The sequence below is a fragment of the Bacillus pumilus genome, from assembly GCF_009937765.1.
GTDB lineage: Bacteria > Bacillota > Bacilli > Bacillales > Bacillaceae > Bacillus > Bacillus pumilus_O.
On record NZ_CP047089.1, the window covers coordinates 691,215 to 806,557 of the forward strand.

The 115,343-nt window shown below is 41.5% G+C and carries 122 protein-coding genes, 1 other RNA gene and 2 riboswitches (2 of these 125 cut by a window edge); of the genes, 30 read left to right on the forward strand and 93 right to left on the reverse strand.

Features of this window, described 5'->3' with window-relative positions:
* From sufU to GPS65_RS03525, 18 genes are all read right to left on the reverse strand, one after another.
* Positions 1–134, reverse strand: the 5' portion of a protein-coding gene (gene sufU, locus GPS65_RS03445) for a Fe-S cluster assembly sulfur transfer protein SufU (protein ID WP_012011181.1). Its footprint begins 313 nt before the window's first position; the window shows 134 of its 447 coding nt (coding positions 1–134); its start codon is at positions 132–134; its stop codon lies off the left edge, out of view.
* Positions 124–1,344, reverse strand: coding sequence for a cysteine desulfurase (locus tag GPS65_RS03450; protein ID WP_119125330.1), 1,221 nt, complete (start codon positions 1,342–1,344; stop codon positions 124–126). The genes sufU and GPS65_RS03450 overlap by 11 nt, the downstream gene beginning before the upstream one ends.
* Entirely contained in the window at positions 1,344–2,657 is a 1,314-nt protein-coding gene (sufD, locus tag GPS65_RS03455; RefSeq protein ID WP_058013731.1) for a Fe-S cluster assembly protein SufD, read from the reverse strand. The genes GPS65_RS03450 and sufD overlap by 1 nt, the downstream gene beginning before the upstream one ends.
* Positions 2,658–2,675: 18 nt before the next feature.
* Positions 2,676–3,461, reverse strand: a complete 786-nt coding sequence (gene sufC, locus GPS65_RS03460) for a Fe-S cluster assembly ATPase SufC (protein ID WP_003213654.1) — start codon at positions 3,459–3,461, stop codon at positions 2,676–2,678.
* A gap of 211 nt (positions 3,462–3,672) precedes the next feature.
* Entirely contained in the window at positions 3,673–3,810 is a 138-nt protein-coding gene (locus tag GPS65_RS19250; RefSeq protein ID WP_162835676.1) for a YuzK family famiily protein, read from the reverse strand.
* A 215-nt stretch (positions 3,811–4,025) separates the two neighbouring features.
* Positions 4,026–4,394, reverse strand: coding sequence for a carboxymuconolactone decarboxylase family protein (locus tag GPS65_RS03465; protein ID WP_003212803.1), 369 nt, complete (start codon positions 4,392–4,394; stop codon positions 4,026–4,028).
* Positions 4,395–4,498: 104 nt separating this feature from the next.
* Positions 4,499–5,320, reverse strand: coding sequence for a methionine ABC transporter substrate-binding lipoprotein MetQ (gene metQ / locus GPS65_RS03470; RefSeq protein ID WP_012011185.1), 822 nt, complete (start codon positions 5,318–5,320; stop codon positions 4,499–4,501).
* Positions 5,321–5,334: 14 nt separating this feature from the next.
* Positions 5,335–6,003 carry a methionine ABC transporter permease gene (locus tag GPS65_RS03475; protein ID WP_012011186.1) on the reverse strand — a complete coding sequence of 223 codons (669 nt, stop codon included), beginning with the start codon at positions 6,001–6,003 and terminating at the stop codon, positions 5,335–5,337.
* Positions 5,996–7,021: a methionine ABC transporter ATP-binding protein gene (locus GPS65_RS03480; RefSeq protein WP_012011187.1), complete on the reverse strand. Its 1,026-nt coding sequence runs from the start codon at positions 7,019–7,021 to the stop codon at positions 5,996–5,998. Before GPS65_RS03480 ends, GPS65_RS03475 begins: the two co-directional genes overlap by 8 nt.
* A 154-nt stretch (positions 7,022–7,175) precedes the next feature.
* Positions 7,176–7,284: riboswitch (SAM riboswitch) on the reverse strand.
* A gap of 102 nt (positions 7,285–7,386) precedes the next feature.
* Positions 7,387–7,728, reverse strand: coding sequence for an SCP2 sterol-binding domain-containing protein (locus GPS65_RS03485; RefSeq protein ID WP_012011189.1), 342 nt, complete (start codon positions 7,726–7,728; stop codon positions 7,387–7,389).
* A gap of 120 nt (positions 7,729–7,848) precedes the next feature.
* Positions 7,849–8,151, reverse strand: coding sequence for a thioredoxin family protein (locus GPS65_RS03490; RefSeq protein ID WP_012011190.1), 303 nt, complete (start codon positions 8,149–8,151; stop codon positions 7,849–7,851).
* Between the two features lie 12 nt (positions 8,152–8,163).
* Entirely contained in the window at positions 8,164–8,508 is a 345-nt protein-coding gene (locus GPS65_RS03495) for a toprim domain-containing protein (protein WP_034660691.1), read from the reverse strand.
* Between the two features lie 128 nt (positions 8,509–8,636).
* Positions 8,637–8,873 carry a YusG family protein gene (locus GPS65_RS03500; protein ID WP_034659913.1) on the reverse strand — a complete coding sequence of 79 codons (237 nt, stop codon included), beginning with the start codon at positions 8,871–8,873 and terminating at the stop codon, positions 8,637–8,639.
* 44 nt (positions 8,874–8,917) lie between these two features.
* On the reverse strand, positions 8,918–9,301 hold the full coding sequence (gcvH, locus tag GPS65_RS03505) for a glycine cleavage system protein GcvH (RefSeq protein ID WP_012011193.1): 384 nt from the start codon (positions 9,299–9,301) through the stop codon (positions 8,918–8,920).
* Positions 9,302–9,367: 66 nt separating this feature from the next.
* Positions 9,368–9,724: an arsenate reductase family protein gene (locus GPS65_RS03510; protein ID WP_144457141.1), complete on the reverse strand. Its 357-nt coding sequence runs from the start codon at positions 9,722–9,724 to the stop codon at positions 9,368–9,370.
* A gap of 171 nt (positions 9,725–9,895) precedes the next feature.
* Complete coding sequence (locus tag GPS65_RS03515) at positions 9,896–11,677, reverse strand: acyl-CoA dehydrogenase FadE (protein ID WP_144473889.1); 1,782 nt, start codon at positions 11,675–11,677, stop codon at positions 9,896–9,898.
* 14 nt (positions 11,678–11,691) lie between these two features.
* Entirely contained in the window at positions 11,692–12,867 is a 1,176-nt protein-coding gene (locus GPS65_RS03520; protein WP_012011196.1) for an acetyl-CoA C-acetyltransferase, read from the reverse strand.
* Positions 12,868–12,879: 12 nt separating this feature from the next.
* Positions 12,880–15,267, reverse strand: a complete 2,388-nt coding sequence (locus GPS65_RS03525) for a 3-hydroxyacyl-CoA dehydrogenase/enoyl-CoA hydratase family protein (protein WP_144473891.1) — start codon at positions 15,265–15,267, stop codon at positions 12,880–12,882.
* Between the two features lie 199 nt (positions 15,268–15,466).
* On the opposite strand from GPS65_RS03525, the gene GPS65_RS03530 reads away from it, so the two are divergent.
* The 4 genes from GPS65_RS03530 (at position 15,467) to GPS65_RS03545 (ending at position 17,309) form a co-directional block, all read left to right on the forward strand.
* Complete coding sequence (locus GPS65_RS03530; protein ID WP_003212904.1) at positions 15,467–15,604, forward strand: YuzL family protein; 138 nt, start codon at positions 15,467–15,469, stop codon at positions 15,602–15,604.
* Positions 15,605–15,648: 44 nt separating this feature from the next.
* Complete coding sequence (locus GPS65_RS03535) at positions 15,649–15,882, forward strand: hypothetical protein (protein ID WP_223250686.1); 234 nt, start codon at positions 15,649–15,651, stop codon at positions 15,880–15,882.
* Positions 15,883–15,894: 12 nt separating this feature from the next.
* Entirely contained in the window at positions 15,895–16,242 is a 348-nt protein-coding gene (locus tag GPS65_RS03540; protein ID WP_012011198.1) for a spore coat protein, read from the forward strand.
* 203 nt (positions 16,243–16,445) lie between these two features.
* Positions 16,446–17,309 carry a DUF6973 domain-containing protein gene (locus tag GPS65_RS03545; protein ID WP_012011199.1) on the forward strand — a complete coding sequence of 288 codons (864 nt, stop codon included), beginning with the start codon at positions 16,446–16,448 and terminating at the stop codon, positions 17,307–17,309.
* Between the two features lie 326 nt (positions 17,310–17,635).
* Here GPS65_RS03545 and GPS65_RS03550 read toward each other — a convergent pair whose 3' ends face one another.
* From GPS65_RS03550 to GPS65_RS03560, 3 genes are all read right to left on the reverse strand, one after another.
* Positions 17,636–17,890 carry a YusU family protein gene (locus GPS65_RS03550; protein ID WP_144473893.1) on the reverse strand — a complete coding sequence of 85 codons (255 nt, stop codon included), beginning with the start codon at positions 17,888–17,890 and terminating at the stop codon, positions 17,636–17,638.
* A 72-nt stretch (positions 17,891–17,962) separates the two neighbouring features.
* A complete protein-coding gene (locus tag GPS65_RS03555) occupies positions 17,963–18,793 on the reverse strand; it encodes an ABC transporter ATP-binding protein (RefSeq protein ID WP_003213584.1) in 831 nt (276 codons plus the stop codon).
* A gap of 148 nt (positions 18,794–18,941) precedes the next feature.
* Positions 18,942–19,388: a YusW family protein gene (locus GPS65_RS03560; RefSeq protein WP_012011202.1), complete on the reverse strand. Its 447-nt coding sequence runs from the start codon at positions 19,386–19,388 to the stop codon at positions 18,942–18,944.
* A gap of 111 nt (positions 19,389–19,499) precedes the next feature.
* On the opposite strand from GPS65_RS03560, the gene GPS65_RS03565 reads away from it, so the two are divergent.
* Entirely contained in the window at positions 19,500–20,345 is an 846-nt protein-coding gene (locus tag GPS65_RS03565) for an oxidoreductase (RefSeq protein WP_041815914.1), read from the forward strand.
* Positions 20,346–20,391: 46 nt separating this feature from the next.
* Here GPS65_RS03565 and GPS65_RS03570 read toward each other — a convergent pair whose 3' ends face one another.
* Positions 20,392–21,762 (reverse strand): S1C family serine protease, encoded by a 1,371-nt coding sequence (locus GPS65_RS03570; RefSeq protein WP_012011204.1) that lies wholly within the window; start codon positions 21,760–21,762, stop codon positions 20,392–20,394.
* A gap of 336 nt (positions 21,763–22,098) precedes the next feature.
* Here GPS65_RS03570 and GPS65_RS03575 point away from each other — a divergent pair, with 336 nt between their 5' ends.
* Both GPS65_RS03575 and GPS65_RS03580 read left to right on the forward strand, forming a co-directional pair.
* A complete protein-coding gene (locus GPS65_RS03575; protein WP_012011205.1) occupies positions 22,099–22,776 on the forward strand; it encodes a response regulator transcription factor in 678 nt (225 codons plus the stop codon).
* Entirely contained in the window at positions 22,773–24,104 is a 1,332-nt protein-coding gene (locus tag GPS65_RS03580; RefSeq protein WP_012011206.1) for a sensor histidine kinase, read from the forward strand. Before GPS65_RS03575 ends, GPS65_RS03580 begins: the two co-directional genes overlap by 4 nt.
* A gap of 20 nt (positions 24,105–24,124) precedes the next feature.
* Here GPS65_RS03580 and spxO read toward each other — a convergent pair whose 3' ends face one another.
* Positions 24,125–24,289, reverse strand: coding sequence for an anti-adapter protein SpxO (gene spxO / locus GPS65_RS19255; protein WP_012011207.1), 165 nt, complete (start codon positions 24,287–24,289; stop codon positions 24,125–24,127).
* A 192-nt stretch (positions 24,290–24,481) separates the two neighbouring features.
* On the opposite strand from spxO, the gene GPS65_RS03585 reads away from it, so the two are divergent.
* Complete coding sequence (locus tag GPS65_RS03585; protein WP_144459548.1) at positions 24,482–25,360, forward strand: TetR/AcrR family transcriptional regulator; 879 nt, start codon at positions 24,482–24,484, stop codon at positions 25,358–25,360.
* 79 nt (positions 25,361–25,439) lie between these two features.
* On the opposite strand, the gene fumC is transcribed toward GPS65_RS03585, so the two are convergent.
* Both fumC and GPS65_RS03595 read right to left on the reverse strand, forming a co-directional pair.
* Positions 25,440–26,834 (reverse strand): class II fumarate hydratase, encoded by a 1,395-nt coding sequence (fumC, locus tag GPS65_RS03590; protein ID WP_012011209.1) that lies wholly within the window; start codon positions 26,832–26,834, stop codon positions 25,440–25,442.
* 89 nt (positions 26,835–26,923) lie between these two features.
* Positions 26,924–27,091, reverse strand: a complete 168-nt coding sequence (locus GPS65_RS03595) for a YvzF family protein (RefSeq protein WP_003213147.1) — start codon at positions 27,089–27,091, stop codon at positions 26,924–26,926.
* A 114-nt stretch (positions 27,092–27,205) separates the two neighbouring features.
* Between GPS65_RS03595 and GPS65_RS03600 the strand changes: the two genes are divergently transcribed.
* The 4 genes from GPS65_RS03600 to GPS65_RS03615 are packed head-to-tail and all read left to right on the forward strand — an operon-like array spanning position 27,206 to position 31,235.
* Positions 27,206–28,630, forward strand: coding sequence for a spore germination protein (locus GPS65_RS03600; protein ID WP_144481881.1), 1,425 nt, complete (start codon positions 27,206–27,208; stop codon positions 28,628–28,630).
* Complete coding sequence (locus GPS65_RS03605; RefSeq protein ID WP_144468398.1) at positions 28,617–29,711, forward strand: GerAB/ArcD/ProY family transporter; 1,095 nt, start codon at positions 28,617–28,619, stop codon at positions 29,709–29,711. The genes GPS65_RS03600 and GPS65_RS03605 overlap by 14 nt, the downstream gene beginning before the upstream one ends.
* Positions 29,708–30,829 (forward strand): Ger(x)C family spore germination protein, encoded by a 1,122-nt coding sequence (locus GPS65_RS03610; protein WP_144468399.1) that lies wholly within the window; start codon positions 29,708–29,710, stop codon positions 30,827–30,829. Before GPS65_RS03605 ends, GPS65_RS03610 begins: the two co-directional genes overlap by 4 nt.
* A 37-nt stretch (positions 30,830–30,866) precedes the next feature.
* Positions 30,867–31,235, forward strand: coding sequence for a hypothetical protein (locus tag GPS65_RS03615; protein WP_012011213.1), 369 nt, complete (start codon positions 30,867–30,869; stop codon positions 31,233–31,235).
* Between the two features lie 47 nt (positions 31,236–31,282).
* Here the strand turns inward: GPS65_RS03615 and liaR are convergent, their stop codons facing one another.
* The 7 genes from liaR to GPS65_RS03650 all read right to left on the reverse strand — a co-directional run bounded on the left by liaR (position 31,283) and on the right by GPS65_RS03650 (position 36,729).
* Positions 31,283–31,918, reverse strand: coding sequence for a two-component system response regulator LiaR (gene liaR, locus GPS65_RS03620; protein ID WP_003213157.1), 636 nt, complete (start codon positions 31,916–31,918; stop codon positions 31,283–31,285).
* On the reverse strand, positions 31,915–32,979 hold the full coding sequence (liaS, locus tag GPS65_RS03625; RefSeq protein WP_012011214.1) for a two-component system sensor histidine kinase LiaS: 1,065 nt from the start codon (positions 32,977–32,979) through the stop codon (positions 31,915–31,917). Before liaS ends, liaR begins: the two co-directional genes overlap by 4 nt.
* Positions 32,976–33,740, reverse strand: a complete 765-nt coding sequence (gene liaF, locus GPS65_RS03630) for a cell wall-active antibiotics response protein LiaF (RefSeq protein WP_041815917.1) — start codon at positions 33,738–33,740, stop codon at positions 32,976–32,978. The genes liaS and liaF overlap by 4 nt, the downstream gene beginning before the upstream one ends.
* A gap of 30 nt (positions 33,741–33,770) precedes the next feature.
* A complete protein-coding gene (gene liaG, locus GPS65_RS03635) occupies positions 33,771–34,640 on the reverse strand; it encodes a LiaG family protein (protein WP_012011216.1) in 870 nt (289 codons plus the stop codon).
* 111 nt (positions 34,641–34,751) lie between these two features.
* Positions 34,752–35,417, reverse strand: a complete 666-nt coding sequence (liaH, locus tag GPS65_RS03640; protein WP_144459552.1) for a stress responsive protein LiaH — start codon at positions 35,415–35,417, stop codon at positions 34,752–34,754.
* Between the two features lie 15 nt (positions 35,418–35,432).
* Positions 35,433–35,825, reverse strand: coding sequence for a hypothetical protein (locus GPS65_RS03645; protein ID WP_088001319.1), 393 nt, complete (start codon positions 35,823–35,825; stop codon positions 35,433–35,435).
* Between the two features lie 334 nt (positions 35,826–36,159).
* Positions 36,160–36,729 (reverse strand): cob(I)yrinic acid a,c-diamide adenosyltransferase, encoded by a 570-nt coding sequence (locus GPS65_RS03650; protein ID WP_144459554.1) that lies wholly within the window; start codon positions 36,727–36,729, stop codon positions 36,160–36,162.
* Between the two features lie 188 nt (positions 36,730–36,917).
* Here GPS65_RS03650 and GPS65_RS03655 point away from each other — a divergent pair, with 188 nt between their 5' ends.
* Positions 36,918–37,664 carry an SDR family NAD(P)-dependent oxidoreductase gene (locus GPS65_RS03655; RefSeq protein WP_088001308.1) on the forward strand — a complete coding sequence of 249 codons (747 nt, stop codon included), beginning with the start codon at positions 36,918–36,920 and terminating at the stop codon, positions 37,662–37,664.
* A 17-nt stretch (positions 37,665–37,681) separates the two neighbouring features.
* On the opposite strand, the gene pdxA is transcribed toward GPS65_RS03655, so the two are convergent.
* The 20 genes from pdxA to GPS65_RS03755 form a co-directional block, all read right to left on the reverse strand.
* Complete coding sequence (pdxA, locus tag GPS65_RS03660) at positions 37,682–38,707, reverse strand: 4-hydroxythreonine-4-phosphate dehydrogenase PdxA (protein WP_144457111.1); 1,026 nt, start codon at positions 38,705–38,707, stop codon at positions 37,682–37,684.
* A complete protein-coding gene (locus GPS65_RS03665; protein ID WP_144457109.1) occupies positions 38,683–40,026 on the reverse strand; it encodes a four-carbon acid sugar kinase family protein in 1,344 nt (447 codons plus the stop codon). Before GPS65_RS03665 ends, pdxA begins: the two co-directional genes overlap by 25 nt.
* Positions 40,027–40,051: 25 nt before the next feature.
* On the reverse strand, positions 40,052–41,833 hold the full coding sequence (locus GPS65_RS03670) for a sigma-54-dependent Fis family transcriptional regulator (RefSeq protein WP_186312747.1): 1,782 nt from the start codon (positions 41,831–41,833) through the stop codon (positions 40,052–40,054).
* Between the two features lie 146 nt (positions 41,834–41,979).
* Positions 41,980–43,155, reverse strand: coding sequence for a sialidase family protein (locus GPS65_RS03675; RefSeq protein ID WP_012011225.1), 1,176 nt, complete (start codon positions 43,153–43,155; stop codon positions 41,980–41,982).
* Positions 43,152–44,558, reverse strand: coding sequence for a sodium:solute symporter family protein (locus GPS65_RS03680; protein ID WP_088001285.1), 1,407 nt, complete (start codon positions 44,556–44,558; stop codon positions 43,152–43,154). Before GPS65_RS03680 ends, GPS65_RS03675 begins: the two co-directional genes overlap by 4 nt.
* A gap of 73 nt (positions 44,559–44,631) precedes the next feature.
* Positions 44,632–45,804, reverse strand: coding sequence for an iron-containing alcohol dehydrogenase (locus GPS65_RS03685; protein ID WP_012011227.1), 1,173 nt, complete (start codon positions 45,802–45,804; stop codon positions 44,632–44,634).
* Between the two features lie 7 nt (positions 45,805–45,811).
* Positions 45,812–46,711, reverse strand: coding sequence for a 4-hydroxy-tetrahydrodipicolinate synthase (gene dapA / locus GPS65_RS03690; RefSeq protein WP_144482105.1), 900 nt, complete (start codon positions 46,709–46,711; stop codon positions 45,812–45,814).
* Between the two features lie 181 nt (positions 46,712–46,892).
* Positions 46,893–48,176, reverse strand: coding sequence for a heme ABC transporter ATP-binding protein (locus GPS65_RS03695; protein ID WP_088001281.1), 1,284 nt, complete (start codon positions 48,174–48,176; stop codon positions 46,893–46,895).
* Positions 48,173–49,231, reverse strand: coding sequence for a FecCD family ABC transporter permease (locus GPS65_RS03700; protein ID WP_012011230.1), 1,059 nt, complete (start codon positions 49,229–49,231; stop codon positions 48,173–48,175). The genes GPS65_RS03695 and GPS65_RS03700 overlap by 4 nt, the downstream gene beginning before the upstream one ends.
* Complete coding sequence (locus GPS65_RS03705; protein WP_144468771.1) at positions 49,197–50,147, reverse strand: ABC transporter substrate-binding protein; 951 nt, start codon at positions 50,145–50,147, stop codon at positions 49,197–49,199. The genes GPS65_RS03700 and GPS65_RS03705 overlap by 35 nt, the downstream gene beginning before the upstream one ends.
* 174 nt (positions 50,148–50,321) lie before the next feature.
* Positions 50,322–51,713 (reverse strand): glycoside hydrolase family 28 protein, encoded by a 1,392-nt coding sequence (locus GPS65_RS03710; RefSeq protein WP_144468772.1) that lies wholly within the window; start codon positions 51,711–51,713, stop codon positions 50,322–50,324.
* A gap of 20 nt (positions 51,714–51,733) precedes the next feature.
* Complete coding sequence (locus tag GPS65_RS03715; protein WP_144468773.1) at positions 51,734–53,227, reverse strand: UxaA family hydrolase; 1,494 nt, start codon at positions 53,225–53,227, stop codon at positions 51,734–51,736.
* On the reverse strand, positions 53,224–54,681 hold the full coding sequence (locus GPS65_RS03720) for a tagaturonate reductase (protein ID WP_012011235.1): 1,458 nt from the start codon (positions 54,679–54,681) through the stop codon (positions 53,224–53,226). Before GPS65_RS03720 ends, GPS65_RS03715 begins: the two co-directional genes overlap by 4 nt.
* A gap of 59 nt (positions 54,682–54,740) precedes the next feature.
* A complete protein-coding gene (locus GPS65_RS03725) occupies positions 54,741–55,751 on the reverse strand; it encodes a LacI family DNA-binding transcriptional regulator (protein ID WP_012011236.1) in 1,011 nt (336 codons plus the stop codon).
* A gap of 68 nt (positions 55,752–55,819) precedes the next feature.
* A complete protein-coding gene (uxaC, locus tag GPS65_RS03730) occupies positions 55,820–57,256 on the reverse strand; it encodes a glucuronate isomerase (protein WP_161985342.1) in 1,437 nt (478 codons plus the stop codon).
* A gap of 136 nt (positions 57,257–57,392) precedes the next feature.
* Positions 57,393–59,147 carry a HAMP domain-containing sensor histidine kinase gene (locus GPS65_RS03735; RefSeq protein WP_012011238.1) on the reverse strand — a complete coding sequence of 585 codons (1,755 nt, stop codon included), beginning with the start codon at positions 59,145–59,147 and terminating at the stop codon, positions 57,393–57,395.
* A gap of 3 nt (positions 59,148–59,150) precedes the next feature.
* Positions 59,151–59,873, reverse strand: a complete 723-nt coding sequence (locus GPS65_RS03740) for a response regulator transcription factor (RefSeq protein WP_012011239.1) — start codon at positions 59,871–59,873, stop codon at positions 59,151–59,153.
* Between the two features lie 176 nt (positions 59,874–60,049).
* Positions 60,050–60,865: an ABC transporter ATP-binding protein gene (locus GPS65_RS03745; RefSeq protein WP_012011240.1), complete on the reverse strand. Its 816-nt coding sequence runs from the start codon at positions 60,863–60,865 to the stop codon at positions 60,050–60,052.
* A gap of 19 nt (positions 60,866–60,884) precedes the next feature.
* Positions 60,885–61,907, reverse strand: a complete 1,023-nt coding sequence (locus GPS65_RS03750; RefSeq protein ID WP_012011241.1) for a FecCD family ABC transporter permease — start codon at positions 61,905–61,907, stop codon at positions 60,885–60,887.
* Entirely contained in the window at positions 61,908–62,960 is a 1,053-nt protein-coding gene (locus GPS65_RS03755; RefSeq protein WP_012011242.1) for a FecCD family ABC transporter permease, read from the reverse strand.
* Positions 62,961–63,219: 259 nt separating this feature from the next.
* Between GPS65_RS03755 and GPS65_RS03760 the strand changes: the two genes are divergently transcribed.
* Positions 63,220–64,158: an iron-hydroxamate ABC transporter substrate-binding protein gene (locus tag GPS65_RS03760; RefSeq protein WP_012011244.1), complete on the forward strand. Its 939-nt coding sequence runs from the start codon at positions 63,220–63,222 to the stop codon at positions 64,156–64,158.
* A gap of 35 nt (positions 64,159–64,193) precedes the next feature.
* On the opposite strand, the gene GPS65_RS03765 is transcribed toward GPS65_RS03760, so the two are convergent.
* The 3 genes from GPS65_RS03765 to GPS65_RS03775 all read right to left on the reverse strand — a co-directional run bounded on the left by GPS65_RS03765 (position 64,194) and on the right by GPS65_RS03775 (position 66,744).
* The gene (locus GPS65_RS03765) at positions 64,194–65,600 is read right to left on the reverse strand and encodes an amino acid permease (RefSeq protein ID WP_012011245.1); all 1,407 of its coding nucleotides are present in this window, start codon (positions 65,598–65,600) and stop codon (positions 64,194–64,196) included.
* A gap of 189 nt (positions 65,601–65,789) precedes the next feature.
* Positions 65,790–65,968, reverse strand: a riboswitch (Lysine riboswitch).
* A 121-nt stretch (positions 65,969–66,089) separates the two neighbouring features.
* Positions 66,090–66,233 carry a small acid-soluble spore protein SspJ gene (gene sspJ / locus GPS65_RS03770; protein ID WP_003213383.1) on the reverse strand — a complete coding sequence of 48 codons (144 nt, stop codon included), beginning with the start codon at positions 66,231–66,233 and terminating at the stop codon, positions 66,090–66,092.
* Between the two features lie 82 nt (positions 66,234–66,315).
* Entirely contained in the window at positions 66,316–66,744 is a 429-nt protein-coding gene (locus GPS65_RS03775; protein WP_012011247.1) for a MarR family winged helix-turn-helix transcriptional regulator, read from the reverse strand.
* Between the two features lie 172 nt (positions 66,745–66,916).
* Here GPS65_RS03775 and GPS65_RS03780 point away from each other — a divergent pair, with 172 nt between their 5' ends.
* The 4 genes from GPS65_RS03780 (at position 66,917) to modB (ending at position 70,973) form a co-directional block, all read left to right on the forward strand.
* On the forward strand, positions 66,917–67,408 hold the full coding sequence (locus GPS65_RS03780) for a metal-dependent hydrolase (protein WP_050944121.1): 492 nt from the start codon (positions 66,917–66,919) through the stop codon (positions 67,406–67,408).
* 124 nt (positions 67,409–67,532) lie between these two features.
* Positions 67,533–69,383, forward strand: coding sequence for an LTA synthase family protein (locus GPS65_RS03785; RefSeq protein ID WP_012011250.1), 1,851 nt, complete (start codon positions 67,533–67,535; stop codon positions 69,381–69,383).
* 151 nt (positions 69,384–69,534) lie between these two features.
* Positions 69,535–70,311 carry a molybdate ABC transporter substrate-binding protein gene (gene modA, locus GPS65_RS03790; RefSeq protein ID WP_144473914.1) on the forward strand — a complete coding sequence of 259 codons (777 nt, stop codon included), beginning with the start codon at positions 69,535–69,537 and terminating at the stop codon, positions 70,309–70,311.
* Positions 70,311–70,973: a molybdate ABC transporter permease subunit gene (gene modB, locus GPS65_RS03795; RefSeq protein WP_012011252.1), complete on the forward strand. Its 663-nt coding sequence runs from the start codon at positions 70,311–70,313 to the stop codon at positions 70,971–70,973. Before modA ends, modB begins: the two co-directional genes overlap by 1 nt.
* A gap of 40 nt (positions 70,974–71,013) precedes the next feature.
* On the opposite strand, the gene GPS65_RS03800 is transcribed toward modB, so the two are convergent.
* The 7 genes from GPS65_RS03800 to GPS65_RS03830 all read right to left on the reverse strand — a co-directional run bounded on the left by GPS65_RS03800 (position 71,014) and on the right by GPS65_RS03830 (position 79,294).
* Positions 71,014–71,859, reverse strand: coding sequence for an aldo/keto reductase (locus GPS65_RS03800; protein ID WP_012011253.1), 846 nt, complete (start codon positions 71,857–71,859; stop codon positions 71,014–71,016).
* Positions 71,860–71,928: 69 nt separating this feature from the next.
* Positions 71,929–72,798 carry an ROK family protein gene (locus GPS65_RS03805; RefSeq protein ID WP_144473916.1) on the reverse strand — a complete coding sequence of 290 codons (870 nt, stop codon included), beginning with the start codon at positions 72,796–72,798 and terminating at the stop codon, positions 71,929–71,931.
* Between the two features lie 63 nt (positions 72,799–72,861).
* Positions 72,862–74,877, reverse strand: a complete 2,016-nt coding sequence (locus GPS65_RS03810) for a Na+/H+ antiporter (RefSeq protein WP_144459570.1) — start codon at positions 74,875–74,877, stop codon at positions 72,862–72,864.
* A gap of 318 nt (positions 74,878–75,195) precedes the next feature.
* Positions 75,196–75,807: a trimeric intracellular cation channel family protein gene (locus tag GPS65_RS03815; RefSeq protein ID WP_012011256.1), complete on the reverse strand. Its 612-nt coding sequence runs from the start codon at positions 75,805–75,807 to the stop codon at positions 75,196–75,198.
* 146 nt (positions 75,808–75,953) lie between these two features.
* Positions 75,954–76,367 (reverse strand): disulfide oxidoreductase, encoded by a 414-nt coding sequence (locus GPS65_RS03820; RefSeq protein WP_012011257.1) that lies wholly within the window; start codon positions 76,365–76,367, stop codon positions 75,954–75,956.
* A complete protein-coding gene (locus GPS65_RS03825; protein ID WP_012011258.1) occupies positions 76,364–77,050 on the reverse strand; it encodes a DsbA family protein in 687 nt (228 codons plus the stop codon). Before GPS65_RS03825 ends, GPS65_RS03820 begins: the two co-directional genes overlap by 4 nt.
* A gap of 144 nt (positions 77,051–77,194) precedes the next feature.
* Complete coding sequence (locus tag GPS65_RS03830; RefSeq protein WP_144457098.1) at positions 77,195–79,294, reverse strand: heavy metal translocating P-type ATPase; 2,100 nt, start codon at positions 79,292–79,294, stop codon at positions 77,195–77,197.
* Between the two features lie 425 nt (positions 79,295–79,719).
* On the opposite strand from GPS65_RS03830, the gene GPS65_RS03835 reads away from it, so the two are divergent.
* Genes GPS65_RS03835 through GPS65_RS03845 form a run of 3 tightly spaced genes read left to right on the forward strand, consistent with a single transcriptional unit; the run spans position 79,720 to position 82,287 of the window.
* Positions 79,720–80,463, forward strand: a complete 744-nt coding sequence (locus GPS65_RS03835; RefSeq protein WP_012011260.1) for a metal ABC transporter ATP-binding protein — start codon at positions 79,720–79,722, stop codon at positions 80,461–80,463.
* On the forward strand, positions 80,463–81,335 hold the full coding sequence (locus GPS65_RS03840) for a metal ABC transporter permease (RefSeq protein ID WP_012011261.1): 873 nt from the start codon (positions 80,463–80,465) through the stop codon (positions 81,333–81,335). Before GPS65_RS03835 ends, GPS65_RS03840 begins: the two co-directional genes overlap by 1 nt.
* A 13-nt stretch (positions 81,336–81,348) precedes the next feature.
* The gene (locus GPS65_RS03845; RefSeq protein WP_012011262.1) at positions 81,349–82,287 is read left to right on the forward strand and encodes a metal ABC transporter substrate-binding protein; all 939 of its coding nucleotides are present in this window, start codon (positions 81,349–81,351) and stop codon (positions 82,285–82,287) included.
* 34 nt (positions 82,288–82,321) lie between these two features.
* On the opposite strand, the gene GPS65_RS03850 is transcribed toward GPS65_RS03845, so the two are convergent.
* On the reverse strand, positions 82,322–82,870 hold the full coding sequence (locus GPS65_RS03850) for a hypothetical protein (protein ID WP_012011263.1): 549 nt from the start codon (positions 82,868–82,870) through the stop codon (positions 82,322–82,324).
* Between the two features lie 89 nt (positions 82,871–82,959).
* Between GPS65_RS03850 and GPS65_RS03855 the strand changes: the two genes are divergently transcribed.
* A complete protein-coding gene (locus tag GPS65_RS03855; RefSeq protein WP_012011264.1) occupies positions 82,960–83,568 on the forward strand; it encodes a TetR/AcrR family transcriptional regulator in 609 nt (202 codons plus the stop codon).
* A gap of 15 nt (positions 83,569–83,583) precedes the next feature.
* Here the strand turns inward: GPS65_RS03855 and GPS65_RS03860 are convergent, their stop codons facing one another.
* The 10 genes from GPS65_RS03860 to GPS65_RS03900 form a co-directional block, all read right to left on the reverse strand.
* Positions 83,584–84,516: a response regulator gene (locus GPS65_RS03860; RefSeq protein ID WP_012011265.1), complete on the reverse strand. Its 933-nt coding sequence runs from the start codon at positions 84,514–84,516 to the stop codon at positions 83,584–83,586.
* Complete coding sequence (locus tag GPS65_RS03865) at positions 84,513–85,829, reverse strand: sensor histidine kinase (protein WP_161985343.1); 1,317 nt, start codon at positions 85,827–85,829, stop codon at positions 84,513–84,515. The genes GPS65_RS03860 and GPS65_RS03865 overlap by 4 nt, the downstream gene beginning before the upstream one ends.
* Positions 85,830–85,945: 116 nt before the next feature.
* Positions 85,946–87,391: an aspartate ammonia-lyase gene (aspA, locus tag GPS65_RS03870; RefSeq protein WP_088001228.1), complete on the reverse strand. Its 1,446-nt coding sequence runs from the start codon at positions 87,389–87,391 to the stop codon at positions 85,946–85,948.
* Positions 87,392–87,407: 16 nt separating this feature from the next.
* On the reverse strand, positions 87,408–88,685 hold the full coding sequence (locus tag GPS65_RS03875) for a cation:dicarboxylate symporter family transporter (protein ID WP_012011268.1): 1,278 nt from the start codon (positions 88,683–88,685) through the stop codon (positions 87,408–87,410).
* A 176-nt stretch (positions 88,686–88,861) separates the two neighbouring features.
* Positions 88,862–88,996, reverse strand: a complete 135-nt coding sequence (locus GPS65_RS19610; protein WP_012011269.1) for a hypothetical protein — start codon at positions 88,994–88,996, stop codon at positions 88,862–88,864.
* Positions 88,993–91,428, reverse strand: coding sequence for a heavy metal translocating P-type ATPase (locus tag GPS65_RS03880; RefSeq protein WP_012011270.1), 2,436 nt, complete (start codon positions 91,426–91,428; stop codon positions 88,993–88,995). The genes GPS65_RS19610 and GPS65_RS03880 overlap by 4 nt, the downstream gene beginning before the upstream one ends.
* 80 nt (positions 91,429–91,508) lie before the next feature.
* Positions 91,509–91,715: a copper chaperone CopZ gene (gene copZ / locus GPS65_RS03885; RefSeq protein WP_119125370.1), complete on the reverse strand. Its 207-nt coding sequence runs from the start codon at positions 91,713–91,715 to the stop codon at positions 91,509–91,511.
* Positions 91,716–91,787: 72 nt separating this feature from the next.
* Positions 91,788–92,093: a metal-sensing transcriptional repressor gene (locus tag GPS65_RS03890; RefSeq protein WP_012011272.1), complete on the reverse strand. Its 306-nt coding sequence runs from the start codon at positions 92,091–92,093 to the stop codon at positions 91,788–91,790.
* A 101-nt stretch (positions 92,094–92,194) separates the two neighbouring features.
* On the reverse strand, positions 92,195–92,650 hold the full coding sequence (locus GPS65_RS03895; protein ID WP_012011273.1) for a DUF6376 family protein: 456 nt from the start codon (positions 92,648–92,650) through the stop codon (positions 92,195–92,197).
* Positions 92,651–92,928: 278 nt separating this feature from the next.
* Entirely contained in the window at positions 92,929–94,518 is a 1,590-nt protein-coding gene (locus tag GPS65_RS03900) for a histidine kinase N-terminal 7TM domain-containing diguanylate cyclase (protein WP_012011275.1), read from the reverse strand.
* Between the two features lie 177 nt (positions 94,519–94,695).
* On the opposite strand from GPS65_RS03900, the gene GPS65_RS19615 reads away from it, so the two are divergent.
* A complete protein-coding gene (locus GPS65_RS19615; RefSeq protein ID WP_260857576.1) occupies positions 94,696–94,824 on the forward strand; it encodes a hypothetical protein in 129 nt (42 codons plus the stop codon).
* A gap of 316 nt (positions 94,825–95,140) precedes the next feature.
* Here the strand turns inward: GPS65_RS19615 and GPS65_RS03905 are convergent, their stop codons facing one another.
* Entirely contained in the window at positions 95,141–95,692 is a 552-nt protein-coding gene (locus tag GPS65_RS03905; protein ID WP_119125374.1) for a hypothetical protein, read from the reverse strand.
* Between the two features lie 709 nt (positions 95,693–96,401).
* On the opposite strand from GPS65_RS03905, the gene GPS65_RS03910 reads away from it, so the two are divergent.
* Entirely contained in the window at positions 96,402–97,232 is an 831-nt protein-coding gene (locus GPS65_RS03910) for a hypothetical protein (RefSeq protein ID WP_012011278.1), read from the forward strand.
* A gap of 86 nt (positions 97,233–97,318) precedes the next feature.
* Here the strand turns inward: GPS65_RS03910 and ssrA are convergent.
* The 7 genes from ssrA to GPS65_RS03945 form a co-directional block, all read right to left on the reverse strand.
* Positions 97,319–97,681: a transfer-messenger RNA gene (gene ssrA / locus GPS65_RS03915) on the reverse strand.
* Positions 97,682–97,855: 174 nt separating this feature from the next.
* Positions 97,856–98,326, reverse strand: coding sequence for an SsrA-binding protein SmpB (gene smpB, locus GPS65_RS03920; protein ID WP_012011279.1), 471 nt, complete (start codon positions 98,324–98,326; stop codon positions 97,856–97,858).
* A gap of 139 nt (positions 98,327–98,465) precedes the next feature.
* Positions 98,466–100,808, reverse strand: a complete 2,343-nt coding sequence (gene rnr / locus GPS65_RS03925) for a ribonuclease R (protein ID WP_119125375.1) — start codon at positions 100,806–100,808, stop codon at positions 98,466–98,468.
* A 19-nt stretch (positions 100,809–100,827) separates the two neighbouring features.
* Positions 100,828–101,574, reverse strand: a complete 747-nt coding sequence (locus tag GPS65_RS03930; protein ID WP_012011281.1) for an alpha/beta hydrolase — start codon at positions 101,572–101,574, stop codon at positions 100,828–100,830.
* 124 nt (positions 101,575–101,698) lie between these two features.
* On the reverse strand, positions 101,699–101,932 hold the full coding sequence (secG, locus tag GPS65_RS03935) for a preprotein translocase subunit SecG (RefSeq protein WP_003212746.1): 234 nt from the start codon (positions 101,930–101,932) through the stop codon (positions 101,699–101,701).
* A gap of 186 nt (positions 101,933–102,118) precedes the next feature.
* Positions 102,119–102,409: an AbrB/MazE/SpoVT family DNA-binding domain-containing protein gene (locus GPS65_RS03940; protein ID WP_119125376.1), complete on the reverse strand. Its 291-nt coding sequence runs from the start codon at positions 102,407–102,409 to the stop codon at positions 102,119–102,121.
* A gap of 26 nt (positions 102,410–102,435) precedes the next feature.
* A complete protein-coding gene (locus GPS65_RS03945; RefSeq protein ID WP_012011284.1) occupies positions 102,436–102,669 on the reverse strand; it encodes a helix-turn-helix domain-containing protein in 234 nt (77 codons plus the stop codon).
* A gap of 153 nt (positions 102,670–102,822) precedes the next feature.
* On the opposite strand from GPS65_RS03945, the gene GPS65_RS03950 reads away from it, so the two are divergent.
* From GPS65_RS03950 to GPS65_RS03960, 3 genes are all read left to right on the forward strand, one after another.
* A complete protein-coding gene (locus tag GPS65_RS03950; protein WP_012011285.1) occupies positions 102,823–103,227 on the forward strand; it encodes a helix-turn-helix domain-containing protein in 405 nt (134 codons plus the stop codon).
* A 130-nt stretch (positions 103,228–103,357) separates the two neighbouring features.
* Positions 103,358–103,756: a helix-turn-helix domain-containing protein gene (locus tag GPS65_RS03955; RefSeq protein ID WP_012011286.1), complete on the forward strand. Its 399-nt coding sequence runs from the start codon at positions 103,358–103,360 to the stop codon at positions 103,754–103,756.
* Positions 103,757–103,838: 82 nt separating this feature from the next.
* Entirely contained in the window at positions 103,839–104,159 is a 321-nt protein-coding gene (locus GPS65_RS03960; protein WP_058013669.1) for a catDE operon transcriptional regulator CatR, read from the forward strand.
* Between the two features lie 81 nt (positions 104,160–104,240).
* Here the strand turns inward: GPS65_RS03960 and GPS65_RS03965 are convergent, their stop codons facing one another.
* From GPS65_RS03965 to GPS65_RS03980, 4 genes are read right to left on the reverse strand one after another with little or no spacing between them, the layout of a single operon-like run.
* Positions 104,241–104,930 (reverse strand): ABC transporter permease, encoded by a 690-nt coding sequence (locus tag GPS65_RS03965; protein WP_012011288.1) that lies wholly within the window; start codon positions 104,928–104,930, stop codon positions 104,241–104,243.
* Positions 104,931–104,951: 21 nt separating this feature from the next.
* Positions 104,952–105,869: an osmoprotectant ABC transporter substrate-binding protein gene (locus tag GPS65_RS03970; RefSeq protein WP_119125377.1), complete on the reverse strand. Its 918-nt coding sequence runs from the start codon at positions 105,867–105,869 to the stop codon at positions 104,952–104,954.
* Positions 105,870–105,882: 13 nt separating this feature from the next.
* Entirely contained in the window at positions 105,883–106,536 is a 654-nt protein-coding gene (locus GPS65_RS03975) for an ABC transporter permease (protein WP_003213477.1), read from the reverse strand.
* Between the two features lie 13 nt (positions 106,537–106,549).
* Positions 106,550–107,698 (reverse strand): betaine/proline/choline family ABC transporter ATP-binding protein, encoded by a 1,149-nt coding sequence (locus GPS65_RS03980; RefSeq protein ID WP_119125378.1) that lies wholly within the window; start codon positions 107,696–107,698, stop codon positions 106,550–106,552.
* 269 nt (positions 107,699–107,967) lie between these two features.
* On the opposite strand from GPS65_RS03980, the gene GPS65_RS03985 reads away from it, so the two are divergent.
* On the forward strand, positions 107,968–108,504 hold the full coding sequence (locus tag GPS65_RS03985; RefSeq protein ID WP_012011291.1) for a GbsR/MarR family transcriptional regulator: 537 nt from the start codon (positions 107,968–107,970) through the stop codon (positions 108,502–108,504).
* Between the two features lie 55 nt (positions 108,505–108,559).
* Here GPS65_RS03985 and GPS65_RS03990 read toward each other — a convergent pair whose 3' ends face one another.
* The gene (locus GPS65_RS03990; RefSeq protein WP_119125379.1) at positions 108,560–109,192 is read right to left on the reverse strand and encodes a MarC family protein; all 633 of its coding nucleotides are present in this window, start codon (positions 109,190–109,192) and stop codon (positions 108,560–108,562) included.
* Between the two features lie 117 nt (positions 109,193–109,309).
* Here GPS65_RS03990 and GPS65_RS03995 point away from each other — a divergent pair, with 117 nt between their 5' ends.
* Both GPS65_RS03995 and GPS65_RS04000 read left to right on the forward strand, forming a co-directional pair.
* Positions 109,310–109,774 (forward strand): hypothetical protein, encoded by a 465-nt coding sequence (locus GPS65_RS03995; protein WP_119125380.1) that lies wholly within the window; start codon positions 109,310–109,312, stop codon positions 109,772–109,774.
* Positions 109,775–109,789: 15 nt separating this feature from the next.
* A complete protein-coding gene (locus GPS65_RS04000) occupies positions 109,790–110,254 on the forward strand; it encodes a GNAT family N-acetyltransferase (protein ID WP_119125381.1) in 465 nt (154 codons plus the stop codon).
* A 20-nt stretch (positions 110,255–110,274) separates the two neighbouring features.
* Here the strand turns inward: GPS65_RS04000 and GPS65_RS04005 are convergent, their stop codons facing one another.
* The 7 genes from GPS65_RS04005 to gpmI form a co-directional block, all read right to left on the reverse strand.
* The gene (locus GPS65_RS04005) at positions 110,275–110,556 is read right to left on the reverse strand and encodes a hypothetical protein (protein WP_119125382.1); all 282 of its coding nucleotides are present in this window, start codon (positions 110,554–110,556) and stop codon (positions 110,275–110,277) included.
* Entirely contained in the window at positions 110,553–110,921 is a 369-nt protein-coding gene (locus tag GPS65_RS04010; RefSeq protein WP_119125383.1) for a hypothetical protein, read from the reverse strand. Before GPS65_RS04010 ends, GPS65_RS04005 begins: the two co-directional genes overlap by 4 nt.
* On the reverse strand, positions 110,918–112,315 hold the full coding sequence (locus tag GPS65_RS04015; RefSeq protein WP_119125384.1) for a hypothetical protein: 1,398 nt from the start codon (positions 112,313–112,315) through the stop codon (positions 110,918–110,920). The genes GPS65_RS04010 and GPS65_RS04015 overlap by 4 nt, the downstream gene beginning before the upstream one ends.
* The gene (locus GPS65_RS04020; protein ID WP_119125385.1) at positions 112,287–113,054 is read right to left on the reverse strand and encodes an ATP-binding cassette domain-containing protein; all 768 of its coding nucleotides are present in this window, start codon (positions 113,052–113,054) and stop codon (positions 112,287–112,289) included. The genes GPS65_RS04015 and GPS65_RS04020 overlap by 29 nt, the downstream gene beginning before the upstream one ends.
* A 58-nt stretch (positions 113,055–113,112) precedes the next feature.
* Positions 113,113–113,382, reverse strand: coding sequence for a hypothetical protein (locus tag GPS65_RS04025; protein ID WP_012011299.1), 270 nt, complete (start codon positions 113,380–113,382; stop codon positions 113,113–113,115).
* A 258-nt stretch (positions 113,383–113,640) separates the two neighbouring features.
* Positions 113,641–114,933 (reverse strand): phosphopyruvate hydratase, encoded by a 1,293-nt coding sequence (eno, locus tag GPS65_RS04030; RefSeq protein ID WP_012011300.1) that lies wholly within the window; start codon positions 114,931–114,933, stop codon positions 113,641–113,643.
* Between the two features lie 29 nt (positions 114,934–114,962).
* On the reverse strand, positions 114,963–115,343 hold the 3' end of the coding sequence (gpmI, locus tag GPS65_RS04035; protein ID WP_012011301.1) for a 2,3-bisphosphoglycerate-independent phosphoglycerate mutase. The gene runs 1,155 nt beyond the window's last position; 381 of the gene's 1,536 nt are visible here — the last part of the coding sequence; the start codon falls outside the window, past its right edge — the gene reads right to left on this strand; the stop codon is at positions 114,963–114,965.

The following is a 115,343-nucleotide window of genomic DNA, read 5'->3' on the forward strand; positions in this document are numbered from 1 at the left end:
ATGCGGTCACCACACGTAGGGTTGTTCATATCGACGACAATGCTGTCGTTTAACACACCTTTGTTTCTCGGATTTTTATAATGATCCATAATCACTTGTCTGTACAGTGTGTCTAAGTTTACATTAAAAGACATTCGTAAAATACTCCTTTGTCTTACGGAGCGCTGCAATGAGTTGGTCAATCTCTTCTTCTGTATTATACAGATAGAAGCTTGCTCTTGCAGTCGCTGATACACCAAGCCATTTCATGAGCGGCTGTGCACAATGGTGTCCAGCACGAATGGCGACACCTTCCGTATCCAGAACAGTAGACGCATCATGCGGATGGACGTCATCTAAATTAAACGTCACAAGCCCAGCTCGGTGCTGCGGTCCATAAACAGTCGCACCATCAAGCTCCTTAAAGCGTTCAAGCGCATAAGTGGCAAGCTGATGCTCGTAACGGCTGACTTCCTCCATACCAATGTCATTTAAGAAATCAATCGCTTTTCCGAGTCCAACTGCTCCGGCAATAATCGGTGTTCCCGCTTCAAATTTCCACGGAAGCTCTTTCCAAGTAGAATCATACAGATCCACAAAGTCGATCATTTCACCGCCAAACTCAGCAGGCTCCATATTATTCAAAAGGTCCTTCTTCCCGTAAAGTACACCGATGCCAGTCGGTCCACACATTTTATGCCCAGAGAATGCGAAAAAGTCACAATCTAGATCCTGAACATCAATTTGCATGTGCGGGGTGCTCTGCGCACCATCGACAACGATAATAGCACCGTGATCGTGGGCAATTTTTGCGATGTCTTTAATCGGGTTGATGGTTCCTAATACGTTTGAAACATGTGTGACAGCGACGATTTTCGTTTGATGTGTGATCGTTTGCTTCACATCTTCAAGCGATAGCGTGCCGTCTTCCTGTAACGGAATGTATTTCAATGTGGCGCCAGTTGCTTTTGCTGCTTGCTGCCAAGGGATGATATTCGCATGGTGCTCCATGTGCGTAATGACAATCTCATCGCCTTCTTTGAGGTTTGCTCTAGCATAGCTGATCGCCACTGTGTTTAGTGCAGTTGTTGTACCTCTAGTAAAAATAATCTCCTGGACAGATGAAGCACGGATGAATGCACGAACTTTCTCTCTCGCACCCTCGTATGCGTCCGTTGCTCTTGTGCCAAGGGTATGAACACCCCTGTGGACGTTCGAGTTGTAAGACCGGTAATACTCATTCATTGCATCAATGACCACTCTTGGTTTTTGAGAAGTCGCTGCACTGTCCAAATACACCAAATCATGACCGTTCACTTGCTGATGAAGGATTGGAAATTGCTCACGAACGTCTTTGATATTCATTATTTTACTTTCCTTTCAATCACAGAAACGAGCTGTTTTTTAACTCCTTCAATCGGCAGTTCTTTGACGACTGGATTTAAGAAGCCATAAATCACAAGTCTTTCTGCATCTTCTTTGGAAATCCCGCGGCTCATGAGGTAATACAGTTGAATTGGATCGACACGTCCAACAGAAGCAGCATGCCCTGCTGTTACGTCATCTTCATCAATTAATAGAATTGGGTTTGCGTCACCGCGTGCTTTCTCACTCAGCATGAGAACACGTGATTCCTGTTCAGCATTTGACTTCGTTGCGCCATGCTCGATTTTACCGATTCCGTTAAAGATAGAGGATGCTTGATCCTTCATGACACCATGCTTCAAGATATACCCTTCAGAGTTTTTACCGAAGTGGATGATGCTTGTTGTAAAGTTTTCCGTTTGATTCCCGCGGCCGACAACAACTGATTTTGTATCACCGAATGTCCCGTCGCCCATAAGCTTTGTGATGTTTTCAGACACGACGTCTCCATCATTCATTAAGCCAAGCGCCCATTCGATTTTACTGTCACGGCCACTTGCCATACCGCGTCTATTCACATAGACTGTGACACCTTCTGAAAGGTTATCTACTGCACCGTAAGTGACGCGAGCATTAGCACCCGTGAACACTTCGGACACAATATTGAAGATGGCTTCTTCAGGTTTTGCTGTACTGATGTAGTTTTCTACATAAGTCACTGCACTATGATCGTCAGCTACAACGATGACATGGTTGAACAAAGTCGTGTCGTCGTTTTCATGTAGGTAGACGGCTTGAATTGGCGCTTCAAGTTCTACATTTTTCGGTACATAGAGGAAAGCTCCACCATTCACTAAAGCAGCATGTAAAGCTGTTAGTTTATGCTCATCTACTTTCACTGCATCCGTCATGAAGTATTTCTTCACTAGATCGCCATGTTCACGAAGCGCTGTATGAAGATCAGTGAAGATCACGCCTTTGTCTTTCGCTTCTGTTGAAAGAGACAAATATGCTGGCGTTTGATCACGCTGAATGTAAACTGTCTTATCGGTGTCCTCTAAATCAATGAGAGATTTCACTTCTTCAGGAAGCTCTTCTAATGATCCAAATGGTGCACTTTCGACTGTATGCTGTTTGAAATTGGTTAAATTCCATTTAGAAATATTCGTTTTGTCAGGCTTTGGCATTGGAAGGTCTTCTGCTTTTTCAAGAGCCTGTAAGCGAAGGGAACTCATCCATGCCGGTTCCTGATGCTTCTCGGAGAAGCTTTTGACATAATCTTGATCTACTGATAATTTCGTTTCTAATGTCATCAATAATCCTCCTAACGCTTACGCTTCTTGACCAACAGTTTCGTCTTCAATTCCTAACTCTTTTTTAATCCAATCATAGCCTTCTGCTTCTAGACGTTGTGCAAGCTCTGGTCCGCCAGATTTCACGATACGTCCTTGCATCATGACATGAACATGATCTGGTGTGATGTAGTTCAATAGACGCTGATAGTGAGTGATCATTAAGCAGCCGAAGCTTTCGCCGCGCATTCTGTTAATTCCTTTAGAAACCACTTTCAACGCATCGATATCAAGACCAGAATCGATTTCGTCAAGGATCGCAATTTTTGGTTCAATCATCATTAATTGAAGAATTTCATTGCGTTTTTTCTCCCCGCCTGAGAAACCTTCGTTTAGGTAGCGTTGCGCCATGTCTGGGTCCATTTCAAGGAACTCCATGTTTTCGTCCATTTTGCGAATGAATTTCATGAGAGAAATTTCATCGCCTTCTTCTCTGCGAGCGTTAATAGCAGAACGAAGGAAGTCCGCATTTGTCACACCACTAATTTCAGATGGGTATTGCATTGCAAGGAAAAGACCTGCTTGAGCGCGCTCATCTACTTCCATTTCAAGTACATCTTCGCCATCAAGCAAAATGCTGCCTTTTGTTACTTCATATTTAGGGTGACCCATAATGGCAGCAGATAAAGTTGATTTACCTGTACCATTTGGCCCCATTACTGCGTGGAATTCTCCACCTTTTATCTCGAGGTTTACACCCTTTAAGATTTCTTTCCCTTCAATCTCAACGTGCAAGTCCTTAATTGTTAATGTCGAAGCAGTCATATATCGATACCTCCAAAATAATCATTATTCTCAATTTATTCTCATTCTAATTTTATAACAAATTAAAAGTGAATACAACACATTCACGATAAGCGTGAGAGGATGCTCTCAAAATTCTAACAAAAAAAGCCGGTAGATAAAAGGATTTATGTCGAAAAGACTGTTTTCATAAAGAAAGGACGGGAAACTGTTCTCCCCGTCCCTTAGCTATTTAATAGCCTTGTATATTCATTTTTGCGAGCTGCCTTTTCTCATCTCGATAGGACTGCTCTCGTTTATATTCCACTTTCATCCGTAAGTCATGGTCTCTTTCGTACTCTGCATAGCTCATGCCATGAGCCTTATGCATGGCCTTTTCCATCTCGGCGGTATAATCCAATCCCAGTGTACTATGGTCCGAACAAATAATAAACCATTCCCTTCTTTAAGTGTAGCTTCATTGTATCAAAGGCTTGCGGCTTCACTCAAAAGGGATATAGTGCGCTATGCTGGCATATTTTCTCACACAATCGGCTGAGAAGAACTCAACTCCCTGATATGGAAAAATACCGCCCTTTCCTTCCCTTAATGCGTCTGTCCTCCAAATTCATCAATACATTGCTGAACGACAGTAATCCCTTGGCTCAATGCTGCCCCGCCGCCAAATGCTGCTGCTACGCTGACAACCTCTAGCAAATTTTCTTCTGTTGCGCCTTGGTCGAGCGCTCCCTTTGTATGATAAATCATGCAGTATTCATCCTGTGCATGAATACTGATGCCAAGGGCAATCATTTGTTTTTCCTTTTGCGTCAATGAATCGCTCTGAAAACATTGCTCCGTGAATTCATTGAATTTCTTCCCAAACACCGGCATTTTCTTCTGAAATTCACCCATTGCCGTTTTATAATCAGTCAGTGACTGCTGCATGGATCCGCTCATATGCTGTTCATTCATTTTCTATTCCATCCCTTCAGGTCATTTGTACATTTTTATTATGAGCGAGATTTGAAAAAATACACAAAAAACCTCGCTTTGACGAAAGCGAGGTTAACACATCGTTATTCAGATACCGGTAGTACAGCACCGTCATATTTTTTATCGATGAATTCTTTGATTTTATCAGAGTGAAGAACTTCCATTAAAGTCTTGATCTTATCTGATTTTTCTTCACCTTTGCGAACCGCCACAATGTTTGCATATGGGTTGTTCTTTGTTTGCTCAAGTTCGATTGAATCGTTTTTCGGATTCAATTTATTTTGGATCGCATAGTTAACGTTGATAAACACAGCATCGCCTTCACTGTTTTCATAAGCTTTCGCTGTTAGTTCAGGAGCGATTTTTTTGAACTTTAGGTTCTTTGGATTTTCTTTGATGTTCTTTACAGTAGCGTTGATTGTATCAACCTTTGGATCGAGTTTGATGACACCAGCATGTTGAAGCAGGGCAAGCATACGTCCTTGCTCAGCTACGTTGTTTGTCATGATGATCGTGCCACCGTTTGGAATATCTTTTACTGATTTGTATTTCTTAGAGTAGATACCGAATGGCTCAAGGTGAACCGCACCTGCACTCACTAGGTCGTAATCTTTGTTTGATTTATTTTCTTCATTTAAGTAAGGGATATGTTGGAAAAAGTTTGCATCCACTTCTTTTTCAGCTAACGCTTTGTTGTACATTTTATAATCACTAAGTACTTTCACTTTGAGATCGTAGCCTTTTTCTTTTAGAAGTGGTTTTGCTTCTTCAAGAATTTCGGCATGTGGTGTTTTTGAAGCGGCAACCGTAATGGTTTTGCTATCACTTGCGTTATTAGATGAACCGCATGCAGCCAAAATGCCTGCAAATGCTAGAAATAGTGCACTTAAAATCAATTTCTTCATAAATAAATCCTCCCTTATCGTTTATCAATTTTATTTGTAATCAAATCACCGATTATTTGAATAATAAAGACGATGATGAGAATAAACACAGTGGCAAAAAGTGTGACATCTGTATTACCAGATTGGTATCCTTCCACATAGGCAAGGTCACCAAGTCCACCTGCTCCAATTGCACCTGCAATCGCAGTTGAGCCAATTAAAGCAATCGCTGTTACGGTAATACCTGAAATGAGGGCTGGCAATGATTCTGGCAGCAATACTTTGAATATGATGGTCGACGTTTTCGCTCCCATTGAGCGTGCTGCTTCAATGACTCCTTTGTCTACCTCACGCAGCGCAATTTCGACAAGACGTGCATAGAATGGAGCTGACCCAATGACAAGGGCAGGCAGTGCTGCATTTGGACCTAGAATTGTATGCATTAAGAATTTCGTGAACCCTAATAAAAGAATAATTAAAATGATAAAAGGAATCGATCTGAAAATGTTGACGACTGCACCGATGACAGCATTGATCGGTTTATTTTCCCAAAGACCACCTTTTCCAGTAAGGAAAAGCAGGAGTCCAAGAATAATTCCGATCACAAAGGCAAACGCCAATGAAATGAGTGTCATATAAACCGTTTCACCCGTTGCATTCCAAATGACTTCTAAATCAACGTTCGGAAACCATTTCTCAAACATGTGTCATCACCTCAATTTCAACCTGTTTGCTTTGGATATAGGCGATGGCTTTTTCTACCTCAGTCTCTTCTCCATTAATATGGATAAAGAGTGTTCCAAACGCGCCTTCCTGCGTTTGAGAAATCTTCCCTTGAAGGATATTTACATCGACCTTGAAGGATCGAATGATTTCAGTGATGAGCGGCTGCTCGGCAGAATCACCAATAAAGGACAACCGTACGACCTGACCTTCTTTTACGCGCTCTAAGACGTGTTCGATTGTTTCTTTCGCTTCCTCTGGTTCAGCAAGCTGCTGGACGAATCGCTTCGTCATTTCTTCCTTCGGCTGTCTGAAAACGCGTAATACTTCGCCTTCTTCGACAATGCGTCCATTCTCCATCACCGCCACGCGATGACAAATTTTGCGAATGACATGCATTTCGTGTGTAATCAGCACAATCGTCAGCCCAAGTCGTTTATTGATATCTGCTAAAAGATCAAGGATAGAATCCGTTGTTTGCGGATCAAGCGCTGACGTTGCTTCGTCACAAAGAAGAACCTTTGGATCATTTGCTAATGCTCTCGCAATCCCCACACGCTGTTTTTGTCCGCCGCTAAGCTGAGACGGATACGCATTTTCTTTTCCTTCTAAACCGACTAATTTAATCAGTTCATTCGCACGCTCTCTCCGTTTCGATGTCGGTACACCTGCGATCTCAAGTGGGAACATAATATTTTGTCTCACTGTTCTTGACCAAAGTAGGTTAAAGTGCTGGAAAATCATGCTGATTTCTTGTCTTGCTTTCCGAAGTTTCGCATTCGATACTTCATTGATCCGGTTGCCTGCCACTTCAACAATTCCTTCTGTTGGCAGCTCCAGACCGTTTAATAGGCGAATCAGCGAGCTTTTTCCGGCACCGCTATACCCAATAATTCCGAATATTTCACCTTTACCAATATCCAAGTTGACGTCTTTCACGGCATCAACATTTCCGCTTTTTGAATGATACGTTTTTGATACATTCTGTAAATGGATCACAGTCTGTTCACCTGCTTTCTTGCTGAATCTATAGGTTGCCATCACAAACATTATTTATTCTTCCTGATGCCATGCTCCGCGCCTGGCTTGAGGTCAGTAAAAAAGACCTAACTGCAATGCAAGCAGAAAGGCCTTTTATGTTCAATACGCCTTTCTCTCATCTTTCAAAGCATTGCGGCTTTGAGTGAATTGGCACCAATTTCAGCTATGCTGACGGTTGCCGGGTTTCATAGGGCACGTCCCTCCACCTCTCTTAATAAGAGAAAATATGTTGTTTTATGTGATGTTCATGTTTTTACTAACGTAGAATATCATGCTACCCGAGATATGTCAACGCTGTAAATCGCTAATTTCCTAGTAAACGACTACGTTATCATTTTTCGAAAAAAACCGTTCGTCAGCCAGAGCACCGCCTCTAGTCTTAGGAGCGCGCGGAATGACCCTTTTACTTTCACTTGTCCCCTGCTAATTAACTGCTGTAAGGACATATCTCCATCTAATAATTGTAGTATTTCTTTTCTCTCACCATAAAAGATAAGATCCGATAACTCAATTGCAGGTAGTTTCTTCACTTCACCACGCTCATCCACAATCAATGTACAAGAGTCAGTTTCCGCCTCAAATGTAATCTTCAAGGATGATGATGAGAGCAGCGGTTTTAGCAATAAGCGCTGCCCTTTGTTACCATGGGTTTTCACTTTTTCCACATGTATAACCTCCCTGTCATTTGGTTATACATAACATTTCTCTACAAACATTCCCTTGTCCTTTATAAATAACTCGACAAATTTTCAGATGAATTGCTTGAAATATGACAAAAAACCGCTTTATTTAGCGGTTTCAATCATTTCATGAAGATATGGAACAGAGTGAAAGGCATAGCCTTTTTGCACCAGTTCGCCTTTTTTAAACAGTAGAAAGCAAGGAACGCTTTCGATCTCAAAAGCCTTCGCAAAGCCTGGTGAGTAGTTTAAGTTATTTTCGTAAAAAGGTACATCCGGCTGCATGGTGTCTACGACAGCGAGCATTTTCTTTGCCAGCTGGCATGTCCCGCAAAACGGTGTATATAAGTATAAAAGAAATAAATCGTCCTTTATTTCCTTGAAATCATGTTCTTCAATCTCTTTCATATACGTCCACCCTCATAAATATTTCGAATGAACATCAATGTTTGCAGCTAATAGGATAGATGCAATGTGGGCTGACGGTGAAGCGGCCACTTCACGGTACGTTCTGTCGACAAAAAGATGAAGCGCTTCAGGGAATTCTTTTCGAAATTGCTTCCGCAGTTTGTCGCCTGCATCGTCACTGTCTGCTAATATGTAAACGTCTTTCCCCAATAATTCGTCTACGAGCTGATCCAGCTTCGATGTACTGATCGTGCCATTGGTGCAAATGATGGTAACAGGTTCACTTATGACTTCTTTTAGCTTTTGTTTGTCTGTTTTACCTTCTACTATGATGACCTTTTCTACCTCTACATTCATCACGATCACCCGGCCCTTTTGACGTTGTTCAGTTCTCCCTTAGATTACAATCTTTCATCAAGGTTGTAAAGATTGGGCACTTGCACTAAAAAGACTGCAGCTTATGCTCACTGCAGCCTCATCTGTGATTAGCACCAGCCATTTTCATCATCACAGTCTACATATTTTTCTGTCCCGTGGGTCAGTGTATCCGTCAGACGATAAAAACGATTTTGATCATAGGAATAACCTGATTTTAACTCATATTGGTTTTCACTAATCATCGTGCCAATCTCTTCATTTTGATGATACAGCACCATGCCGCTTTCTTTGAATCGTCCAGTGACATGATCTGTTATATCCACCTGTTCTTTTTGAAAAGACAAATTGGACACCCCCCATAAAGGTAGAGTGTCCAATTTCACGTGAATTAGTCTTCTTTTGTCATTTCTTCATATTGCTCAGCAGTCATCAAGTTCTCAATTTCAGATGTATCAGCTGGCTCTACCACGATCATCCATGCTTTTTCGTATGGAGAGTCGTTGACGAATTCAGGGCTGTCATCCAGCTCATCGTTCACTTCAACAATTGTACCGTTGATCGGTGCGTAAAGCTCAGAAACTGTTTTCACTGATTCTACACTTCCGAAAGGCTCGTCCGCTGTAATTTTGTCTCCTACTTCAGGAAGCTCAACGAACACGATATCGCCTAGCTCAGATTGAGCAAAATGCGTAATACCGATACGCACCTTTTCCCCTTCTACTTTGACCCATTCATGTTCTTCTGAATAACGTAAATCTTTTGGTGTGCTCATTCAATACCCCTCCAGTCTTTTCTTTCAATCTATATTGAAGATACCACAATCTGAATGAAAGTTACATCATTTCCAGACGCTTTTAAATGTATCTTCATTAAATCCAATCGTGACTCGTTTACCGTCTGTTGTAATCGGACGCTTGATCAGCATTCCATTAGATGCGAGTAATTCTAGCTGCTCGTCCTCTGACATTGCAGGAAGTTGATCTTTCAGCTGTAGCTCTCGGTATTTCTGTCCACTTGTATTAAAGAACTTCTTCAACTCTAAGCCGCTTTTTTCGTAAAGGGCTTTTAATGTTTCTTTATTAGGCGTCTCTTCGACGATATGTATGCTGTTGATGTCTTTATTGTGTTCTTCCAGCCATTTTTTTGCTTTTCGACATGTACCGCAAGATGGGTATTCATAAAAATCTAAAGCCACCATTTTCACCTCCTGCAAATAGTGACAACATTTTATCACAAAATATTTTAAAAACCTAAATGTATGCTTACAAAAAGGTGCGGAAAGAAGACAAAGGGCTAAAATAAAGATCATTTTAGCCCTTTGTCAACAATCTGAGGTGCGGAATGATATCCGCAAATTTCAGCCGTCTTATACGATATATTTCTCTGCTTCAAAGATTCGTTTCGCCACTTCGCGCTTTTTGGCGATGACATTGATCGGGGTGAATCTTGTCAGTTTGCGAAGAGCTGACAGACTCATGCGGAGTGCATCTCCTTCTTCCATCGCGATCAAGGATTCTTTTGCATGGGCTTCAATTTTTAAGAAGGCCTCCTGCGTGAATATTTGTGTGTAAGCAAGCTTTTGAGTATTCTTATCTAGCCCTGATGCAGCGATTGCCTTTTCAGTACGCAGAATCGCCGATTCAGCAGCAAAAATTTCATTGACGATATCCGCTATGTTCACAAGAATCTCTTGCTCTTTGTCTAATGCTTTTCCATACTTCATCGCCGCCATTCCAGATACCATTAAGGCGATCTTTTTCGCATGGGCAAGCAAATATTTTTCTTGATCGAGCGGCTGATCACCCGGCTCTACCGGCATCATCATCATGAGCTCTTCCTGTAAGGTTTGCGCCTTTTGAAGAAGAGGAAGCTCTCCCTTCATCGCTTTCTTCAGAAATGTGCCTGGGACTAGCAGACGGTTGATTTCGTTTGTTCCTTCAAAAATACGGTTAATCCGGGAGTCACGATAGGCTCTTTCGACCTCGTATTCTTGCATAAATCCATATCCACCGTGAATCTGCACACCCTCATCCGCAATATAGTCTAAAGTTTCAGAGCCAAGCACTTTACAAAGAGAGCATTCAATGGCATATTCTGCAATGGACTGGGCAATTTGTTTGCCATCCTTTTGGTCTTCTTCACTTAATAGACCCATACGCTGTTCAAATAATCCGACTGTGCGGTAAACAGCACTTTCCATCGCATAGAGCTTTGCCGACATGTTGGCTACCTTTTCACCAATTAAGCTAAATCGAGAAATGGGCGTTTGGAATTGCTTACGCTGGTTTGCGTATTCTGCCGATAATTGAATGACACGTTTTGACGCGCCAACTGTCCCGACAGCCAGCTTGTAGCGTCCGATATTTAAAATGTTAAAGGCAATGACATGACCTCTGCCAGCCTCACCTAGTAAATTCTCTTTTGGCACTTGAGCATCCTCAAGGATTAACGTTCTCGTTGAGGACCCTTTAATGCCCATCTTTTTCTCTTCAGGTCCCGTTTTGACACCAGGGAAATCCTTTTCTACGATAAAAGCAGAGAAGTGTTCACCATCAATTTTCGCATATACGACAAAGACGTCGGCAAATGCGGAGTTTGTGATCCACTGTTTTTCCCCATTCAACACATAATGGGTTCCGGCTTCATTTAACACCGCAGTTGTCTTTGCTCCAAGAGCGTCAGAGCCTGATCCTGGTTCAGTTAGGGCATACGCCGCAATCGCTTCTCCAGAAGCGAGTCCTGGCAGATACGTTTCCTTTTGCGCTTGATTTCCGAACAGTACGATTGGCAGAGATCCAATGCCGACATGGGCGCCATAGGAAAGCGAGAAGCTCCCTGCTCTGGAAAATTTCTCAGTAATAATGGCTGAGCTGATTTTATCTAATCCGAGCCCTCCGAATTCTTCAGGCACGTCGGCTCCTAGCAGCCCAAGCTCTCCAGCCTTTTTAAGAAGCCTGACGGAATGCTCAAATTCATGCTTTTCAATTTGGTCTATATATGGAACAACGTCTTGTAAAATATAATCCTCTGTTGTCTTTCCAATCATTTGATGCTCATCAGAGAAATCCTCTGGTGTAAAGATATGCTCATAATTCGTCTCATCAATTAAGAAGCTTCCACCCTTTTTTACCTCTTCCATTGCTTTCATTCTGTTTTCCCCCTTTAGATCAATTCAAAAATTCCTGCTGCTCCCATGCCCCCGCCGATACACATTGTGACGATGCCAAATTGCTCGTTTCGCCGTTTCATTTCATGAATGAGTGACAGTGTCAATTTCGTTCCTGTACAGCCGAGCGGATGTCCTAGTGCGATTGCCCCGCCATTGACATTCACTTTCTCTTCATCAATTCCTAAATGACGAATGACTTGAATGGCCTGAGAGGCAAACGCTTCGTTTAATTCAAACAGTCCGATATCCTTCAGCTCAAGTCCAGCGATTTTCAGCGCACGTGGAATGGCTTCAATTGGACCGATCCCCATCACTTCAGGCGGTACACCACCAACAGCAAACGCTCTGAACTTGGCGAGCGGCTGAAGGGAAAGTGAGGATGCTTTCTCACGATCCATCATCATCACACACGCAGCTCCGTCACTTGTTTGTGAAGAGTTCCCTGCGGTCACCGTGCCTTTTGTTGAAAAAGCCGGACGCAAAGTGGAAAGAATCTCTTCCGTTGTCCCCGCTCTTACGCCTTCATCCTGTGAGAACGTGAATTGATGTTCTTCTAATTGAAATTGCTCCCCTACCCGTCGCTCTGTTACATCAACGGATACAATTTCATCTGTAAATTTCCCTTCCTGTAATGCCTTGGCTGCCTTTTGATGACTTCTTACCGCAAAGGCGTCTTGATCTTGACGAGTGACCTGATACTTTTGCGCCACCTGCTCTGCCGTGTGGCCCATGCTCATATAGTATTCAGGTGCTTGCTCTGCCAAATGAGCATTCGGACGAATGGAATGACCCATCATTGGTACTTGTGACATTGATTCGACTCCACCGGCTAAGATTGTTTCTGCCTGACCGAGCATGATTCGTTCACCCGCATAAGCGATGGACTGAAGACCAGATGAACAGTAGCGGTTAATGGTGATGGCAGGGACTGTATACGGAAGTCCTGCTAACGCTCCAATATTCCGAGCCACATTTAACCCCTGCTCCGCTTCTGGTGTCGCACATCCGATGATCAAATCATCTATCTGTCCGTCGTAATCACCAGCACGCTTTAATGTTTCTTTTACACACAATGCGCCCATATCATCGGGTCGAACATGTTTTAACGATCCTTTTTTCGCCTTCCCTACTGGTGTTCTCGCGCCAGCGACAATGACTGCTTCTCTCATTTTGACTCCCCCTTAGTTACGTAAAGGTTTTCCTTTGACGAGCATGTGCTGCATGCGTGCTTGTGATTTTACTTCTCCTACAAGACTTAAAAATGCTTCTCTTTCAAGCTCTAATAAGTATTGCTCCTCTACCTCTGTTCCAAATGGCAGTTTTCCGCCGGAAATAACATGAGCTAATTTTTTAACAATGGTCATGTCATGCTCTGAAATGTATCCAGACAATCTCATATTTTCAGCCGCCAATATCATTGCTGCATAGCCTGTTTCTCCCATGACGGGCACCTTTTGCTTGAGCGGCGCACGATAACCTGCTTCATCAAGAGAGAGCACAAGTTGTTTCGCATCATAGATCAGGTGATCACCGTTCATACTGATTCGGTCACTCGCGCGCAGCATGTTCATATCCCGCGCTTCCTCTGCCGAAGTGGATACTTTAGCCATTGCAATGGTTTCAAATGTTTTCAGCGTGGCATCTTGTATAGCGGTCTCTGACGGCTTAGCTGCCCCTTGCAGATGGCGAAGATATAATTCTTTGTTTCCACCGCCGCCTGGAATCAGCCCTACTCCCGCTTCGACAAGACCCATGTATGCTTCACTGGACGCCTGAATAGCTGCGGCCGGCAGACAAACCTCTGTTCCGCCTCCGAGTGTCATACCGAACGGTGCAGCAACGACTGGACGGTCGCTATATTTCACCTTCATCATTGCCTGTTGGAAGCGGCGGATCACAAAGTCAATTTCAAAGAAATTATCGTCCTGAGCTTCCATTAAAATCAACGCAAGGTTGGCACCAACACAGAAGTTCTTGCCTTGGTTTCCGATGACAAGCCCTCTATAATTCTGTTCCACCTCATCGACAGCGCGATTGATCATGTCAATGACATCTAGTCCAATGGCATTGCTTTTGGAGTGAAATTCGAGCAAGGCGACATCGTCACCGATATCAATCAAGCTCGCACCAGCATTTTTAAAAATCACGCCGTGTTTCTTTTTCAATCTCGCTAAGGAAATATTCTTTTCGTTTCCTTTTTCCTGTTCATAAGCCCCGTTGTGATAAAACGAGCGCTCTCCATCTGCATTCTCTTGATAGAATGTGTCGTGTCCTTCTGACAGCATGTCTTGCACCCACTGCGGGATGCTGTGACCTTCTGCTTCCATGCGATCGACTGCTTTTTTCACACCAATTGCATCCCAGAGCTCAAATGGACCGTGCTGCCAGCCAAATCCCCATTTCATTGCGTTATCGATGGACTGGATATCATCCGCAATTTCGCCTGTTAACTGAGCTGAATAAAGGAGCACAGGTGCCGTCATGTTCCAGAGCAATTGGCCTGCACGCCCATCTTGATAAATAAGCGCTTTCAATTTCGCTTTCGTTCCCTTTTGCTGCTTCGCCATCTCAATGCCTGGATCTTTCAGCTTCGTTCGTTCTCCGTATGTGAGAGTCACAGGATCAATTTCTAAAATGGCCTTTCCATTTTTTTGATAAAACCCTTGCCCTGCCTTGCTGCCAATCCATCCTTTTTCAAGCATTCTTTCAATAAACTCAGGCAGCTGGAAAATATCTTTTTCCTTACCTTCGACTTGGTCATATACGTTGCGGGCTACATGGAAAAACGTGTCGAGCCCTACGACATCAAGTGTACGGAACGTCGCACTCTTCGGTCTTCCAATGAGGGGTCCTGTGACCGAATCCACCTCTCCAATGGTGTATTTGTTTTCAAGCATTTCACGCACTGTTACAAGGAGTCCATAAGTACCAATGCGATTGGCAATAAAGTTCGGCGTATCTTTCGCTTCAACGACGCCTTTCCCAAGTACATCCTCGCCAAACGTTTTCATAAATTGAAGTACTTCTGGATCTGTTTCTTGAATAGGAATGATTTCTAAAAGCTTTAAATAACGAGCTGGGTTAAAAAAATGTGTGCCTAAAAAGTGGCGTTTAAAATCCTCTGATCGGCCTTCTGCCATTTTTTCAACCGAAATTCCGGATGTATTGCTTGATACGATACTGCCTTCTTTGCGGTGTTCGTCGATGAGAGAGAATACGTGCTTTTTGATGCTGAGCTTTTCAGTAACGACTTCAATAATCCAGTCAGCTTCATGTAATAAGGAAAGGTGGTCTGTGAGATTTCCCGGTGTGATGTATGATAGGTTTTTTGCTGAAGTAAGAGGTGCTGGCTTTTGCTTTAATAATTTTTCCATCGCTTCTTGACTTAATCTATTCCGAACACTAGGGTGATCAAGCGTTCGCTTTTTTGCCGTTTCTTCCTTTGTCAGTTCGTTTGGCACAATATCTAGCAATGTGACTGGTATCCCGATATTGGCTAGATGCGCAGCAATGCCTGAACCCATGACACCTGAACCAATGACAGCTGCCTTGCGAATATGTTTGCCCATAAATATCCCCCTAAACATTTTGAATGAACAGTCATTCATTTTTTGTGCAAAAAAAAGCAATGCCTCTTTCTTTATCTTAAAAGATTTTCCGAAACAGTTCAAGAGTGGATTTCAAAATATTACACATTCTCATGTGCCTTATTTTACGGCGTATGAATTAAAGAGGAGAGGGCATTGTAAGAATGGAGGTGATGTCCACATGTCTCGTTTGAAGAAAAATCCATCGAAAGCAGGCGTAAGTGCTGCAAGTGTAAAAGGAAACGCAGGTCCATCACAGGAAGCAGACCTAGGCGGAAAAAAGACCAGTCAAAATCAGCAATATAAAAAGAATCAGTAAGGAAACAAAATTGTAAGGAGGAACACACCTTGAACAATCAGCAAATGAATATGCCCCCGCAAGTCATTTCAGTAAAGGATTCCTTGTACTTAGAGGATATGTTGAATTGGAACTTGATCGCTATGAAAAAGGCTCACTTTATGGCTGAGCATTGCCAAGACCAAACATTGAAACAAGAATTAAACCAAGTGGGCCAAATGCACCATCAGCATTACACACAAATTCTTCAGCATTTAGGCAGCTCAGGGCAAGGCCAGTCTACTGGCTTTATGCAATAGGAGGAAAAAAACATGGAACAACAAAACCAACAAAAAATCGGGAATCCTCAAACTCCGGTTCCCACGACAACAAACATGAATGATCGTGATTTTGTCACAGATCTCTTGTCGACTGAAAAATATATGACAAGCGGATACAACACAGCGCTCAACGAATTCAGTCATGAATCCCTTTATCAGGATATTCAGCGAATTGCGCTAGAAACTCAGAAAACACAAAGACATTTATATGATGTCATGTTCCGATATGGATGGTATTCTGTTGAAGCCGCTGAAGAGCAAAAACTCCAGCAGGCACACCAGAAGTTCCAGCAAACACTGACAGATCAATCTCCATACGGACCATCACAAATGTCATAAGAAAAAAACTGCCAGTAAAATGAAGATGGATATTCATAAAATAATGGATCCGATTTTATCCGGATCCATTATTTTCAAAATGACAATTTACACACAATGAAGATTCAGCAATTTTTATATAATATTAGAAATTAAACTATTTATTCTACCTAATATATACTATAATATAGAACATATTATAAGAAAAGGGAGTTTAGGAATAAATGTACAAAAAAAGCTTATTAATAATATTTTTTTCTTTGGTTTTATCAACATTATTTTTTAAGGGAAATATTGCAGTTGCAGAAGTAAATTCTTTAGATAATAAAAAAGTAATTTCTTCACTAAATAAAACTGCACAATCAAGGGCATCCACAAAATTTTTCTATGAAAGTATTAGAAATAACATAATGACATATTTTGATATGTTCGAAAACAGAGAGATCAACGAAAAAGAATTAGAAAAATTAATTAAAGAAAACATTTCCCCAGCCTTAAAAAATTCTGACGATCAAGTTGCTCTTGAATTAAGTGAAGAAAAATCAAAAATAAATACAATATCTATAAAAAGCTCCTATGTTGAATATTCATTAGGCAAATTAGGTGCTAATGCTAAAGAAATTAACCTTTTTGCAAAACATCCTCATAATGCTGCCAAAACTAAAAACATTGCAGATGTCGCTTCAAGAGAAGCTGCAAAACGATATTCTAAGTATACGCTATGGCAAGGGAATGGGGACGCTTATAGACACGCTTTATGGAATGCCATAATGACTAAAAATATCAGTAGGGATTGGGCTTACCAAGTAGGTTATGCACACGAAAATTTAAAACCCGGTGAAAAGGCTCCTGATTTGGATACAAAAATGGATATCACCAACAATTATAGAGGTAGGCTTGATGGAACTACATATAAAGACTATAATGATGTTCAGTTAACTCAAATCGTTGCTGATACAGTATCTAAAGGAAAAAAAGTTCGCATACGAACTTACACTTCAGGTAAAGCAGACAGAGTTTTAGATGGCGTTAAAACAAAGTATGTAAATAAATTTGTTGAAACAACTTCAGGTGGAAGAAAAAGATAGTGAAAAGATGTGACCTATATGAAGAAAATCTTTATAGCTATCACTTTATTACTAGGTAGTATAATTTATTTAATTTTCAGAATAACAAAACCCAAATTATACTTAAATAAATTTTCATACGAAGTAGATAATCCGATTAGCATCAAATGGAATTACATCCTCATAGACACTGGGTTTGTAAAAGATAATCCAAACTCAGTTTATGAAATTTGGATTACACCTATTTACATTATAATTATAATATCTCTTCTTCTTTTGTTTTTTGGCATTAAAAAAAAGTAATTTCACCAAACTACCTCTTCGTGTGGGGTAGTTTTTTATTTATCTTAAAATTTACCTTTATTGGCGCGATGAGCTTCGTTCAACTGTTTGATTCGTTGAATCGTGTGTTTGATTTCTTCTTTTGCTTCTGGATATGTTTCATTGAAATGCTTTGCTAGAGGCGGCATACTTTTGGCAATATGAGAATAGATGATCCACTGTTTCACCTCTTGTTTCAGTGCGTCTGTTGATTCGCCGAGCAGCAGCTCAGTATATTTCTCAAGCAAGCCTTCCAGCTTTTCATCTAGTTCATTTCCCATTGATCTTCCGCTCCTTTTTTTAGAAAAAAGCCTGACTCTGTACGTAACAGATGTCAGGCTTTTGACATACGATTATCTTGCAGCGAGAAATGTCTCCGCTTGCGCTTGCTGCACAATACAGCGTCCTCTGCCATGCGGAATACATAATGGCGTTCCGAATAAAGGATCTGTTGTCACTTGGCAGTTCATATCAAAGACATTTTTCACAAGATCACAATTAATGACCGTTTCTGGTCTTCCTTCTGCATAAATCGTCTTGTCTTTAATCGCTACAAGGTGATGAGCATATCTACATGCGAGATTCAGGTCATGAAGGACCATGACAATCGTGCGCTGCTCTTTTTCATTTAAGTCAAACAGAAGGTCAAGAATTTCAATTTGATGCGTCATGTCTAAATACGTCGTCGGCTCATCTAACAAGATGATATCCGTCTCCTGCGCTAACGTCATCGCAATCCATGCACGCTGTCTTTGTCCACCTGATAATGAATCGACCGTTCGATCAGCAAGGTCTTCCATCTTCGTTGACTTCAAAGCACGATTCACTGCTTCCTCGTCTTGCTTTGACCACTGCTTCAGCCAATTTTGATAAGGATATCTGCCTTGCTTCACTAGCTGATGCACGGTTAATCCTTCTGGCGCTTCTGGTCCTTGCGGAAGAATAGCAAGCTGTTTCGCTACTTCCTTTGTTGGTAATTTTGCAATGGAATGACCTTCAAGCAGGACAGAACCACCCATTGGCTTCATGAGACGGGCCAAAGAGCGAAGTAGCGTGGATTTACCGCATCCATTGCTGCCAATAAATACTGTGATTTCACCCTTAGGGATCGATACATTTAGTTCATCTATGATCATTGTTTCTCCGTAGCCTAAGCTTAAACCTTCAGTAGAAATGGCACTCATTCCGCTCAAACGCTCCTTTTCTCATGCAAATTTTTTGTATGAAATATCGTCTATTTATAGACGCAAAAGATCACTTATCTCCATTTAGTGTATCAGATTTAAGTGATTTTGAAAATCATTTTCAATTAAAAAATGAGAAAGTTCCGTTTCACTTCTTCTTTTGGAATGTACGTTTGGTCCCATCTTCCAGCTTCATATCGACTTGAATTCGCTGATAATCGTCATCTAAATTAAAAGCAGCTAATAGCTCATTTACATACGTTTCATTGATCTTCGCACTAGGAACAGACATATCATTTAGCTTCATCTTCATCTCGCGTAATGCTTCTTCACCTTCATAGCGGACACCGTTCATATGATCACGAATCAGTGCTTCTTCTTTGCCTTTTACCTGACGATAGGTGGCTTCGTATAATTCGCTTTTCTGCCCGTATTGAACATGCAGGTGGAGATGCTCAAATGGAAGTTCCTTCATTTGAACCGCTGAGAGACTCTCTGCTTCTGCTTCCTTTGTTTGCTGGAGCGGCTCGATCGATTGACAGCCAGACAGCATAAAAAGCAGCACTCCTATTTGTCCCGCCTTCTTCCAACACATCATGTGCTTCCTCCTATTTCTTATCATCGCTTTTTATTCTTCTCCATCCTTCTTTTCGTTATTCAATAAAAGATCAGGCTATGGTAAATTGAAACAAAAAGGAGGTACGAGATGATGAAAAGGACAGCCATTGTAACTGGTGCCAATAGCGGCTTTGGCAAGCTCATCACGATAGGCCTCGCCAAACAAGGCTATACAGTGATTGCAGGTGTCAGGCAGGAAGCCAATGCGAAAAAGCTTGCCGAAGAAATCGAGCAAGCCTCTTTATCTGAAGCAATACATATTGCAGCATTAGATGTGACCGACACGCAGTCGATTCAAGTATTTCAGAAAAAGCTACATACTTACGCCCCCATTACCTTGCTTGTCAACAATGCCGGAACAGCCTATGCCGGTTTTGCTGAAGAGGTTCCTGTTGATACGTTCCGCCAGCAATTTAATGTCAATGTTTTCGGAGTCATGGAAGTGACACAAGCCGTCCTTCCGTTTATGACAAATGGTGCAAAGATATTCAATATGAGCAGCATCAGCGGATTAATGGGAATGCCCGCACTTTCTCCTTATGTATCCTCCAAGTTTGCTTTAGAGGGCTACACAGAGAGCTTACGCATTGAACTTGCCTCGTTCGGTATACAGGCAGCCTTGATCGAACCAGGCTCTTTCCAAACGAATATTTGGAACACGTCTATGAACGAGCACATGTTACAACCAGAAGAAGGCTCAAAATACATACACCTCTATCAAAAGATGATGGCTCATATCAATGCTCAAAAATCAAACTACGGGGACCCGCGTGAAGTCGCAGAGCTTGTGATTCGATTAGCCGAGAAGAAGCGGCTGAAAAAGCTGAGATATCCAATTGGGAAAGGAGTGCGACTTTCATTTACCGCAAAGCAGCTCTTACCTTGGAGCATGTGGGAAAAAATCATATTACGTACACTCTCTTCAAAAAAATAAGCATAAAAAAACAGGTAGACCTTTAACGTCCACCTGTTTTTTTCATTTATTCAGTTTCAGACTGTCCAAGAGTAATATCTAAGTTCTTGTTTTTCCCTTCACGAATAACAGTCATTGTTGTTTTATCGCCAACTTTTGTTTCTTTGTACAAAATTTCTTTTAGCTGAGAGCTGTTCGCCACGTTTTTCCCTTTAAACTTGATGATGACATCTCCAGACTTCAAGCCTGCTTTTTGTGCAGGTGATCCTTTTGATACATCCTTTACGTAAATCCCTTTGCCGATTTGTTTATCAAATAGGCCAAGCGTATTTTCTTGATACGTTTCAGGCACTTGCTCAAGGTCAATCATTTGTACGCCAAGGTAAGGACGTTCAACCTTTCCGTTTTTCAACAGCTCATCTACAATCGGTTTGACATCGTTACTTGGAATCGCAAAGCCGAGTGATTCCACACCGCTTTCGCTAATTTTCAAGCTGTTGATACCGATGACTTGACCATCTGTATTGATAAGCGGTCCACCGCTGTTTCCTGGATTGATCGCTGCATCTGTTTGCAGTACATTCATTTCCACCGTACCAGATGACGTGTTCGCTTCAACTGTACGATCAAGACCACTGATAATTCCTTCTGTCACAGTACCAGAGAATTGGGCACCAAGCGGGTTCCCAATTGCGATTACTTTGTCTCCAGCACGGAGCTTAGAAGAATCACCAAAGCTCGCCACTTTATCAATGCCATCTGCATTGATTTCTACAACAGCTAAATCTGTCATCACGTCACTGCCGACAAGCTTCGCATCTTTTGTTTTTCCGTCATACAGTGTGACCTTCAGTTTATTGGCACCCTCGACTACGTGGTTATTTGTAATAATGTATGCTTTTTTGCCATCTTTTTTAAAGATGACACCAGAACCCGTTCCAGCTTCTGCTTCTGTAGAATCGCCGCTAAGGCCAAACGAATTTTGAGTAGTTTGATAGTTTGAGACACCCACAATGGTTGGCTCTAAATCTTCTACCATATCAGAGACATTCGTGGCATTGGTGATTTGTTTTGTTGAGAAATTCTCAGAGGTCGCCGGTTCACTTGACGCTGTTTGCGTTTGATTATTTGCGGCAGTGTCCTGTGACTGCGGCAAAAGCGGTGTAATGCCAAGCACAAGGCCTCCGCCAATAATTCCTCCAAGGATCGGACTGAGCCATGCTGCTTTCCGCTTTTTCTCCTTTTTCGACGCACGGTCATCTCCCATTTGAGGAGAATGGTTTGTCACACTCTCCTGAGTGGCAGAAGCTTCGTTTTCATGAGGTTGAAAAACGAGTTCCTTTTCTTTTTCAGGTTCGTCTATTTGTTTCTCATTCTCTTGATGTACATCTTCTTGTTGATTCAACTTCTTCTCTTCATCTTCTCTTCGAAAATCCATCGCTTACACTCCTTTACATCATGTTCATGACTTGCTTGATTCATATGTGTAGATAGGACTCATGTCCTCTTAATGGCAATATCATTGAAGATACTACATGACAATATGTCAAATTATATAATACTTATTCATAGAAAAAAAGCAAGGTGCGCACATTCGTGAAAAGCACCTATTGAACTGCCTTTTGTCTATGCCCTTTTTTCCCTTGAGCTTATCATAAACAAACATTATGGGATAATGATGAGAAGAATATGTGAAATTGTGAAAAAAGCGTGTGATTGTTGACATGCCGCCTTTGTATCCCGTTATAATGACGTTGAGAGGATGTGGAAGACTTTGTCGTACACCATTTATTTAGTGGAAGATGAACAAAACTTAAACGAACTTTTAACCAAATATTTAGAAAGTGAAAATTGGAATGTTTCCTCTTTTTTAACCGGAGAAACGGCACGCGAAGCAATGAACAAGCCGCCGCATCTATGGATTTTAGATATCATGCTGCCTGATACTGATGGCTACACACTCATTAAAGAAATTAAAGCCGCATCACCTGACGTACCGGTCATTTTCATTTCAGCACGCGATGCAGATATCGATCGTGTCCTTGGGTTAGAGCTGGGAAGCAGTGATTATATTGCGAAGCCATTTCTTCCACGCGAGCTGATCATTCGGGTGCAAAAGCTGCTTGAGCTTGTATACAAAAACAGCGATACACCGCAGCAGCAAAGTGTCACACCCGTCTCCTCCTATGTCATTCATGAGGATGTAAGAGAGGTGTATGAAGGAGATCAGCTCATTAATTTAACTTCTAAGGAATTTGACTTGCTGCTTTTATTTACACACCACCAAGGACATGCTTTTTCTCGTGAAGATATTCTCGTCAAAATTTGGGGACACGATTACTTCGGGACAGATCGTGTGGTGGATGACCTTGTCAGACGATTGCGCAAAAAAATGCCCGACTTAAAGGTCGAGACCATCTATGGATTTGGCTATAGGATGCTAAAAGGATGAAGAACAAACCACTCGCTTTTCAAATTTGGATCGTCATCTCTGGTATTTTGCTCACCATCTCGATTGTCCTGATCATCTTATTTTCGAATACATTACGAAACTTTTTCACGAATGAAATTTATAAAAATATCGAAAACGAACAACAGGTGCTCACAGAATATCCATTGAACCGAGACGGCTCGCCAAAGTCGACACCGGAAAACCGATCGGTGCAGCACATTCTGATTCCGTCAGATGAATTAAACCAAATGGCGCAATTTTTTCCGCACGCTTTTATTGAGAAAATCCAATCCTTTGTGAAAAAACAAAAAAGCGCAACGAAACGCTATTCTGAAGAGGTGAACGGCCAGCACATCTTTTTTGTCATCAAAAAAGTATCAACAGGCAATACACAATATATTCTGTTGTCTTATGCGCCAGATTCTTATCGAGACGACCTGTCTTTTACACTGTTTAAACAGCTGATCTTTATCTTGAGCACCGTTATTTTATTAAGCTGGATTCCATCGATTTGGCTTGCCCGCTATTTATCCCGTCCAATCGTTGCGTTTGAAAAGCACGTGAAGCGGATTGCACAAGAGGACTGGGACGATCCTGTCATCGTTGACCGGCAAGATGAAATCGGAAAGCTTGGTCATACCATTGAAGAAATGAGACAAAAACTCATTCAAAAGGATGAAACAGAACGGACTCTTTTGCAAAATATCTCACATGACTTAAAGACACCTGTCATGGTCATCCGCGGCTATACGCAGTCGATTAAAGATGGTATTTTTCCTAAGGGAGATCTTGAACAAACGGTGGAAGTCATTGAAGGTGAAGCGGAAAAGCTTGAGAAGAAAATCAAGGATTTGCTGTACTTAACAAAGCTTGATTATTTATCAAATCAACACCCTGCACATGCTTCCTTCCTGCTCAGTAATACGATGCTGGAAGTGGTCGACCGAATACGTTGGTCGAAAAATGAATTGCAGTGGAACGTGGACTTAGATGATGAGGCTGCTCTTGAAGGCGATCCAGAACAATGGAGCAAACTATTTGAGAATGTACTAGAAAATCAACTTCGCTACGCAAAAAGTAAAATTGACATTCAAATGAAACAGGAAGAGGATCAAATACGCATTGTCATTCGTAATGACGGTCCTCCAATTGAAGAACATATGCTATCCAACCTATATGAACCTTTTAGTAAGGGAAAAAAGGGTGAATTCGGTATCGGATTAAGCATTGTCAAAAAAATTCTCTCCATGCATCAAGCGTCTATATCTATTGAAAATGATGATCTAGGTGTATGTTATACGATCACGGTTCCAAAGAAGAGACTGTAGGTTTTTGACCGCAGTCTTTTTTAGATGAATGAATACCCATTGAAATCACGGTATGTGGCTTTGATTTTCTTGCCAGCTTGATACATCCATTTCTTTTCAATGGTTGTCTCTTTCGGCATTTTGACTTTTTCTACTTGAATTCCTTTTGCTTTCAAGCGTCTCATCATATCATCGATTTCTCTCATGGAACATCATCCTTTCACATATTTTGACCAGTTGGTCACCTTACTTTATAATATAAAGAATTACACTGTAAAAAACAAGTTACAATCTGATTAATTTTTGAAAACTTTCGTCGTTTATGACCGATAAGTCACATCTCTTTGCGCACGTTTCCTAAGACATTTGTCTCTCGGTAAGAAAGGATGACATTCATATTGAAAAAGAAAGAGAAAATGATCATTGAGGCCGGCATGAAATTGTTTGCCAGCAAAGGCTACAATACAACGTCTGTTCAGGAAATTGCGGATGAATGCCACATGTCAAAGGGTGCTTTTTATCTTTATTTTAAATCAAAGGAAGCACTGCTCATTTCAATCTTGCATTACTATTATGATAAGGTATTTACCCGGATTCATGAGGTTCAAACAGAGGGCGGCACACCAAAGGAAGCCTACCGTAAACAGCTCACTGTCTACTACGATAATATTTTGCAGCAAAAGGATTTTATTAAAATGCAGCTAAGCGATCGAGCACTGCCAATGAATGAAGAAACGCAGCAGCTCGCAAAACAAATCCGGCTTGCCACCGTTCAGCTTCACATTGATAACATTAAACAGGTATATGGAGATGTAGCGATTCCTTATATCGCTGATCTTTGTTTGACAATTGAGGGCATGAGCCACGTTTATTTCGAGCTTGCGATTTTATATGATTTTCAGCTAGAGGCTGAGGAGCTTGCCGCAACGATGATTCACCGTATCGATGATTTGATGGGCGGTATGATGGAGCGAGATGATCTTCCGCTTATCTCTGTAGATCAAGCGAGCAATTGGTTTGGTCCTATATATGAAAGGTCATTCGACCCGCTGACAGAATCTCTTCTAAAAGAATTAAGAGAGCAGGCTGAAGCACACTATGCAGTGAAAGACGAGCCTGATTTATTTGAAGCACTCGGCATTTTAGAAAATGAATTAAACAAACAGAAACCTAGACAAGTCATCGTGAAAGGCATGCTGTATCAATTAAAATTATACACACCTCTTCAGACCCACTCTGAATCACTTTTGCGTATTTTGAAAGAGGATCATTTGTAAAACCCAAGGCATTCCTTGGGTTTTATTTTTGTTCACATCACATTCAATGGAAAAACCAGGGGCAAACGCCCCTGGTTTCTTATTTTGCTTTCGGTGTCACCATTTCTTCTGGTTTCACAAACTCTTCAAACTGCTCTTCTGTTAACAGCTCTAATTGAAGTGCTGCTTCTTTTAACGTTAAACCTTCTTTATGAGCAAGTTTTGCAATTTTCGCTGCATTTTCATATCCGATGTGCGGGTTAAGTGCCGTCACAAGCATCAATGAATTGTTCAAGTTTTTCTCAATTGTTTCTAGGTTTGGTTCGATTCCAACTGCACACTTGTCATGGAATGAATTCATACCGTCAGCAAGTAATTCAACTGATTGTAAGAAGTTATAGATGATGACCGGCTTAAATACGTTCAGCTCAAAGTTTCCTTGGCTGGCAGCAAAACCGATCGTTGCATCATTCCCCATAATTTGTGCTGCAATCATTGTTAAAGCTTCACTTTGAGTTGGGTTGACTTTACCCGGCATAATAGAGCTTCCTGGCTCATTTTCAGGAATGATCAATTCGCCAATACCGCAGCGAGGACCACTTGCTAGCCATCTCACATCGTTGGCAATTTTCATTAAATCAGCTGCAAGTGCTTTTAGGGCACCGTGTGCATACGTAATTTCATCATGGCTTGTTAGCGCATGGAATTTGTTTGGTGAAGAATTGAAATTTTGACCTGTCAGCTTGCTGATTTCCTCAGCAACATATTGACCAAACTCAGGATGGGCGTTAATTCCTGTACCAACAGCTGTTCCGCCAATCGCAAGCTCTCTCATTTTTTCAGTTGATTCTAGAATCATTTCTTTTGAACGGTCCAGCATGTACACCCAGCCGCTAATTTCTTGTCCTACTGTCAGTGGTGTTGCGTCTTGCAAATGCGTACGACCGATTTTCACAATCTCTTGATAGGCTTTTGCTTTCTCATCAAGAGTGGCTCTTAATTGATCAATCGCAGGTAATAACTTTTTGTACACAGCTAAAACAGCTGCCACGTGCATAGCAGTTGGGAATGTGTCGTTTGAGCTTTGGCTGCGGTTGACGTCATCATTCGGGTGAATACTGAACTCACTATTTTTATCTTTCAAGTAAGCAGTTGCTCTATTTGCAACGACTTCGTTCATGTTCATGTTACTTTGTGTTCCACTACCTGTCTGCCATACAACAAGCGGGAAATGCTCGTCATACTTTCCGCTGATGATGTCGTCACATACAGTAGCAATTGCTTCTGCTTTTTCGCTCTCAAGGTTGCCAAGACGTTCGTTGGCAATCGCTGTGCTACGTTTCAAAATTGCAAACGCATTCACAACTTCCTTTGGCATTTTCTCAGAACCGATTTTGAAATTTTCTTTGCTTCGTTGTGTTTGTGCACCCCAGAACTTGTCCTTTGGCACCTTGATTTCGCCCATTGTATCTTTTTCGATTCTAAATTCTGTCATTATGTATCCCTCCATAACTTCTATACACTCAACTCTATTCTATACAAAAAACCAAAATCCTTTAAGCGTTTTCAATTAAAATTTTATCTTTATTTTAATTTTAGTTCAATATAAACGCGGACATCTTTCGAATATTTGTATTTTGGGTTCGTTTTTCCGTAATCTTTTGATGTATATGTCACTTCATAATGCTTGTCAAACGACTGTAGAATACGGTCAATCTCCTCTTTTGTTCCTGCTAAACGAATTTGTGCCATCTTGTTTCCTCCAAAACCCTCATTCTTTCTTTTACCACAAAATAATGTAACACAGAATATTGTTTTTTCAAGCAGGTAATGCTAAAAAAAAGTTATTTGAGGCGGGTGATCCTTTTGAATCAGACTCCATTGAAAGAGCACTTATACGATAATCTCTCCGTCATTCTCCCGCAATTAAAGGAAATGGATGATTTGGTCCATGAGAAAAAAATGCTGCCTCACGGGCAAGTTGTTTACTATTTATACATAAAAGAAATGAACAAAAAGATGGAGATTCAAACCTTTTTAAAGCTGCTTCTCCAAGATCATACGTCTCTGACGAAAGAGAAGCTCGAATCTAATTTATCCATGATGACCACTCGTTCGGTCAAGACCTCTGAAGAATTGGTTGATGCAATTTTTGAAGGTCATTGCGTAGTGCTAATTAACGGATTTAAGCATGCTTATATATTAGAAACAAATGGAACGAAGAAACGCAGTTTAGGGGATGCTACCTCTGAAACAGTCGTAAGAGGACCCAAAATTGGCTTTATTGAAGATTTAAATACGAATTTAGCGCTTGTAAGACAGCGCTTGAAAAATCCTGATGTCAAAACCGTCGATATGAAGATTGGTCTACAGAAATACACCCAAGTCGCCATCATGTATATCGACGGTATCGTACAAGTACCTGTTTTAAAGGAAGTCAAAAAGCGGCTCAAGCAAGTAACCATTGATGATATACAGGACTCTGGTGTTCTTGAGGAGCTCATTGAAGATAATGTATACTCTCCTTTTCCACAAATTCAAAATACAGAAAGGCCAGATAAAGTGGCGTCTGCTTTAAATAATGGCCGGGTTGCCATCTTTGTCGATCATTCACCTTTTGTGCTCGTTGTACCTGCTTCGCTCGCGACAATTATGCAATCACCTGATGATTATTATGAAAGGTGGATCGCTGCCTCACTCATTCGTATGCTGCGGTTTACCTCAATCTTTCTGACGTTATTTTTATCAGCCATTTATATTGCACTTGTGTCATTCCATCAAGGTCTTTTGCCAACCACTTTGGCGATTACAATCTCGAGCACAAGGGAAAATGTCCCATTTTCACCCATTGTCGAAGCTCTCATCATGGAAATAACGATTGAACTGCTGCGGGAAGCTGGCTTAAGGCTGCCAAATCCACTTGGACAGACGATCGGACTTGTTGGCGGCGTTGTTATTGGACAGGCTGCCGTTCAGGCACATATTGTCAGCTCGATTATGGTGATTATCGTGAGTGTCATTGCACTTGCATCCTTTACTGTTCCTCAATATGGGATGGGCATGTCCTTTCGTGTGCTTCGTTTTGTGTCCATGTTTGCTGCGGCGACCTTTGGTTTATACGGGATTGCGCTGTTTATGCTCGTCCTCCTTACTCATCTCACGCGGCAAAAAAGTTTTGGCACACCGTATTTCTCACCAGATTTTGTGTTCAGCTATAAAAACGAAGACAATTCCATTATTCGATTGCCCTTAAAAAATCAACAGAAAGGAGAACGAGATGGTCAATCATAAAGAGTCGATATCAAGCTATCAGGCAAGTGCCATTATTGCGAATACAACACTAGGTGCGAGTATGATGATTCTACCACGTTCAATGGCTCAGGCTGCGGCTACACCTGACGGCTGGATTGCACTCTTACTCATGAGTGTCATTTACATTGTGTTTATTTTTGCGAATGTCCTCATGATGAAAAAAGTCCCCTTCTCCTCATATTACGATTATACGAATGAGGGCCTTGGAAAGTGGATTGGTGCGCTTGCCAACCTCCTCATTATTATTTATTTTCTAGGAGTAGCCAGCTATGAAGTTCGAGCGATGTCGGAAATGGTGAAATTCTTTCTGCTTCAAAACACACCTGTAGCGGTGACAATGATCAGTTTTATTGTGGTTGGTTTTTATCTTGTGATTGGCGGGATTGGTGATTTAGCGAGGCTTTTTCCTTTTATTCTGATTGTGACGCTCATCATCTTATTTGTCGCTTACGGACTTAGCTTGCAAGAATTTAAGTTAGATAACCTTCGACCCGTTTTAGGAGAGGGATTCTCCCCTGTCTTCAATTCCTTTAATGCATCAGCCATATCGTTTGTCGGCATTGAAATGATGCTGTTTATGCCTGCTTATATGAACACGCAAAAACACACCTTTGCTTATGGAACCGTCGGCTTTTTGATTCCTGCGATTATCTATATTTTCACTTATATTCTTGTGGTTGGTGCGTTGACTGTCAAAGAAACGGCGACTTTGACTTGGCCAACCATTGCCTTGTTTCAAGCCTTTGATATTCAAGGGGTTTTTATTGAACGAATTGACTCCTTTTTGCTGATCGTTTGGCTCGTTCAGCTGTATACAAGCTTTGTCGGGTATACATTTTTTGCTGCAATCGGTGTATCTAAACTGACTAAGTTTCCCAAAAAGGTCGTCCTCGCTTTAATGGGAATTGTGATTTACTTTGCAGCTATTTTCCCAAAGGATGTCGATACAGTGCGAGATTATTTAACCTATGTGAACAACCTCTTTTTCCTACTGTTCGGTATTCTCCCGTTTCTCTTATTTTTTATTGTTTATTTCAAAAGGAGGCGGAAAACAGCATGAAAAAGAAAGCAGCTTGTGCTCTTTTGACGCTGGTTTTGTTAAGTGGTTGCTGGGATAGTACAAATATTGAGGAGCTCAACATGGCAATTGGGTTTGCGGTAGATAAAGGAGATCAAGGACATAAATTAAAGCTGTCTATGCAAGTCCTTGTTCCTCAAAAGATTGATCAGGAAGCAAGTGTCAAAGACCCTACGAAAATCATTGAAACGAGCGGGGATTCTATGCATCAAATTTTCCGCACAACGGCGCTAAAAAGCCACCGCATTTTCGCGCAGCAGCTTAGGGTGTATTTATTTTCTGAGAAACTCATCAATGAGAATAATTTCGATCTCGTCATTAATCAATTCATTCGAGACAACGAAACGCGAAGAGGTAGCCTCGTCTTTATGACATCTGAGAAGCCTGGAGACATGCTCAAAATCAATGACGACGGACAGCCAGCCTCATCAACCTTATACGACCTTTCAGAAAATAGAAAAACGACCATTCGTATGTTCAAAACGGTCTCATTAGGAGATATTTCTTCAGCCATGCAGAACAATGTATCCTTTGCTGTTCCGAAAGTTAGCGTCGATCAAGGAAAATTGATACTCGACGGCGCCTCTATTATTAAGAACAGACGATTTCTCACCAATATCTCTCCGTTAGCGGTTCAGTCATACAATTTGTTAACTGGCGACGGAAAAGGCGGCGTCATTGAATTTAAATATGATCACAGCATCTATTCTTTTGAGATTTTCAAAATGAAGCATCATATCAAAACCCATAAATCAGCCAGTGGAAGATACCAATTTGATGTGTCAGTGACGCTTGATGGGCGATTGTCTGAAGATTGGAATGAACGTGAAAATGCTTTTAATGAAAAATATCTCCGAGAAATCGAAGGCGTTGTCAAACGTCGATTAGAAAGTGATGTGAAAGATTTCATCAAGGAATTACAGCATGAGATCAAAGCAGATATTTGCGGATTCTATCAAAAGGCGAGTATTGCCTACCCGAAGGATTTTCGAAAAGAAGCAAAACATTGGGATGAAATTTTTAGTGAATCAGATATTCATTACAAAGCAAAAGTGAAAATCCGTGACTTCGGGACTAAGGGCGCAACACAATCCTTATAGAGTATGTTAAAATGGTAAGAAAAAAAGGGTGTCAATCATGAAACGAGCTTTACTTTCGGCCGGCATTCTATTTTTGATTCTAGGAATACTCCTGTTAGTCGTTGTATTCATGCAATCAAAAGAAGATTTCTTCATTGAAGCCGACAGCTTTTCGAGCACATTTTTGATCGTGATCTATTATGGACAAACCCCTGCGCTCCTTCTGATAGGAGGCGGTATATTCGTCGGACTTTCACAGATCATTGGTTTGCAAGAGAAAAAGGCAGCATTGGCAAAGGAGAGCGTAAAGCTATTATCCGAGATGAAGAAAGCCCTAGAAGACAAATCGGCCGAGGAGCAGGAGGCTTTTCCAGTTCCTGAGCTCCATCAACTATCCGAACGTCCAATCACAGGACAGAAGGACTAAATTTACGCATGTTCTAGCAGCTTTCTTTTGAAAGCTGTTTTTTTATTTTATTGAATCAGCTTATGACGATGCGCATACACAGCCGCTTGCGTCCGGTCTTCTACATCGAGTTTGGAAAGAATGTTCGTAATATGTGTCTTCACTGTTTTAATTGTAATGAATAGTTCCTCAGCGATGACCTTATTCGATTTCCCATCGGCAATCAGCTTCAAGATTTCCATTTCCCTTGCTGTTAATGCATCATGAAGGATTGATCCATTTGAGGAATGACGAAGTTTATTCATCACCTTTCCAGCTACTTTTGATTCTAGTCTTGGTTCGCCGATACTTGCAGACCGAATGGCATCTGCAATTTCTCCTGCCTTGGATGTTTTTAATAAATAACTTAAAGCACCTGCCTCAATCACTGGATAAACTTTATCATCATCAATAAAGCTCGTCAGAACGATAATTCGAGCATCTTCAATTTCCTGACAAATTCTTTTCGTTGCTTCGATGCCATCCATGCCTTCCATGACAAGATCCATTAATATGACATCTGGCCGTAATTCAACTGCTAGCTCTACACCTTTTTGTCCATCTGACGCTTCACCAATGACTTCAATATCAGCTTGTGCCTCTAAAAAAGCAGCAAGCCCCATTCTCACCATTTCGTGATCGTCGATTAAAAGCACTCGAATCATCGAACGTTCTCTCCTTTTCCTTCATCAAAAATGGGAACCTTCACATCAATTTGTGTTCCTTTTCCTTCAAATGACATAATCTCTGCGACACCGCCTACTTCACTTGTTCTTTCACGAATGGATTCCAGTCCGTAGGAGGCCGTCTTCACATGATCTGTTTGAAAGCCGATGCCATTGTCGATAATCTTCAGCTGCACCTGCCGATTTCGAATAAGCAGACGCACTGTCACCTTTGTCGCCTTTGCATGTCTGAACACATTTGACAAGGCTTCCTGTACGATTCGGAAGAGGTGATCCTCTACCCCTTTTGACAGCGGAACATCATCTTCTATTTCCCAATCGATATCAATCGGCTGCTTTGCTTGAAATTCATTTAGGAGTTCAATCAAGCCTTTTTTCAAGTCTTTTCCTTCAAGGGTGATCGGTCTGAGATGTAGCAAAAGCGCTCGCATTTCATTCTGTGCATCGCCAGCCATTCGTTCGACTAGACGCATCTGCTTTAAAATCTTTTCATCCTTTTCCTTCATACCCTCAAGAATTGCAGAGGTCATCATTGAAATCGCAAACAACTGCTGGCTGACCGCATCATGCAGTTCTCGTGCTAGACGCTGACGTTCTTCTGAGACGACCGATTTTTTCATTTGCACCTGCCATTCAGCCCGTTCATTCGAGAGCTTTTGCAAAGAGGCTACTTGACCTTCCACTCGTTTTGCCATTTCATTTAATTGGTCTGCTGCTAAGCCAATTTCATCGTCGCCAAGAGACGGCAGTCTGTATGCAAAGTTCCCATTTTCAAACTTTAAAATCGACTCTACAAGCTGATCAAGACGCTTTTTATGCTGATAACCAAATACATGTGAGGCAGAAAACCCAATGGCAAGACTAATGATCAGTAAAATACAAAAAAACGGGATGCCGAACCAGCGGGTAGAGAGGAGAATCATCGGATCAAGCTGGTAATAAAAAAACATGGGCAGCATCGTCATGATGACAACACCAAGCGAGATCCCTACTCCAAGACGAATAGATTGCCACTGGATACCTAGATGGAGTTTCCTCATAAGTATCTCACATCCACATCTCCGATCAGTAAAGAGATGGAGATTTTCACTTTACGTTTGCTCTCATCATAATTGTCGGTCATCACATACACTTTACTGCCGAATCCGCTTCTTTTTTCATCAATAATTTTCATATCACCAATGGCAGCCGAAGCGCTCACACATACTTCAATATCCTGCGGAACGAAAATATCCACATCTCCGATGAGCCCGCTTATCACGATCGTGCTCTCTTCTTCTGCGATAATGGCTTTTGATAAATCGATTTTGACATCCCCAATAAAACCAGAAATCGTCAAATCACTTAATTGAAACGGCTTTTTCATCAGTCTGACTTCACCGATAAAGAAATCATGCTCCTTGTGCGGCTTTGTCTGGCTCTTTGTTTTCTTTTGCTCGCCCTCTTTTTCAAGATTGACTTTCAGAGAAGGTTTATCGTTCTCCGGTGCTTCCTTTTTATCGATATCAAAAACGGGTTTGTTTTTCAATAAGCGATAGCCGGCATAGATCAAAAAGGCGGCAAATAAATATCCTGTGAGGCTAAATGTAATATTGAGCAGGAATTTTAAAAAGAGAAAGCCGGCAAAAATATAGGAAACTGAACCGAGCCAACGTTTGGATCTCGAGTGCAGCCAATAGCCCGCAAGCGCAAAAAACACAGGCCAAAACAAATCGGCTCCGATCCCAATAATTTTGAGAAATAGATTAATACCAAAAATCACGACAATGATGCCTAAAATTTGATTCCTTGAAAAACGCAGTTGACTCGCCTCCTTCCTTTGTTTCGTTCATTACCGCAGCTTTAAGTTTCCACTTGTCATTTCAATATCGACTAAATGTGTCCCTTTTCCCCGCGTACCTGTAAAGCCCCGTCCTTCACTATCTGCTTGATCAAAGTGATAGGTGTGGTCGACACTTCCACTTGTTTTTTTCACTTGGACATTAAAATCTCCTTCATCTGGCAGGTTAAATTTTGCGCTGCCTGATGTCATATGAAAGGAGACAGGTGATTCAATGGTATCAAAGCTTGCCGTCAATCTACCACTCGTCATTTCTAGCTGCATTTCGCCTTTGACATCTTTAATATCGACACGGCCTGAGGTTGCTCCAATATCGCTATTTTTCGCATCAATGTGAGACGCAGAGAGTCTGCCAGATGTCGCTTTGATTTCTACATTGTTTGCTGAGAAATTCTCAGCATTAAGGTTTCCGCTTGTTGATTTGAGGATCACATCTTCAAGAGAAAGCTTCCCTTCGCCGTCGATCTCACTGACCCCGCTTCCACCCGTAATCTTCACATTTTTATGATAATCTGTTGGGATTTTAACTAAGAGTTCTCCTTTTTCAAATGAAGTGAAAAACAAGAATCCTTTATTTTCAGCACGGACGTTAAATGTACTACCTGTTTGTTCCGCATACATTTTCCCTTTTCCACCTACGACCATCACGGAAATATCGGAACGATTTTCAGGCTGTACCTTCACGCGAAATCCAGAAAGAGAAATATCTAATTGATCAATTTCATCTTTTTTTGCTGAAGCCGTTGTGACTGGTTTTTCACGGGAGAAACTCAAATGAAAGAGATTTTCGTTTTTGAAAAGCATCCCAATCATTAAAAAGACACCTACGAGTATACAAATTAGACCAATTAATCGCTTCATTCATACCATCCCTTTATCTTCTGACCTTTTCATTATAAGGAAAAGCGAAACAGAAAGAAATCAAATATCGGAAGAAAAATCCTGCTTTTCTTCCGATTTGTCATTGATTTCTTAGTTTGCTTGCTGCTGCTCAGGCTTCTTCTCTAGCTTGAGCTTCTGCCATTCTTTTTCCACCTCATCGGCATAGTTTAAGTGAGCATATGCTCCTTGATCTGCAAATTGTGCATAGCTGCCTGCTTTTGTCTCCATTTCTTCGATACGGTTCTCCATTCGAAGAAATTCTTTATATGCACTTTCACTATCTACTTTATTCATAGATTCGTTCATATGCTGCTTTGCCTGTGCGGCATTTGCTCTTGCTATGAGCGCCTGCTTCTTGTCTTTAATATCACGCAGCTTCGTTTCTAACTGCTGCATTTGCTCTTTTAGTTCTTTTAGTTGTTTCACAGATTGCTGATAAGCTTCCTGATATTCCTGATGCTTTTCTTCAAAATACTTCATTTCTGTGAGCGCTTTTCGTGCTAACTCTTCTTCTCCTGCGTGAAATGCCAGCTCAGCCTGCTTCTTTCTTTTTTCAGCAAATGCTTCCGTCTCTTCTGCTTTGCGCAGGAAACCTTGTTGTATCGTCTGCTGTTTGATGATCGCATGTTTCGCTTTGGCAATATCGTCCTCCATATCACGAACGTACTGATTTAGCATGACACGCGGATTCTCCATTTTATCTAAGCCCTCATTGACCGTTGCAACAAACATATCTCTCATTCTTCTAAATACCATTTGAATTTCCTCCTCTTATTTTTTCTTTAAAAAGTCTTCCCATTCTTGATCAAATGACGTGTGCATAGGTTCTTCCATTTTCGGTGACGTGTTTGGTTCCATATATGATCTGCTTGATGATCCTTTTGCCACTTCACCATTGATCATCCTCCAGCCGAAGTAGAGAAGCCCCCCAGCTAGGGCGATTCCAAGGATAAATGGCAGACCTTGCACAACGATCATGACACCAATGACGGCAAGAATGATGCCGAAAGTTTTACTGCCTTTCTCGTATTTCTTTACACCTACATAGATGAGCCACGCCCCAATCAGAATCGGGATCAGCCCTCCTAGCGAACCACCGAAGAAGATGGATAGACCGACAAACATTAAAATCGAACCGATGATGGTTTTACTTGTTATTTTCATCTTCATGCCTCCTTTCTTGCTCCTTGCCTTTACTATAGTCAAAAAAGAAAGCTGGCAAAACGTGTCGCAGATTGATCTTTCATTGCGACCAGAGTCGTAACTTCGCTCAGACTGAGCGGTAGAATCCAATAAAAAAGCACTCTTCAATGAGAAGAGTGCTCAGATTGTTGACAATGCGCTAAAATGATCTTGATTTTAGCCCTTTGTCTTCTTTTCAGCGTGATAGAAAACCTTTGAAGTCTGGGAAGGACGAGCACCGGCGCACAGTCCTGACAACGAGTGCGAAGGTTTGTTTACACGCTGAAACACTTTTCAATGAGAAGAGTGCTTTTCTTTAATTAGACCGAAATACGTTTGCACTTCGTTCATATTCGACATCTGCTTCACCGAGCCGATGATTCACGATTCGGGCGGCTGCAAATAAATAGTCAGATAGCCGGTTTACATACGTGAGCGCAACTGGTGGAATCTCCTCCTCCTTCGCAAGCGTCACCATCTGCCGCTCTGCTCTTCTGACGACTGTGCGCGCCACATGTAAGAGAGCTGCACCTTCCTGACCGCCTGGTAAAATAAATTTCGTGAGCGGCTCGGCTTCTTCTACATAGACATCCATTCTTTGCTCAAGGACTGCTACAGATGCTTCAGTTAATTTACCTTCTTTCGGTAGTTTCACTGCTGCTAAATCACCGCCGCAGTCAAACAGCTCGTGCTGTATCACAATCAGCTCTGACATAATGTCTTGAAACAATTCACCATGCTGACGTAATTTTGCATGTGCGAGTCCAATGAAACTATTCGCCTCATCTAACGTGCCGTAAGCCTCTACCCTCACATCATCTTTATCAGTTCTGCCGCCGATCAAGCCTGTTTGACCTTGATCGCCTGTTTTTGTATAAAGTTTCAACGGTTTTCCCCCTTTTCTACTGCTTTGTCCTTTTAGTATAACCTGAAGTGAAAAGAATTTATTTGTTTAACTTTGAAACACTTTTGATCAAACCTTCTTCATTTCCACTAAACGTGTTGAATGATGAAACATCCCGATTTATAATAGATGTAAGCGCTTTTCAATTATGACAGATGGGTGGGATGTATGTGACTTTACAAAATAAAGTAGCAATTATTACAGGTGCTAGCAGAGGGATCGGCCGTGCCATTGCAGAGGCACTTGCTGGAGAAGGGGCGCGCGTCGTTATCAATGGAACGAACGAACTGTTGCTACAAGATGTTTGTTCATCACTAAATAAAGAAGAGAAACGAGCCATTTATGTTGCTGGTGATGCTAGTTTACCAGAGACATCGGCTGCTCTTGTAGAACAAGCGAAAACACATTTTGGACAAATTGATCTGTTGGTGAACAACGCCGGTATCAATTTACGGAAATCTACAGTGGAGACCTCCCTTGAGGAATGGAAACGATTAATTGATATTAATTTGACTGGCACGTTCCTGATGTGCCAAGCTGTCATCCCTGAGATGATCAAACAAAAGAGCGGAAAAATTGTCAACATGAGTTCTACAACTGGCAAAACCCCTCATCAAAATGCATCGCCTGCATACGGCGCTTCAAAAGCTGGTATCAACTATTTAACGATGCATCTTGCGAAAGAATTAGCTGAGCATCATATCCATGTCAATGCTGTCTGCCCAGGTCCAATTGAAACAGACATGAGCAAGCAATGGAGCGATGAATACCGCCGTTCTGTTTTAGACAGAATTCCTTTGAAACAAATTGGAACACCAGAACAGGTCGCACATGTCGTGACATTTTTAGCCTCTGACCAGTCTGATTTCATCACAGGAGAAACCATCAATATGAATGGTGGAACGTATATGAACTAGAAAAAAAGAGCCTTCACTTACAGGCTCTTTTTCTTTTCAAATGAATTTTCTCTCGTACCAGATAGCATGATCGCCTGTCTAATGGCTTCCTCCATGCTCGCAGAATCAGCCTTTCCTGTTCCTGCGATATCAAATGCTGTCCCATGATCGACACTTGTACGAATAATCGGGAGCCCGACTGTAATGTTGACACCTGATTCTAAACCAAGCACTTTAATCGGTCCATGCCCTTGATCATGATACATTGCCACAACAATATCAAAATCACCTCTCGTCGCCCTAAAGAACAAGGTATCAGCCGGAAGCGGTCCAAACACTTGAATTCCTTCCCGCTGCGCCCGTTCAACCGCTGGAATGACCTTCTCCTCTTCCTCTCCGTTTCCAAACAGCCCATTCTCGCCAGCATGCGGATTAATCCCGCATACAGCAATCCTAGGGGCAGAGATTCCAGAACGGACGAGTGTGTCATGAGCCAATTTAATTGTTGTGTATACACGCTCGGCATTAATTTTTAAAATAGCATCCATTAACCCAATATGTGTGGTGACATGCACTACCTTTAAGTTAGGAGCTGCCAGCATCATCGCATAATCTTCTGTACCCGTCAGGTCTGCTAAAATTTCTGTATGACCTGGGTACATATGACCTGCTTTATGAAGGGCTTCTTTGTTTAGCGGCGCTGTACAAATGCCTTTAATTCTGCGGTCATTCGCAAGGGTAATGGCTTTTTCAAGATACCGGAAAGCCGCATTCCCTGCTTCTTTTGATATGTCCCCAATCGGTATCTCACTTGTTAACAGCTCAAGGTCTAGGCAGGGAACAGCTCCAGCTTTGACTTGCTCCGCTTCCTCTGGTTCTGTGATCCTCACAATCTCTATATTTGCCTTCACAAAGTCTTTCGCCCTATTTAATATACTCGTGTCTCCAATCACAAATAGAACGGCTTCTTCATGTAAACGGGTTTGCTGAAAAGCTTTTAAGATAATTTCAGGACCAACACCAGCCGCATCTCCCATCGTTACAGCAATGATTGGTTTTGACATTCGACTTCCCCCTCTATGTTTTTCAGTACTTCTATCGCATGGAGTACTGAATCTTTTTGACCGTAAGCCCCTGCTTTTGTGACCGCATATAAATTGGTATCGACGAGCTGTCCGAGCGGGATGCCAGGTTCAATTTCTTTCAGCAGCCGAATACCTGCTGCGCCCAGTTCCTGACAAATTGCCCTCGCTGTATCTCCGCCAGTTAGAAAAAGACGTGTGATTCCTGATAATTGAACAATGTCTTTCGTAATCCTTCCAAGACAGACGGACAAAGCACTACCAACTTCTTGCCTTGACAGCCCCTTAGTTTCCCCATAAGCAAGCATCTTTTCAACTATTTCCGGCCTGGCATCTGTGTAAAGAAGAATGTCTTCGTTCTGATGCGTGCGCAGTTGATCGAGCACTGATTTTCGCTCCCATGCTTCACGACCGTTTAATATGTTTAGCGGGTTCACCTTCACTTCAAGACAATGATGTGTTTCCCTTACATAAGCAAACTGCTTGTTTGTTTTTTGAGAGGCACTCCCTGATACGATAAGGACAGGCCTATGTTTTTTAAGTTGAGAAGCCTCTCTCTTTTTTTCGACAGAAGCCGCTAATGCACCAGCCAGTCCAGCCGAGCCAACCCATAGTAATCTTTTCTCCATCTTCATAAACAACTCAACAATTTGCGCGAGATCACCGCTCGTTTCTGCATCACACACAAACCATTGGTGACCATGCTTTAATAAGGAAGACACCTCGTCACTCGTTTCTTTCAGCTCTGCACTGATTGTTTGTTGAGTAAGATTTTTGGGCGTGACGTTCGTCTGCTCGGCAATTAAACCTGAAATGCTGGACGTCAAAACTGGTGTTTTCGGATCGTTTGCTGCTTCTGATAAATGAACAGGTACGCCATCCACATAATGAATGCCATAGGCTGTTGTTCTTTTTGCATCGGGGTAGGCAGGTGCGATAACTGCCGCATCAAATTGACCAATGTCCATTAGTGCTTGCAGCTCAATTCCTATATTTCCTCTTAACGTAGAATCTATTTTTTTAAAGAAAAGGTGCGATTCATCTTGGAGAAATGGCTGCACCATTTGGCTGACTTCATTGTAGGCGTTCTCTGAAGACATACTTCGCGAATCGGTATCCACAATCAGCACATCCTCCTTATACTGGTCAATGTCGCCAAATGACGACTGAAAAAGCACAGAAGCTGTTAAACCCGCTTTCACAAATTGAACGCCCGTATCGTTAGCACCAGTTAAATCATCCGCCATAATGATCACCTTTTGCTCTAAATTCGCTCCTTTTTTTAATAGATCGTTTGTCATATAGACACCTCGGCCTCATTGCGTATTATTCCTTTAGCTTTCTCCATAGCGTTGTACGGTTAATATTTAACCGCTTTGCCGCTTTTGATTGATTCATATTCTCTTCTTCCAGCACTGTCTTGATTATTCGTCTTTCAATTTCATCGAGCGTTCCATTCAAGTAGCTAGACAGCTGCTTTTCTTCATTTTCAAAAGCGAGTTGATTCATCACTGCCTTTGCCTCATTCAAAGTGATATATCCACTTTTTGTCGTCAGCACTAGTTCCTCAATGATCCGTTTGAACTGCCTGACGTTTTCTCTAAATTTCTTGTGTTGAAAGGCTTCAATCACATCTACTGACAACCCAACAACCTGCGTCCCGTATAGAGAATTCAGCTCTGCAATAAATAACCTGCTTATATCTTCAATATCTTCTGGGCGTTCAGACAACGGAGGGACATGAATCGTGAGCTCCTGCAAGCACGTATATAATTCCTCACTAAACGTTCCAGATTGCATCAATTTGAATAAGTCCACTGTCGTTCCAGCTATCCAGCGAATATTCTGATGATGATGTATCTGCCCTGCAATGAGTAGCTGTAACTCCATTGGAACGCACTCAATATCCTTCAGAAACATCGTCCCTTTTTGGTAAAGAGGAATTGAACGCACGTCATCCGGCTCTGTTATATGTCTGCAATGAACTGTCGTAAAGCTCTCATTTTTTCTCTCGCTCATTTGATGAATTGCGAAAGCAAGGCTTGATTTGCCACTTCCTTGTTCACCATAGAGACAAATCGATCGGGATGTCTGACTGAACGCTTTTGCCCTTTTGATTACCCCTTGCATTTTCGGGTTTTGCTCTGTAAAAAAGGAAAATGGATGCTCTGAGTGAACAGGTGATGCAAGCGTCCATATACGATGATCCTCTCGATTCATCACAGTAGAAGGCTTTTCAATCGTGACAAGCAATTCTCCTTTCGAGAGTATGTTTCCTTTAACATGCCATTCTTGCTGCTGATGGGATATTTGAGAAAAGCCATTTTGTTTTCCTTCTCGAATCGCCTTGATGGCAGGTTCAAGTGCTGGGCACCATGCAATCACATCATCATGAGGAAAAAACGGTGCAAATAATCCTTTTTCCATCCAATGTTTCATTTGTTGATTCATAAAATAAAGCTGATTTTGTGGATTGATGATTAGCATGCCTTTTGGAGCTTGATCAATCATTTCACGAAAAAGACGCTGCTCTGCTGTTGCCTCTTTATATAAACGATACATTTGTTTCGCTTGATGAAATGCTTCTTTGACCGATTCACGACCTGATGTAATGAGCATACTTTGCATTCCCAGCTCCTTGGCCGCTTTATCTGTAATCACATCTCCAAGCACAACTTTTGTGCCTTGTTCTTGTAATTGTTTTAAAAGATCCCATACCTCTTCCTCTTGCTGTATGGTGTAAATATCGATTTTAATCCCATATAGATCACCTATGGTGCGTACACCTTGTGTAATATTTTCAAAACCCACGACCGCTTTTTGCCCGTGATAATCTTTTATCAGCGTTAACGCACGGAGCAAGTCGTATCCTGACACAGGGATATCAACTACTGGGATATTAACATGCTGTTGAATGAGCGCAGCTGTTCCGCCTCGGCTCATAATGATATCCATTCCCTCAGCCTCTGCTTGTTCTGCAAGAGCAACACCAGACCTAAGATCTCCTACTTCAAGTTGGAATGTGATATTTTTTTCTTCTTTGGCAAGATCGATTAATACATCGCCCAATCCTTTATACGGCGCCACACCTAACACTTTGATATTCATGAAAAGGACCCCCATTTTTTATCTCTTCATCGTGAGACATACATTGAGGGAGTCCAGCCGTTAGAAAATGGGGACAACCCTCCAAACATTAATTATAAATGAAGCAAATGAGGGTTACAATTCAAGGAAACAGTGCCCTCTTGTGGTTAATGTGAGCGGATTGCCCATCCTTCTGACACACACACATATTTAATCGCCTGCCGATAATACGTAAATGCAATATGCAGCTTCCCATCTTTTCCTTCTGTGATGGATGGATAGGAATATTCGCGATTTAGTTTATCCTTTGAATTGTTTGTCATGGCATATCCATCACCCACTTCAAGGTTACGTCTGATAGGCCATGTTTCGCCATTATCCACCGATACCGCCAATGTCATTGGTGCTCGCGGAGTTCCCCAAAAAGCTGGACGTGCTTCTGTATCAACGGCTGTACGCGTATCGCCTTCATCCTCGATTTCATCATATAAAGAAGCTCTTCTTTCTGTTTGCTCATCCGCATTGATATGGTTATAGACGAGAGCAAGATGACCATTATTGAGTACTGTAAATTGAATGGATGAGTTATTATTTGGCAGCTCTGTTGCCTTAGGATCAGACCATGTCCGTCCATGATCGACGGAACGGCTGATATAAATTGAATCAGCAAACCTGCTTCTAAATAGGGCAAGAAGAGAACCATCTGCACACTTTCCAATATTCATATGAACATAGCCCGTGCTGTTTGGTACAATGACTTCCTCCCACGTTTTTCCTTGATCACCTGAAATCTTCACAGCACTGACATCACGGTTCCCTGTCCATTTCACGCCTGGAATCGTCTTACAATAGAAGACGGGTAGCAGCCAATCTTGATTATCTAGTACAACGATCGGCTGACGAATAAACGTCCCTGGCTGATCAAACAGAGTATCAATCTCTCCCCATGTCTCTCCTCTATCCTCTGACAATCGGTATCTCACAATCGCTGTATCTTGATTCCCGGATAGCTGCGCTGTGTAAAGAAGCCATAGTCTGCCATCTTTTTCTTGAAACAAAACTGGATTTTGTTCTGAACGGGTCGGGTCGCTGGACAACTTCACTGCCTTTGTCCACTTGTTACTCCCACGCTTGAGCCTTGACATATAGATTGAGATATCAGGTATCCCCTCCTGTGTCCCGCCAAACCACACACATAATACATCTCCATTATCCATCTCCACGATATTAGCTGCATGATTTTGTACGCACTCTGTTGGCAGAAAGGCTTCTTTTCTCTCTGTATCTTGTTTATTTAGTCGCAATATTCCATCTATTTTAATTATGGACTCTTCTTTTGTCATGATAATTCTCCTTTCAATGGTTGATCCTTTTTAGCAGGCGGGCTGAAAAATCGGTCGATCACCAGCACAAGGAAAGGAATGATAATGGCGATATACATATTATCGATTCCGAATGGATTATCGAGCAAATACCAAACCGTCGTGGCAATCCCTGAAGCAGCTAGACCAATAGTTGCCCCTCTATTTGAATTAAAGTAAGGCAAGTAAAAACCCATTGCCGCTACAACAGCGATTGATGTTCGAAGCGCTCTTGTAAAAAAGGAAAGAGACAGCAGTTCTGGTGCAAGGGCTACTCCTACTAGAGGCACAATTCCAACGAATACAGCCACATACCTTGTCATTTTCATTCGCTGCTCGGGTGTTGGTTTCATTTTCGGTACATAAAAATCATCAATGATTAACGTTGTGGTAGCAAGCGCAACCGTTGATACACCGACAAAAATAGATGCTACAAGCGAAGTTGCCACAATCGCACTTAAAATCGGATTCATGTGCTGTAAAAAGACAGGGAATGCATAAATAGGATCTATGTCTGGATACAAATAACGTGATGCGACACCAATTACACCGATCGCAATAGCAAGCGGTAAACAAAGCAACGCCGCATAAAGCGTTGATTTCTTCGCCTCACGCTCACTTTTCGACGAAGTGATCGCTTGAATGATAAACTGCGTGGCAAAAATGGCTCCCATGTTTCCAATAAACCAAGCTCCAATTGTCCCCCAGCCAATTGTCCCGTCCCATGTAAAGAAATGATCAGGCAGGGTTTGTTTCATTGGTTCAAAGCCTTTCGTTAAATAAAGGGCTACCCCTAGTGTAATTAATATCCCCGCATACTTTACGGTCGAATGAAGGATCGTGACCCATGCTACCCCTTTCATTCCCCCGAATGTAAAATAAAATGTACTCACAACCGCCGTAATGATTGCACAGGTTATTAAAGGCAGCCCCAGAATGGATGCAATGGCAGCTGATCCACTCAAATAGTTTCCTAGATTCACAAGCAGCAAAGCGGCAATCATAATGACTGACACAACAAGTTTCGTTGATTTCCCAAACTTCTGATCAATAATACCAGAAATGGTATATTGGCCTGTTCGATAAAACTTACCGACTAAGAAAAAGGAAAAAATAAAAAAAGCAATGGCGACGGTTACAATAGACCATGAAGCAGAAAGCCCATGCGTAAAGGCGGATTCTGCTGTTCCAACAGTAGATTTCGTTCCAATGAATTCACTCATGAGCAAAATACCGACAACAATGGCTGGAAGTGATTTAGCGGCATTGTTAAATTCTGAATTAGACTTACTGCGGAAACGCATCGTCAGCCAAGTCGTAAACAGAATATAGATAATAATGACGATTAAAATAAATGTGATAACAGAACTGCTTAAGACATTCACTTAAGATCCCCCTTTGTGTGCAAGCCGTGTGCTGCAACTTCTGATCCCCATCATCCCAGTGACATATGAAGTGTTATGCGCCAAGCAGTTTCATGTATACCTGTTCGATATCGGATATAGACATTGGCTTTGGATTGTTGTCCATTAACCTCCTTACCTCTGAAGCTGCTTGAGCAAGTGCAGGCACATCCTCTTTGGACACACCAAAAGCTTTGAGTTGTTGAGGAATGTGTAGATCCGCTGTCCACGCTTCAATCTGACGCACTACTTGCTCTGCAAGCGGTCGCTTAGCATCTGTCTTCGCAATCCCGATCACTCCTGCTACCTGTTCCAGCCGATCAATGATGTGATCTGCGTTAAAAGCCGTCACATGAGGAAGTAGCATAGAATTAGCAACACCGTGAGAAATCTTGTATTTCCCCCCTAATGGATAAGCCATGGCATGAACAGCCGCAGTCCCTGCACTTGTCAGTGCCATTCCCCCATACATTGCACCAACAAGCATATCTTCTCTTGCCTTCATATTCTCTCCGTGATGATATGCCTCCTGAATACTTCCTGAAATCAGCCGCATTGATTCAAGCGCAAACATATCACTGAATGGATTTGCTTTATTTGAAATATACGATTCAAGCGCATGTGTAAACGCGTCCATCCCTGTAGCTGCGGTAATAGCCTTTGGCAAGTTGAGAGTTAGAGCTGGATCTAAGATTACAAGGTCTGGTAGAAGGTGCGGGCTGACCATTCCAATTTTCAGTTCCTTCTCTGGAAAGGTCACAATTGCGTTAGGTGTCACCTCAGAACCCGTACCAGAGGTTGTCGGAATCAGAATCGTTGGAACCCCTCTTCTTTTGACAAGATTGGTGCCAACGAGAGCAGATATCGGCTCATCGTTCGTCTTAAGCACAGCTAAAATCTTTGCAGCATCAAGTACACTCCCTCCACCAATCCCAATAATGGCATCATGCTCCCCTTGTAAAAATGTCTGAAATACCTCTTCTATATTTTCTTCTGTTGGTTCCGGTTTAATCGCTGTACTGATCTCACTTGTGATTCCTTTTTTCGTAAGTTCACTTTTGATGTGATCTGCATAACCAAGTGATACGATGGATGGCTGTGTTAATATAAAAATGGATGTGAGTCCGCTCAGCCCTAATCCATCTAACTTCTCCCCAAGAAGATCTAAAGAATGCGCGCCAGATACGATGTGCGATGCCGTCTGAAAGTGATAATGCGTGATTGTCATCTCTTCACTACTCCTTTACTGAGTTCACTTGCAAGCGATAGTTCTCTACCATTTGTGCCACCGTTTCTAATGCTTCCCCGGAAAGCTCTTTTACAGGACTCTTTGGCGGTCCAACTGGTATCCCCGAAAGCTCTGCTGCCTTTTTCAAAGGTGCTGGTAATGTCCCTAAAGAAAAAGTCGCTCTTAATGGCTGCAATTGCTGCTGGAGGTGCTCACTTTGGTTAAATTCCCCTTTTTGAAAAGATTCATAGAGTCCAACGACCGTTTCAGGAAGCACATTTGCCGTTGCCGCTACTGCCCCTGCTCCGCCGAGTTTCAATGTCTCTAAAATAAGTGAGTCTGTACCTGCAAGGACGACAAAATCTTCGTCTTTTGTTACATCCAGATAAGCCTTGATATTTTCAATGTTGCCACTGCTATCTTTAATGCCTAACACATTTGGAAGTATACTGAGCCGCGCAACCGTCTCTGGTGCAAGAGATACCCCTGTTCTCGATGGAATGTTATAAAGCAGAATCGGAATATTCACATTCTCAGATATGTGGCGAAAGTGCTCATACAGCTCTTCTTGGGTTGGTGCAACAAAGTAAGGTGTAATGATAGACAGAACATCTACCCCTAGATCTGCCAGTTTGTTTGACAGACTGATGGTTGCCTCCGTACTATTTTCGCCTGCTCCAATAAATACCGGCACTCGTCCTCCGACAGCATTCACCACTGTTTCAGCAATTTGAAGCTTTTCTTCCTCTGAAAACAAATGAAACTCGCCATTTGTGCCTAAGGCAAAGATGCCGTGTACACCTGAGTCGATCAAACGATTCACTAATTGTTTTGTCACTTCTGAATGAAACTGTTCCCCTTTTGTAAGCGGTGTCAAAATAGCTGGTATGATTCCGTGAATATTCAAATCATCCTCCCTCTCTTTTATGTTGCATTTTTAAACACTATATTATTTAAACGCTTTCATGTTTCTTATTATAAAAGAATTTTGATTTATTTAGCAACATATTTTAGGTTTTTTCCTATATTCAGTTCATTTCTTATGATAATTGTTGATGTTTTCAACAAAAAAAGCGAACCATTTCGGTTCACTTTTGAATGACTTTCAACGTATGAAGAAGCCCTTGCATCTTTTGTCCTAATCTTTCACGTAAGAGGTCATCTTCCGTTTCCTGCGTATTGGATGCTGCGATACAAAGATGATGGAACGGATAACTTGTTTCTTGCTTCATGATGTACATAAGCTGCCCCATGAGCTGAACAGCTGCTCCGTCCGATAAAGATCGTTTCAAGATAAGCCAAATAGTCAACTCTTCCTGCTGAAGCATGCCGTAAAGGATCATATCGTCTTCGGCATCTTCTGCGGCATATTCCGCTAATCCGTTACCTTTCTCGAAAAACAGCATATCTTCAGTTGGCTCTAGCTGTTCATGAAGCATCTTCGATCCCGTTCCAATAGACCTTTTCCAAAAGAATCCGCCGTTTTTCTTATGTGAGGAAAGGATGCGAAGAGGCTGATTCACGGAAAACGTCATTCCTTCTGAGCCATATGTCCTCCAACCATCCATTATGTTTACAATAGATGCTTTAGAAGAGGCCGCAGGCTCAACGATCAGCTGAGGGTTTGCCCTAAATGGATGCTGGAGCGGTGTCACATTTGTTTTATACACACGGTTGATTCGTTCAGTGGTCAAGACGTGATGCGGCAACCCTAACATATCGGTCTTTCCTTCATCAAGCAGGAGTAGCCGATCACAATACAAACTGGCGATGTTCACATCATGAAATACACCAATGACCGTTAATCTAGAGGAAGTCGTTTCTTCTTTAATTAAATCAAGCAAATCTTTTTGATAGGCCAAATCAAGAAAACTGGTTGGTTCATCAAGCAATAAATAGTCAGGCTGCTGGGCTAGTGCCTGTGCCAAGTACACACGCTGTTGTTCTCCCCCGCTTAGCTCATGAATGGATTGATTCTTAAACTGTGCAACACCCGTTTGTTCCATGACTTTGCTGACGACCTGTACATCTTCTTGCGTAACAGATTGCAGCCATCCTTTTTGATACGGGTAACGACCGAATTGAATCGTTTCTTCCACTGTAAATGAGAAGGCTTGGTCCGTTTTCTGCGGTAGAACAGCCATTTTTTGCGCAAGCGCTTTTGGACGGTAGGATTGAACCAGTTGACCGCTCAGGCGTACCTCTCCACTGTCAGGTTCCAGCAGCCCGGAGATCATTTTAAGCAAGGTCGACTTCCCGCTTCCATTTGGACCAAGAATACCGAGAAATTCTCCTTGTTTTACTTCAAGACTGATGCCACGTATGACCTCTTTCTCTCCATATCCACCTTTGACTTCTTTCACTTGAATCATAGATGCGTCCCTCCTCTATATTTACGGATGAGGATGATGCCGAATACAGGAGCACCAATTAACGCTGTGATGATGCCGATCGGTAATTCAGTCGGCTCAATGATCGTACGCGATAACACGTCTGCTAAAACAAGAAAGGAAGCGCCATTCAGCATCGACAACGGCAGGAGGTGCCGGTGGTCTGTGATAGCTAAGAGGCGAATAAAATGCGGAATCACAAGTCCCACAAATCCGATCGTTCCTGATACTGCTACTGCACTACCAGTCAAAATCGATCCAGCAAGTAGCACGATATATTTGCTCCTTTTCACATGTACACCTAATAGCTTTGCCTTCTCCTCGCCATACGTCATGACATTCAAATCTCGTCCCATTAGCAATAATGCAAAGGTCCCAATCAGAAAGAAAGGAAGGAAAAGCACAATATAGCGCCAGCCCCTCATGGACACACTGCCAAGAAGCCAATGAATAATCTCTTTTAAATCATCACCCGTTAAAGCAATCATCAATGAAATAAGCGCGCCCAAAAAAGAACTGAAAATCACCCCTGTTAAAATTAAAGAGGAGATGCTCATCCCCCGATGAACAAGACGCGCAAAAAAGAGAACGAGACATAGGGTCACAAGTGCTGTTGTCATGCTGAAAAAAGGGAGCGTGAAACTACCGAGCAAAGGGAGCTGCAAACTGAAAAATAGGGTCGCGACGGCTCCAACTGATGCCCCTTGAGATACACCGAGTGTATATGGGTCAGCTAGAGGATTTTTTAATAACCCCTGAAAAGCTGCTCCAGATAACGCCAGCGCTGCTCCGACTAGTGCCGCTAATATCACTCTCGGCAGCCGGATATTCATCATAATATTGCGATCAATTGAATCTATTGTGCCTATCTGCACACCGAATAGTTCATGAACAAATATACGGAGAATAGAAGGAATGGGAATCCCTAAGCTTCCAAAGGAGATTCCCATTCCAATGCTCACCACAAGAAGTAAAGAACTTAGTGTGTATGCGATGATGAATTTATTTGAACGTGTCAGGATAGATGCTTTTCGCAAGAGCCTCGACTCCTTCAACCAATCGCGGTCCCGGTCTTGATGCGAGATCCGTATTCAATTGAAAGACTTGTTTTTCCTTTACTGCTTTGATCGCATTCCAGCCATCTCTCTTTTTCAGATCAGCTAAACTGGACCCATCAATTGTGACGATTACGTCAGGGTTTCGTTTAATAATCGATTCTTCTGTCATTTGCACCCAGCCAGTTTGATCACCAGCAGCATTTTTCGCATGGATCTCAGATAACATTTCGTCCATAAATGTATGAGTTCCTGTTGTATAAATTTCAGGAGTACCTGATACTTCAACAAAGACTGTTTTTTGTTTGTCTTTAGAGATCGCCTCTGCTTGTTTCTTGATGTTATTCAATTTTGCTTTCATCTCGTCTACAAGCTTTGTTGATGCTTTTTTTGCACCTGTTGCTTCACCGATCATATTGATCGATTTGTACACATCCTTAAAGGAAGTGGCATCATTTACAGTCAGTACTTGAATCCCTGCATCCTCTAGCTGTTTAAATCCATCTTTTGATCCCATCTGCGAGGCATGAGCTAGTACCAGATCAGGTTTTAAGGAAATGACTTTCTCGACATTGAATTCAAGTCCGCCAATTTTCTCTACCTTTTCAACTTCCTTTGGATAATTGTCAAAATCAGATCGTCCAACCATTTTCTCTCCAAGACCGAGCGCATACGCAACCTCTGTATTACTTGGAATTAATGAAACAATTCGTTTTGGCTGTTCTTTGATTTCGACTGTTTTACCAGCTGCATCTTTAATTGAGACAGGAAATGCCGCAGTCGCTGTTTCGTTATTTTGTGAACTCTTTGCTTTATGGTCTGTCTCAGCACCTGCACATCCTGCTAAAACACCCATCACAAGCAGGAGCGATAGCCAAATGGCCGTTAACTTTTTCATGAATGAACCCCCTGATTTATGTACTGCTTGACGAAATCTCTTCCGTCAATTCTTTTCTAATTTCGGGAATATTATACTACAGTGCAGATAGGTTGTATATGTGATTTCTAAAAGCGTCTTTTTCCTTCTGATAAAAGAAAAAACAGCCTCTAAAAAGACTGTTTTTCACATCATCTATTTATTAATTTGTTCGCCATTGATGACAACGTTCTGAAAAGAAGGCGCTATTGCATGCTCCAAAGAAAGTGGATACGTCACATGATCTATGACACAATTTTTCATGTTGAAGTTTGTCACGGGGGAATGTGAGTAGGCGGCTATTTTCACTCCATATCGTCCGCCGCTGCTTTTCAGTCCTTCTACTTCAATATGACGTACAACAGGACGATGTGGACCCGCATCCCCTTCTTCATACATCATATCGATACAGACCACTTCATGCTTTAAACTCTTGACTGTGTTGTTTTTAAAGTAAATATGTTCAATGGTACCGCCCCTGACAGAGTTGGTTTTAATCCGCAGTGCCCGGTCAAGGTTCGGACTATCCATTACATTATTCTCTGCATAGATATACCTTACACCGCCAGAGATTTCACTCCCGATCGTTACTCCCCCGTGTCCATCACGCATCTCATTTCTACGAATGACAATGTTTTCAGATGGAATCCCTATTCTTCGACCGTCCTCGTTCCTTCCAGATTTGATGGCAATACAGTCGTCGCCATTATCAAAATAACAATCTTCAATGAGTACATTCCGGCAAGACTCTGGATTCACACCATCTGTATTTGGTCCATGCCCGATAATATGGACTCCACGAACAATCACATGTTCACTTAGTACAGGGTGAATTTGCCACATCGGTGAATCCTTCACTGTCACTCCTTCAATAAGAACTTGCTGACATTGGTAGGGCTGGATAAAACTTGATCTTAAATAATGACCTTCACCAAACACTCTTTCTTCTACTGGTCTTCTCTTTTCAGCCATGTCAAATAGAAGCTGACGATCTCGCTCTTGAGAGGGCTGGCCATTCGTGCCATATTTCCAAGGCCACCAATGATGCTCATCCCCCCTACCATCAAGCGTTCCAGCTCCTGTAATGGCAATGTTTTCTGCATGGTGTGCATAAATGAGAGGTGAATAATTATAAAGCTCGACCCCTTCATATCTTGTCAGGACAAGCGGCAGATAATCCTTTGGGTTTTGACTGAATGACACATACGCTTTCTCATGCAAATGCAACTCTACATGACTCTTCAATTCTAGCGCACCTGTCACAAATGTCCCTTCTGGAATGAGCACACGCCCCCCTTTCAAACGGTGCGCATCATCAATGGCAGACTGGATAGCTTCTGTTGAAAGCTCGATTCCTTGTGCATCTGCACCATAATGAACCACATTAAATTCACGATCAGGGAACAGTGGTGCTTTGATCTGTTTTAACACTTGATCGATTCCGTTTGCTTCTTTGTCTTTCTTCCCTTGTCTTGCTAAACGTGTGAGTCCGATTCCTGTGAGTACCGTTCCTGCTGTGATATACATTAAATCCCGTTTTCTAGACACATTCTCATCCCCCAGTCGCCTTAAAGTGTGACACCTGTTTTGAAAATAGCTAGCTCTCTAAAATTGTTTTTTTCATGATTTAATAACTTTCCACTCGCCACATCAATGACAGTTGAAATGAATTTTTCTAACACAACATCTTCTGGTACATCTTCAAGCAATTCTCCCGCATTAAAGTCAATCCAATGTTTTTTTGTTTCATACAAGGCTGTATTCGTCGAGACTTTCATTGTTGGGACAAACGTGCCGAATGGTGTCCCTCTGCCTGTTGTAAAAAGAACCAACTGACAGCCAGAAGCGGCAAGAGCAGATGAAGCAACCAAATCATTTCCTGGCGCACTTAATAAATTTAGACCCTTTCGCTTTAGCAATTCCCCATATTTCAATACATCTTGAATGTCAGAAGTCCCTGCTTTTTGTGTACATCCGAGAGATTTATCTTCTAATGTCGAAATTCCCCCTGCTTTATTTCCCGGGGAAGGATTTTCATATACTGGCTGTCGATGATCCATGAAGTATTGTTTAAAGTCATTGATCATTTGCACAATATTGTCGAAAGTCGCTTCTGATTCTGCTCTTTCCATCAAAATCGTTTCTGCTCCAAACATTTCTGGCACTTCTGTTAACACTGTCGTACCGCCTTGAGCAACAATAAAATCGGACAGCCTTCCTAAAAGCGGATTTGCGGTAATACCGGAGAATCCATCTGATCCCCCGCACTTCAAGCCGATTTTCAGCTCAGATAACGGGATTTCTTCACGGTGATCCTCTTTCGCTGCCTCATAAATTTCTTTGAGTAAAGCGACTCCCGTCTCAATCTCATCTCCTACTTCTTGGCTTCTTAAAAACTTCACTCTCTCATGGTCATATTCACCTAATGTAGACTGAAAATCTCCAATGTCGTTATTTTCACAACCCAGTCCGAGGACAAGCACGCCCCCAGCATTGGGATGCTTCACGGCATTTTGTAAAATGGTTTTTGTATTTTCATGATCGTCTCCAAGCTGTGAGCATCCGTAATTGTGCTTTAATACAAGAGCTGTTTCAAACGGATGGATGCTTCCGCCCATTTCAGCGGTGAATATTTGGATAATTTGATCGGCGATGCCATTTACGCATCCAACGGTTGGGACTATCCAAAGCTCATTGCGTATCCCACTTTCCCCATTTTTCCGCTTATATCCTTTAAAAGTAAGATTCGTTTTTCCATAGGGGTTCTTTGTAAATGAAGGCTCGTATTCATAATTAAGCTTTCCTGATAGATTGGTTTTAATGTTATGTGTATGCACCCATTCTCCAGCAGAAATGGCAGTCGTTGCGTGCCCGATGGGGTAACCGTATTTCATGATATTCTCTCTCTGCTTGATATCAACCAATGCAAACTTATGACCTTTGGCGATGGTTTCTTTTAAAACAACAGCATGATCTTGATGATGCAGCTCCTCCCCTTGTTCAAGTACTTTTAAAGCAATACCGACATTATCTGAAGGGTGAATCACAATAAAATCTTTCATGCCTTTTCCCCCTGACTTTCATATTGATGTTGCAGCATTCTTTGAACAGCCGCTCTCATTCCTTCCTCCTGTATGAAAGTAAGCTGATCAGCTACAGCGTGAACCAAATCATGTATATCCGTTAAATTTCTCCCCCATAATGACTCACATGATAGAACCTTAGCTGCGATCGCTTCATTAGATTTGTTCACTTCTTCAAAGACATCCTTCATGAATGCCAGTACCGTCTCATCATCCTTTATCTTTTCTGCATGTGCTCTGTAAAAATAAATGAGGCTGCTGAGTGAAAACACGAGTTTCATTGGAAGCTGTTTCTTTTGCTCAACATAATCAAGCAATGACGGAAGAATACGAGTTCGGAACTTCGATACACCATTAAGCGCAATATCCAGCAATTGATGCTGCACAAATGGATTGCAAAAGCGATCCCAGACCGATTGTGTATAAAGAAGAAGCTCATCTCGAGAGAGCTCAAGCCCTGGTAGTACTTCCTCCTCCAGCATCCGCCGGATGAACGGCCCAACATCTTCATCACCCACAGCTTCGTTTACAGTTTCTATCCCGCATGAGTAAGCGATTGGCACCATCGCTGTATGAGCACCGTTTAAAATCCGTACCTTGCTTATGCGATAAGGCGCAATATCCTCTACAAAAAGAACATTTAAACCTGCTTTTTGAAAGGGAAGCTCTTTTTGTACGAAAACAGGTGCTTCAATAACAAAGAGGTGATAGTATTCTGCCGTGACAAGCAACTCGTCGATATATCCCTCTTCCTTTTGAACCATTTCAGCTACTTCCTTAGAAAACCCGGGAACAATCCGATCCACAAGCGTATTGCAAAACGTATTGGCTTCCTTGATCCATGTGATAAACGCAAGCGGAAGCTCCCACTCAATTGCCATGTCTACCACATATTCCTTCAAACGGTCACCGTTATGTTCAACCAGTTCACAAGGAAGGATGATCATCCCTTTTTGTTCATCTCCAGCAAATGATTTAAACCGGTGATATAGGAACGCTGTCAGCTTTCCCGGAAAACTCGCTTGTGGTCGATCCTCCAAGCGATCCTCCTTTCTGAACATAAGTCCTGCCTCTGTCGTATTTGAGAAAACAAAGCGGAGATCGGGGTTTTCAGCTACTTGTAAAAAAACATCATAATCCATATACGTACTGATTCCTCTGCTGATCGATTGAATGATCATGCGCTCATTCATTTCTTGACCGTCATGATAGCCCTGAATACATAATGTGTATAAGCCATCTTGTTCATTTAAAGCTGCAACAGATCCTTTTCTCGGAGGAACAACAACAGCCCTTCCTTTAAAATCTGTGCAGTCGTTCAGCTTTTGAATGTGCCAATTCATAAAGCCTCGCATAAAATTCCCTTCACCGATCTGCAAAATCGTTTCCGGATATTCAGACACTGGGTATATGCTTTTTGATAAACGTTTCAAATGGATTCCCCTCTCTGCATTCTATGCACACGTGAACATTTTTCTTAAAAAGGTGCTGATTACTGCACCTTTTTGACTGAATCTCTGATCATGAGCTCTGTATGGACATACATTTTTTCCATATGATCCTCTTCCTGCTCTTCTCCGTTTATGACAGATAGAATGGCATCTGCTCCAAGTGCACACATTTTTTCGATTGGCTTTTTAACCGTTGTCAGTGCAGGCGTGGTATAGGATGAAAATGCAATATCATCAAAACCGATAATAGAGACATCGCCCGGACACGTCTTACCCTTTGCATATAAAGCATTCATTGCACCAATGGCCATATCATCGTTAGAGCAAAAAAGAGCTGTTGGCGGATGATCAAGGGTCAGCAGGGATTCCATTGATTCATAGCCGCTTTTCATATGGTAGTCACCCTTGATCATATATTCTTTTTTCATCGGAATATGGTGATCAATTAACGCTTGAAGAAAACCAGCTTTTCTCTCCTGAGTCGATTTAAAGCCTTCTTTTCCTTCAATGATGGCGATTTGTTGGTGGCCTTGCTGAATGAAATAGTGCGCTGCCTGGTATGCTCCTTGACTATCATCTGCTAATATATTCATCACTTCATGACTTTCTACACGGCGATTCAGCACAATGATTGGAATGCCCTGTTTCTTGACATGATGGATAAACGCTTCATCATGTTCACTTTGGCTCATCAGCAAAATACCATCGTAGCGCTGTTTATGAATGGTTGTGTAATCATGAAAATCGTCAATACCCCTAACAAACAGATTGTAATGCTCTGTCATGACGCTATTGACGCCTTTTAACGCATCCACAAAGAAGCTTGAGGATGTGCCTTCTGTTAAACTCGTAAAAAACAGACCGATCGTAAAAGATTTTTGTGATACAAGGCCTCTGGCATGGACATTTGGTGAATAGTTCAGCTGTTTTGCAATCGACAAAATCTTTTGTTTTGTCTTCTCTTTAATAAAAGGACTATTATTCAAAGCCCTTGATACTGTGGTATGAGAGACATTTGCCAATTTTGCTATGTCTTTAATTGTGACTGTCATGCTATTCCGCCTTTTATGATTTTTTTCCATCTTATCATAAAACCGCTTTCATTTTCTTACCTTTTTCCTCATGTGATTTTACTTTGATGATGGAGCTGCTTTACTCGGTCAAATTGAAAATATTGCTTGGCATTTTCATAACTGATTCCTTTCACGATCTCCCCTAACAGCTCTAGGTCATAGGGGACTTCTCCTTTTTCTACCCAATCCCCGATGATATCACAAAGCAGTCTTCGGAAATATTCATGCCTTGTATAGGATAAAAAACTTCGTGAATCTGTCATCATCCCGATAAAACGGCTGATCAGTCCGATACTGGAAAGAGTCATCATCTGCTCTGTCATTCCTTGCTTCGTATCATTAAACCACCAGGCTGTGCCGTGCTGCATCTTCCCCGGTGTCTTCCCGTCTTGAAAGCTTCCAGCCAATGTTGATATCACGACATTGTCTCTTGGATTTAAGGAATACAGAATCGTGTTTGGCAGTGCATCTTCTTGTTCTAAACGATCTAATATACGGCAAAGCGGCTTTGCAATATCTTCGTCATTCATCGCATCGTACCCCGTATCTGGCCCAAGCCTCTCAAACATTTTCGTATTATTGTTTCTAAGTGCATTGATATGAAGCTGCATTGCCCAGCCACGCTCACAGTAAGCCTGACCTAGCATAATGAAAGTCTCTGTTTTAAATTTGATCTTCTCTTTTTCTGTCAATGGATAACCAGACATTCTTTTATGAAAGATGGTCTCCACTTCTTCTTGTGTCGTTTCTTCATATGTCATTTCATTAATAGCATGATCTGAGATCAAGCAGCCGTGTTCATGGAAAAAATCAATTCTCGCGCGGAGAGCATTTAAAAAATCTTGGTAGGATTGTATTGAAATAGCTGAAGCCTCTGCCAGCTCATGAACATATTTTTCAAACAGATCATTCGCTATATCGAGTGCTTTATCAGGTCGAAACCCTGGAAGCACTTGTACAGAGAATCCCTCTTCCCGCAGTTTTTGATGATATTGAAGTGAATCGATTGGATCATCTGTTGTCACAACAGTTTCAACGTTTGATTTCATGATGAAGTCTCTCGCTCCAAATCCCTCTTCTTGCAGCTTTTCATTGACTTTCTGCCAAATGGTGTCTGCATTTTTTTCATTTAATAGGTCTTGGACTTCGAAATACCTTCTCAGCTCTAGATGAGTCCAATGATAGAGCGGATTTCCTATGGTCATAGGGACGGTCTTCGCCCACGCCAAAAATTTATCATAATCAGATGCATCACCCGTGACATGCGTTTCGGGAATGCCATTTGCTCTCATGGCGCGCCATTTGTAATGATCTCCATAAAGCCATGCCTCAGTGATATTTCGGAAGGTTTTATTTTCATAGATGTCTTTAGGACTTAAATGGCAATGGTAATCTATGATTGGAAGGTCCTTTGCAAACTCATGATATAACTTTTCCGCCGTTGGACTGTTTAGTAAAAACTGCTCATTTAAAAAGGCTTTCATCAAATTCCCCCATCCTTCTTATCGTATGAAAACGATTTGTTCACGTTAACAATTTAATTGTAATCGTTTACAAAGTTGATTTCAATCCTAAAACAGGAAAAAACGATCTCCTTCAGAAAGGAAAATCGTTTTTTGGCTATTTTACAGAAGGTGATTTTTTTAGGATAATCGCAATAGTTGTTCCAGCACCAGGTTCACTTTCCACTTGAATATCGCCGTCATGCAGTAAGACAAGCTCTTTTGCTATTGCCAGACCAAGTCCTGTTCCATTCGTTGGGTCATTTGTATTTGTCCCTCTATAGTAGCGGTTAAATAAGTGATCGACCGTTTCTTGTGCCATACCGCATCCGTTGTCTTTCATTTCGATCCGAATTTCTTCATTTGTTTCAGACAAAACAGCAGTAATATGCGTGCCTTTTTGGTTATGCTTGACTGCATTCGCAAGCAGGTTCTCAATCACTCGTCTGAACCAAGCTTTGTCTATCTCAAAGATGACACCGTTAGTTTGGTCTTCAAAAGAGGATGAAAAATCCTCAGAAAAAGAGCTTCTTGAAAACTCGTCCATAATAGAGGCTAAAAATTCACCCAGCTCGACCGGCTTTCGATTGATAGGTAAGGCCCCATTTTTCAATCGATACGTGAGGTTTAAATCTTCAATCAAGGTCGACATGTATTCTGATTTCTCACGAATCACCTGTCCCATTTCCATGACTTCTTCCTTGGACCATTGATATTGATCAGATTCAAGCATGAGCCCGTAGCCGTAGATGGTACTAAGGGGTGTTTTCAAATCATGAGACAATCCTGCAATCCATTCTTCCCTTGTGGTTTGAATTTTTCTTCGGTTTTCTTCATTCTCTTTTAATGTAAGCGTGAGCTGATCCATTGTTTTGAGGATATCCTCAAATAATCGGTATTCCCGCTTAATACGCCCTTTTTTATTTTTACTAATTGGGATTCCTTTTCTATTCGTTGGTTCCTGCAATTTATTTCTAGATAAGAAAATCAGCCAGCGAATAATGTGATAGATCGGCAGTCCATAGCGATACGAATACCATAATGTCATGACGATAATAATTGTAATCGCAAGACCTGCAATTAAAATGGTCGTATATTGATTTAAAGCGTCTGTTTCTTTATCGTATAAGCCATCTGGGCTGTATACTTTATTTGGTACAGAAATGATCATATACAGGTTTTTATTCACTCTAATATAAGATAGATCACTTCTAAACTCCCAAGGCTTTGATTGATACTTAAGTAGTTCAACATCTGTTACATCATGTTTCAAATTGGTATTGGCTCGAATGCCTTTTAAATATTTCCCTTCATCATTGAACAGATGCACCGACCCATTCATTCTCTTCAAGAATTCTTTCGTTTCAACCGAATATTGAGAGAGTGCAGCCAAATTTTTCTCGTTCTGCTTCAAATAATTGGCGACCTTTGTGCTGTTTGTTTTAAACCCATACAACACGATAAAGCTTTTTTGATCAATCTCAATTGGCCAGAAGTACATCTTATAATCTTTGAATTGTCTTTTTTCAAAGATCTGGATCATTTCATCCTTTTGATAGGAAGTTGGAATGGACTTAGGTCGGTGATAGCTATAGACGTTATGTTTTTTTGAATCAATCACTTGCAGCCAGCCGTCTCGTTTTCTCACTGCTTGCTTGAGCTGATCATCGGCCTCCATTTCTCCATCCTCGTTAAAATAAAGCCAGCTCATGAGTGTATCTCCATCAGCTTTTGTTAAACCAGTTTCAGCCATGTTCTCGTAGTATTTTTTTAAATATAAATTATCAGAGAACGTATTTCCGATGATAAAAACGGCAATCACAATAAACATTTGTCCGACAAAGTGAAAGAAGAGTTTTGCTCGTAAATTCATAAATTATTGATGAACCTTTACTGGGTGTGGTATAAATTTATATCCCATTCCACGGATCGTCACAATATATTCGGGCTGACTTGGATCTAACTCGATCTTTTCTCTCAGCTTTCGAATATGTACCATCACGGTGTTGTTATCACCATATGATGGAACGCCCCATACTTTCTCATAGATTTGGTCTTTTGAGAGAACCACATTCGGATGATCACAAAAGTACTTCAGTAAAGAGAGTAGCTGAGCAGAGCATGCAGTCACCTCTCCTCTTACTTTCAATTCAGCTGAATGAGGATGATAAGAGAAATGGGCATATTCGTATGGACTTTGAGCCTCATCTTGGTCTTCCTTTAAAGAGATATATGTTCGGTTTAAGTGAGCCTTAATTCTAGCCACAAGCTCTAGCGGATTAAATGGCTTTGTGATGTAATCATCTGCCCCTTGAGCAAAACCGGTCAGTTTATCTACATCAGACGTTCTTGCAGTTAAATAGAAAATGGGTGCTTTCGTAAATTTTCTCATTTCAGGAAGAACATCAAAACCAGACTTACCCGGCATCATCACATCTAGAAGTAAGAGATGGATGTCCTCGTTTTTGACAACATCTAATGCTTCATCTGCATGGTAAGCTTTATATATATGCTTGAATCCTTCTTTTTTTAATACGCGTTCAACCATTTTGACAATTGCTTCTTCGTCATCTGCAATCAATATTTTTGCTGTTTCCACGCATCTCTTTCCTTTCTAGCTATGATCTCTAACCGTATATTACCATTGTCTAAAGTAAAAAAGTACCTCTTTTCTGCATAAAAGCGAAAAAATATCAACTGGGGGAAATGGCATTACTAGGAAGATTCAGAGACGCAAAAAAACTCGGCTATTCCACCGAGTTCCTTTTACTTCTATTATCCATTCACAGCTTCTAGCTTTCTTTCGTGATTCATTAAGTCATATGTTAAACAAATCGGCTTATTCGTTCTAGGGTCAAGTACGATTTCTGCATCAATGTGGAATACCTGACCAAGCACCTCTTTGGTCATGACCTCATGAGGCGTCCCATCTTTGATCACTTTTCCTTGATTGAGGGCAATCATATAATGAGAAAAACGTGCCGCATGATTTAAATCATGAATGACCATCAACACAGTTCGTCCTTGCTCTCTGTTTAACCGTTCTAACAGCTGAAGAATCTCGAGTTGATGTGCGAGATCCAAATACGTCGTCGGCTCATCCAATAAAAGCAGCTCTGTTTCCTGGGCAAGTGCCATCGCAATCCATACACGCTGACGCTGTCCACCAGAAAGTGCTTCAATTGGCCGGTCATGAAAAGCAATCATGCCCGTTTCCTCAAGTGCCCATCTGATGATTCGTTTATCTTCATTTGATAAGCGACCAAATCCATTTTGATGCGGGAAACGTCCATATGACACAAGCTCATACACTGTCAGTCCGCTTGGTGCTTCGGGCGTTTGCGGTAGGATCGCCATCTGTTTTGAAATTTCTTTTGTAGGCGTTTGATGAATAGCTTGACCATTTAAGTAAACAGCGCCTCGGTTGGACTTCATGATACGGGACATTGTTTTTAATATCGTTGATTTCCCGCACCCATTCGGTCCGATCAATGTTGTCACCTTGCCTTTTGGGATACTGATATTTAAATCCTCTACAATCAAACGGTCCTGATAACCGATACATAGCTTTTCTGTTTCGAGCGATTTCATATGTTTTTCTCCTCCCTCATTAATTCGTTTTCATCAATAAGTAAATGAAGTAAGGTGCACCTAAAGCAGAAACGACTAGACCAACTGGCACCTCTGATGGTGCAAGTATGACGCGACCAAGTGTATCTGCCAGTAATAATAACAGTGCGCCAATCAACGCGGAGGCTGGTATCATTCCTTGGTGCTTTGGTCCAACAAGCTTTCTCGCAAGGTGCGGTGCGGCTAACCCTAAGAAAGAGATACTACCTGCAACAGCGACACTTGCACCTGCTAATGCAACGGCAATTAGCATCATGAAGCTTCTTTCTTTATGAACTGAAATCCCTAATCCATAGGACAGCTGGTCACCTAAATTCATGATATTTAAGTAGCGTGCTCTCACAAGCGCTAACACAAGGAAAATAAGCATCCATGGCAGAACTGATAAGACATACGTCCAGCTTGAGCCCCAAATACTTCCTGATAGCCACACGATGGCTTGGTTAAAATCATTTGGGCTCATTTTTAATTGAATGACCACAATTGCTGCTGAAAACGCAGCGTTGACGCCAATACCCGTTAAAATTAATCGAACAGGTGTGATGCCTTTTTTCCACGCTAACACATAGATGAGAAATGCAGCAAAGGCTGCTCCTGCAAATGCGAAAAGCGGCAGGATAAAAATCGTCAATTGACCTAAGTTCGACATCGTGCCTTGAAATACAAAGATAAAAAGCACAACAGCAAAGCCTGCGCCCGCATTCACACCAAGAATTCCAGGATCAGCTAAGCCGTTTTGAGAAACACCTTGCCAAATAGCTCCTGAAACAGCGATAGAAGCACCAACAAGTAAAGCGATGATCATTCTTGGAAGTCTGAATTCGAACAGCACCAGCTCATCCATTTCGCTTCCGAATCCAAAAAATGTTTTCAATGTATCTATCGGAGAAATACGAATTTCCCCGGTATTTAAACTAATCAAAAATACCACGACGATGGCTAAAAAGATCATCAGCATCGTTCGTTTATATTTCTTTATCTTTGCCTGCTGCACCATTTCCATTTAAATTCCGCTCCTTTCACGTCTAGCTAAATATAAGAAGAAAGGAACGCCTATAATCGCAGTAATGGCACCAACTGGCGTTTCAAATGGCGCATTGACCAGTCTTGCAGCAATGTCTGCATAAATTAACAAAATGGCCCCTAAAATAGCTGAGCAAGGGATAATCCACCGGTAGTCCACTCCGACCAAGAATCGAGTGACATGGGGTATGACAAGCCCGATAAAGCCAATTGAACCTGCCACCGACACAGCAGCACCGGTTAAAAGAATCACGACCAATATGCCTAGCACTTTGACCGTTTTCGTATACTGCCCGAGTCCTTTAGCCAATTCATCACCTAAGCTCAGTACAGTGATCGAGCGTGCAAGGATCATCGCAACCACAAGTCCTGCAATGGCGACTGGAATAACGACCTGAATGTTGCTCCAATTTAAGCCTGCCACGCCGCCTGCGTACCAAAAGCTCATGTCCTGAGCGACGTCAAACCGAATGGCAATTGCTGTAGAGATCGAGCTTAAAAGGGCTCCAACCGCCGTACCCGCCAGTGCGAGCTTCACTGGTGTCAGTCCTCCCTTAGACAGAGTACCGACACCAAACACGATCGATGCACCCAGTGCGGCTCCAGCAAATGACCAAAGAATTAATGTGAAAGAAGATTGACCTGGGAAAAAGGCAAATGCTATCGCAATTGCAAATGCAGAGCCATTTGTCACACCCATAATTTCAGGAGACGCAAGCGCATTTCTAGTCATCCCTTGCATGATGGCACCAGATACAGCTAAAAAGGCACCGACGAGTGCAGCCCCAGCTGTACGAGGCAGCCTTAATTCTCGAATGATTTGATGTGACGTTTGTTGTGGATCAAATTGAAAAATGGCTTCCCATACCGTGTGTAGATGGATATTTGCTGCTCCTAATGATACCGATAAAAAAAGACCAAATGCTAAAGCGATACTTCCTATGATGACAACAGCTGCTGTTCCAAAGGGCTTCGTAACAATATCCATTTCATCGTCCTTGGCTGGCAGCTGTTTATTCGATTGTGAGCCCAAAACCAGTCTCTTCCTTTCCGTTCATATCTATTCGTTATCAATGATAATGATTATCAATCTCGAAGTCTAGTATATCATTTTCTTTCCTTTTTGAAATCATTGTTCTGAACATTTTCTTTATTTTCATCAAAAAACCGGGAGAAATTCACCATTTTTCTTTTGGTCCTAAAATAGCCGATGCATTTTTCATTCCATCATGTTACGATATAATTGAAATTGAGAATCATTATCATATGAACGTGAATAGGAGAGAAACTTTGTGAAAAACCGATCTGGATTTCTTTTGATATCCTTAGCCATTCTCATGCTTTTTACAGTTGCTTGCAGCAGCACTTCAAATAAAAAATCTGGCGCCAACCAGGATGACACCATCACCTATCAGGATGTAAAAGGTGAAGTCAAACTCCCTAAAGATCCAAAACGAATTGTGCTTCTCGCTGAAAGCTACTACGGTGACCTCGTGACACTTGGCAAGACGCCAATTGCTGCAACTGCACCTATCTTTAAAAACCCTTTCTATAAAGGCAAAACGGATGGTGTCAAAAACCTTGGAACAACCCCTTCTGTCGAAAAGGTCGCCGCTTTGAAGCCAGATATGATTATCGCTTGGGGTGAAGATGAAAAATTTGATCAATACAAAAAAATTGCGACAACCGTTGCCATTAAATACAATCAATATTCCTTTAAAGATCAACTGAAAGAATTCGGTAAAATGACAGGTACACCGAAAAAAGCAACAGAATGGATCACAAAATGGGATACAAAAATAAGTGAGGTAAAGCCTAAAGTCACAAAAGCAATCGGCAACAAAACTGTTTCTATCGTGTCACCTTTTGATAAAGGGATCTATATCTTTGGAAACACCTTTGCACGCGGAGGCGAAATTATTTATGACGAGCTGAAATTACGTGCGCCAAAGGCAGTGAAAAAAGATGCCATCGACAGCGGCGTCGGCTATGCAAACATTTCTCTTGAAAAGCTGCCAGAATACGCAGGCGACTTTATTTTCACTAGTCCATGGAGCGGTTCAAAAAGTAAAGGGGACCAGGTGTATGAAAGCAGCATTTGGGCATCACTTCCTGCTGTACAAAATAAACACGTATTTGAAATCGATCCTGTCGGGTACTTCTTTAATGACCCAGTTTCATTAGAAGGACAGCTTGAGTTTATTGTCGATCGTTTAACATCTGCATCATAAAAAAACGTTTCTCCAAATGTGGAGAAACGTTTCCCTTATTCCGTTCCTTTCGCAAATCCTTTTGACATGAATGGATAAAGCAAAATACCTACTAAGAACAGGCCGATGCCAAGTCCAAATGTTTTCAAATCAGCTGTTCCTGAAATAATAACCCAAGCGGAATATCCCATTGCAATCAGCGCAATGATTCCGTCTCTTGTTCGCTTCCCTTTTTGAAGGTCATACGTGTCACCTTGCATAATGACTTTAAAGCTATAGATCGAAGACACAATATACGGAATGAGATACGCAAGTGTCGCTGATGTCGTTAAAAAGGTAAAAGCTTCATTAATCGTACGAGACATTACTGAGAAAATAAACAGCTGTGACATGATATTTGTAACCGTTAAAGCAAAAACAGGACTGCCTTTTTTGTTTGTTTTTGCAAATACTGCTGGGAAATCGCCAGCCTTTGCTGCTTGATACGGTACTTCTGAACCAAGTAAGATCCAGCCGAGCATCGAACCAAATAAACAAATAATCGCAAGCAGTGCCATCACAATTCCGCCAGCCGGCCCAATAATAAGCTGTAGTACGTCAACGAATGGTTTATCTGAGCCTTGCAACTGATCGTGCGGCAGGACGCCCATTGTAATCAAAGTAATAATCATGTAGATAGAGAGTGCAATTAAAAGACCTGTAATCGTTGCACGTTTCACATCACGCTGCGAGGACGCTCTTCCTGATAAAATGACAGCAGATTCGATGCCAATAAATGCCCATAGTGTGGAAATGGCCGCATGATGAACTTGGCCTCCAAGTCCGAGCATTCCTTCACCTTCTGCTGCAACTGGGAAGTAATAATGTTCAAATAATGCCGTTTGGAATGCAAATAATCCCGCAACAATAAAAAGGACGAACCCAAGTACCTTTGAAAAGGTCGTAATAAAGTTTAATTTACTTGCAGCGCTTAAGCTTGTAATTAAGATCGTATGTGTTCCCCAAAGAAGAATGGTACATACAATAAACGTTGTCAGCTGACCAAGTGTGATCGCTTCTTTTCCAAAGGTGAAAATCTCCGTCTTCACGGTGAGAATAGGGAAAAATGTCGTTAAATAACCGGCAAGACTCGTAATAATTGCGACATTACTAATCCAACTTGCTACCCAATATCCCCAAACCATTGTAAAACCGGCCGCTTTCCCTTTTTTCGGATCGTTAAAAAGTGCTCTTGCATAACTTTGTGGTCCAGCCGTTAGCTGCGGCTTATGAATGGACAAATGCCCAAAAACAAGTGCAATCATCAGCACACCGCCACCTGTGACAAGCCATGCCATCGTCACACCTAAAGGACTAGCATGCTGGGCAAGCGTACTTGGCAGCATAAAGATGCCTGAACCTACCATATTTCCGACGACAAATGCCGTCAATAACCAAAAACCCCATTTTTTTGTCTGTTCCATTTCCGTACCTCCGTTATATTCACTTCGGACCAGACCCGGCAGTATCTTCATTGATATATTTGTGAAGCAATGACTTGTATTCTTTATGTTCATGGGTCACTTTCTTAACAGCATACCCTTATCTTCGGTACTCAGAACATAAAAAAAAGCCTGAACAACAGTCCATGCTTTTCAAAACATACACCTTGATCTCCGGATAGCCCTCCACGCTTCAAAGACGTGGCAGTCCTGCATTTATTCAATGCAGACCCAGCATAAAGAAAGTTGGAGCTCTCTATACACTTCGGCGCTGATGCCTTTTTTCTCATGATCTTCGATTCCATCTCTCCCATGAGTGACTCATCATCCGCGCAACCTCTACCTCACTGAGACATAGCGTGAGGATTTCTATTCATTTTTACTACACGAAGGTTATCAAACATTCTCATTTCTGTCAAAGGGTAAAACATAGAAAAAGGGCAGAGATGCTTTTCTCTGCCCTATACCTGCTTATTGATCGTTGTTTTTCTTCTTTTGTACAGCTTCCTGAAGCGGATCGCCTGCTAGCTCTTTGCTTGCTTCTTCTAACAGCTGATCTACTTGCTTGTGGTCTTTCTCGCTTTTCGCCTTTTTATCCTTTTGGAAAAATGACATCGCTGTTTCCTCCCTTTTCATAAAATGCGGTTGCCCGATTAATTTGTGCTACAGTGCGCCGCATTATACAAAGTGGAAAGGCTTAATCATCATGAAAGGTCTGTCTCATTTTTTGCAGATACATCAAAAAGGTCTTTAAGTCTTCCTTTGTGAAGTCTGACATCATATGCTGAATCACCTTCCCAAAAAGGCGTGTATGTTTCTCATAAATCGCCTTCCCTTTTTCGGTGGCTTCTAATCGGATGAGTGAGGGGTCATCTTTGTCCCGTTCTCTCTGAATATAGCCCTGCTCACACAATTTGTTGAGTGCAATGGAGGCTGCACCTGGGTTTAAAGAGAGTCTTTGTTTCAGCTCTTCGGCATCTGATACTTTGCCTTGTATCAAAATAGAAAGAGCATATATCTGCGGAGGCGTGATGTCTTTTTCTAACTCAAGTAACTTGCGGTTTAATTTACGGCTGACTTCATAATGTACAAGAACAATTTCTTTTAAAATGTCTGCATTACCCATCCGAATCGCATCCTTATCGTTAGTATCAACATGACTTCCCCCCTATTATAGAATGTTTTTCCAATCAGCCAACCCTTTTGTCCTTTTTTTCTTTAGAAATAAGCCTTGCTGAATAAATTCACCCTTGATATAGTGAATACTTGAACAAAAAAACAGAACAGGAGTACGCATCATGACAGGAAAAACACACATTATGGGCGGAATCGCCGCCTCAACGGCCGTCGCCTACTACTACGGATTCGACCCAGTGATCATGGCTGCAGCTGGATCAGCAGGTGCTTTGATTCCTGATCTTTGCCATACAAAAAGTAAAATCGGTAGAAAATTTCCGCTGCTCTCGGCCCTGATCAGCAGCGTGTTCGGTCATCGCACATTTACACACAGTTTATTATTTCTACTGATCATTTATTTTCTCGCGACAACATACATTCCAAATGACAGCCTAAGTATCGGTTTACTAGTTGGAATGGCGAGCCACCTTATCCTTGATGCTGGGACAGTGAACGGCATTAAATTCTTATTTCCAGCTTCCATTAAAGTGCGTCTCCCCTTCTATGTCAAAACAGGCAGCACAGGAGAACAAGTCGTACTAGCTGCTCTCACTGTCGTCACCTGTTATTACATCGCCGTCATTTGCGGCATATCGATCCCCATTCAGTTCTAACAGAATAAAAAAGAGTTTTGCGAAAAAGATAAGTTATGAATTGATCATTCCTCATTTTTTTAGTAGGTTTAAGATAAGTGTTTTTGCCTTGCAGCTGAATACAGAATGGTGAGGAGATACATAAATGAAAGCGTTTTTCAAAAATCACTGGTTTTTAGTGTATTCCATCCTTTTCATGTGGATGAAAACATACATCATTTATCAACTAGGTTTTCACATACGAACGGCCAATCTGTTTCATGAATGGCTGCTTTTGATCAATCCACTTAGCTTTCTACTTCCTTTGTTTGGGATAGCTCTCTTTTTAAATGAAACCAAACAAAAGGTTTTTTTATTGACTGCAAATTTTATTCTCACGGCGATATTGATATCGAATACGATCTTTTATGGCTTTTATATTGATTTCATTACCATTCCCGTGCTATTCCAAGCGAAGAACATGGGAGATATGGGTAGCAGTATGACGGAATTATTCCACCCGCTTTTTGTGTTGATGCTCGTTGATTTTGTCGTACTTGCTTGGCTGCTCAAACGCAAACCATTAGCCCCAAAAGCGTCATACAAGACGATCAAAACATATTATGCGATCTGCTGTAGTTTCCTATTGTTTCATATCAGCTCAGCTATGATGGATCACCCTCGATTTCTGACAAGCTCTTATGATCGTGAAGTCATTGTTAGAAACCTCGGGCTGTTCCAATTCCATCTGTACGACGGTGCTGCCCAAACAGCACGCATTGGACAAAAGGCCTTTGCAGATGAAGATACGCTTTCTACTGTAGCAAACTATACAAAGGCTGATTACAGTGCACCAAACGAAGAGTACTTTGGGCTTGCTAAAGGCAAGAACGTTGTGTTCATTTCACTTGAATCGACGCAGCAATTTGTCATGAACCAAAAGGTAAATGGACAATATATCACTCCCTTTTTAAATCAATTGGCTAAAAAGAGTTTTTATTTTGATGAATTTTATCAGCAGACAGAGCAGGGAAAGACGTCCGATTCAGAGTTTATTGTTGCTAATTCCCTCTATCCTTCTAGCAGTGGCGCTGTCTTTTTCACAGCGAGTGATAATAAATATGACACGTTATACAAGCAGTTGAAAAAGGAAAACTATCAATCCGTCCAATTTCATGCGAATAACAAAACGTTTTGGAATCGTGATGTGATGTATGAATCACTAGGAATTGATCGTTTCTATGATGTCGATTCTTATCATGTCAATGAACGGAATTCCACTGGCTGGGGCTTAAAGGATATCGACTTCTTTGATCAATCCATTGATTATTTAAAAAAGTTGAAGCAGCCTTATTACAGTACGTTCATCACTTTGACCAATCATTTTCCATTTGAAATTGACCCGCAGGATCAGTTTATTGATGAATATGATTCGTCCAGTACCATTTTAAACCGCTATGTGACGACCGTCCGCTATCAAGATGAAGCAATTAAGATGTTCTTTGATCGTATGAAAGAAGAAGGATTGTATGACAATACGATGTTTGTTCTCATGGGTGACCATTATGGCATCTCTGAGGCACATCATGAGGCAATGGCACAGCTGCTCAATCAAGAGGAAATCACACCGTTTGATGCGGTCAAACTGCAGCGTGTTCCATTTTTGATTTACATTCCTGGTGTCACGGATCAAGCACCACAGACCATTTCTGAAACAGCAGGTCAAATGGATGTCAAGCCGACACTTCTTCACTTACTAGGGATTGAAACAAAGAATTCCATTCAATTCGGTAACGATTTATTTTCAGATGAACGGACGCCTTTCGCTGTATTGAGAAACGGGAACTTTATTACAGATGAGTATCTCTATACAAAAAACACCTGCTATGATCAAAAAACAAAAGAACCCGTGAAGCAGGATGAAGTATGTCAGCCCTATATAGAAAAAGCCAATAAAGAGCTCTCTTTATCAGACAAGGTAATCAATGGGAATTTACTGCGTTTTTATCAGCAATAAACAGGATCAAACGATCTCTTTAGTCATCACACTGAAAGTCGCCATCAGGCGGCTTTTTCTTTTCTCTTTTTACTGAAAGTCTATGAATGCCCAAATAAGTTTGCTTATAATAAAGGGAAATACATGATAATGAATGATAAGAGGTGTGAACATGAAGTATACATTCTTAGCCCTAATCTCCATATGTTTGCTCCTGAGTGGATGCCAAACTGAGATGAAGCCATCTAATACGAAGAAAAAAACAGAGCTTGTGATTTCAGCAGCGGCAAGTCTTCAGGATGCGCTAAAGGAGATTGAAGCCTCCTTTCACAAACAGCATCCACATGTGACATTAACAAATAACTTCGGGTCATCCGGCGCATTGAAGCAGCAAATCGCTCAAGGAGCAAAAGCCGATCTCTTTTTCTCAGCAGCAGAAGAGCCCTTCGATGAACTTGTTCAATCTGGAGACATTGATCAAGATTATATCAAGGATGCTATACAAAACGAGTTAGTCCTTATTGTGCCAAAAGATGGCTCTTCCTCTATTAAAAGCTTTCAAGACGTCCAGCACATAAAAGGAAAGATTGCTCTTGGCACACCTGAATCGGTTCCTGCTGGTACATATGGCAAAGAGATCTTTACAAAACTGAACATATGGGACCAAGTGAAAAAGAATGCTGTCTATGCCAAAGATGTACGTCAAGTTCTAAGCTACGTCGAAACAGGAAATGTAGACGCTGGTGTTGTGTATAAAACAGACGCCCTCGTTTCTAAAAAAGTAAAAATCGCAGCTGAAGCAAATTCGGACATGCACTCTCCGGTTATATATCCAGTAGGGATTGTCAAAGGGACAAAACATCTAACGGAAGCCAAGGTCTTTTTTCAATTTCTTCAATCTGATAAAGCCAAATCTATTTTTAAGAAATATGGCTTTCAAGTGTCGTAATGCCTATGCTGACTGAAGACTTTCTATCACCCATTTGGCTGTCCATTCAAGTGGCGATCGTTAGCGGACTGTTGGCCACTGTTTTTGGCACAACGATTGGCTTTTGGATGGCGCGAACAACTTTTAAAGGGAAAATGCTTGTGGAAACGCTTCTGATGATGCCACTCGTTCTCCCACCAACAGTCGTTGGCTTTTTATTGCTCGTCGTATTCGGAAAACATAGCTTAATAGGGGGCGCGATTGAATGGATCTTCCATCAGCCGGTCATTTTCACATGGTGGGCGGCGGTCATCGCTTCGACAGTCGTCGCATTTCCGCTCATGTATCAATCAGCAAAGGCGGGCTTTTCTACAATTGAGTCAGATATTGAAGGGGCTGCAAAAGTAGATGGTGCTCATTCATTCCAAGTCTTTGCCTATATTACTGTACCTCTTGCCCTGCCATCCCTCTTGTCTGGCAGCATCCTTAGCTTTGCAAGAGCCCTTGGAGAATTCGGAGCGACCTTAATGTTTGCTGGCAACATTCCAGGAAAAACCCAAACACTCCCAACCGCTATCTATGTGGCGATTGATTCTGGACGCATGGAGCTTGCTTGGGCCTGGACAATCTGTATCGTGATCTTATCTTTTATAATGCTTTTGGCTGTGCGTAGAAATAAATAAAAAAATCCCCTTTCTCACATGAGAAAGAGGATTTTTTTATTTATTCAAACCCAACCGTCATCGTCTCTGGATTCGAGCCGACGCGTTCGTTATTGTTTAATGCATCAATTTTTTCCATGTCTTCTTTGGAAAGTTCGAAATCAAAAATATCTGCATTTTGTTTAATACGTTCTTCGTTGATTGATTTAGGAATCGTCACGACGCCGCTTTGTAGATCCCAACGCAAGATGACTTGCGCAACAGATTTGTTGTAGCGTGCAGCCATGTCCTTTAATACGTCATGATCTAATAGCTTTCCTTGCATAAGCGGAGACCACGCTTCAATTTGAATGCCTTTTTCTTTTGCATATTGACGTAGTTCGACAAGTGTCAGTTTCGGATGAAATTCAACTTGGTTCACGGCTGGAACAACCTCTGCATCTTTTAACAGCTCTTCTAAATGCTGAATATAGAAGTTGCTGACGCCAATGGCTCTCACTTTCCCATCCTTGTAAAGCTTCTCAAGCGCACGCCATGTGTCTTTAAATGTTTCTGCATTTGGACCAGGCCAATGGATCAAATAGAGGTCTAGGTAATCAAGACCTAATCGATTCAAGCTTGCGTCAAATGCAGCCAGCGCTTTGTCATAGCCTTGATCCGTATTCCATACTTTAGACGTAATGAACAAATCTTCTCGTTTCACGCCAGATTCTTTAATTGCTTTGCCTACGCCTGTCTCATTTTTATAAACGGCAGCCGTATCAATACTGCGGTATCCGTTTCGTATGGCTGCTTTTACGGCATCTACCACTTGATTGCCGTCCTCCACTTTGAATACACCTAAACCAAACCAAGGCATTTCTACTCCGTTATTCAGTGTTACGGTATCATTCAAGCTTTTGACCATTTTAACAACCACCTTTTTCATAGATTCCATCTTTTTCATTATCTCACGTTGTCCATTAAAACTCTATTATCAGGCGTTTTTCTTCGCTTCGATGGCTAACAGCAAAGCACCTGTCATGCCGGCCTTATCCTCAAGTCCAGGAGAGACAATGTATGAATCAAGCGGCGGCAGGTCTACATAATCATTGAGATAAGCAGCAAGCTTCTCTCGAATTAATGGAAACAGCTGTTTTTGTTTCATGACGCCCCCGCCCATAATGATGCGTTCTGGGCTTAAAATGAGCGAGTACTGCATTAGCGCCTGCGCCAAATAATCGGCTTCAAGTGCCCAAACTGATTCTTCCTCTGTCAGTTCTTTAGCAGATTTCCCCCATCTTTTTTCAATCGCTGGTCCAGCTGCCAGTCCTTCTAAGCATGTCCCATGCGCTGGGCAAACTCCTTCAAAAACGTCTGATTCATGCTGCCTGACAAGGATGTGTCCCATCTCTGGATGCGAATGTCCGTGAAGAAGTTCGTTTTTTACAACAGCGCCTGCACCGATACCCGTACCGACCGTGATATACATACAGCTATTCAGCCCTTTGGCTGCTCCTTTTGTTAATTCACCTAAGGCTGCCGCATTGACATCTGTTGTAAAAGATACTGGGACTTTTAATTGTTTCTCTAGCTCTGGGATGAACGGATAATGCTTCCACTCTACTTTCGGCGTGTTCATGATATAACCGTAAGAAGGGTCGTCCTTTTGGACACAGATCGGTCCAAAGGAGCCGACCCCTAATGCTTCAATGTCATGCTGCTCGAAAAATGGGATGAGCTTTTGTAATGTTTTTTCTGGGTGCTCTGTAGGAATCGTCATTTCTTCGAGAATATCCCCGTGCTCATTGCCGATTGCACAACAAAACTTTGTACCGCCAGCTTCAATTGCTCCATAAAACGCCATCATTGATCTCCCCCTGCTTGTTCTCTTTCTTCATCATAAAACATAGAGGAGGAGATGACAACATTACGTATTGGTCAAGAGAACAGCTTCCATATCATTGATATACTCCCTTAGATGATGGGCAATATCACGATTGATTTCACCATTTTCATACAACGTTTGAATTTCATTTCGAATCGTCTGTACAGCTTGGAAGTTAAGCTCTTTTTTCTTCCGGTCAAATGAACGATCTTTTTGCTGAAAGAAGCTTGGGCCGTGTTCACAGCGATAAATGACTTGGTTGTAAAAGCCAATCACTTGATGACACGTTTGTTTATTTTCATCGTTCATATGCTGCTTGATCGAGTCAACAGCAGCCTCTGCCGTTTTCTTACGGATTTGTTTGTACGAGTCCTCGTTTTCTAAAATACCACTGGAAACGAGCTGATTCGGCCGCCATAATTGGAGCCATTGAAGCAAGCGTAGAAACTTCACTTTTGAAAATCGAATTTTGAAGGAGTTTGAGTACAGCATTTCGAGCTCATGGAATCTTTCTTGCAGCTCATAGGCTTCTTGTTGATCGATTTTCTCTTCCTCAATGAGTTGTTGGAGCTTCATCTGCTCCGCTTTAATTCCGTGTAGCCTAATCTTTTTCTCTTGTCTTCTCATCCCGAATTGGTACGGCTCACGCTGGATATTACGCAGCTTCATTCGGTAATCATTGATGAGTGCAAGAGACACTTCCCTGTTGTCTTCATTCATTCCTTCTCTTAACGTTTTAATAGCACTTCTCAGCAGCTTTCGTTTCGCATGCTGAATCTTTGTATCCAAATCGACAGCGATTTGTTTGTCTTTTTTCTCGGATAGAAGAGGCAGTAGCACACTAGCTAAAATGAGTGTACATAGGATGACGCCTGCTGCGAGGAAAATAATCAAATGTCGTTCAGGAAACGGTGATCCGTCCGCAAGTGTAAATGGGATGGAGAAGGCACCGGCTAATGTCACGGCCCCGCGTACACCAGAGAATGTCATGAGCATCGAGGCGCGAAGTTTCGGTTTTTTCACGTTTTGCTTTTTCGTTGCGCTCCATTTCCCTGCCCAGAAGAGCCATACCCATAAGAACCTCAGAATCATGAGACACAGCGTGATGATTAAGATGTAACTGATGACCTGCATATTATTAAACGCTTCATCTTGGAAAATGACTGTCGATACATCAGGAATCTGCAATCCAAGAATAACGAAAACAAGTCCATTTAAAATAAATAAAATAATATTCCATGTGTTTGATGAAGCAATTTGTAGTTTGGCTAAATTTGCCTCCATTCGATCCTGCTCAATAGCGTGTGTCACACCGCCAGCAACAACGGCTAAAATGCCGGATACACCAATTTCTTCAGCGGCTAAATAGATGACAAATGGTGTAAGGATTTGCAGGATGATGTGCATCGTGACATCGTCCATTCCTAAACGGCGGAGAAAATAGCGAAAACGAATGATAAAAAAGGATAGAATAAATCCAGTCAATAGACCACCTGCGGCAATTAGGACAAAGCTAAAGGATGCCTCAGCAATTGAAAAAGCGCCAGTCACTGTTGCAGCAATGGCAAATTTAAAGGCGACAAGTCCTGATGCATCGTTCATCAATCCTTCGCCTTCCAAAAGTCTCATGATGCCCTTTGGCATATTCACACGGCTGGAAAGAGCACTGACTGCTACCACATCTGTCGGTGATAAAATCGCTGCTAGCGCAAAGGCGGCTGGAAGCGGAATGCTTGGGATCATCCAATGGATGGTATATCCCGCGACAATGACTGTCGCAAAGACCAATCCTAGGGCTAACAAAAGAATCGGCGCTCTTAATTTCCACAGTTCGTCCCTTGGGGTACGCTTCCCGTCATTAAATAACAGCGGCGCAATGAATAAAACGAAGAATAGTTCAGGATTTAACGAAATATGTAAACCTGAAGGAAAAGCTGCCACCAGTATTCCTAAGCCCACTTGAATTAATGGGACTGGAATAAAGGGGACAAAACGATTGATAATATTAGATGATGCAATGAGTGCGAGTAGTACGAGCACTGCTAAAAAAATCTCCACTAATACGTGTCCCTCCTTAATTCATGTTTTCGTCAAGTTTTGCTTACATGCAGTGATGTGTTCATTTCAAGCATTCATCCGTTCAGTGATATATGCCTTCTTAGTATTCCGCAAAAAGAGAAACCAACACATAACAATCCATTTAGGCAAAAAAAGACTGAATCCACATATTCAGCCAACTGACAAAATTTTCATCACATGTATTGTTCTAATGATGAACAAAAGATCCTGTTTTTATTTTACACGAAAACTCTATCACCTGCTGAGATCCAGCTCGTATTAAACACAAAAAAAGAGCGAAATCGCTCTTTTCTCGTTTTACCCTTTATTTAAAAAATAAGACCTAGCGGGAAGCCGCCATTTGAATAGGTAGGAACACACCCTGCATACGACGAGGATGAGAAACAGCAAATACAAAGCAATCTCTCCTTGTGCTAAACCGAGTCCTACGAATAAGCCACCAAGCGCTGCCCAAACTGCGTAAATCTCTGCTTTTAGCACAAGTGGCTTTCGCCCTGCTAATAAATCACGCACAATTCCGCCACCGCTCCCAGTCAGAATGGCTGCCACAATGACCGCACTGAGTGGAAGCTCTCTTTGCACCGCAAATAATGCACCTTGAATCGCAAACGCTGCTAAGCCAATTGCATCCGAGAAATTCCCCCATGTGCTCCAGTGCTTGAGCAAAAGCTTTGGAAAAAGAAACACAATCGTAATGGATACAAGAGCAATGGTAAACATTTTGCCCTGTGACCATAAAGCAGACACTGGAAGACCGATTAATAGATTCCGAATCGCTCCACCGCCAAAAGCTGTCACAATCCCTAAAATGTACACACCAAGAATATCGTACTCTTCCTCCATTGCTACTATCGCACCACTAATGGCGAATGCAATAATACCAATGATACTTAAGACTTCCCATGCCATTTTCCGCTTATCTCCTTACATGATCTGATCATCTCATACTACTCCCTTAATGTATATCTGACATAAGCGAAAAGCAATACAAATTTTCTTTAAATTTTATCTTTTTGCAAAAATAAAAAACAGCCTGCTAAAAAGCAGGCCATCTCTTAATCTTCTTTTGCATTTAACAGCAGCATACTGATGATGATCAGAATAAATGCAATAAGTGCTAATAGCGGAATGGTGATAAAACCAAACCAGTTCAAATAATCTACAGAACAAGGAATGCCGCTGAGACAAGGGCGAATCGACGCAAAGCCTGGGATTTTTTGTTCCATATAATGATAGATGGAAAAGCAAGCACCGATGACAGCCAAAGGCAGTACGTAATACTTCACTTTAACATCACCCCGGAACGTAGCAATTCCTAGTAAAAGCACGAGCGGGTACATGAAAATGCGCTGGAACCAGCACATATCGCATGGAATAAACTTTTTGATTTCACTTAAATACAGGCTGCTCATCGTCGCAACGATCGAGACAATCCAAGCACTGTACAAGTAAATAAGCTTATTCTTCATGATTTCTTCCCTTTAAGCTCTTGATCAATTAATTCTTTGATTTCATCATAGTCATAGAAATTTTGAACTTGTTTATTGTTAATAAAGATCGTTGGTGTTGAATTCACTTTGTATTTGTTCACAAGCTGATTGTCTGTGTTCAGCTGCGGCTGATACGTTTTCTTTGATAAATGATCTTTGAGTTTGTCCGTATCAATTTTTGTTGTCTTTTTCGCCAGTTCAGTCAGCTTAGCAGGGGTCACCCATTCTGCTTCACTATCTGGCTGTGCTTGATAGACAGCTTCATGGAATGCCCAGAAGTTTTTTGGATCTTCTTTCCACACTTCTTCAGAAGCAAGTGCTGCTAACACTGCGCCATCTCCATGAACAGGCAGTGGTAAGTTAATAAATGAGAAAGATACATCGCCTTTATCTATGTAGTCTGCTTTCAGTTTTGGGAAAATGTCTGTTTCAAATGATTTACATGACGGACATTTGTAGTCTCCAAACTCGACAATTTGCACTGCTGCATTTTTGTCTCCTATGACAGGTTGTCCTTGAATCGAAGGCTTACTGTCAACTGTTTGTGCTTCTTGGCTGTTCTTGTTTCCAATCACAACAAATATACCGATGAGAAGAGCGGCAATAATGGTTAAAATGACAGCAAATTTAATGGATGAAGATTGATTATTTTTCTTACTCACATAAGCACCTACCTTATCTTTTTCATTCCTTTTACAAAAGAAAAAGGATAATAGCTTAGAAGAATGCCATTATCCAACTTCTTCTATTTTAACAAGAGGGGATCTATTATGAAAGATGGTATTCATGAAATTTTCCTTACAATTTTATTTCATGACCCTCATCGCATTTAAAACAGCGAGTACGGTGACACCGACATCCGAGAAGACGGCTTCCCACATCGTTGCAATACCGAATGCACCGAGTAAAAGGAAGATGCCTTTAACGCCAAGGGCAAATGCGATATTCTGCCAGACAATCCTTCTTGTTCGTTTTGCGACAGCGATGGCTTCTGCTACCTTTGATGGCTGGTCCGTCATGATGACAATATCAGCCGCTTCGACAGCTGCATCTGAACCAAGCCCGCCCATTGCAATTCCTATGTCCGCTCTTGCTAATACCGGTGTATCATTAATGCCGTCCCCAACAAATAATAGCTTTTCTTGAGGCGCCTTTTTCTGATCAATTTCTTCTAATTTCGTTACTTTATCTTGCGGTAATAATTCTGCATGTACTTCATCAATGCCAATTTGATTGGCGACCGCAGTTCCGACTTGTTTAGCATCACCTGTGAGCATGACGGTTTGAATACCAGACGCTTTTAAAGCAGATACGGCTTCGATTGCATCGTCTTTCAATTCGTCTGCGATCAAAATTGATCCGGCAAATTCACCGTTAATCGCCATATAAACAACGGTTCCGCTTCTTTTTTCTTTTTCATACACAATGCCTTCTCGCTCCATCAAGCGGTGATTTCCCGCTAAGACGTGAGAACCGCTGATGGTCGCTTTAATTCCATGTCCCGCGATATCCTCATATGCTTCGATCTGGCTTTCATCAAGTGGTAAGCTGTATGCCGCTTTAATCGATTCTGCAATAGGATGAGAGGAATGGGCTTCTGCTAGTGCGGCAAAAGAAAGCAGCTCTTCTTCTGACCACTTGTCACTGGCTGTGGAAATATTGGTCACGGTAAAGTTTCCTTTTGTGAGCGTGCCTGTCTTATCAAATACCGCATATTTCACAGAATTTAATGCTTCTAAATAGTTACTGCCTTTGACAAGGATGCCTCGTTTAGACGCTGCCCCAATTCCCCCGAAAAACCCTAATGGAATGGATACAACAAGAGCACAAGGACAAGAAATGACGAGAAAGACAAGTGCCCGGTACACCCAGTCAGACAATTGTGCTGATGGAATAAGTAGCGGTGGCACAAAAGCAAGCAATAAGGCGAGCACGACGACAGCCGGTGTATAATATTTTGCAAACTTTGTGATGAAATTTTCTGTCTGTGCTTTTCGGCTGCTTGCATTCTCAACCAAATCTAAAATTTTCGTCACGGCCGATTCGCTTAACTCTTTTTGGACTTCAATTTCAAGTATACTGTTTTGATTCACAAATCCTGCAAGAACCTCTTTTCCTGCTTCTACATCCCGCGGCACTGACTCCCCTGTTAGTGCAGAGGTATCAACAAGAGAGAATCCTTCGATAACAAGCCCATCTAGCGGAATTTTTTCACCAGGCTTCACGACAATACGGTCCCCGGCTTTCACTTCTTCTGGATTCACTTTTTTCGTTTCATTTCCGACTTTTAGATTCGCATATTCTGGACGTATATTCATTAATTCACTAATTGAGCGTCTTGAACGGTTTACTGCCGCCCCTTGGAAGAGCTCTCCAATTTGGTAAAAGAGCATCACTGCCAGTGCCTCTGGATATTGCTGAATCACAAAAGCGCCAACTGTTGCAATGGTCATTAAGAAGTTCTCATCAAATACTTGACCGCGCACGATATTTTTCAGGGCTTTAAAAACCACATCACCGCCGACCAGTAAATATGCTGCGAAGAACATAAGGAACTTTAATACACCATCTTCAGGGATAAAGAAAGCGGCTGTTCCAATGACTGCTCCGCCAATTAATTTCAGTACAATCGTTCTTAAATTTTTCGTCCCATGATCATGATCGTGATGATGTCCCTCTTCTTTCGGTGATACACTCACATGAGGTTCTATGGATTGAACAGTTTTTTCAATTCTCTTCGACATCGTTTCTTGCTTATCTGCATGGGTGACAGTCAAGGTGCCTGTCGCAAAGTTAACAGAGCAAGCTTCCACTCCATCCATTTTGCTGACACCTGTTTCTATTTTACGTGCACAGTTGCCGCAATCAAGACCGTTTAATACGTATTCATCCTTTATCTTTTTCATGTTCTCACCTTTTTCTATATGATAAGTAACGTTCCCTGGATCGATTCAACTTATTAAAAACTTTATATATGAGCATATATTCATATATTAGATTACCCTTATTATATGAGGCATTCTTATCTTCTGTCAATCATTTATGAAGAAATAAATGGGTTTTTTGTGTCCCATTTTGTCACGCTGATTTTCAATAAACCAAGCTCATGTCCTCCGCTCTACGCATAACATAAAAACGATCGTTTCACCTCTTATAAGAATAAGTACAGTTTTTCTCTTTACAAAAAGAGGACATACGCTTAGAATAAAATAAAAGTTTCCCTAAGGAAACAAATTAGCGTTAGAGAATCATTTCATCCTTTAGTCAAAATTATTTAATGTATGCATATAACTTTAGGAAGTGCAATGAAGATTGAAAGGGGCCGCAAGAGATGCCAAATGCTTTAACAATCGACCGTCTTCATGTCTCATATCACGGACAGGATGCTTTAGAGAACATTTCTCTTTCCATACAGGAAGGAACGATGACAGGAATCATAGGTCCAAATGGTGCCGGCAAGTCGACTTTACTCAAGGCATGCTTGGATTTAATTGAAAAAGACCAGGGAGATATTCGCTTTTTTGAACAGCCCTTTAAACAAGTGAGAAAACAGATTGCGTATGTACCACAGAGAAATGATCTAGACTGGACGTTTCCTATTCATGTGCTGGATACCGTCCTACTTGGAACATATCCGAAGCTTGGCCTGATCAAACGTCCCAAAAAAGAAGACCGGGCTTATGCGTACCACTGTTTAGAAAAAGTGGGCATGCAGGATTTTGCTAAAAGACAGATTGGTGAGTTATCCGGCGGTCAGCAGCAGCGTGTCTTCCTTGCAAGAGCACTTGCGCAAAATGCACAGCTCTTCTGTTTGGATGAACCGTTTGTTGGGATTGATATGGCGAGTGAAGAAACGATGGTTCGCATTTTGAAGGAATTACGAGATGAAGGAAAAACCATTTTAGTGGTCCATCATGATTTAAGTAAAGCCGATGATTACTTCAGCCATCTCGTTCTATTAAATAAAAAACTCATCAAAGCAGGACCTGTACACGATATCCTACGTCCAGAGGTCATGCTGGAGGCATATGAAACGCAGCTACCATTCTTAAAATCAGCAGGAGGAGACGTGTAATGGAATTTTTAACCGGACTCTTTGAATATGCGTTTTTACAAAAAGCGTTATTTACATCCGTGATGGTAGGCATTATTTGCGGGGTCATTGGCTGCTTTATCATTTTACGGGGCATGGCCTTGATGGGAGACGCCATATCACATGCTGTACTGCCAGGTGTCGCCATCTCTTATATGCTAGGCATTAATTTTTTCTTTGGAGCCGTCTTAACTGGCGTATTAACAGCGATTGGGATCGGATACGTGAGTCAAAACAGTCGCATCAAAAATGACTCTGCGATTGGGATTGTCTTCACCGCTTTTTTCTCAATTGGGATCATTTTGATCACATTTTTGAAAAGTTCCAGTGATTTATATCATATCTTGTTTGGAAACGTTCTAGCTGTTCGATCATCTGATATGTGGATTACGCTTGGCATCGGCATTTTTATCCTGCTGGCCGTCATCGTTTTCTACAAAGAATTGCTCATTAGTTCATTTGATCCGGTCATTTCTTCGGTTTACGGTTTACCGAATCGTATGATCCATTATTTTCTCATGACCTTGTTGACCCTTGTGACCGTTGCTTCACTGCAAACTGTGGGGATTATTCTTGTCGTTGCTATGCTTATTACGCCGGCAGCCACTGCGTATCTTTTAACAGACCGGCTATGGATCATGATCTATCTATCTGCTTTTTTCGGGGCAGTTTCTGCTGTCGCCGGACTTGGACTTAGTTTTACGTATAATTTGTCATCTGGCGCTTCTATCGTGCTGGTCGCGACTATTTTATTCGGGAGTGCCTTTATCTTTTCACCAAAACAAGGCATTCTATGGAGATCATTAAAATCTAAACAAAAACGAACGCAGCTAAAAAAGGATGCGTCTATGTAAAAGGAGGACATATATGAAGAAGGTATTTGCAATCCGTTTAACCGCAGTATTCATTGCCCTTATGATCATCACAGGCTGTTCTACTAAGCAAAATAATTCCGGCAAAGATGACGGCACATTAAAAGTCGTCACGACCTACTCCATTCTTTATGACATTGTGAAGGAAGTAGGCGGAGAGCACGTCTCTATTCACAGCATTGTTCCCATTGGTACAGACCCACATGAATTTGATCCACTGCCAAAGGATGTTCAGCATACAACGGATGCAGACCTTGTTCTATATAATGGTTTAAACCTTGAAACAGGGAATGGCTGGTTTCAAAAGCTGCTCGAATCGAGTGGCAAGGACGGGGATGATGCACCTGTAGCCGAAATGAGTAAAGGTGTCAAAGTCAAACATTTATCTTCAAAAGGACTCGAAAGCCAGCAGGATCCACATGCTTGGCTAAATGTCGAAAATGGGATTCTGTATGCTAAAAATGCTAGAGATGCACTTATTAAGGCGGACCCTGAGCATCAAGAGGATTACGAAAAAAATGCAGAAGCCTATATCAAAAAACTTCAAACGCTTCATAATGAAGCAAAAGACAAGTTCGATCAGCTGCCAAAAGATAAAAAACGTCTTGTGACAAGTGAGGGAGCCTTCAAGTATTTTGCAGATGCTTATGGACTAGAGGCTGGATACATTTGGGAGATCAACACAGAGAATGAAGGAACACCTGGACAAATGAAACGTATCATTCATTTCGTCAAAGATCATCAAGTACCTGCGCTCTTCCTTGAAACAAGTGTCGATCAACGTAGCCTTGAAAGCCTATCTGAAGAAACTGGTGTTCCGATTAAAGGAAAAGTATTCACTGACTCCATTGGAAAGAAAGGTGAAGATGGAGACAGCTACTATAAGATGATGAAATGGAATATTGACACCATTTACAAAGGGCTTTCATCATAAAAAAACAGGCGAAATGATTTCGCCTGTTTTTTTATTAGCTGGCTATATTTTGCGGGTGTTTTTTTGGCCAAATCACATAGCTGATGCTAATGACGAAATCAATGCCTAAGACCATTCCCCATACTCTTGCTAGCTGTATCAGTGCTTCCGTCCGTTCTGGTGCTTGGATGAGATAGGATAGCCCAAATAGTAGACCAGCTCCGATGACATAAGAGACGAGATGCCGCGTCCAGCCGACTATTTCATACACAGACCGTTCCTTCCCGTATTTTGGTCTTTCCTTCGGCTTAGGGCCTCCTGCAAATCGATAAGCAAACCGGACATCTGCCCATTTCACCATCTGATGTCCAAAAGCGAGACTCACCCCAATATAAACAGCCGCGAGCCCATGAATGACACTCGCCACAGCCCCCTGTCTTAAATCCAAATACGTCGCTGCCAGAAGAATGAGATCCAAAATTGGTGTACAAATGAGAAAGAATGCGCCCCACTTTTTCTGTCTAAACACATAACGCAGTGTTAACCCCACTAGAATAAACAGCCAAAAGCCAATTTCACATGCCACAATCAATAACCCGACCAATATTCCCCACATCCTTTTTAACACAATTGTATTAAATAAAAAATAACACAACTGTGTTAAAAAAACAATAGCTGTGCTAAAATCAATGTATGCCAAAAATCGTCGATCACCATAAACAAAAACAAAAAGTCGCTCAAGCTGCTATGAGAGTGATTAAACAGGATGGATTGGAAAACGCTTCTGTACGAAAAGTAGCGGTAGAAGCTGGCATTTCAGCTGGCTCTATGCGTCATTATTTCTCCACACAGCAGGAGCTATTTCTCTTCTCTATGACATTGATTCAGGAAAGAGTCAAAGAGCGAATGACAGGACTTCAGCTGAATGGTTCAACGGAAGAAAATGTTCTCGCGTTATTGGAGCAGGTTCTTCCACTTGATGAAGAACGAAGATTTGAAATGGAGGTGTGGCAGGCTTTTACGGTTAAGTCGATGACTGAACCAGATTTACAGCCACTCAATGCAAAGATGTATGACGAGCTTTTCCAAATGACCCAATATTGTTTAATGACATTAAAAGAGGATGGGCTTTTGCTTGATCATATCGATCTTTTCGTCGAAACTGAGCGGCTTTATGCGGTCATCAACGGACTTGCATTGAATGGAATCTTGCAGCCTCATCGCTTACCGCCTCAGCTCATACGCTCAGTGCTGCAGATGCATCTGCAATCCATCACCAAAAAAGACATGTCTCCCTCATAAGGGAGCATGTCTTTTTTAATCTTCCATAAAAATACGTTTTGCTTCGTAATAGAGCACCTGCACAAATTTCTTCACATTGATACGGGTATGTTCTTCTCTTCCGCTTGTCTCTTTTGTTAATTCACTCATTTTCTTTCGCACGATGGTGAAATCAAAGAATTTAGAGGCGTAATTTTCAAAAGTCGGATGAGAAAAATCAGTTAACCCAAGTGATGCGATGTGTTTCAATGATTGGTTGATCGCACGCCTCACCCGCTGTTCCGCTGCCTTCGCTTCTCTTGCAATGTCTGCCGATGTGTAAGGCTCATTTAATTTATCCTCCGTAACACCATTGAAAATGACCTTTAAAGAAGGAAAGGAATCATGATGTTCGGTATGCAGTGCTAAATACTGATCTGTGAAGAGAATCATATCTAATAAATCTTTAGACCCCTTTTCACCCACAATCCCAAGCTCTGCAAGCAAGAACTGACCTGCTTCTGCAAGCGTTTTACCCCGCTGCTTCGTTTTCGTCTGACCGCGCTGCTGAAACTGCATGACAGATTTGAGTGAATGCTGAATATTTTCAATGGAATGCTCTAAATGAAGCCGCTCAATCATGAGGTGGAGCACACTTAACACCTCTACACGATTGATTGGCTTTGTCACATAATACTCGACACCAAGCGTATATGCCTGACCGATTAATTCCTTTGTTTCTACCTGTGACAGCATTAAGTATTTCCCATGAAACTCATCTTTTATGGCTCGAATCGTTTCAAGACCGTCTCTTTCTGGCATTAATAGATCAATACATAAGATATCAATGTGCAAATCATTTAAGTAGCTTGCTGTTAACTCTGCGCCATCCTCTGCTTCCCCTGCGACAATACCAAGCTCTTCATCTTCAATGAGCTGAGCCAGTGAAGAACGCACGGCTTCATCATCATCCACAATAAAAAATCTCATCTCCCAATCCCCTCTTTTCTACTGACTTGATCCATTGGTATCGTTAACGTGAAAGTCGTTTGTTTATTTGGGACACTCTGCATCTCAACACTTCCGCCAAGCTTCTCCGCTGTATCCTTTACATAGGAAAGCCCAATACCGCTTGATGGATTCCCAGCCTGATCGTATTTTAAAGTAAAACCGGGTTTAAAAATCACATGGTGATTGCGCTCTTTAATACCAGGCCCGTTGTCACTAATTTGAAAGACCACATGGTTCTCTTTCTGAGAAATAGAGAGTGACACCTCTCCATCCACCGGAATGGCTTCGACAGCATTGGAAACGATATTGTTTAACAAAGATAGAATGGTATACACGTGATAGACGGGATGCTGCCCATCTTCATCATAATGAAAGACAATGTTTTTTTTAAGAGATTCTGCGTAATTTTCATGAATACGGATCACAAGCCCAGCAATATGCGCAGGATTTGCATACGCCTGAAAATTTTCTTCATGAATCAGCTTTGATAAGGCAGAAAAAATCCGCTGGTTATCCTTTTTGATCTCATGCACCTCTCCTGCGATTTGCAGGGCTGTTTTTCCGAGCTTTTTCAAATCCAAAGATTCCGCATCCTTTGCGTGATGCAGGGATTGATACAATTGGTAGGATGTCGCTGTAATGTGCTCAGCATGTGCAAGTGTTTTATGAAAGTATGTAGATTCCGTATAAAGGTTAGACAGGAGCATGAGCAGATGTTCCTTTTCCTTTTTCATCTGACGCTCTCTCGCCTGCTCTTCATACAAGCGAATCATTGTATAACAAGCCAACACGAAAAAGCTTCTGAAAATCGCTAAAACGAAAAGCTGAAACAGCGTCCGCATCGTTAAAATTTCATCGATGGTACCGCGAAGCGTAATCATTTCAACAACGCTCGCACACAGCTCCATGATGATACCAGTCGCTCCAATCAGCCAAGGCTGATCGCGGAAACGTTTGACCTTTAATAAATAAAAGAGCGTGCCGTAGACGACATAATAAAGCAGGGGAGGAAATCTTAACGAAACCGCTTCTTCCAGCGGAAGATGACCTGTGACGGCTGTATCAAGAAGCACACGAAATGCAAAAACAGAAACCCCTGCAATGATACCGCTTGCCCATGCCGGGAATTTTTTCATTTGAAGCAGGATAAAGAAAAAGACAACGGTTCCAAAGCTGACCCGAAAGCTGTCCTCAAATGGATAAAATTTAAACTCTCCGCCAATCGGTGTCAGTACAATGAGCATGACAATTAAATAAGGCTCTGTATTTAGCCATTTTTTCAGTAGATTCAAACGCAGTCACATCCCTAATAATTGACGATAGTATACTATGTGGGCTTGAGAAAAACAAACATCCATAAAAAAGCGCACACCGGAACTTTGTCGGTGTGCGCTTCTCATGATGCCGCTTAATCTTCTAAACGATCCTTTTCTAAAAGTGATGCGCCAGCAATACCTGGTTTGGTCATTTCAAAAGGATTCAAGATGACGTCAAGCTCTTCCTCTGTTAACACATCATTTTGCAGACAAAGCTCACGTACAGATGCGCCTGTAAGAATCGCTTCTCTTGCAATTCGTGCAGCAGCTTCATAACCAATATGCGGATTCACTGCTGTCATGACACCAGCACTTTTTTCTACATATTCTTTTAATCTCGTTTCATCTGCTTTTAGATCACGCAAGCAGTTGTCCATGAATGACTCAAATACATTCTTCATCATGCTGAGAGATTGTAGTAAGTTGAATATTAAAACTGGCTCCATGACGTTCAGTTCCAGCTGACCCGCCTCTGATGCAAGACAGATCGTGTGGTCATTTCCGATGACTTGGAATGCCACTTGGTTCATGACCTCAGGCATCACTGGGTTGACTTTCCCTGGCATGATGGATGAACCCGGCTGTCTCGGCGGCAAGTGAAGCTCACCAAAGCCTGCTCTTGGACCTGATGCCATCAAGCGAATATCGTTCGCCATTTTGGACATATTCATCATACATACTTTCAGTGCAGCCGATACTTCAGTATAAGCATCCGTATTTTGAGTGGCATCGACTAAATCTTCTGCTCCAACTAACGGTAATCCGCTAATGTCAGATAGATAGCCGACCACTTGGCGAATATATTTAGGATCAGCATTCAAGCCAGTTCCGACTGCTGTTGCACCCATATTGACTTCATATAAATGCTGTTTAGACTGCTTGATCCGTTTAATATCACGAGCAAGAACCTTTGCATAAGCACTAAACTCTTGACCAAGTCTAATTGGAACAGCGTCCTGAAGATGCGTACGTCCCATTTTGATCACATGATCGAATTCTTGTGCTTTTTCTGTCATGACTTGATGCATGTTTTCCATCGTATAAAGTAGTTTTTCAATCATATTCAATGTTGAAATATGAATCGCTGTTGGGAAAACGTCGTTTGTTGACTGCGACATGTTCACATGCGTGTTTGGACTTAGCTCAGTATAAGCGCCTTTTTCCTTTCCTAGTAATTCAAGCGCTCTGTTTGCAATGACTTCATTGGCATTCATATTCATTGAAGTGCCAGCCCCGCCTTGAATTGGATCGACTATAAATTGATTGTTCCATTTTCCTTCAATAACCTCATCGGCAGCTTGGACAATTTTTTCTCCAAGACCAGAATAGAGTCGCTTTGTATCCATATTTGCAAGTGCGGCTGCCTTTTTGACAATCCCTAATGCTTTGATGAGTTCCTCATGAACATGGTAGCCAGTAATTGGAAAGTTCTCTACTGCACGTAATGTTTGAATTCCATAATACGCTTGAGTGTCTACTTCCTTTTCACCTAGAAAGTCTCGTTCGATTCGAACTTGCTTGTCCTGTAGCTTCGTCATTTGAAAAGATCTCCTTTTACGCTGCTTTTGTTTGTTGTTTTAATTCCTCAATATACTTCTTCGATTTCTCTTGATCAAACACTTTTTCCCACTTAGACATGACAATGGCTGCAAGTGAGTTACCAAATACGTTAACAGTTGTACGAACCATGTCAAGAATACGGTCGATCCCAACGATGAAGGCAAGTCCTTCAAGCGGCAGTCCCATTGCACCAAGTGTTGTGATGACAACAACGATGGATGCACCTGGTACACCAGCCATTCCTTTAGATGTCAGCATCAAGATTAATAGTAACGTAATTTGCTCATAGATTGAAAGTGGCATGCCGTACATTTGTGCAACAAATATGGCGGCAATGGATTGATAGATGGCACTTCCATCTAAGTTAAAGGTGTAGCCTGTTGGGATAACGAACGACGTGATCGCTTTCGGGCAGCCGAACTTCTCCATTTTATCCATTAGTCTAGGCAGTACAGCTTCTGAACTTGCTGTTGAGAATGCAAGAATGATTTCTTCTTTTAGCACTTTAAATAGTGTAAAGACGCTTGTTCCAGCTAATTTTGCGATAATGCCAAGTACGACAATCACGAAGAATGCCATTGTGCCGTAAACGACAAGTACCAGCTTACCTAGCGGGAGAAGCGCTCCGACCCCGAATTTGATCACCGTCACACTGATGAGCGCGAATACACCAAATGGTGCAAACTTCATCACTTTATTGGTCACCCAGAACATGGCTTCGAGTATCCCCTCAAAGAATCCTAATACTGGTTTTCCTTTGTCTCCTACTGCGGCAATTCCTAATCCGAATAAGACGGTAAAGAAGATCGTTGGTAATAGATCACCTTCTGCAATAGATTGGAACACGTTTGTTGGCACTAGATGCACAATCGTTTCAGAGAAACTTGCTTTTTCGGAAGAAGCTTTTGATGTCTCTTCATATTTAGAGATATCGCCTTTTTCCATGTTGCTCATGTCAATTCCTGTACCAGGATGGAAGAAGTTTGCTGCAAGCAGTCCTACTGCTAATGCAATCGTTGTCACAATTTCGAAGTAAAGAATCGTTTTCCCACCGAGTCTTCCGATGGTTTTCATATCCCCTACACCAGCTACTGCGACAATCAACGCAGCAATAACAATTGGCAGAACGATCATTTTAATTAAGTGGATGAATATATCGCCAATCGGCGTTAACACATTAATAACGGTTTCATTTTGATAAAACAGCGCTCCCACGATAACACCCAGAACAAGCGCGATGAGTATTTGAGAAGCTAACCCTAACTTTTTCATACGTGAACCCCCTTTTTTTGATAACGCTTTCTTTGTTGCTTAATCGCATCTTAACGATGAACCTACAAAAAACGACAAAAAGGAACAAAAAGAAGTGAATTTTTTATGAAAAATCTTTTAAAAGGTGGGTTTTTCCACAAAATTGTTAAAAAAAGACTCCGCTTTTGGGCGAAGTCCTAATGATTTTGCATTTGTTCACTTGGTGTATCTTGTTGTGGAGAAAATCGATCGTACGTCGCATATCCAATGAGGACAAGAGCAACGTAGAACAATGCACTAATCGTCCAAATCCATTTGACATTCAGTTTCATTGTGCCACTTCCTCTCTCACAGGCTTCAATCGCTGCAATCTGAGCGCGTTCAATACAACGGACACGGAGCTAAATGCCATTGCTGCTCCTGCAAGCCATGGCGCAAGGAGCCCAAAAGCAGCTATCGGTATCCCAATACAATTATAAGCAAGCGCCCAAAAAAGATTTTGCTTAATGTTTCTCATCGTTTTTTGACTAAATTCAAGCGCATCCGCAATCGCATGGAGATCTCCTGTCATGAGTGTGATATCTGCTGCTTCCATGGCGACATCTGTCCCTGTTCCCACTGCCATCCCAATATTCGCTGTCGCAAGGGCCGGTGCATCATTGATGCCATCTCCAACCATGGCGACTTTCTTTCCTTCTTCCTGAAGCGCCGCAATGTGTGCTGCCTTTTCCTCAGGCAAGACTTCAGCAATGATATGATCAATGCCCGCCTGTTTCGCAATCGCCTCTGCTGTCAGCTTGTTATCGCCTGTCATCATCACGACGTGAATCCCTTGCTCTTTTAGACGCTTGATTGCTTGAGACGAGGATGATTTGATCGTATCTGCGACCGCAACAATACCAGCAACTTCGCCGTCAATTGCGACAAGCATAGCCGTTTTCCCTTGCTGCTCCAGTGTCGTGACGGATGCTTCGACTTGATCATATGGGATATGATGTTTCTGTAATAGCTTACGCGTTCCAACCAAAAGCTTGTGTCCTGCTGCCTTTGCTTCAATCCCATGACCTGGGTCCGCTTGGAAGGCTTCAATCTCGACCACTTCAAGACCTTGTTCCTTCATTCCATCTGTGATGGCTCTAGCAAGCGGGTGTTCCGACTGCTGTTCAGCTGATCCTACTAACTGAAGCAACGCATCTTCTGTCCAATTAGCATATGCCTGCACATCTGTCAGACTCGGTTCCCCTTTTGTCACAGTTCCCGTTTTATCTAACACCACCGTGTCGAGTGATTGAGTCACTTCTAAATGCTCCCCGCCTTTAAACAGGATGCCTGATTCAGCGGCACGGCCGCTTCCAGCCATAATCGAGGTTGGTGTAGCAAGGCCGAGTGCACACGGACATGCGATAACGATGACCGCTATAAAGGTTTCAAGGGCTGCTGTCACATTTCCTGGATCAACAAAGAAAAACCAAATCAGGAAGGTGAGCACTGCAATTCCTACAACGATAGGAACGAATATACCTGATATTTGATCGGCCATCCTTTGAATCGGTGCTTTTGAGCCCTGTGCTTGTTCTACGACTCGGATAATCTGTGAAAGGGCGGTCTCTTTCCCAACCTTTGTCGCTTTCACTTTTACAAACCCATTTTTATTGATGGTTGCCCCGATGACCGAATCACCAGCCGTTTTATCAACAGGCAAACTTTCGCCAGTTATCATGGACTCATCGATTGCGGTTGTGCCCTCCACGATCTCTCCATCGACCGGTACTTTCTCTCCCGGTTTGACAAACACAAGGTCATTTACTTTCACTTCAGAAATAGGCACGGTCATCTCTTTCCCATCTCGCTCAATGACCGCTTCTTTCGCTTGTAGACCCATCAGCTTTTGAATCGCTTCTGATGATCTCCCTTTTGCTCTTGCTTCCATTAATTTACCGAGTACGATCAACGTAATGAGTACAGCACTTGTTTCATAATAGAGGGCTGCCTCATGTGTGCCTTGAACCGCTGACTGAATGCTTTCATATAAACTATAGAAAAACGCAGCTGATGTCCCAAGTGCGACAAGAACATCCATGTTGGCACTTTTATTACGTAACGCTTTATACGCACCTACATAGAAGGGCCAGCCGACAATGAACTGAACGGGTGCTGCTAACGCCAGCTGAACCCAAGGATTCATGAACGCTTCAGGCAGCCAAATAAAAGACGTGAAAGAAAAATGGCTGACCATTGCCCAAAGAAGCGGCAGTGACAGGATCATTGAAAATAGAAAGCGCGCCGTCTGCTTCTCTATTGCTGCTTGGCGATGATCTTTCTTTCCTTCCTCTGCTTCATCTACAGCTGGTTCAATTAAAGAATACCCAATGGACTGAACCGCTTCCTTTATATCACTTGTAGACGTTTGCCCTGGGTGATACGTGACCTGAAGGGTCTCCAGCGCAAAGTTCACAGATCCGTGATCAACACCAGCCATCCGATTGATTTTTTTCTCGATTCGGTTGGCACACGCTGCACACGTCATTCCCTCTATATCAAATTCTGCTTGCTCCATCACCACATCGTAGCCGAGGGATTGAATTTTTTTCTTGAGATCATCTGGTGTGAGTTGTTCTGCTTCATACACAACATGAGATGTTTCCAGCGCCAAATTCACATTGGCATCCTCCACACCTTCCAGCCTGTTCAATCCCTTTTCAATGCGTCCTGCACAGGCAGCACAGGTCATCCCCGTAATTTGAAAGTCGATTTCCTTCTTCATTGACCTCACCTCTCCATATACACCATGGGGGTATTATATTTTGAAAAAAATACGTGCTGTTATGCAGCACGAATGTTCATTTAAACGACATCATATCCCTGTTCTTCAATTATATCAGAGATACGGTGCAACGTGACTTGATCTGGGTGAAAAGAAACTTCCACCTCTCCTTTGTCTAAATGGACTTTCACAGTTTCAACACCTGCTAGTTCTCCTACATTTCCTTCGACTGCTTTCACGCAATGTCCGCAAGACATGCCCTGCACTTGAAGTGTTGCTTGTTCCACTTCTCATCGCCTCCATCAATCAATTTCTACAATTTACTATACCCTAGTAGGGTATCAATGTAAACATAAATGCTACGATTTTGTCAGTTTCGTAAAGACCGTCATTAACTCTTCAATGGCTTCATCCCCATTGCCGCTCTTGATTGCATCTGCTACGCAATGATGTGTATGCTTTTCCATCAAATGAAGACTGACCTTTTTCAAAGCCGCATTGACAGCGGAGATTTGATTCACAACATCTATACAGTAACGATCGTTTTCAATCATTTGCTGAATCCCGCGCACTTGTCCTTCCACTCGTTTCAACCGATTGATCAATTGGTCTTTTTCCTTCTCGGCTCTAGGTGAAGCCATATGTCTTTCTTCATGTTCTGTCATGTGATCACCTTTTTTCTAATATGACTTATCTTTACCTAAATTAAAGCATATCTCCACCGAAAAAGGCAAAGATATGCTAAATATACTCTATCGTGCTTGCTTTAGTTTGTTAATTGTTCAATGTCCTGCAATAGATTGACGGACTGCTGAAGCTGCTTGATCAACCCTTGCTGGTCCTCAAGCATCGCAGCAATGTCAATGTTGTCTGCTTTCAATTGCTGTAAATACGTCTGAATTTCCTCTGACAGCACCTCATTTTTTTCAATGATCTGCGCATGCAGGTCTTCTGCTATTTTAGGTGCTGTGACTTCATTAAATTCTTGAATGTCTGCCTTCAATGATTCTAGCTGCTGGGTTAATTCTGCCTTTTTGGCGGCATTTTGCACAGCTTCTTCAGCAAGTTTTGGAAAGTCCTCTGTAAATTGCTGAATGTCTGTCACATATTCATTTGCCTCAGTGACATATGTCGCTGTATCGTTGACCTGATCAAGCAAGCCGGAGCACCCGCTTAATACAAGCGTTCCGGAAAATAGGAAAGCCATCACATATTTTTTCATGATCGATCATCCTTTCATCTGTGGGATTAAAAACATCATTGGTTCCGCTTCTCTATCACACAGATGCAAAAAGACCTTAAAAATAGCCAGACCTTTGCCCCATGTGTGATAGGCAAAGGTCTGGCTAACATTGTTCATGCCGGAATGGCCGAGAAACAACGAATGTTTCTGTAATGACGACCAGACCGTAAAAGCTACTCCCCTTTAGGAAACCGTTCAAATGTTATGTTTATCATATCGAATGTTAGGACAACCGTCAATGAGAAGCAAGTGGTAGTTCAATTCTCTTCATAAAGCATATAGTCCGCTCCGGTGGACGCATAAATCCGGTTGCGTCCTTGGCGTTTTGACATATACAAGGCTTGATCCGCTTCAAATAGAAGAGTTTCTAATACATTGGGATCATAAGCTGTGTGAGCTATTCCAAAGCTTGCTGTCACCCGTACTTTTTCCTCCTCATTCTCAAAGAAACTCATCTCAAACGAATGTCTAATTCGCTCTGCGATATGACAGGCCTCTTCAAAAGAATGATGCGGCAGACAAATAGCAAACTCTTCTCCGCCATATCGTCCGAATAAATCGTCCATCTGTAAATGCTGCTGACAAATGGTGACAACATGACGCAACGCCTCGTCTCCAATATGATGTCCGTGCGTGTCATTGATTTGTTTAAAGAAATCAATGTCAAACAGCATAACAGCCGTATCCTGCGCATCCTCTTCCAGGATCATCTGCGTTCGTTCAATAAATGAAGAACGATTGAAGATATTCGTCAATCCATCAATATACGCTCGACGCTCCAGCTCTTCCTGCAATAAACGCTGCTCTGTTACATCACTGATCACAATTTGCCTGCCCTCGACCTCTCCTCTTCTATTAAATAGAGACGACGCGGTCAAGTGATAATAGCTGGAATGATCTTTTTCCCTTTCCAACATTAAATCATATTGCGAATGATCCTGCGGAGAACGCAGCCATTGAATGAAGTCATGATCTTTGATGAATCCCGAGAATATATCGTCTATTTTAAAACCAATCCCCTTTTTATTTGAAAGGGATGGAATGATCGATGCAGCAGCGGGATTGTAATCGATGAGTGTTCGGTATCGATCTAAAATGAGAACTCCCTCAGACATATGCTCAAACACACGCTCCATCGCAATGGGAGAAAGCTTAAAGAGCTGGAACGACATAATCGCCCATAAGTAGAGCGCATTGGTTAAAAACATCACCACAGGAACCGGATCAATATGAAGAGGTGTCACGCCTAATAAATAGATAAAAGATGTCGTGATTGGCAGTAACATCCCCACTAGCAAAATAAGGATCTGCTTTAAATACTCTTTTTTTGTCACACGCAAAAACCAAACCAGCATAAAAATAGCGAGCATCGAACAGCCAAACGTATAGACGCCATGAATGATATACCAATAGCCAATCGTAAAGTCAGCCAATAAAAATCCGTCTACTGGATTCATCGTAATGCTTCGATAAAAGAGTGAATGAAAAGAGTTGGTGAACACCATAATGGTGGTGAGAGTTGGAATCAGTAAGATGAGAAGCACGCGGCGCTTTGTGAAATATTGATGGAACCCCGTAAATTGCAGCACAATCATCAGACTAAATGGCGCAATGAACGGAAGACCAATGTATTGAAAACAAACCCAGAACATAATCTCCCTAGGTGTACTTGCTAGTAATTCAAATGTGTGCCCAAAGATATAAATCGCAGTTGCTCCAGACATGTACATAAACAATTGACAGCCAATATACCGGTGGCGGTTCGCATGAGCAATGATTGATAATATCACGGACAGAATGCCAGAAACACTCATGATCACAATAAAATGTAAAACAATCGAATCCATGTAAACGCCCCAATTTCAGTTATTTAGAACTAGTCTAATCTTACTATATATGAGGAAGTCACAAATGGGAAGATGTGATTTTGATTTGGGTGGAGGTTTTTGTACAGTTTCCAGCATTTTTTGTTTGTGAGGCCTTATATTTCCACTACTTTTTGCTTAATTTGAGGGAGAGATATGTTGCGATCGGAGAAATATCTGTACAATGTGGAGATTGGGATCAATGAAGAGGAGGCTTGCAAGGTATATGACTTTTTTGATTATAATGGCGGGGCTGTTTATGCTGATTCTTTTGGAGAAACCGTTTGAGAAGAGAGCATCTGGATTGATATTTTTGGTGAGTTATATACTGCTGATCGCAGTTTATGTGGTTCAAACAACGTTTGTGAAAATTGTATCGAATGGTTTGTTAATGATAATTGCGATGATTGTGGTTTGTCCTTTGTTTTTTCGGTTGGTGACGTCTTCTTCAAGGAAACGTACATAATAAGAACCAGAGATTGCATGAACTAGAATCTCTGGTTCTGCTGTGCGCCAAGTTGATTAGACGTGGGATAATAATGGACCTAGACACGTGCTTTCTTCAGCTTATATGAACAGCTACTTTTAAAAAAAATAGCCTTCTTTATTTACTCTTTGGCTTTTCACTTGCTTTCTCATCATTAATTTTAGTAACTTCTGCTTTTGCATGAACCATATCTTCTAATGCTTTCGTCATCCTAGAATCAACAAAATTCAAATCATCACCGTCTACCTTATCTTGCTTTGCAACCTTTAAGATATCTTTGAAAATCGGCTCTAAGTTGTCATATGTTTTCACTAAGTAACTATTTGCTTTTTTATACGTATCAGGAACTTTGTTTTCATTTTCTTTGGCTTCGTTAAGTAATTCTCGCAGGCTATCAATTTTCTTCTCAAGTTCACTAGCCCATTCTTTATCATAGCGATCATCCATTGGAACTAATGAAAAAAAGAAAGGCATAACTCTATCTTCAAAACGTTTTAGATACCCTTTATACCATGAAGCATATTCTTTATCGGTCATCTTTTCAATTTTTGCCGGCTCTTTATCTGACGCAGAACCGTTTACTGTTTCATTTTTTCCGCATGCTGTACTCAGCATCAATGTTAATACTAGAAGAAATATAGAAATCATTGTCCTTTTGTTTGTTTTCATGTGTCAATTACTCCTTACCTTTTTGAGAATTTTTCTACTTGATCATTAGCTTTAGCTCTGTGATCGTATGCTTTGTTAAGATCAAGATTTTTAAGTGCTTTCGGTGATTAATCTATGAGTTTATTGATATCTTTTGTTTTTAGCAATTACTCATATACTTTTTTATCGAATAGATGGCATTACCTGTATTAATGGCAGTATCTTTTAACAATCATGAGCATTGTGATTTCGATATCACGACTGTATTCTCGTACCACTTGGCACAAAGTTTTTCTACCTTTTCGTTGCTGCAGTTGTATAGAATACCAACAGTACGGCATACATAATCATCATTGAGAATAGTGATTTAGTTTATACTTTGTTCATTGAAATGAACACCCCTACATTTAATTATCGGTTAAAAAGTGGATATATTTATATATTTTCCCTATACACTTAACAAAAAAAGAGTTATTCTGGACTTATTTTCTACGTAGCTAGAATTATAAAAAATAAAGGTGGTATTAGTAATTATAGTCATTTAACGTGAATTGATCATGAAAAACTTTAGGTTAGTTTTATGAAAGAACTTGAGTGTTATAAAGCTATTGATGTAAATGCATAGGAGTAATTTATTTTTTAATTACCTAAACTCAAATAACTTTATTTTAAGTTTAAGGAAATTTAGTTAATCATTCAAAAAAGACTGAACAAGAAGGAGAACTTACTAATGACTTTCGATGAGTTATTGGAACTTTCAGAAGTAGATTTTATAAATTATGATTTCAAAAGAGAGATTTTCGATTTGAGAAATTTAACATATGATGAAAACAACCCTATTGCAAATATGATTCTATATAAAGGTAATATTTATGGATCTCGATCTGACTGTGATAGATTACCTTTAACCCTTGAAATATACAAAAGCTTATGGGGTAATGAATTTATATTCTGGGATACTAAAGAAACAAATTTTGTTGAGGCAAATGGAGAAACAATGAATTCATTCGTAACTCCTTACAAAGCATTTTATAAGGAAACATATAACTTATCTAATCCTCATTTTAAAGAATATGCAAAACTAACCCACACAGTAGGTAATTTTATACCTGTATACGCTATCAAAAATAAAAAACGTTGGTTTTCTCCTTTTAATAGTAAACGTTACAGTTCTACCTATGATTATTGGGATATATCGTTGAATCAAATTAAAATAATTTTAGATGATTTTGAAAATAGTAATGATTCTATTGATAATTTTTTAGAAAATCCGTTTTACAATAGCAGTGTTAAGTATGCAAAATATATTTTTGAATCTGCAAAGTGGATTTTAAGTTTTAATACTTGGCCTAAATTTGTGGAGAAGAATTTTTTACAAAGCTTTTTAGAAAATCCAAAAGATTTATCCAGTAACCCAAAAGAATTTTGGAACAATCACTTTAAAGGAACCGTTAGTACTAAAGATGAAAATAATCTGATTGAATTTTTAATTTTTGTCAATAAAGCGATTCAAGAACGAAGCTCACTTATATATAAACAACTTCATCTCAATAATACCTAAATCGTTCATAGCAACTAGATAATGAATTCCGCAAATTAAAAAAGTGCCCAAACCCATTATAAATAACGGTCTTGGCACTTTTTTTCATATGGAGACGGTGGGAGTCGAACCCACGTCCAGAGACATCGATTACTTAAGCGTCTACGAGCGTAGTCAACATATTTGGTGTTCACTCATCCGCATGCCTGCTGACGGGCGCTTGGAGAGCTAGTCTGATGGATCTCTTCTAACGTCCTCAGACGAAAACGTAAGCGTAGCCTACTTCATTGGGCTCCTCACAGACACATAGGCGATGTCAGGAAGAGCTCGCTGCGCTTATTAGGCAGCTAGTGCTAAGTTTTGGTTAAAACTTTTAGTTTTGCCAGTTACATTTAGGTGCGTGTTAACGAGATCGCCTCTCGGCTCGCGGCCTAAGCTCGAACCATCCCTGTCGAATCCGTAACGTCCCCTTGTAAAAGGGATATACGGGATGGAAGTTCAGCTTCACTGCTTCCGTATATAACTATTATAACAATCTCATCGCTTGAAACAACTGGTGGTTTCTGTAAAAACAACAATGATTGTTTATTGCATAACATATTGTAGCATAATGCTTCCGCTCTCAGCAAGCCATCTGCATCAGGCTAGAATTGCTTTTGACGATCACGGAAGGCACGCTCGATTTCACGTTTTGCATCTTTTTTCTTCAGATCTTCACGTTTATCGTATTTCTTTTTCCCTTTCCCAATTCCAATCAACACTTTGGCAAATCCATTTTTCAAATAGAGTTTCAGAGGTACGAGTGAGTAGCCTTCTTCCTTTGTTGCACCAATCAATTTGCTGATTTGCTTGCGATGAAGCAGTAGCTTTCTCGTTCTCAGCGGATCATGGTTATAACGATTCCCCTGCTCGTATGGGCTCACGTGCATGTTGTGAAGAAACACTTCTCCTCGCTCGATTTTGGCAAAGGAATCTTTTAAATTCACTTTTCCTGCCCGAATCGATTTGATTTCAGTTCCTTGTAACACAAGGCCAGCTTCATATGTTTCTTCTATAAAATAGTCATGATTTGCTTTTTTGTTTTGGGAAACAACCTTTCCCTCTCCCTTTGGCATTAGCGTACACCCTCCTTTTGACACAAACACGGTCCAAATCGTACGGATTATTTTATCAAACAATCCAGCTTTCGACAATAATGACGCTATGTGGTCAAAAAGCAAATAGAGCGTGATGCCCTATTTGCTTTTTGTCACATTACTTTTTCTTTTTACGCTTTTGTTTTGGTGCGTTATCAAAGACGCGTTTTTTCTTTTTCTTCTTTTTACGGCCTGTGAACCAGTCACTTCCGCCTTTATCCTCTTTGGCTTTATCACCAGAGGCATTTTGACCTCCGCGCCCTTTTTTCGCTGGTGAATCTGTCCGTTTTTTAAACTTAAAATCTTTTGGTGATTTACGGCGGGTGCCTTTCATACCGACGATTTCAAAATCAATGGAGTGTTCATCTTTATTGACATTCACCACTTTGACTGTGATTTCATCACCGATACGGTAGACATTCCCTGTTCGTTCACCGATCATGGCAAAGTGCTGCTCATCAAAGCGATAGTAGTCGTCGGTCATGTAGCTGACATGGACAAGACCTTCAATTGTATTCGGCAGTTCAACAAATAGCCCGAAGTTCGTCACGGAACTAATCATGCCATCAAACTCTTCACCGATTTTATCAAGCATAAATTCTGCCTTCTTGAGATCATCTGTTTCACGCTCTGCATCGACTGAGCGGCGTTCCATGGTAGACGCATGATCTGCAATTTCAGGAAGCAACTGGCCCCACTTTTCTAGGGTTACTTCGTCTGTCTTTTTCTGAATCAAATAGGTTCTAATCAGTCTATGCACGATTAAGTCCGGATAACGGCGGATCGGTGATGTGAAATGTGTATAGAATTCCGTTGATAAACCAAAATGGCCGATGCTTTCCGGATCATACTTCGCCTGTTTCATCGAACGAAGCATGACAGTTTGTATCACAACTTCTTCTGGTTGATCCCTCACAGCATCAAGTACACTTTGAAGTGCACGTGGATGGATGTTTGTCGACGTTCCTTTCACAATGTAACCAAACGTTGTCACGAACTCTAAAAAGCGCTGAAGCTTCTCAGGATTTGGTTCTTCGTGAATTCGATAGATGAAAGGTACATTCATCCAGTGGATATGCTCTGCAACCGTTTCGTTTGCTACAAGCATGAATTCTTCAATTAATTTCTCGGCGACTGAACGTTCACGAACAACAACGTCTTTCGCTGCTCCTTCTTCATCCACAAGCACTTTTGCTTCTTTGAAGTCAAAGTCTACAGCCCCGCGCTCCATTCGTTTCTCGCGAAGAATCTCTGCAAGTTTCTCCATCTCTTGGAACATTGGCACAAGCGGCTCGTATTTGTCTAAAAGCTCTTCGTCTTGATCGACTAGAATCTTATTCACATCAGAATAAGTCATTCTTTCCGTCGTTTTGATCACACTTTGGAAAATCTCATGTTTGACGACCTTTCCATTTCGATCAATGACCATTTCACAAGATAGTGTGAGACGATCGACCTTCGGATTCAATGAGCAAATTCCGTTTGAGAGGCGATGCGGGATCATCGGAATGACGCGGTCTACGAGATATACACTCGTTCCACGCTCATAAGCTTCCTGATCAATCGGAGAGTTCTCTGTGACATAATGAGAGACATCTGCAATATGCACGCCTAGCTTATATTTGCCATCATCCAGCTTTTGCACCGTAACGGCATCATCTAAGTCCTTCGCATCTGCTCCGTCGATGGTGACAATCGTTTCGTTACGCAGATCACGTCTGCCTTCGAGGTCTTTTTCATCAATCGTTTCAGGTGTGTCTACTGCCTGCTGGAGCGCTTCTTCTGGGAACTCCCCTGGCAAGCCATGTTTATGAATAATTGATAGGATATCAATGCCAGGGTCATTTTTATGACCGAGGATTTCAGTCACTTCGCCCTCTGCACTCATTCTTCCTTCTGGGTAGCTAGTCAGCGTCACAACCACTTTATGCCCCTCTACCGCTCCATTTTTAGCGGATTTCGGGATGAAGATATCGGTTGTGATTTTTTTATCATCAGGAATGACAAAGCCAAAGCTTTTCGTTTCTGTATAGGTACCGACAACCGTCTGAGTATTACGCTCCAGAATTCGGATGACCGTCCCTTCTTTTTTTGTGCCGTTTGATTTATGGCTGACACGAACCATAACCGTATCACCATTCATCGCTGTGCCTAGCTCATTTGGCGGAATGAAAATATCATCCTGTCCAAACTCTTCTGGTGTCACAAATGCAAAGCCTTTTGCATGAGCAGACAGCTTTCCTTTTATCAGGTTCATTTTTTCTGGTACACCGTAGCGATCGCTGCGCGTGCGAACGATGAGTCCTTGATCTTCCAGTATTACAAGTGCTTTGACGAGCTCTTTATAATCATCTGGATTGGTAATCTCCATCATCACTTCCAGCTCTTGAACGGTTAACGGTTTATACGCTTCATCTTTCATAAAAGCGAGTAATTCATCCATAAATTCTTCTTTTTGCACACTCTAACCCCCTATATATTTAAATTGACCAATCAAGTGATTCTAAGAATGCATATACATCCTGATGAACCTTCTCGCGCTCTTTATCAAGCGTGATCGCATGGCCTGATTCTTCATACCATGTCAAATGCTTTTGATCTGTCTCTACTTCGTTATAGATGATATTCGCACTGTCTGTATTAATCATATGATCGTGACGTGCCTGAACAACAAAAGTAGGTGAATAAATCATGTCGACATTGTTTCTAACATCTGCAATGAGTGCTTGAAGGCTCTTAAGTGTATCCATTGGCGTTTTCTTGAACTCTTCCATTTCCTGTTCAATTTGGTCCTCTGACTTACCCTCGAATTTCTTATAGTTACGGGCATATTCTAGTACACCCTGGTACATGACTTCTTCACTTTTTATGTACATAGGTGCACACATAGGTACAATTCCCTTTACAGGTACAGTGTAACCTAATTTCAATGAAAAAACTCCTCCGAGGGATAGTCCGCAAACCGCAATTTCCTCAAAGCCTTCATCTTTCAAGAATTGATAGGCTTCTTGTACATCCTTCCACCAGTCATCCGGTCCAAAATGGACAAGCTCTTCTGGTGGCACACCGTGTCCTTTATATTGTGGTGCATGACACGTATAGCCTCTTTCGTTCAAATAACGGCCTAGCATTCGAACATCGGCTGTATTCCCAGTAAAACCGTGAAGAAGAAGCACCGCCTTTTCTCCACCTTTAAACGTAAATGGTTTTGGTGTAACAACTTTCATGATGTGACTTCCTTTCCTTCTGATATGGTTTATATTTTCCACTTGTATGTATGAAACAAACACAAAAGAGTGCTGATAATAAAAAAAGGTCTGAAAAAAGATCAGACCTTCTGTTACTCGCGCTTTACACGCCTAAATATGCCAATGCAAGTGTTAAGATGAAGAAAAGCACTGACAAAATAACCGTTAAACGGTGAAGTATCAAGTCAAGACCTCTCGCTTTTTGCTTACCGAAAAGCTGCTCGGCTCCACCTGAAATAGCGCCTGACAGTCCAGCACTTTTACTAGATTGTAACAATACAACGATGATAAGTGCGATACTGACAATTACGAGTAATGTGATAACAAATGCGTGCATAAAAACACCTCCAGACAAACTGGTACACATAACTTTATTTTACATGAAAACAAGGTGCATGTCACGAAACATCAAAATAAAGATTCCCTCTATATTGTCGACTTTATTCGTTATTTTGATTCAATTTCATTCCAAAGAGTAGTATGCAGCATTTTTTATATGCAATTTTCAATTAAAAACATGTTTTTAACGGGTTGCTTCTTCTTTCAATAGCTGTTTTAATTCTACTAACAAACGTTCAGCTCCTTCAGGACTCAGCATCACTTTCCCATTTCCATAGCTTTTGTTGTACTTCGTCACTTGTCCAGTTAACAGGCAGCTCTTATCTGCATCATATCTTTTCAGCATAATGGTTTGATCTTCAATGGAAATTTCTAACAGTTGTTCTTCTTTAATATTGAGTACCTTGCGCATTTCTGAAGGCAGAACAATTCTGCCTAGTGAATCAATATGTCTGACCATCCCAGTCCTTTTCAACGACATTGCCTCCTTGATCATTTCATTTATTGACTTTTGTCAATGTTTTCATAGTAAAATAGATCTTCAAATTTTTTATCAAAGTAATGAATCATTTTGCCAATGACAAGTTGGCCTGGTTTCCGGTGACCATTTAATACCCTGCTAAGTGTGGCAGGAGAGATGCCAATTTCATCAGCGAGCTGATTTAAAGACATATCGTTTTCGATCATATACTGCATGACAAAAGTCCGCCTGATCTGAATCTTTTCGACCATCATTACAACCTCCTATGGAATCAATATGTACAACGTGTAGGTGCTCACATGAATCAGATTCATTTACTTAAGTCAACACTTTTGCCCTTCTACTATTTCCTTTGGTCAATGATCATACTAAAATAAGTCATATACTGAAATGTGAGGTTTGATGTCATGAATCACTTTGGTGAACAATTACGCATTTTAAGAGAAAATAGAAAAATGTCTGTCAATCAACTCGCCATGTATTCAGGTGTAAGCGCTGCTGGTATTTCTCGTATTGAAAATGGAAAGCGTGGTGTGCCGAAGCCTTTAACCATAAAAAAATTAGCACACGCCTTGAAGGTGCCTTATGAGGATTTAATGCTGCTTGCCGGTCATATTGAACAGGAACAAGTTCATGAAATGAAACCAAAATATGAATCCGTGTTGAAAATCTATCAAACGGCGCTTCAAAAGGATGTAGAACATCTTCCCATGTTTGACGGAGACCTATGGGAAAGGCTATCCGCACAAGACATCAGCCAGCTGAATGAATACTTTCTTACGCTCATTAACCAAAAAAAGACGAATAAATAGCGGGGCATATCCCTAAGATACATTCACCATTAACTAATGTCAATATTTTCATGGTATACTTGTTGCCAATAGTCAATAAATCAAGTAAAATAGACATATCTAATCTATAACCATGTGAGGTTTTGCCTTGATGAAATTTGGTGCATATTTAAGAGCATTACGTGAGGAAAAGAAGCTGTCAGTGAACCAATTAGCCATGTATTCAGAGGTCAGTGCTGCTGGTATTTCTCGTATTGAGAATGGGAAACGCGGCATTCCAAAGCCTCCTACGATAAAAAAACTAGCCAGTGCATTAAAGGTTCCTTATGAGGATATGATGCAGGCAGCGGGCTATATTGAGGAAGCCTCTTCTGTCCATCAGTTGAAGGAAGAGGAAATGGCACTATCCAAAATAAAGGAAGCCGCAGCGCAATACGAACTTGGCGATCTCGAACTATTTGATGGAGACATTTGGTCAACTCTTTCGAAAAAAGAAATAGAAGATCTCAATCGCTATCTGTTATTTATAATCAACAGCCGTTCGTCTTAGAATGTTTTGATCATTGACAAGCTTTTTGAGCTGATTTATGACAAATTTACGGTATAATGGGTTCAGATTGGAGTGAAGAAAGATGAATCAATCTGATATGTGCCCGCGGTTTGAAAAAGCAGTTGAGTTATTGAGTAAACGCTGGGTTGCACTGATTGTTTTTCAGCTTCTCTCAGGTCCGCAGCGCTTTAGTGAAATTGAGGCCGCTCTGACAAATTTAAGCGGAAGAGTATTATCTGAGAGATTAAAAGAACTGGAAGCAGCAGGCATTGTAAAACGGGAAGTTTTTGCTGAAACACCCGTGCGTATTGAGTATTCTTTAACTGATATGGGGCGTTCCCTTGCACCCGTTTTTGAGGAAATTTCGAAGTGGTCTACTGAATGGATCACGCTTGAATCATAAAATAACTGCATGTGAACTGCCTGATCATCATAAAACAACCTCCCTTACAGATTGTAAGGGAGGTTTTATCTTTTCAACCGCTTAAGCAGATGTCATGTTTTTTTCAGCTAATGCTTTTCTTTCTTTTTTCTTGTTCGTTGGGCTTAAATAACGTTCGAGCCAGCCCATGACTAGGTCAGCGATAATGGCCATGAGTGCAGTTGGAATCGCACCTGCTAAAATGATGGCTGTTCCGTTTGTGGCGTTTGATCCTCTGATGATGATATCACCTAGACCTCCTGCACCAACAAATGTCCCAATCGCTGTAATACCGATGGCAATGACCAGTGCCGTTCTTAAACCAGCCATTATGACCGATAAAGCAAGCGGTAATTCAACCATTCTCAGCACTTGCCATTTCGTCATGCCCATCGCTTTACCCGATTCTAAATACGCATGTTCAATGCTGACAATCCCTGTATACGTGTTGCGGATAATCGGCAGAAGCGAATACAGAAAGAGTGATAAGATGACTGTATTTGAGCCAAGTCCTAACACAAGCATTAACACGGAAAGCATCGCTAACGCCGGTATGGTTTGAATGACATTGGTAATGGCAAAGATCCAATTGCTTAGCTTACGGTAATGCGCCACAAAGATGCCTACTGGAATTCCGACTATTGCCGCAAACAGCACCCCATACGCTGACATGAGAAAATGCCGATAAAATTCTTCTAACACATATGAACCGTTCTGCTGATAATACGTCCATAATTGCTGCAGTGTGTCCATCAGCCGTGACACCTCCCCATCTTACTCAAAGTAATTGTGCTTTTTCAGGAAATTCTTCGCAACGGTGGCTGGTTCTTGAAGCTCTCCGTCAACTTGATAGTTCAGCTCTTGCATTTGTTCTGTATCGATTTTTCCGATCAGTCTGTTGATCACCTTATCAAGCCCTGGGTTTTCTTTTAAGACTTTTTCTGGGACAACTGGCGATGCATCATATGGCGGGAAAAATCGCTTATCATCTTTTAAAATTTTGAGGTCATAAGCTTTGATTCGTCCATCTGTTGAATAGGCAAGCACAATATCCATTTTTTCATTTTTTAATGCATCGTAGACTAAACCAATCTGCATTGGATACGTGCTTCCAAATTCAATTCCGTAAGTTTTCACGAACCCTTCATAACCGTCGCCTTTCTTTTTGAGCCAAATATTATCGACCCCGAACCGATAATTCTTCGCATTCTTTTTCAAGTCAGATACCGTTTCTAACTTATTTTCCTTCGCCATCTTTTGCGTCACGGCAAAGGCATACGTATTATCAAAGCCATAGGAATCAAACCATTTGTAATCATAGCGTTTCTTAAATTCTTTTTGAACGATTTCCATTGCACGCTCCGGATCTTTTTCCGCATCCATTCCAAGCGTACTCGTCAAATCTGTCCCTGTATATCTAGTCGCAGCAATGTCGATATCTCCATTTTCCATTGCTTTCTGCTGTACGGTATTAGAGCCTAAGTTCTTCACAATGGTTGTCTTTTTATCTGTGTAATGTTCGATGATATCGCTCACTATATAGGCCATGATTTCTGATTCGGTAAAGTTTTGTGCTCCCACCCGCAGCGTGTTGCCTGAGGAGCCGGCTAGTCCAGGAAGTGAACAGCCGCTTATCAATAGCAAGCATCCGGCAAGCAGTGCACTAATCCATTTTGTTTTTCGATTCTTCACATAAGCCAACTCCTTATGAAACTTCCTTCAATCCTTTTAAGCCTTCTGGTGTTACTTTTTTCTCCAGCTTCATCAAGGTAAAGTCGATGATGACCGCTAAAATAGTAACTGGGATGGCACCTGCAATAATGTATTCCGGCTGATATAGCTGAAGTCCAATGAGAATGTAGTCACCAAGACCGCCTCCACCGATAAAAGCAGCAAGTGTTGTCCAGCCAATTAAATAAATCGTTGACGTACGGACACCTGCCATAATGATCGGTACAGCAAGCGGAAGTTCCACAAGACGAATTTGCTCCCATGTCGTCATGCCGATTCCTTTACCGGATTCAAGGAGATTTTTGTTCACACCTTGCACGCCGGCATACGTATTTCTCAAAATAGGCAATACTGAATAGAAAAAGAGAGCAACGATTGCAGGTATTTTCCCAACTCCCAAAATAGGAATAAAAAATGCAAGAATCGCTAAACTAGGGAGTGTTTGAAAGATATTCACGACACCGATGACAAAACCTGCGCCTCGTTTCATTCGCGTGAGAACGACGCCTAAAGGAACGGCAACGATAATTCCTAGTACGACAGCAATTAAGGAAATATATAAATGCTCCCACATTTTTGTGAGGAGTTCCCCACCATTTTTCTCTAGAAAATCGATGATTTGATCCATGTGTCCACCTCCCTTAGTTCATTTCAATGGCAGACGCTGGCGTATCGTCTCCCCAAATGGAGTCGTACACAACATCTACAAGACTTGCCCGTGTCACAATGCCTTTTAAATGCCCTTTGGCATCGACAACCGGTACATATTTAATACCGCGTATTAAGATTTTCCGAACGGTGTCTCTGAGAAGTGCGCCTTCTTGTACAGTATAGAACTCTGTATTTAGGATCTCACCAACGAAAGCCGCTTTTCTGCGATTCGCATCAATTGTTTCAATATCGATATAGCCTTTTAACACACCATTTTCGTCTACTACAAGCAAGGAATCGACCCGTTTTTCTCTCATGATGTAGATGGCATCAGTCAATGTTTGTTCGACAGTAATGGTGACTGGTGACGTGTTCATCATTTGTTCTACACGTTCCATATTCGGATTTGATTGAAGCAGGCGTTCTTTTCCAATGAATTCTTCTACGAACTCGTTGGCTGGGTTACGTAAAATATCGTCAGGTGTGCCTACTTGGACAATCTTTCCATCTTTTAAAATCACAATTCGATCAGCTAGTTTAATCGCTTCATCCATGTCATGTGTGACGAAGACGATGGTTTTATTTAATGTTTTTTGCAGTTTCTTAAATTCTTCCTGCAATGTATCTCGTGTAATAGGATCAAGTGCACCAAAAGGTTCGTCCATGAGGATCAGAGGGGGTTCTGCTGCCAGTGCGCGGAGAACTCCGATACGCTGCTGCTGTCCTCCACTCAGTTCATGAGGATAGCGCTCTAAAAATTCTGGGCCCATGTCGACGAGCTTCAGCAGTTCGCGTGCTCGTTCGTTCCGTTTTTCTTCCGGCCATTTTAAGAGCTTTGGCACAAGTGAGATGTTTTGCGCGATGGTCATATGGGGAAACAGTCCAATTTGCTGAATCACATAACCGATTTCTCTTCTTAATTGAACTGGGTCTTTTTTCATAATATTTTCTCCCTCGATGAAAATGTTTCCTGAGGAAGGTTCGATGAGTCGGTTGATCATCTTCATGGTTGTGGTCTTACCACAGCCACTCGGTCCAATAAAACAAATAAATTCTCCTTTTGCTATGTCTAAATCAATATTTTTGACAGCTTTTTTTCCACCTTTATACGTCTTAGATACATTCTCTAGTTTCAGCAAATGAGACACCTCCAATTAGTTGGATCTATATATTCAGAAAATTTCCACCTTATTAATTATAGTGCAAACTTTATAAAATAAAAAGTTTATGATGTGTTTATATTGTATAACATATATATAAAATTTTCAGTTAACGCCATAATATCTAAAGATCTCTCCTTTTTTCTCCAAATTACTAGCAATTACTCAATATTTATTGTTTTCATCAACAAACAGGTATATGATATATTGTGTTACAAATTGTCAGTCGTGAAGGGATGAAGCGGGGAGTGGACAAGCAAGCGCTAGGCGCCATTCAAAAAGCACAGGATCATTATATTGAAAAAGCTGCAGAGAACATGAATGCCTTTGGTCTTTCTTCTACAGTGGGTAGAGTGCTTGGTATCATTCACATGAACCGTAAACCAATGACGCTGGAAGAGCTATCAGAGGCGACCGGCATGAGCAAAACGAGGATGAGTCAAGTCGTTCGAGAAATGCTCGATTTAAATATTGCGGAAAAGGTTTATGAAAAAGGAATACGTAAAGATCTTTATGACGTTGAGCAAGATCAGTACCAAACGTTTATTTCATTGTTTGCAGCCAATTGGACACGTGTTGTCAGTAAAAACCGTAAAGCACATAAGAAAACGTGCAAGGAATTGCAAGAGTTGCTTGAACAGGAAGATTTACCAGAAGAAACAGAGGATAAAATCAATCTGCTTCTGTCAGAAATCAAGGAAAGTCTTGATTACTATGATTGGATTAGCCGCTTAATTGAGTTCTTTGAAAGTGAAGAAGTGTTTAAGCATGTGCCGAAACCTTAAAAAAAGCTGTTTTATTTTACATCATTGTAGAAAAAAACAGCTTTTTTATATACACTTATGACATAAACATCGGAAACATCCCTTTTAAGCCTGCGCCGATCATTTCAACTGCCACTACAGCCAGAATTAATCCCATCAAACGCGTCACGACATTCATCTCTGTTTTCCCCATTTTTCGCATAATAAAACTTGAATAATGAAAGGCATAATACGTCATCGCAAGAACAATGACAATGCCAATTAGAATCGAAAACATGTGAAGCATCCCTTGACTTCCGGGGGTTAAACTCATGACTGTCGCGATTGTACCAGGACCAGCGATGATCGGAATGGCGAGCGGCGTAACGGAGATATCTGCCTTCTCTTTGCTTTCTGCCTTCTCCTCTGAATGAGGATTTTGGACGTGTGATTCTTTTGCATTCAGCAAATTGTAAGCGATACCAAAAATAAAAATACCGCCAGCGATACGAAGTGCATGAATATCGATCCCAAACAATTTGAAAATGAGCCTGCCTGCCAATAAAAAGGCAATCAAAATAATAAAAGAGACCACGATGGCTTTTTTGGCTGTCTGGGAGCGCTCTTTCTCTGTATAGCCCTCTGTTAAGGTAATGAAAAGCGGTACGTTTCCAATGGGGTTTGATACAGCAAATAATGAGACGACAACATGAATCATAAAGGAAATCAACAGACACCCTCCTTTTTTCATAGTGTCTGCCATTCTGATGTGAATATTCCCTTGTGATGTTAAAACCTGTATATCTTTAACCGATGATAATAGAGGTTTAAAGAAAGGGGTTCACACATGAAGAAAACAATGACGGTCATTCTTCTTTCTGTAGCAGTTATTGCCTTAGGTGGCTGGATTGTTTGGCAACAGCAAACCATCGAAAAGGCAGAGAAAACTCATCAACAAGAAAGCAAAACGAGCGATCTGAAGCTCAAGCAGTTAACATCAGATCAAACAGATATGAAGCATAAAAACGATGAACAAAAAAAGCGAATAGCCAAGGTCACAAAAAAGCTCAAAAAAGAAAAGAAAGCCTATGAAAAAGAGGTCAAACAGCGTAAAGCGCTTGAGGTAAAAATCGACCAGCTTCAAAAAGAGCTGGCAGCAGCAAAAGCTACTGCTCAAGCAAATCAGCAGACCACTCAGTCTACAAGGAAACCAACTGTCAAAAAAGACCCGAATGTCACTCATCATCCTCCCTCACAGTGGGTACAGGACCAATACGATTGGGGCGTGAAACAAGGGTATATTAAAGAATAGAAAGGATGAAAAAATGTGATACAGATTCGACGATTATCTCATGATGAATCTCTCCCAATGGAACTTTTACTATTAGCTGATCCTTCAAAGGAAAAGGTTCTTGCTTATGTACAATCTGGTTCTTGTTATGCCGCCTTTCATGAAGAGGCTGTGATTGGTGTCTATGTATTGACACCGCTCTCTCGGCATACAGTGGAAATCATGAATGTTGCGGTAAAGGAGTCATGGCAAGGAAGGGGAATTGGGAAGCAGCTGATCCACCATGCGATCGCTGAAGCGAAAGTCGCTGGATTTCAATCGATTGAAATTGGCACTGGCAACTCCAGTATTCAGCAGCTCGCACTTTATCAAAAATGTGGTTTTCGTATTGCATCGATCGATCACGATTTCTTTCTGAAGCACTATGATGAACCAATTTATGAAAATGGGATTCAGTGTATGGATATGGTACGGCTGTCTCTCACATTTCAAGCAGACTGATTTTTTTCAGCCTGCTTTTTTTATGCTCTTCTTTTCTTCATAGCATGAATCACATATTGAATGAAAAAATAAAGCACTGCGCCAGCTAAAAAGCAGACTACGCATCCAAAAAGAGTCGCCTCAGAGCTGAACTGATACTCTTCAATTTTCATGATATAAAATGGCATGCCAAACAGCGTTGGACTTGATTCGATTTGATTGACCTCTAGCAGCAGTAAAAAGACAGGGGTCATAAACACAGCAAATATATACAGCATCGCAAGTGTTAAGCCGCTAGAAAACGAATGAAATACTTTAATCATCTCTTTCTCTCCTTCATCTCTTTTAAACTGGCTGTGATATTTTGTCCGTCTGGGCAAGCTGGATGCAGCATCACAGTGTTCAGTAAAGAAAAAAACAGCAGCTGATGACTCATCGGATGCTTCCATATCAAAAAAAGCACAATCGAGCTAAGCACCGGAAACAACGGACCTGCAAGCGCCACCATCAGATTAAAGCACGGCCTGGCAAATGTCTCATGGACGATCGCCACATGCTTCCAATCAATCGTTACCACAAAATCAAAGAGCTGCCTTTTTTCGAGTTTGTTACACCCCATGATCATCAGCATATGACCGATTTCATGAATGAGCACAACAGCTAGTAAACTGAGGATCAGCCCGATCATCGCAATATCGGCCTTTTTACCATCACAGCATATATACAACTGAAAAAGGCAAATGAACCAAATAGATAAGCGGTGGCAAGAAGAAACATATTAGCTGACAGCCATTGTAATAAAAGCATATCGATGAAGCTGAATACAGCAATCATCATCACGATGACAAACAGTTTATTAAAATCACTGATTTTCACGACAAACCCCGTACAGGCTGCCATGACGGTCATGAATAAAATGGACAAGCTCGCCAAGCCATGACCTTCACTTTCAATACCGATCACCAAATAAGCAAGGCCAATATACATAAAATAAATGAATAAATTGATTGTGTAATAAAATAAAATTCTCGACAATATATACGCGCCCTTTGATGTATTTAACATAAAGATAGCCCGTTGATTGAGATGATATTCTCTGCCAATCATCAGCGGAAGCATGATCAATATTTCCTTTAACGCAAACTGCACAATAAAGGCATATAGCCATCCAGTTTCTTCCGGTGTAAAAAAAAATGGCAGCCCAACCGTCAAACAAACGAGAAAGAGGAACAAAATGCCTTGTTCTTTAAAAACGGCTGATCGGATGAAATAGACCATTTCCTGCCGCAAATGCGTCAAAAAGGAAGAGGTCATTCTGATTTTCTGATAAGAAAATGACTTTATCTCTGTTTTCAACTGCATAAACATTTGATGTACATAGCAAGCTGCTAATCCCTTCACCCATAGCCATCCAGCGCTTAGAAGGATCACCAGCAACGTCAGATAGACAGCCGGCCATACATGGATCATCTGTACCGCTTTTTGAAAAAGAAGAAATATAAATAATTGAAATCCCGCAAAGCCGATCGTTTGTAGCAGTAAATGTTCCTTTGTTTTTGATATGAAACGGCTTATACCGATCCTCATCAGCATCCATGAAGAGAGCGTATAAAGTGCCAACATGCCGCATGTGATGCAAACAACGATGATCCAATACAGAGATGGGGTGACACCGGTGATCAAAAGACCTAATACAAGCGGTAAAAAAAGCAGTCCAGCCATGAGAAAGCAAAAAAGCACTGGAAAGAAATAGGCACAAAGGACAAATGGTACACTTTGTATCGCACTGTTCAAAAAGTAGAATTGATATTCTTGGCGCTTCAGTTTATTCCGGGATAACACAATCCCTGCTCCTAATAGTAAGAGCGACATTTTGACAAATTGGGTGTATAGCGCAGCCGGCTCCCTTTCACCTACCTGCATGTAAAAGCGCAGGCTGATGACAACATATATCGCATAGATGAGCAAGAAAAAAACGGCGGCTGCGAGAAGCTGCAAAGGATACTTTTTTCCAAGCTGCTTTCCTTTCGTTGTCAGCATGCCCCATTCTATTTTATGAAGAACGTGTCGTGTCCAAATCATTGAGTAACCTCTCCACCTGCATATAGTAATCTCGATTTACTTCTTTATAAATCTCTTCAAGTGCCTGATGAGGATATGTCTCTTTCGTTTCTTGGCGGGACATATTCAGCTTGATATCACCATTCCTTAAGATCATGAGATGATCATATAATGTATCACCAAAGCTCAAATGATGAGTTGATATCAGGATGCCAGCGCCTTGATCTCTCAGCTTCATGAGCACCTTTTTTAAGATGATCATCATATCTGGATCAAGTCCGTTCGTTGGCTCGTCAAATACATAATAATCACACGGTCTGAGGAGCTGCGAAATAATCTGTGTTTTCTTTTGATTGCCATGGGACAGCTGAGCGATTGGCTGATCCATATACGGACTCAGCTCAAACAAATCGGTAAATGTCTCTTCACGTGTAACATCTTGCTCATGTGGCAGCTGAAGTAATTGAAAGTATTCCCTTGGTGTTAAATAATCGAACAATGCATGATCGTCAGGAATATAAGAAACGTGTTTTTTCAAAAGGGAAATATGTGCTGAGGATTGAAGGTTCAGCTGTTCACCATGTAAGGAAACGTAGCCAGTAAATGGCGTGAGTCCAAACATAGCTTGGATCATGGTTGTCTTTCCTGCCCCATTGTGTCCTAAAAGAAGCATCGTCTGGCCTTTCTTCACGTTCAGTTGTATATGACGAAGAGAGAAGGTGCGGCTATACGTTTTTTCTTGTAATTGTAATGTCAGCATCATATTCCTCCGTTTGTTTCAGATGGAACAGATGACCTTGCATCTGTTCTCATCCGTGTTAGAAACCGCATTTGATTTTCACGTACATGCCTAAGAACTTGAATTCGCCTAAAAATTTAGAGCCTTTTCCAAAGGTCTTGCATGCCCAAATCAATGCTGCGACTGTCACAATACCTAAAATAGCGGCAAGGACATAAATCCAAAATGCATTTTTCTGTACGTTCTTAGAAGTTAGAATTCGTTGCTTCCTTTCATCATAAGCCGCCAATAGGTGAAGGACATACATATACACACCTACTGGAAAACGAAGGCTAAAAGGATTCAGCATCTCATCACCCCCTAATATATGTAAAATGATACTATCCCGCATACAGAAAACATAAGTTCATTTCAGATCATATTTTTAGTCGATTTTTCATGATCTATTGCTTATAAATGGTAAAGCTGTGCGCTTTCCCTCTGACTGAAGGACGATTTTTTACAAAAATAGGATGTGACTATTGAAACAGCTGCGGAATCTCTATCAACCAAAAAAAAACGCTGCGCCCACTCTAATATAAGAGCGGAACGCAGCGCGTTGCTGGCATTATTTATTCAAGTTATAGAATGTTTCAATGCCGTGGTATTGAGCTGTTTCAGCCAATTGATCTTCGATGCGAAGTAATTGGTTGTATTTCGCCACACGGTCCGTACGAGACGGAGCACCTGTTTTGATTTGTCCAGCGTTTGTTGCAACAGCGATGTCTGCAATTGTGCTATCTTCTGTTTCACCAGAGCGGTGAGAGATAACAGCTGTGTATCCTGCACGTTTTGCCATTTCGATTGCATCAAATGTTTCAGTTAATGTACCGATTTGGTTTACTTTGATTAGGATTGAGTTACCAACGCCGTTTTTGATTCCTTCAGAAAGCTTCTTCGTGTTTGTCACGAACAAGTCATCTCCTACTAGCTGAACCTTGCTGCCAAGGCGCTCAGTTAATAGTTTGTGACCTTCCCAGTCGTTTTCATCAAGGCCGTCTTCGATTGAGATGATTGGGTATTTCGATACCATATCTTCATACCAGTCAACCATTTCAGCAGATGTTTTCACAACACCTTCGCCTGATAAATGATATTTACCGTCTTCTTTGTTGTAGAACTCAGAAGATGCAGCATCCATTGCAAGTTTCACTTCTTCACCTGGTTTGAAACCAGCTTTTTCAATCGCTTCTACGATTGTTTGAAGTGCTTCTTCGTTAGAACCAAGGTTTGGAGCGAATCCACCTTCGTCACCTACAGCTGTGTTTAAGCCTTTTGCACTTAATACAGATTTTAGGCTATGGAAGATTTGTGCGCCCATGCGAAGTGCTTCACGGAAGTTCGGTGCACCTACAGGCATAATCATGAATTCTTGAATGTCTACATTGTTATCCGCATGCTCTCCGCCATTGACGATGTTCATCATTGGTACTGGAAGCGTTTTGGAGTTGAATCCACCAAGGTATTGGTAAAGTGGAATTTGTAAGAAATCAGCAGCCGCACGTGCTACAGCGATAGATACGCCAAGGATTGCGTTTGCGCCTAATTTCCCTTTATTTTCTGTTCCATCAAGTTCGATTAACATTTTGTCAATTGCTACTTGTTCAGTGACATCAAAGCCTAAAAGCTCTGGTGCAATGATTTCGTTTACGTTGTTTACAGCTGTCAGAACACCTTTTCCTAGGTAACGGTCTTTGTCTCCGTCACGTAGTTCTACTGCTTCATATTCACCTGTAGAAGCACCACTTGGTACTAGTGCACGGCCAAAGCCGCCAGATTCTGTGTAAACTTCTACTTCAACTGTTGGGTTACCGCGAGAGTCTAATACTTCGCGTGCATATACGTCAACAATGTATGGCATCGTTATTTCTCTCCTTTTGAATCAATTTGTTATTTCTGAATCAATGATGTTCCTGTCATCTCTTTTGGTTTTTCAACACCAAGTAAGTCTAAAAGCGTTGGAGATAGATCGGCTAGAATACCGCCTTCTCTAAGCGTTGCCCCTTTTTTCGTTACGATCACTGGAACAGGGTTTGTCGTATGTGCAGTATGCGGCTTTCCTTCTTCGGTAATGAGCACGTCTGCGTTACCGTGGTCTGCCGTGATGATGGCATGTCCGCCTTTTGCTAGGATTGCGTCGACAACAGCTCCTAAGCACTCATCTACTGCTTCAATGGCTTTGATTGTTGGCTCGAGCATACCTGAATGACCAACCATATCCGGGTTAGCAAAGTTCAAGATGATCGCATCATGCTTGTCAGCATTGATGTC

What these genes read in the sequence shown, in the direction of transcription:
- GPS65_RS03450 (WP_119125330.1), bottom strand. Translation starts at nt 1,344, where the DNA reads ATGAATATCAAAGACGTTCGTGAGCAATTTCCAATCCTTCATCAGCAA.
- sufD (WP_058013731.1), bottom strand. Translation starts at nt 2,657, where the DNA reads ATGACATTAGAAACGAAATTATCAGTAGATCAAGATTATGTCAAAAGC.
- sufC (WP_003213654.1), bottom strand. Translation starts at nt 3,461, where the DNA reads ATGACTGCTTCGACATTAACAATTAAGGACTTGCACGTTGAGATTGAA.
- GPS65_RS19250 (WP_162835676.1), bottom strand. Translation starts at nt 3,810, where the DNA reads ATGCATAAGGCTCATGGCATGAGCTATGCAGAGTACGAAAGAGACCAT.
- GPS65_RS03465 (WP_003212803.1), bottom strand. Translation starts at nt 4,394, where the DNA reads ATGAATGAACAGCATATGAGCGGATCCATGCAGCAGTCACTGACTGAT.
- metQ (WP_012011185.1), bottom strand. Translation starts at nt 5,320, where the DNA reads ATGAAGAAATTGATTTTAAGTGCACTATTTCTAGCATTTGCAGGCATT.
- GPS65_RS03475 (WP_012011186.1), bottom strand. Translation starts at nt 6,003, where the DNA reads ATGTTTGAGAAATGGTTTCCGAACGTTGATTTAGAAGTCATTTGGAAT.
- GPS65_RS03490 (WP_012011190.1), bottom strand. Translation starts at nt 8,151, where the DNA reads ATGAAAGAGATTGAAGAACATGATTTCAAGGAAATAAAGGACGATTTA.
- GPS65_RS03495 (WP_034660691.1), bottom strand. Translation starts at nt 8,508, where the DNA reads ATGAATGTAGAGGTAGAAAAGGTCATCATAGTAGAAGGTAAAACAGAC.
- gcvH (WP_012011193.1), bottom strand. Translation starts at nt 9,301, where the DNA reads ATGAGCACACCAAAAGATTTACGTTATTCAGAAGAACATGAATGGGTC.
- GPS65_RS03515 (WP_144473889.1), bottom strand. Translation starts at nt 11,677, where the DNA reads ATGAAAGCAATGGAAGAGGTAAAAAAGGGTGGAAGCTTCTTAATTGAT.
- GPS65_RS03520 (WP_012011196.1), bottom strand. Translation starts at nt 12,867, where the DNA reads ATGAGAGAAGCAGTCATTGTCGCTGGCGCGAGAACACCAGTAGGGAAG.
- GPS65_RS03525 (WP_144473891.1), bottom strand. Translation starts at nt 15,267, where the DNA reads ATGGGCAAACATATTCGCAAGGCAGCTGTCATTGGTTCAGGTGTCATG.
- GPS65_RS03530 (WP_003212904.1), top strand. Translation starts at nt 15,467, where the DNA reads ATGTCTCGTTTGAAGAAAAATCCATCGAAAGCAGGCGTAAGTGCTGCA.
- GPS65_RS03535 (WP_223250686.1), top strand. Translation starts at nt 15,649, where the DNA reads ATGAATATGCCCCCGCAAGTCATTTCAGTAAAGGATTCCTTGTACTTA.
- GPS65_RS03540 (WP_012011198.1), top strand. Translation starts at nt 15,895, where the DNA reads ATGGAACAACAAAACCAACAAAAAATCGGGAATCCTCAAACTCCGGTT.
- GPS65_RS03545 (WP_012011199.1), top strand. Translation starts at nt 16,446, where the DNA reads ATGTACAAAAAAAGCTTATTAATAATATTTTTTTCTTTGGTTTTATCA.
- GPS65_RS03550 (WP_144473893.1), bottom strand. Translation starts at nt 17,890, where the DNA reads ATGGGAAATGAACTAGATGAAAAGCTGGAAGGCTTGCTTGAGAAATAT.
- GPS65_RS03555 (WP_003213584.1), bottom strand. Translation starts at nt 18,793, where the DNA reads ATGAGTGCCATTTCTACTGAAGGTTTAAGCTTAGGCTACGGAGAAACA.
- GPS65_RS03560 (WP_012011202.1), bottom strand. Translation starts at nt 19,388, where the DNA reads ATGTGTTGGAAGAAGGCGGGACAAATAGGAGTGCTGCTTTTTATGCTG.
- GPS65_RS03565 (WP_041815914.1), top strand. Translation starts at nt 19,500, where the DNA reads ATGATGAAAAGGACAGCCATTGTAACTGGTGCCAATAGCGGCTTTGGC.
- GPS65_RS03570 (WP_012011204.1), bottom strand. Translation starts at nt 21,762, where the DNA reads ATGGATTTTCGAAGAGAAGATGAAGAGAAGAAGTTGAATCAACAAGAA.
- GPS65_RS03580 (WP_012011206.1), top strand. Translation starts at nt 22,773, where the DNA reads ATGAAGAACAAACCACTCGCTTTTCAAATTTGGATCGTCATCTCTGGT.
- spxO (WP_012011207.1), bottom strand. Translation starts at nt 24,289, where the DNA reads ATGAGAGAAATCGATGATATGATGAGACGCTTGAAAGCAAAAGGAATT.
- fumC (WP_012011209.1), bottom strand. Translation starts at nt 26,834, where the DNA reads ATGACAGAATTTAGAATCGAAAAAGATACAATGGGCGAAATCAAGGTG.
- GPS65_RS03595 (WP_003213147.1), bottom strand. Translation starts at nt 27,091, where the DNA reads ATGGCACAAATTCGTTTAGCAGGAACAAAAGAGGAGATTGACCGTATT.
- GPS65_RS03605 (WP_144468398.1), top strand. Translation starts at nt 28,617, where the DNA reads ATGGTCAATCATAAAGAGTCGATATCAAGCTATCAGGCAAGTGCCATT.
- GPS65_RS03610 (WP_144468399.1), top strand. Translation starts at nt 29,708, where the DNA reads ATGAAAAAGAAAGCAGCTTGTGCTCTTTTGACGCTGGTTTTGTTAAGT.
- GPS65_RS03615 (WP_012011213.1), top strand. Translation starts at nt 30,867, where the DNA reads ATGAAACGAGCTTTACTTTCGGCCGGCATTCTATTTTTGATTCTAGGA.
- liaR (WP_003213157.1), bottom strand. Translation starts at nt 31,918, where the DNA reads ATGATTCGAGTGCTTTTAATCGACGATCACGAAATGGTGAGAATGGGG.
- liaS (WP_012011214.1), bottom strand. Translation starts at nt 32,979, where the DNA reads ATGAGGAAACTCCATCTAGGTATCCAGTGGCAATCTATTCGTCTTGGA.
- liaG (WP_012011216.1), bottom strand. Translation starts at nt 34,640, where the DNA reads ATGAAGCGATTAATTGGTCTAATTTGTATACTCGTAGGTGTCTTTTTA.
- liaH (WP_144459552.1), bottom strand. Translation starts at nt 35,417, where the DNA reads ATGGTATTTAGAAGAATGAGAGATATGTTTGTTGCAACGGTCAATGAG.
- GPS65_RS03645 (WP_088001319.1), bottom strand. Translation starts at nt 35,825, where the DNA reads ATGAAAATAACAAGTAAAACCATCATCGGTTCGATTTTAATGTTTGTC.
- pdxA (WP_144457111.1), bottom strand. Translation starts at nt 38,707, where the DNA reads ATGTCAAAACCAATCATTGCTGTAACGATGGGAGATGCGGCTGGTGTT.
- GPS65_RS03665 (WP_144457109.1), bottom strand. Translation starts at nt 40,026, where the DNA reads ATGACAAACGATCTATTAAAAAAAGGAGCGAATTTAGAGCAAAAGGTG.
- GPS65_RS03670 (WP_186312747.1), bottom strand. Translation starts at nt 41,833, where the DNA reads ATGAATATCAAAGTGTTAGGTGTGGCGCCGTATAAAGGATTGGGCGAT.
- GPS65_RS03675 (WP_012011225.1), bottom strand. Translation starts at nt 43,155, where the DNA reads ATGACAAAAGAAGAGTCCATAATTAAAATAGATGGAATATTGCGACTA.
- GPS65_RS03685 (WP_012011227.1), bottom strand. Translation starts at nt 45,804, where the DNA reads ATGACAATCACGCATTATCACTTTCAGACGGCATCGCACATCGTATCT.
- GPS65_RS03695 (WP_088001281.1), bottom strand. Translation starts at nt 48,176, where the DNA reads ATGATTCAAGTGAAAGAAGTCAAAGGTGGATATGGAGAGAAAGAGGTC.
- GPS65_RS03705 (WP_144468771.1), bottom strand. Translation starts at nt 50,147, where the DNA reads ATGAAAAAGTTAACGGCCATTTGGCTATCGCTCCTGCTTGTGATGGGT.
- GPS65_RS03715 (WP_144468773.1), bottom strand. Translation starts at nt 53,227, where the DNA reads ATGAAAGATTTTATTGTGATTCACCCTTCAGATAATGTCGGTATTGCT.
- GPS65_RS03725 (WP_012011236.1), bottom strand. Translation starts at nt 55,751, where the DNA reads ATGACAGTCACAATTAAAGACATAGCAAAATTGGCAAATGTCTCTCAT.
- uxaC (WP_161985342.1), bottom strand. Translation starts at nt 57,256, where the DNA reads ATGAAAGCCTTTTTAAATGAGCAGTTTTTACTAAACAGTCCAACGGCG.
- GPS65_RS03735 (WP_012011238.1), bottom strand. Translation starts at nt 59,147, where the DNA reads ATGAATTTACGAGCAAAACTCTTCTTTCACTTTGTCGGACAAATGTTT.
- GPS65_RS03745 (WP_012011240.1), bottom strand. Translation starts at nt 60,865, where the DNA reads ATGAAATCGCTCGAAACAGAAAAGCTATGTATCGGTTATCAGGACCGT.
- GPS65_RS03750 (WP_012011241.1), bottom strand. Translation starts at nt 61,907, where the DNA reads ATGGAAATGGTGCAGCAGGCAAAGATAAAGAAATATAAACGAACGATG.
- GPS65_RS03765 (WP_012011245.1), bottom strand. Translation starts at nt 65,600, where the DNA reads ATGGAACAGACAAAAAAATGGGGTTTTTGGTTATTGACGGCATTTGTC.
- sspJ (WP_003213383.1), bottom strand. Translation starts at nt 66,233, where the DNA reads ATGTCATTTTTCCAAAAGGATAAAAAGGCGAAAAGCGAGAAAGACCAC.
- GPS65_RS03775 (WP_012011247.1), bottom strand. Translation starts at nt 66,744, where the DNA reads ATGGGTAATGCAGACATTTTAAAAGAAATTGTTCTTGTACATTATGAA.
- GPS65_RS03780 (WP_050944121.1), top strand. Translation starts at nt 66,917, where the DNA reads ATGACAGGAAAAACACACATTATGGGCGGAATCGCCGCCTCAACGGCC.
- GPS65_RS03785 (WP_012011250.1), top strand. Translation starts at nt 67,533, where the DNA reads ATGAAAGCGTTTTTCAAAAATCACTGGTTTTTAGTGTATTCCATCCTT.
- modA (WP_144473914.1), top strand. Translation starts at nt 69,535, where the DNA reads ATGAAGTATACATTCTTAGCCCTAATCTCCATATGTTTGCTCCTGAGT.
- modB (WP_012011252.1), top strand. Translation starts at nt 70,311, where the DNA reads ATGCCTATGCTGACTGAAGACTTTCTATCACCCATTTGGCTGTCCATT.
- GPS65_RS03800 (WP_012011253.1), bottom strand. Translation starts at nt 71,859, where the DNA reads ATGGTCAAAAGCTTGAATGATACCGTAACACTGAATAACGGAGTAGAA.
- GPS65_RS03805 (WP_144473916.1), bottom strand. Translation starts at nt 72,798, where the DNA reads ATGGCGTTTTATGGAGCAATTGAAGCTGGCGGTACAAAGTTTTGTTGT.
- GPS65_RS03815 (WP_012011256.1), bottom strand. Translation starts at nt 75,807, where the DNA reads ATGGCATGGGAAGTCTTAAGTATCATTGGTATTATTGCATTCGCCATT.
- GPS65_RS03820 (WP_012011257.1), bottom strand. Translation starts at nt 76,367, where the DNA reads ATGAAGAATAAGCTTATTTACTTGTACAGTGCTTGGATTGTCTCGATC.
- GPS65_RS03830 (WP_144457098.1), bottom strand. Translation starts at nt 79,294, where the DNA reads ATGAAAAAGATAAAGGATGAATACGTATTAAACGGTCTTGATTGCGGC.
- GPS65_RS03835 (WP_012011260.1), top strand. Translation starts at nt 79,720, where the DNA reads ATGCCAAATGCTTTAACAATCGACCGTCTTCATGTCTCATATCACGGA.
- GPS65_RS03840 (WP_012011261.1), top strand. Translation starts at nt 80,463, where the DNA reads ATGGAATTTTTAACCGGACTCTTTGAATATGCGTTTTTACAAAAAGCG.
- GPS65_RS03845 (WP_012011262.1), top strand. Translation starts at nt 81,349, where the DNA reads ATGAAGAAGGTATTTGCAATCCGTTTAACCGCAGTATTCATTGCCCTT.
- GPS65_RS03855 (WP_012011264.1), top strand. Translation starts at nt 82,960, where the DNA reads ATGCCAAAAATCGTCGATCACCATAAACAAAAACAAAAAGTCGCTCAA.
- GPS65_RS03860 (WP_012011265.1), bottom strand. Translation starts at nt 84,516, where the DNA reads ATGAGATTTTTTATTGTGGATGATGATGAAGCCGTGCGTTCTTCACTG.
- aspA (WP_088001228.1), bottom strand. Translation starts at nt 87,391, where the DNA reads ATGACGAAGCTACAGGACAAGCAAGTTCGAATCGAACGAGACTTTCTA.
- GPS65_RS03875 (WP_012011268.1), bottom strand. Translation starts at nt 88,685, where the DNA reads ATGAAAAAGTTAGGGTTAGCTTCTCAAATACTCATCGCGCTTGTTCTG.
- GPS65_RS19610 (WP_012011269.1), bottom strand. Translation starts at nt 88,996, where the DNA reads ATGAAACTGAATGTCAAATGGATTTGGACGATTAGTGCATTGTTCTAC.
- GPS65_RS03880 (WP_012011270.1), bottom strand. Translation starts at nt 91,428, where the DNA reads ATGAAGAAGGAAATCGACTTTCAAATTACGGGGATGACCTGTGCTGCC.
- GPS65_RS03890 (WP_012011272.1), bottom strand. Translation starts at nt 92,093, where the DNA reads ATGACAGAACATGAAGAAAGACATATGGCTTCACCTAGAGCCGAGAAG.
- GPS65_RS03895 (WP_012011273.1), bottom strand. Translation starts at nt 92,650, where the DNA reads ATGAAAAAATATGTGATGGCTTTCCTATTTTCCGGAACGCTTGTATTA.
- GPS65_RS03900 (WP_012011275.1), bottom strand. Translation starts at nt 94,518, where the DNA reads ATGGATTCGATTGTTTTACATTTTATTGTGATCATGAGTGTTTCTGGC.
- GPS65_RS03905 (WP_119125374.1), bottom strand. Translation starts at nt 95,692, where the DNA reads ATGAAAACAAACAAAAGGACAATGATTTCTATATTTCTTCTAGTATTA.
- GPS65_RS03910 (WP_012011278.1), top strand. Translation starts at nt 96,402, where the DNA reads ATGACTTTCGATGAGTTATTGGAACTTTCAGAAGTAGATTTTATAAAT.
- smpB (WP_012011279.1), bottom strand. Translation starts at nt 98,326, where the DNA reads ATGCCAAAGGGAGAGGGAAAGGTTGTTTCCCAAAACAAAAAAGCAAAT.
- GPS65_RS03930 (WP_012011281.1), bottom strand. Translation starts at nt 101,574, where the DNA reads ATGAAAGTTGTTACACCAAAACCATTTACGTTTAAAGGTGGAGAAAAG.
- secG (WP_003212746.1), bottom strand. Translation starts at nt 101,932, where the DNA reads ATGCACGCATTTGTTATCACATTACTCGTAATTGTCAGTATCGCACTT.
- GPS65_RS03945 (WP_012011284.1), bottom strand. Translation starts at nt 102,669, where the DNA reads ATGATGGTCGAAAAGATTCAGATCAGGCGGACTTTTGTCATGCAGTAT.
- GPS65_RS03950 (WP_012011285.1), top strand. Translation starts at nt 102,823, where the DNA reads ATGAATCACTTTGGTGAACAATTACGCATTTTAAGAGAAAATAGAAAA.
- GPS65_RS03955 (WP_012011286.1), top strand. Translation starts at nt 103,358, where the DNA reads ATGAAATTTGGTGCATATTTAAGAGCATTACGTGAGGAAAAGAAGCTG.
- GPS65_RS03960 (WP_058013669.1), top strand. Translation starts at nt 103,839, where the DNA reads ATGAATCAATCTGATATGTGCCCGCGGTTTGAAAAAGCAGTTGAGTTA.
- GPS65_RS03965 (WP_012011288.1), bottom strand. Translation starts at nt 104,930, where the DNA reads ATGGACACACTGCAGCAATTATGGACGTATTATCAGCAGAACGGTTCA.
- GPS65_RS03975 (WP_003213477.1), bottom strand. Translation starts at nt 106,536, where the DNA reads ATGGATCAAATCATCGATTTTCTAGAGAAAAATGGTGGGGAACTCCTC.
- GPS65_RS03995 (WP_119125380.1), top strand. Translation starts at nt 109,310, where the DNA reads ATGAAGAAAACAATGACGGTCATTCTTCTTTCTGTAGCAGTTATTGCC.
- GPS65_RS04005 (WP_119125382.1), bottom strand. Translation starts at nt 110,556, where the DNA reads ATGATTAAAGTATTTCATTCGTTTTCTAGCGGCTTAACACTTGCGATG.
- GPS65_RS04010 (WP_119125383.1), bottom strand. Translation starts at nt 110,921, where the DNA reads ATGATCGGGCTGATCCTCAGTTTACTAGCTGTTGTGCTCATTCATGAA.
- GPS65_RS04015 (WP_119125384.1), bottom strand. Translation starts at nt 112,315, where the DNA reads ATGATTTGGACACGACACGTTCTTCATAAAATAGAATGGGGCATGCTG.
- GPS65_RS04020 (WP_119125385.1), bottom strand. Translation starts at nt 113,054, where the DNA reads ATGCTGACATTACAATTACAAGAAAAAACGTATAGCCGCACCTTCTCT.
- GPS65_RS04025 (WP_012011299.1), bottom strand. Translation starts at nt 113,382, where the DNA reads ATGCTGAATCCTTTTAGCCTTCGTTTTCCAGTAGGTGTGTATATGTAT.
- eno (WP_012011300.1), bottom strand. Translation starts at nt 114,933, where the DNA reads ATGCCATACATTGTTGACGTATATGCACGCGAAGTATTAGACTCTCGC.